Below are 115343 nucleotides of genomic sequence, written 5' to 3'. Positions count from 1 at the left end.
AATGCAGAACGGCGGCATGATGTCGTAGAAAAAGCCGTTGTAATGATCTGGCGCGAACAGGATCACCAGTTCAGGATCAAATGCCTGTATCCGCTGCCGTGCATCGGCAATGGTTTTTTCCACTTCGGCCAGCACCGCTGGGGCCGGATCAACGTAGCCCACCAGCGGGGAATGAGAGAGGCAATGGAGATAAGCGTTCATATCGAGTCACCTTGTTTTTAATTTTTAGAGTGTTTGGCGCGGAACGGAGCGAAACGGCTATTCCAGACGGTCCCTGGTTCCGGGCGTAAAAGCCCCTCCTCACCTGCTCGCGACACCAGATCAACTCCCTCTCCTGCGTAAGAGAGTGGGGTGAGAAGGGGAAACCGCTTAGCCCTGGCGGGCTAAATCAAGCTCTTTAGTGCCACAAGTGGATCGGTCAACAGCTTTTCATCCACCAGGTTCCCTTGCTGGATCAGTCTGCGCAGATGGCGCATTTCCCGGCCCTGGTTCAGCGTGATGGCCCCCACCAACCGACCCTCTTGCAACGCAAACCAGATGGCGTTGTGCGCCTCTACGCTGCCGCGCACCAACCAATGTTCGCTCTGCATGGCCCCGATAAACTGAATATTGCTGTCGAACTGATCGGTCCAGAACCATACCGGCACCGTCGCCGGTAACGGCTGCTCCAACATGGCGCAGGCCGCCACCAGTGCCTGCTGGTTGGCGTTATCCCAGGTTTCAAGGCGGACAAGTTGCTCCCCCTGACGGCGTAAGGTGACATCGCCAGCCGCATAAATATTGGCAACCGAAGTGCGGCAATGATCATCGACAATGATGCCGTTGGCAGTCGCTAACCCTGCCTGGATAGCCAGACGATCGTTGGCTTCAATGCCAACGCCATAAATCACCGCATCTCCGATCAGGCGTTCCCCGTCCTGCAACGTCAGCACCACGTTTTCCTGTTCCAGTGCGGCGTGCTCAATCTGGGCATTGAGGCAAAGACGCACTTGATGCTGTTGATGCAGGCTCATCAGATAATCCCGCACCGGCGGTGGAGCATTGCGCCCCATCACCATCGCTGCCTGCTCAATCACCGTCACCTCACAGCCACTCTGCTTCGCACTGGCTGCCAGCTCGAGGCCAATGGTGCCAGCACCGACAATCAGGATCCGTTGGTTGGCAATCAGCGCGCCACGTAATCGCCTGGCATCTGCCGCTGTGCGCAAGGTATGAGATTTATCACCCAACGCATCCAGCGATGCGAGCCGTCGTGCCTTGGCCCCGGTCGCCAGCAGCAACCGGTCCCACTCCAGTTCTTCACCATCAGCCAGCAGCACCGAGTGCTGTAAGGTATCGATCGCGACAACCTGCGTATTGCGGCGCAGGACAATGGCATTCTCCTCATAGAAGGAAGCAGGCAGAATGTCTTGCAACTGCGGGGTGGGCGCCAGCAACATGGCTTTCGACAAAGGCGGACGTTCGTACGGAATTTCCGGCTCTTCGCTGATCAAGGTAATACCACCGGTAAACCGCTGTGCACGTAGGGCTGCGGCCGCCATAGCTCCGGCCTGACCACCGCCGATAATCACTATCTGTTTCATGTTGGCTCCTATAGCTGCAATCCACCCGCCACGTGGCGAATACCCCGAATGGCCAGGCCCGCATCGGCATTGATCATCACGCCACTCAACGTTCGGTTGTTACGGCGCGAGGCCAGCATCAGGTAAGGGCCGGTAAAATCTTCCGGCGCTGGGGAGAATTGCAACGGCAGAATGGCGGCTATCTTTTCCGGCGTCAGCGATTGCATAATCGAGGTGTCCTGCTGCCCAAGCGCCTGTGGGCCACGCAAGTCACTGGCCATGCCACAGGGCCCGACGCCATTGACCCGAACCTTAGGGGCCAGTTCATAAGCCAACTGACGGATCAGCCCAACGTCAGCATGCTTGCTGGCGGTATACAGTGGGCCGCCGCCGCCGGGGTACCAGGCCGCATTGGAAAGCGTGAAGATCATACTGCCGCAGGAGTGGATCAATGCCGGAGCACTGGCTTTGGCGCCCAACAGATAGCCTTTGACGTTAACGGCAAACAGCTCGTTAAAGCCGGACTCCAACTGCTCCGCCGGTGTCGCCAGCAACGAGGCATTATGATCCCAGATACCGGCATTGCCGATAAAACAGTCCAGACGCCCAAAGCGGGACAGCGCCATTGCCACCGCACGTTGGTTATCGGCAAAGGAAGTTACGTCCCCCTGCACGGCAACAACCTGCTCGCCAAACTGCTGCTGTAACTGGCTGACCTTTTCCGCTGAACGTTCCAGGGTCGCCACCCTGGCTCCTTCCTCAATAAAGCGCGCCACCAGAGCCAGCCCCAAGCCTGAGCCGCCACCGGTTATCAGCACTACGTCATCTTTAAGATCGGACATCAGACGCCCTCCGGTAAATCGATAAACACGGCCCCCTCTAACACGGTGACCTGGTAGGTTTGCAGCGCCTCCGTGGCGGGCATGCACAGTGCTTTACCGGTCTTCAGGCAAAAGCTGGCCGAGTGCAGTGGGCATTCCACGGTCGCGTCATCCTCGATATAGCCCTCAGACATCGACGCATTACCGTGGCTGCAACGATCGTTGATCGCGTAATATTCACCGCCCACGTGAAACAACGCGATCGTCGGCTCAGTATCGAGCCGGAGAGCTTCCCCCTCCGGCAACGCCCCAACAGAACAAGCATGGATTCGTTTCATCAGAACAGGATGCTCATGTTGTGGGAGGTGATGACCGCCTGATCGAGAATGATTTCACGCCCACACAGTCCCCAGCCCTCTTCGGTTGAACGGCGGCGCAGCAGATCGGTACGGGTGCCAACGTAGATGGTTTCATCACGCTCTTTTTGCGACCGGTAAAGCAGGTAGTTCACCCGCACGGAGAACACATCGGCCTGTGCCGTTTCGCTGATAATGCAGTTGTTGACCATATGGCGAGTACGGGACGGCGGCTCTTCAGCCCAGGCCATCCCGGTTTCCAGACGCGCGATCCGGCGTTCAAGCTGTGATTTGGTGTCGTTGAAAATCCAGGTGGTCGGTGGTTGAACGCATTTGCGCCGATCGCGAGTCTGGGCATTAACCCTAGTGCGCATGGTGTAGCTCAAATCATCGTCAAGCAGTTCCAGCCAGGCACGGAACGCCCAATCATCTAACAGGGCAGCTTCGCGGTAGAGAAACTGGGTAATCTGATGCTGGAGTTCCATAGAGATCGGATGGCTCATTTCATCACCTCCTGCTGGTAGGCTGCGGTTTTCTCTTGGACTTCCTGCCAGGTATCGCTGCTCAGCAAATCCGCCCAACGTTGGTACATGCCGCGCGCGGCGGTTTCAGAAAAGATGTAGTTGGTAATACCGGGGATACCGTCTTCACGGCGTTTTTCCTGATTCAGCCCCATCTCCAGGCATAATGGATTGTGACGGGCCTGGTGGCCTTTGAGCAGTTTCTGGATCTCAGCCCAGTTTTCCGAATCATCCTGCTCAAGGAAACCGGCAGGGCCAAAGGCTCGAGTGGCGCTATTTTCAAACGCCGCTTTGGTTTCCGGCGAAGCGGCCTTGTCGGCAATGCAGAACGCCCAGACTTCTACCTGATCTGGCCCACGGGGATGCCAGACACGCATAGTGGCGGTGCCATTGAGCCAGGAAAGCGTAGGGAAAATATTGTTATGCCCCGCCAGGCGCAAGGCACGGATTTTGCCCAGACGCTGTTCGGCTTCGGGGTAGCTTTCCCGGTAGTAGCGCGAGACTTCACCATCAACCCACACGTTGGCGTCCGGCTTTTCGGTAAAGAAGAAGCCGCAGCCGTGGCCGTCCTGGCCGAATTGCACCGCGTCTTTGGCGGTTTCCCACACCGGGCGTGCGGTCTGGTCATTACCCAGTTTTTTATCACTGCCATCCTGCATGCCGCCCAAGACCTGTACCGCCGAGACATGGCTGAACAGGGCATGATACTGATCGCTGGCGAACTGCTCGGCCGGGAACTTCCAGTTGCAGTTAATTACCCACTTCTGCACACCACCGACAATTTCGGTGCCGCCTTCCCGCCGATCCAGCAAACCATCTAGATACCAGGCCATATCCCCCAGATATTCTTTGAGTGGCGGAGCACTGGTATCCCAGTTGCCAAATATCAGGCCTTTATAGCTTTCGACACCGGGTACTTCCTTCAGCCCCCAATGCGATTTGCACAAGCCTTGTGGATAGGCGCGCGGCTCCAATGGTACCTCGGTCAATTCGCCATCGATGCCATAAGACCAGCCGTGATAAGGGCAGGTAAAAGCCCGGGTATTGCCACTGTCCGCGTAGCTGACACGCATCGCGCGATGGCGACACTGGTTGAGAAACGCTTTGATGGAGCCATCTTTCTGGCGGATAACGACGACTGCGTCTTCCCCCATGTAAGTGTTAAAGAAATCGCCTGGTTTTGGTATTTGGCTTTCATGGGCCAGAAACAGCCAGCAGCGGCCAAATATACGCTCAAGCTCTAATTGATAAATGTCCGGGTCGGTGTAGATCCGTGGCAGAACTTGTCCATTCCGGGTGTCGATCAGGCTATAAACATCTAATTTTGCGTTGGTGGTCATATTATTTGATCCTCATCCAAGAGATGTATTGACCTTCGTAGGGGTTACGCAAAGGATGTTGCTTTCCAGTTACTATTTTGTGAAATAGTAAAAAACGACCGTACCAGACATTTTTTCTATGATGGGAGAAAAAGGCATGGAGCTAAGACACTTACGTTATTTTGTCGCGGTAGCCGAAGAACTCAATTTCACCCGGGCCGCCGAGAGGCTACATACGTCGCAGCCCTCATTGAGCAGCCAGATAAAAGATCTTGAGGGTTGTGTCGGCGCGCCATTATTAATAAGAAATAATCGCCAGGTTTCGCTAACCCGCGCCGGAGAGGTGTTTTTACATCAGGCGATCAATATTCTTGAATTGTCAGAGCAGGCAAAACAGCTGGCGCGTAAGGCCATGGAGCAACAGGTTCGGCTGATCATTGGCTTTGTACCCTGTGCGGAAGTGAATATCCTGCCCGACGTTCTGCCCCAGTTGCGCCTGCGGTTACCGGCGTCCAGTATCGAACTGGTGAGTATCATTACCACTCAGCAAGAAGATAAGTTATTGAAAGGAGAAATTGACGTTGGTTTTATGCGCCGCCCGATTATCAGTAATCAGCTGAACTACCGGGTGGTTTATCGTGAGCCCTTGGTGGTGGTGATGCCCATCGATCACCCACTGAGTAAAGAATCGCAGCTAGAACCGCATCATCTTGATGGTGAAAATTTTATCAGCACCGATCCCGCACACTCCGGCGCTTTGCATCAGATGGTGACAGCCTACCTCGCCGAATCCCACAGCAAACCCAAGATCGTGCAGGCAGCGACCAACATTCTGGTCACCATGAATCTGGTAGGAATGGGGCTAGGCTTGTCTATTGTGCCGCGCTATGTCAGCCATTTTCAGTCATCTAACGTGGTCTTCCGCCCGCTACCGGCCAGTGCACCACAGATTGAATTATTGATGGCCTGGCACAGAGAGAATAGCAGCCCGGCGCTGGCACAGATGATTGACCTGGTGGAAGAACAACCAGAGGGTTAGCCGCATCCAGACCTTTTTTCTTTCAGTCTCAGAACCCACCACTTGGGCGGGTCTTTGAGAGATTGCTAGGCGATAGCTTCGCGCTTTTCCTTACGCACCACGTTGACCCGCCAGATACCAAAGCACACCAGCACCAGCGCCACGGCATAACGCCATTCCATGATGCTTTCCTGTAAGAAAATGGCCGACAGCACCGCGCCGGAAACCGGGATCAGGAAGTTGAACGGTGCAATCATGCCCACGCGGTTATATTTCAGCAGCAGGCTCCAGAGCGCGAAAGCGACCGAGGACAGCAGCGCCAGGTAGCTCAGGATCGCCACCGATGCCCAACCGTGGAACTCCAGGCGTCCTCCGGCCAAGTAGCCACCCACCGTCAGCATCACACCACCGATGGCCAGTTGCCAACCGGTCATGATAGTCGGATCGACGGTCTGCGAAATGCGTTTGCCATACAGCGTAGCGGCCGAAAGGATAAACGCGGCGATCACCACAAAACCGTCCCCCAGCCAGCTAAAGCTGAAGTCCATCAGTTGAGTGTTGAAGTTCACCACCATCACCCCGGCAAAACCCACCACGCAGCCGACGATTTTATTCATGCTAAGGCGATCGTTTTTATAAATAAAATGCGCCAGCAACACGCTAAAGAAGGTGCCGGTCGCGTTCATGATCGATCCTTTTACCCCGGTGGTGTAGGCCAGACCGATATAGAAGAAGACGTATTGCAGCGCCGTTTGCGTGCTCCCTAACACCACCAACTGTGAATACTGGCGCCGTGACAAACGGCCGATGGGTTTACCCTGCAACATGGCAAACAGCAGCAATAAGGCCCCGGCAATCACAAAGCGGTAACCGGCAAAGACGATCTTGCCGGGAAGATCGTCGGTGGCGATCTGGAAAATTTCATAACCATTTTTAATCGCCGGGTAGGCACTGCCCCACAGCAAACAGCAGAAAGCCGCACACAGCCAAACGAACTTCGGCTGGGTAAACAACGACAGATTAGTCTTCACGCCCCTTTCCTTTCAAAAAATTAAAATCCCGTTTCATAATTACGTATTATCCGTAAAAACAAAAAAATAGCCCGTTGTTTAATCAATAATTTGGCTGAACCCTTCGCCGTCATAACGCGTTATGATAGGGCCGGAAAATCAACACTCAGGAGAACATGGCGTGTCTACCGCAACCTTTAGCCGTTTAACTTCCCTTCTTGACCAACAGCAAGCGCGCTATCGCGTAGTTGATCATCCCAAGGCAGGGAAATCCGAAGAAGTCGCCAAGATACGCGGCACCCAGTTAGGTCAAGGGGCGAAAGCGTTGGTGTGTCACGTTAAGGGGAATGGTATCAAGCAGCACGTGCTGGCCATCCTGCCCGCCGACCAACAGGCCGATCTCGGCGCGTTGGCACAGGGTGTTGGCGGTACTCGCGCCTCACTGGCCAGCCCGGTTGAAGTCGACCAACTGACCGACTGCGTCTTTGGCGCGATCCCGCCATTCAGCTTCCACCCGGACTTGCTGCTGGTGGCCGACCCGCTGCTGTTTGAGCGCTTTGACGAGCTGGCCTTTAATGCTGGCACGCTGGAGCGTTCTCTAATCCTCAACACTGGGGATTACCAGCGCATTGCTCAGCCCAAGCTGGTGAAGTTTATCCGCGTGGAATGATCTCCGGCCCCCTCACCCCAACCCTCTCCCCCAGGAGGGAGCTGATCGGCGTCGTGATCAGGCTGTGCTGCTTCGGGAAGTAATGCGTAAGAAGAATGGCAATCGTCCCCTAATCCAATGTGGATCACCGGATTTTCAGACTCACTCGATCGGTCCCCTCTCCCTGTGGGAGAGGGTTAGGGTGAGGGGCAACTGCTCAATTTTATTGATTATTTAACAACAGTTTAGCCATATTGATGGCCTCAATCAGCTGTGGCCGGTTAACTCGTGGCGACTGGCTGTCCAACAGGCGTTGCCACAAGCTTATCGCCTTGGCATATTCCGTATGCAAAAAGGCATCGGCAGCCAGCAACATCAGCGCCGAGACCTCATCCTTATCCAGTGCCAAGGCCTTTGCTATATTACTCTCCACCTGCGGGGTAATACGCTGCCCTGCCTGGTAATAAAGCACCGTTGCCAACGCCGAGTACAGTTCGGCATTCGCCCCCCGCAGAGACAACGCTCTCTGATAGGCCGCCTGCGCATCGGCAAAATTATCGTTAAACAGATAATACTCCCCCAATTGCGCCCACAACACGCTGTCTTGCGGTGACTGGTCGATCTGTTGTTGTAACTGCTGAAACTCGCTTTCGGCCTGCTCTTGAGGCGTGAGCGGTTGGACAGGCAAGCTACGCTTATGCTGTTCGGCCAACACAGTCTCCGGGCGGCCGCTGGCCACATACCAACCCGCGGTGAGGCCAAGCACCAGCACGATAAACAACAGAGGGTAACAACGCGAATTCATTCCGCTTTCCTCCGCCGCCATAACACCAGCCCGATCGCCCCTAACATCAGCGGTGGCAGCCCCCAAAGTAACAACGTAGAGGCCTCAAATGCGGGTTGATAGCGGACAAAGTTGCCGTAGCGTGCCGTCATGAAATTCATGATTTCCGCCTGCGTTTTGCCTTGTTCGGTCATGGCAAACACCTCATGGCGCATGGCGACCGCCGCAGGGGCATTGGACTCCAGCAGGCTCTGATTCTGGCACTGCGGGCAGCGGATCTGGCCTGCCACTGCCAACGCCCGCTCCTGCATTTCCGGCGAGGTGAATGCCCAGGTATCGACGATCTGGGCCGCCAGCGGCAACGTGATGCTCCCCCACAACAGCAGAGCGGTTAACCAGCGCATGCTTGCCTCCTTTGCCAACCGGTGGCCAACACGCCAATCATCATCAGCGCCCCTCCCCACCAGATCCAACGGATGCCGGTCTGCACATAAAAACGCATGGCATAACGCTGCTCGCCGCTTTTTTCGCCCATCACCACGTACCAGTCATGGAAAGCGTTCCAGTCTATGCCGGGCTCAAACATCTGTTGGCGGCGGGCGGTGTAAAACCGCCTTTCAGGCGTCAACTGGGCCACGGGCTTGCCTTGCTGGGTAACCTCAATCACCGCCTGTTCACTGGTGAAATTAGCCTGAGCCTGTAGATCTACCGAGCGCAGCGTAAATTGGTATCCCGCCAGGCTGACCGTCTCGCCCACGGTGACGTTCAGGCTGATTTCATGGCGTTGCAGCGCCGAACTGGCGATACCTAATGCCGTCAGCAGCACTCCGGCGTGAGCGATCCACTGGCCATAGCGCCGCCGCCTAAACCCGCCGTAACACATCAACACCAACCCCAGCAGCCCAAACGGCAGCAGCACCAGATTGAAATAAGGCGCGCCGACCGAGATCTGCCCCCACCCCATCATCCGATAGAGCATCGGGTACAAAGTGCCCACCAGCACGATCAGGGCGGCGGAACTGAGAAGCAACAACGCGCCGAGCAACGCAGGTTTCACCGGGGACGTAACGGCTTTCTCCCGGTTGGCGCGTAAGGCATAGATTAAAAATGACGACCCGCTAAGAAAGGCAAACAGGATAAACAGCGGCAAGGCGCGCTGCTCATCCAGCGCAAAGGCGTGTACTGAAACCAGGATGCCTGAACGCACAATCAGGGTGCCCAACAGGCTGAGAACAAAGGTGCCCAACGTCAGCAATAGCGACCAATGCCGCAACCCACCGGTACGCTGGCCGACCGCCGAACTGTGTAACAAAGCGGTCGCGGTCAGCCAAGGGAGCAGTGAAGCATTCTCCACCGGATCCCAGAACCACCAGCCGCCCCAGCCCAACTCGCTGTAAGCCCACCAGGACCCCAAAATGATCCCGGCAGTGAGGAAACACCAGGCCGGTTTTGCCCATCGCAGACACTGCCCGGCAATCTCGGCGCTAAACTCCCCTCGCAGCGAGGCCGCCAGCATCAGAGCACTGCAGGTGGCAAACCCGGCGTAGCCCAAATAGAGTAGCGGAGGGTGGAGGATCAGGCCGATATGTTGCAGCATCGGGTTCAAATCGCGCCCCTGTACCGCCGCAGGGAAGATCCGAACGAAAGGATCGGAGAAGAACAGGATGAAAAGCAGAAAACAGCCGACGATCAGCGCCAGAATGGCCAACGTGAGCGGCTGTAGTGAGCGTACCGATTTGGGGCTGAACAAGGCAAAGCAGGCAGACCAACCGGCCAGGCACAGCAGCCAGAGCAGCAGCGAGCCTTCATGCCCACCCCACAGCGCCCCGGCCTTCATCAGCGGCGGCAACTGGCTGTGACCATGTTGTGCTACGTACATTACCGAGAAGTCATTACTCAAAAACAGCTGGAGCAGAATGGCGAAAGACAGTGCGATTAACACAAAAATGCTCAGGCTCCAGCCACGCGCTGGCAACAGCCCACCCCAACGGCGATCCATCAACGTCAACAGCGTGATGCCAGCCAGCAGCAGCGACGCCGTGCAGGCCAGCAATAACGCAATAAATCCCAGCTCGGGTAACCACAACACATCTACCGCCTTATTCTGCTACAACATGCCTTCAAGCAACTGTCATCTGCCCGGCATACAGAATGAAATAACGCAGCAACAGCACGCCACACAGGCTAGCGCCGCTGATCAACAGGATATGGAAACGCGCTTTCCCCCAGCCCAAGGCCTTCAGCAGCAATGGCATAATCAGCCCACAGCCGACGACGCCCAACCAGAACCACCAGGACCAGAACCCACCGCCAAGCGCGGCCGACAGGGCACGGAGTTTGCCGTCATCCCCAAGCCACAGGCCGATGAAGAACGCCGCCAACAGGAAGATCTCCAGCCACACCACCGGCGTCTCCAGGCGATGCAGGAAATGCACTTCCCGGCTGTGCAGATGACCTTTAGGGCCGAAGGCCGCCACCAGCAGTGCCACCGCGATCCCGGACGAAACGCCCGAGAACAGGAACAGCACCGGTAACAATGGGTTATTCAGCATCGGGTACGACTTCAGCGCCGAAAGCAGGAAGCCGGTATAAGCCCCCAACAGCACCGCCAACACCAGCATCACCGTTTCTATTGGCCGCAACAGCGGCAGCAAGCGCTGCAGCAGGCGCGGGATCACCGCAAACTTTGGTAACCAACGCTGTTGTAGCGCCGCCACCTCGTCACGGAAGATCAGCGCCAGCCAGACCACCAGCACTACCATGTAGACCTGGAACAGCATCACCCCCATCGACATCACCGAGGTGACGCTATAGTGGAACATCAGTTTCCAGAAGGTCCACGGACGGGTCAGATGGAAGATCAGGATCACCAGCCCAAGCATGACCGAGGTTGGCGCGACAAACAGCGTGGTCAGCATCACCCGGCTGTTGGATGCCCCCTCCTCTGGATGATAGCGGCGCAACAGAATAGCCAGGGTGACCAGACCGGCGGAGATGCCGATCAGGAACAGGTAAATCGCAATGGGCCAGTCCCAGACCAGAGAGTCAAAATGAAAGGCAGAAGTCATTGACTTGTCTCCCCATATTTAAACGGCACGCGATACATTTTTGGCCGTGTCCCTAACGCTATCTTGTAGCGATAAGTGGTCTTTTGCTGCAACAGACGCGAAATATCACTGTGTGGATCGTCGAGATTGCCAAAGGTTAATGCCTTGGTGGGGCACGACAATACACAGGCTGGCTGCTTGCCCTGCCGCAGGTTGGTCTTGCGGCAAAAATCGCATTTATCCGCCGTTTTGCTCACCGGATGAATAAAGCGCACCCGGTAAGGGCACGCAGCGATGCAGTATTGGCAACCGACACAGAGATCCGGGTTCACGTCGACAATGCCGCTGGAGGCATCGATAAACGAGGCACCCGTTGGGCAGACATGCACACAGGGAGCGTCATCGCAATGCTGGCACGAATGGCGGAAAAACCGGTACTTCACGTCCGGAAATTGGCCTATCGGTTCGCTACGAACGATCTCCAGCCGTGAAACGCCCACCGGCACCTGATTGACTTCGCGGCAGGCATCAATACAGGCGGTACAGCCGATGCAACGCGACTCATCGTGGATCATGCCGTAACGGATGCCATTGACGTTCATGGTGCGCGCCAGCAGCTTTTCCGTCAGGGTCGAGCCAGCCGCCAACACGCCAATGCCTACGATAAAACGGCGCCGTGAGCAGCTCATGGCTGCCCCTTATCCAGCCTTACGGACGCTGGATTAAACGCGGGATCATCCTGTTGTTGACGGTGGCAGTCCACGCAGAGCTTGATGCGCCCCTTGTCGTTCAGCCCTTGTACCTTATCTTGCTGCGGGTGCAACGTATGGCAGCTGGCGCAGCTCACCTTGGCCAAATGCACATCGTGTGGCCAGAAGGCTTTTTGCAACGTCTCTGGCAGGTGGCAGGACATGCAAACGCTGTTTTGCTGTTCCACACCGAACATCGGCTCGTTGAAACGCATTACATCCTTCACGCCCTCACGGTGATGCAGTGAAGGTGAACCGTGACAGTTGGTGCAGGTCAGCGGCAATTTGTTATTCGGGTTAATGGCTCCCGCATGTTTACCGTGCATCGCATTCTGTTGCAGCTTATGGCAGCGCAAGCAGGCCTCATCCGGATTACGTTGCAAGGTGACTTCCGCCGATTGCTGTTGAACCGCGGGGCTGTCGGTCTGGGCCGATACCGGTAATACTGTCAGCCAAAGGCTACAGGCAAGCACCCCGGTAGTTAATAACGAACGCAGTACGCTCATATTGACTCCATTTATTTACGCCCCGCGCACGGGGCGGAGGGGTTATTTGCCTAACAGCCCGGTTTTACGTGCCTGTTCTTCCCACTGCGGTACCACCGTCTTGAGGAATTCCTGCTTTTCGGCGTTCAGCTGCGGCATGTCCATACCCAGCGCCAACTGTGCCTTTTCCTTGGTGGAAATGTCCGGCAACTTGACTTCAGTAGTGATGCCCTTGGTCGCTAGCAGACGGATCAACTGAGTCCGAGCCTGTGCAGCCTGATCGAGCGCGGTGCCCAAAATGCGCAATGCAACTTCTGGCGCATGCATTTGAATACCGTGGGAAGCAATGGAAAAATCCCAGCGCCATTGCGCATGACGGATGTGGGTCAAGATAGGCTTCATCTCGGCTTCGGTGGCACCGGCATCCCAGGCCGCTTTCGCTTCAAAGTGCGCGTGAACCAGTTGGTCTTCTACCTTCAGCTTGATCTCGTTGATATCCTGCTTACGTTTTTCGACCACCGCCTGCATGCTGGCTTTATCCTGGGTGTGGCAGTTCTTGCAGGTTTGTTCGAAGTTATCGAACGGGTTGCCAATTTTGTGATCGGTATAGATCTTGCCTTCGGCGTTTTGCACTTTCGGCATATGGCAGTCAATACAGGTGACGTTGTTCTTACCATGAATACCCGCGCTCCAGGTTTCATATTCTGGATGTTGGGCTTTTAGCATTGGCGTCTTGGACAGCGGGTTGGTCCAGTCGGAGAATTCGATATTGTCGTAATACACTTCCATGTCATCGACCGTGGTGCCCTTGTCCCAAGGGAATTTCACCGCTTTGTCTTTACCATCAAAGTAATACTCAACGTGGCACTGCCCACACACCATCGATTGCTGATCGAAGCGGCCTGCCTTGTCAAACGGCTTACCTATCGTTTCCATGGCACGAGCCGCGTAAGGGCGGGACAGGTGCAGCGCAGGTTTACCGGCAGAAAAATCAGCGGAAGCGGTATTGTGGCAATCCGCACAGCCGAGATTATTGACGATTTCCGGCCCGCCACGCGCCCATTTACCGTGGAAGTAGGCCGCTTCGCCCTGTTCGGCGATCACCCTGGCAACGTCCGGGCTTTTACAACTCCAGCAGGCCATCGGCAACGGACCATCTTCTGCCGTTTTTGGTGCACCCGTTCGCAAGGATTCACGAATATCCGTGATGGCATAGGCATGCCCACGCGGCTTGTTGTAATCCTTGGCAAACGGGTATCCGGCCCAGAGAATGACCAGACGCGGGTCGCCAGCCAAAGCGTCTACCCGATCGGACTGCTCGGAAGTTGCCTGCCAGGACTTATATTGGTCAGGGTGAGGTGCAGAGAAGGTTTCATTCTTGGCTTCAACCTTCTGCGGCGTGGCGGCAGGTGTCGCCTCTGCCTGTGCCGAGAAAGAGAGAAAAACCGCGTACATCCCTGCCAGAAATAGCATCAATAACTTGCTTACCTTATACATAAGCATCCCATCCATTTAGCCTGCTTGAGAGCAGTGCTTTTATTAGTCGTTAAGTTCTTGTTAGAACAGATTTTCGCCATTACACCGTGCGTAGGGATACCATAGACCACACAAAAAATGTTGTCTTTGGTCAAGTTCCGGCAGGTTGTTCAGTTGTTGATTGAATTTTGCGAGGCAGCGCAAACTCGAACTAACTCTAATTAGTTATTGAAAGATAAGGAGTTGGATGGGGAAACAAAATGATGACACGTACTCGATGTTCCCCCTCCCCCAAAAAGGCTGTCTCTTATACACATTTCCCCGATGCTAACGTCGGGGAATTTTTGAACCTTTTCCCCATCTGCTGATCTCTCTTTATATTCTCCTCTTCTTCGGTTTTTAGTATGGTGCTTTCTGATTGTTATTCATGGGCTAACGACACTTTTGGACTTGCTCAACTTGGCGACTATCGGCGAACTCTGCGCCTCGTACACCTCACTGCCTCGTTGGCTAAAAAAACAGGACTTTCTATTGTGAAATCATCCCAAACCACCGCTGAAGTTGAAGGGGCTTATCGTCTGATCCGCAATCCCAACGTCTCACCCGATGCCATTGCCGAGGCGGGCTTCAACGCCACGGCGAAGGCCGCCCAAACGCACACGCTGCTACTTGCTTTGGAAGACACCACCTCCATCAACTTCGCTCACACCACCGCGTATGACGAGTTGGGAAATACGACAACCAGCAAGAATACGCATGGCCTGTTGGCCCACTCGGTCCTACTTTACGCCCCCGACACCGCGCAGTTCCTCGGACTCATCGACCAGTATCGCTGGACCCGCGAAGCGAACGAATACGGTAAAAAACACCAACGTAAACAAGTGCCTTATGAGGAAAAAGAAAGCTACAAGTGGCAACAGGCCTCTGAACGAACAGCACAACGGCTGGGTGACGCACAACCACAGGTTATCTCCGTCTGTGACCGGGAAGCGGATATCTGGCATTACCTTGATTATAAAACGAAAAATCAACAGCGTTTCGTCGTTCGAGCCGCTCAGAACCGGTTGCTGAGTGAACAGAGTAAGAGACTGCTGGAATTACCAGAAACGCTAGTGGAAGCAGGCAGTTATGTGCTGAATGTGGTTCAGAAAGGTGGGCGAGCTGCCCGTGACGCACGAATGAGTATCCGTTATAGCCCGGTTGAACTCAAAATGCCGGGCAGTACGTCAGAAGAAAACACCGTCCCTCTGACGTATATCTGCTGTCGTGAGGAGGAAGCAGAAGACGGAGCCTGCTGGCATCTTCTGACCTCAGAAAAAGTGACTTCAGGGGAGGAAGCCCGAGTCATCATCAGTTACTACGAACGTCGCTGGCTAATAGAGGAATATCATAAGGCCTGGAAAAGTGGTGGAACGCAGGTGGAACAGCTACGGATGCAAACGCGAGATAATCTGGAGCGAATGATCGTCATACTGAGCTTTATCGCGGTGCGAGTGTTGGCCTTGCGTCAGGGTGGGTTGAGTGAGGAAACGTTGAATGAAAGTTGCGAACGGGTCCTGAGTCCACTTGAATGGAAGCTGTTGTGGGTGAAACAGGAAAGAAAACCCTTGCCGAAGAAGCCGCCGAGCCTGAAGTGGGCATACCTGAATCTGGCGAAACTGGGGCGTTGGTATGACAGTAAACGAACGGGGCGAGCGGGATGGATAGTGATGTGGGAAGCGTGGTTCAAGCTTCAGGATATCGTCGAAGGGTACAAACTGGCGAAGTCTCTTGATCAGGAGATCTGATCAAGAGACAGCCAAAAAGGAGAGGTGACTAGTTCGGAGCGGTAGCCAGATACGGAAGGTATTCTGCGGAATATCCACCCCGGCCATTGCGTGCAAAAAATCTGCATTTTTTGTTGACTGACCGTCAGTCAATTACTACCGTAGCGCTACTCCATACGAAAAAGAGGGATTTAATATGGTACGTACTGTGAAAACGCCAGAGGTGCGCCGGGCTGAAATTTTGCAGGCGGCAAGCGAGCTGTTTCAGGAAATCGGTTATGAGTCGACCTCTGTTGATTCCATCGTCCGCAGCGCAGGCATCGCCAAGGGGACGTTTTATTACTACTTCAAATCTAAAGATGAAGTCCTGGCAGCACTGGCACAGCAACTGTGTGCCGAGATGGTTGCCCGTTCACAAATCATTGCTGACGATCCGCAACTGGGGGCGATTGAAAAGTTCTGCGCCATCATCGCCGCGCAGAATCAAACCGTAGAAGCCGGGCAGGCTTTGGTTGAGGACTTACACCGCCCAGAGAACCGCGCATTGCATGAGCGCAGCAATATTGAAACGGTGTTGGCCTTTGGGCCAATTCTTGCGGCAGTGGTCGAGCAGGGAAACCAGGAAAGCGTTTTTCAGGTTGATGATCCGCTATCGACGGTGCAGTTCATTCTCGCCGGTTCGCTGTTCCTGTTCGGCCACCAGATGTTTAGCTGGACGCCTGAAGAGCAAGCCGCACGTATGCAGGCCATGCTGTTGCTGATTGAGCGCGCCTTCGGTGCCGTTGCCGGGTCTTTTGCCACCGTTTTAGGAGCCAGTATCCAAGGAGAGGAATAAGCTATGATCCCAGTGATCCGTTATTCTCCGCTACGCTTTTTTGGTCTGGTTTTTGCGTTTTCATGGTTACCGTGGGCCATCGCAGCCTATCTGAGCCATTCGCCGGATAGGCAACAGTCGACGCTATTCGTGGCTCTGCTGGGATTACTTGGCCCAGCCCTGGCAACAGGGGTGATGATATGGACGGCCAAAGACCGGCGGTTGTGGGGGGATATTCGCAGCAGAGTATTTTCTTTGGCAGGGATAACGCTGGGCCGCACGCTAACCCTATTGGGGTTAATCCTGCTGCCGTTACTGATGGCCATTTGGCTGTCGGTGCGGCTAGGTTTGGATACCACCCAGTTTGCTTTTTCCAGCGGTTTTCTGCCCATGCTACCGCTGGCACTGATCGCCTCAATACTGGAGGAACTGGGCTGGCGCGGTTATGGCGTCGATAGCTTGAGGGGCCGTTGGCCAATGCTGCTGCCCACCTCGTTGATATTTTTTGGGCTATGGGCACTCTGGCATTTACCCTTATTCTTTATTGCGGACACCTATCAGCATCAACTATGGCAGGCCGGGGGAATATACGTTACCAACTTTTTTATCAGCATGTTTCCTGCCGCCGTGCTGGCCAATTGGTTCTACTATCGCTGTCAGCGTAGCATTCCGGCAGCCATTTTATTTCACTTGACCCTGGTGATGGCGGCAGAGCTTATGCAGGTTGCACCGCTGACCAAATGTATCTGGACGGCCCTATTATTGTTGATAGCCACTTTACTTATTGCCATTGAACAGGAGCTATTTTTCAAAGAGTAAGCAACATTACGTCATTAATACCTTAATAAGAATTTAATTTCAGTTGTCAGCTTATTATCTGCTGATGGCAACCTTTTGACTTAAATCTGGGATATCTATCATGATGGAATATAATTTTATATCTGTTCGTAAGCCACGCCTCTCAGTTAATGCTCTTTCGCTGACGGCCATATTATTAACGGGCAATACCTATGCTGGTGATTGGTCGGTAGGGGCTGGCGTTCTGGCAGAACAGTTACCCTATCGCGACTATGATGCACAATATATACCGCTGCCGATTGTGACTTATCAAGGGGAGCAGTTTTTTATTAATAGCCAAGGGATCGGCATTAATCTTCTGAGTTTCGAGAAGCATAATCTGCATTTGGCGGTTAACCACTCCCCGCTAAGCTTTAAGCCTGCGGATAGCGACGATCCGGCGATGAAGAAGCTGGATAAGCGGCGAGCGACCGCCATGGCAGGCATCGGTTATCAGTATCATGCCGATTGGGGGAGCCTTAACGCTGATATTGCAACTGACGTGCTGGGCTATAGCGACGGCGTAATTGCCGATGTCGGCTATCAATACCGCTTCCAGTTTGGCAAATTTCAGCTGGTACCCGGTTTCGGCATGCGCTGGCAAAACCGCACCTTCAATAATTACTATTTTGGCATCAGCGAACCGGAGTCACAACGCAGCGGAATGCAACAATACCGAGCGAAAAGTGGCGTCACATCTTACATTTCTCTCGCCAGCTATTATGCCATTAATAACGACTGGCAGCTGTTCCTGATGGGGTTTAATGAACAGATGAGCGACACGGTGAAAGATAGCCCGATGACCGACCGCGATTATAGTATCAATGCAGTGGCCGGTGTTTTATATAGTTTCTGATCGACACATTATTTGATAAAACCAGCGATGACTCCCAATACGCATTTATGGGAAGGGGCTGTTTTTGCCATAACCCACTGCACCTTAATTTGTGACTAGCCAACTTTAAGGTGCAGTTTACTCTCTGCCAGGGTAAGAAAATTTTAGGCACCAAGATCCCCAACTCACTCCCGGTAAAGCAAATCCCCATAAATCCCGGTCAGCACCCCACCCGGAGCGAACTGCTTTTTGATCCACTGGGTGACCTGCCCGGTTGCCGCATGCTGTGTCGCCAGCAGCATGCTGGAATCCTGCCGTGGGTTATGAATGGCGCGGGTAGCCAATAGCCCTTCCGTTACTGGTTCACGCGCCATATATTCCGGCAAGAAGCCAATCCCCTCCCCTAAAATCTGGCATTGGCACTTGGTGTTAAAGTCCGGCACCAGGATCGCTTCCTGCCCGTGTAGCAACCACCCCACCTTCTTGTTGATGGTATGCGCGGTGTCTTCCACCATGATGTTGGGATAAAGCCGTAGCTGGCTCTCAGAGATCGGCTCAGGCATAAACGCCAATGGATGATCGGGCGCAATGGCGAACACCCAACGGATGGCGCCGATTTCGGTGTAATCAATGCCGCCGCCGTCCAGCAACGTATCCGGTGCACCAATGGCGATATTGGCCTGGTTGTTGATGATGGAATCCCAGACGCCGTTGTACACCTCAGTGGTCACCGTGATATGGCAGGTGGGGAATTGCTTCTTCAACACCTGTAGCAGCCGGGCGGTATGCCGTGGTGTGTAGAGTAACTGATTGATACAGATACGCACCCGCGCTTCGATGCCCTGCGATATGGTATCTATACCGCGCTTGATGGCATGGAAGTCGTTAAGCAGGTCGGTCGCTTTACGGTAGAAGTAAAAGCCGGACTCGGTGAGTTCGATACTGCGCGTACTGCGGTTAAACAGCACGACGTCCAGCCCGGTTTCCATCCGTTTGATGGTATAGCTGATGGCCGAGGTCGTCAGATCCAGCTCCTTGGCCGCTTTGCTGAAGCTGCCAAAACGCGCCGTGGTGGTAAATGCCAACAGGTTTTCTTCGGTAAAAATAGAATTCATAGACCCCTCACCCTAGCCCTCTCCCACAGGGAGAGGGGACCGATCGAGTGTGTTTGAAATTATCGTGACTCACTTTGGCTAGGTCACAACATACCTCGCCTTTCTTGTTTTCACTCCCTACTTTCCGAAGCTGAACGGTCCAACCACGCACTCTGGGCAGCTCGCACTCCCTGTGGGGAAAGGGACCGATCGAGTTTGCTGATTTTTTGCGTAAAACCTCATCCACCTTCTTTTTGCACCCCACTTTCCGAAGCTGCACAGGCTAGCCACGCACTCCGGGCAGCTCCCTCTCCCTATGGAAACAGATCGATTTCGATGATCACCCATCCACCTTCTTTTTGCACCACACTTTCCGAAGCTGCACGGGCTAGCCATGCACTCGGGGCAGCTCCCTTTCCCTATGGAAACAGATCGATTTCGATGATCACCCATACATCTTCTTTTTGCACCCCACTTTCCGAAGCTGCACGGGCTAGCCATGCACTCGGGGCAGCTCCCTCTCCCTGTGGGAGAGGGTTGGGGTGAGGGGCCGCCGCATTGTTGAATGTATTTGTAAATCCTATGGCACGCAACCAGTATTGAACAAAATTTAACACTGCGATTACAACTGATTTGAAGACAATCACACTTCTGATTATTAGTTTGGAGCCTGATGTGGCGCGAGGTGAAAGCCCATTCCCCGCAGGGACGTTTGCCGTGGCAAAAGGCGCAAAACATAAGAGAAAGATTGCGCCGACGCACAGTTTGTCTTTATTGTTGAATTGTTTTCAATAATTACACCCTTTGCGATGAATGATTCTTAAGCGGATGTTTTTATCCAGCATCTGTTGCTATTCTCAGTAGCAATGAAAGCATCCAATCCCACTAAAAAAACAGGGAGCTAGAATATGTCTGATAAAGCGCTAATCACAGAGTTTCTTTTTGCGGCGGAACAGGGTGACAGCGACGCGCTGAAAAGCTGCCTGACTCAAGGTGCGGATATCAATGCCACCAACCGCCAGGGCCGTACCGCAATTACGCTTGCCAGCTTGAATAAACATTACGACTGCGTGGAATTATTAATCGCTGCCGGTGCCGATATTGATAAGCAGGATCAGACCTGTTTTAACCCCTTCCTGCTGAGCTGCCTGAATAACGATTTAACGCTGCTACGCCTGGTATTGCCAGCAAACCCGGATTTGGACCGCTTAACACGCTTTGGCGGCGTGGGTATTACCCCGGCCAGTGAAAAAGGCCACGTCGATATTGTACGTGAATTGTTAACGCGTACCGAAATTAACGTCAACCACACCAACTTTGTCGGTTGGACCCCGCTGCTGGAAGCCATTGTGTTGAATGATGGCAGCGCGAAACAGCAAGAGATTGTCAAATTACTGCTCGAGCACGGTGCTAATCCACATATGACCGACAAATATGGTAAATCGCCTCTGACGCTGGCCCGTGAAAAAGGCTATCACGAAATTGCTGAACTGCTGGTTGCCGCCGGCGCTTAACAGAGGAGAAATGCCATCGCACAGCCGCAACGGCAGTGCATTACAGCGTTATCGGCGGAGGTGGCGTTCCCCCGCCAGCAGCTAAGTGGGCAGGTCGAACAGGTTTTTTCCCGCGCGGTAAACCTGTTCGTTCCCGAGCAGAACATGCTCTACACGTTATTAAGCGACGAGTACGATAACGCCCCCAATAGTTGCCGCATAGCGCTCAGGCACTGTGACCAGATACTTAGCCCAGGAGATCGCGTCGAGTTCTCTCAGGGCGGCATTAAAATAGGTAAACATTGTTGGATTGATTTTTCTCACTGCCAGATTTGGCAGCAACCTGACCTGTATTTAACCGAAGCAAGCAGAGCATCTATTGCTTGGCGCCAATGGGGGGCATGCATTAATCAACAGGCTTCATCCGGTAATTCGCTGTTTAATTACCGTGGCGATAATATATTTTATCGGGAAATGGCCAGGTTATTACAACTGCATCGTGATGCGTTATTTCTGGCGATACGGCGCAATGAAGATCCCGACGAGGCCATACATTCCCTCATTGGTTTGGGCATTGGCCTGACGCCTTCTGGGGATGATTATCTGGTTGGGCTTTGCTCTATATTACTGTTGCCCGGTCATCCGGCACAAAAGTATCGCGAGGTTTTTCTAGCGGTGCTGGAAAAAGCACAACATAAAACCACGCTGCTAAGCGCTATTACCTTAGAGGCGGCAATCAATCAGCGTTACCGACAGGTGATAAGTCACCTGTTAGAAAAATTAATACACGACGATCGTCACCTTATTATCGATACCATTAACAAGATTAAACAGATTGGTTCAAGTTCGGGCTGCGACATGCTGTATGGCATGGCCGATGCCTGCCTCTTGACCTCATATTTTGGAGAAAAATATGTCCATCAGGATAGTGGTAAAAAACAACACCTGGTTTGACTCTGTTTCGCTGATGTCTATTTCCACCAAAGCGAACAAACTTGAAGGCGTTGAACAAGCGTTTGTGGCCATGGCCACGGAGATGAACAAAGGGGTGCTGGAGAATCTGGGCTTGTTAACCCCAGAGCTGGAAGCCGCCAAAAACGGCGATCTGATGATCGTGATTAAGGGCGCCAGCGATGAAGCTAATGAGGCAACCCTGCAAGCGATCGAAGCCTTGTTCACCCACAAAGATAAAGGTGGCCGCCACGAAGCGCGCTACGCCACCCTCGCCAGTGCGAAAACGCATATCCCGGAGAGCAACCTCGCGGTGATCTCGGTCAACGGGTTGTACGCGGCACGTGAAGCTCGTCAAGCGCTGGAAAACGATCTCAACGTAATGCTGTTCTCCGATAACGTCTCCATCGAGGACGAATTGGCGCTGAAACAGTTGGCGCATGAAAAAGGCCTGCTGATGATGGGGCCAGACTGCGGCACCGCCATCATTAATGGCACCGCCCTGTGTTTTGGTAACGCGGTTCGCCGTGGCAACATCGGTATCATCGGCGCATCCGGCACCGGTAGCCAGGAGCTGAGCGTACGTATCCATGAGTTTGGCGGCGGCATTTCGCAGCTGATTGGCACCGGCGGGCGCGATCTGAGTGAAAAGATCGGCGGCCGGATGATGCTGGATGCGATAGCGATGCTAGAGAACGATAACGGTACAGAGGTGATTGTACTGGTCTCCAAGCCCCCTGCCCCAGCCGTGGCACACACCGTGCTCGAGCGCGCCCGTGCCTGCCGTAAACCCGTAGTGGTTTGCTTCCTTGGGCGCAATGAGCCACCAGCCGATGAGCAAGGGTTACAGTTTGCGCGTGCAACCAAGCAGGCAGCGTTAAAGGCTGTGCTGCTTACCGGCATCAAAGAAGAGTCCCTCGACCTGCATCCACTCAACTGGCCGCTGATTGAAGAAGTGCGTGCCAAACTGACGCCACAGCAAAAATACATTCGTGGCCTGTTCTGTGGCGGCACCCTGTGCGACGAAGCGATGTTTGCCGCACTGGAAAAATACGACGACGTTTACAGCAATATTCAGCCCGACCCGGCCATGCGCCTGCAAGACCTCAACCGCAGCGTGGCACACACCTTCCTCGACTTTGGCGATGACGACTTCACCAATGGCAAACCACACCCGATGATCGACCCGACCAACCGCATCCAACGTCTGTTGCAGGAAGCGCGCGACCCAGAAGTTGGCGTGATCGTGATGGACTTCGTGCTGGGCTTTGGCTCTCACGAAGATCCGGTGGGCGTAATGATCGAGGCGATCACAGAGGCCAAGGCCATTGCGGCCAGCGAGAGCCGACCGTTGGAGATCCTCGGCTATGTGCTAGGCACCGATCTCGATACGCCGTCGCTACAGCAACAGTGCCAGATGCTCACCGATGCGGGCGTGATCTGGGCGAGCAGCAGCACCAATACCGGATTGCTGGCGCGTGAATTTGTCTGTAAAGGAGGGAAAGCCTGATGAGCCACTCGTTATTTAACCAACCGCTGAACGTGATTAACGTCGGTATCGCCATGTTCAGTGATGACCTGAAAAAACAGCATGTGCCAGTAACCCAGCTCGATTGGACTCCGCCGGGCCAAGGTAATATGGCGGTGGTTGAGGCCCTCGATCAGATTGCCTCCCCCGCGCTTGCCGAGAAAGTCGCTGCCGCCAACAAACTGGCGCTAGAGCGTATTATTCAGTCGCATCCGGTGCTGGTAGGTTATGACCAGGCGATCAACGTCGTCCCAGGTATGACGCGCAACACCATTTTACATGCAGGCCCGCCGATCACCTGGCAGAAGATGTGTGGTGGGATGAAGGGCGCGGTCACCGGTGCGCTGGTGTTTGAAGGACTGGCGGCCAACCTCGACGAAGCCGCAGAATTGGCAGCCTCTGGGGAAATCATCTTCTCGCCGTGCCATGAACACGACTGCGTTGGCTCAATGGCGGGCGTGACTTCTGCATCAATGTTTATGCATATCGTCGAAAACAAAACCTACGGCAACCGCGCTTATACCAATATGAGCGAGCAGATGGCGAAGATCCTGCGCATGGGGGCCAATGACCAGAGCGTGATTGACCGCCTGAACTGGATGCGCGATGTGCAAGGCCCGATGCTGCGCGATGCGATGAAGCTGGCCGGTGAGATCGACCTGCGGCTGATGCTGGCACAGGCGCTGCATATGGGCGACGAGTGTCACAACCGCAACAATGCGGGCACTACGCTGCTGATCCAGGCGCTGACGCCGTGGATTATCCAGGCGGGCTACCCGGTTGAACAGCAGCGCGAGGTCTTCGACTTTGTCGCCAGCAGCGATTACTTCTCCGGCCCAACCTGGATGGCAATGTGTAAAGCGGCCATGGATGCGGCGCACGGCATTGAATACAGCACCGTGGTTACCACCATGGCACGTAACGGCGTTGAGTTTGGTCTGCGCATCAGCGGGTTACCGGGCCAGTGGTTTACTGGCCCGGCACAACAGGTTATCGGCCCGATGTTTGCTGGCTATAAACCGGAAGACTCGGGGCTGGATATCGGCGACAGCGCCATCACCGAAACCTACGGCATTGGCGGTTTTGCCATGGCGACCGCTCCGGCCATCGTGGCACTGGTCGGGGGCACGGTGGATGAAGCGATTGATTTCTCGCGCCAGATGCGTGAAATCACCCTGGGCGAAAACCCTAACGTCACCATTCCCCTGCTGTCGTTTATGGGGATCCCAACGGCGATCGATATTACCAAGGTCGGCAGCAGCGGCATCCTGCCGGTGATCAACACCGCCATCGCCCATAAGGATGCAGGGATCGGCATGATCGGTGCCGGGATTGTGCACCCGCCGTTCACCTGTTTTGAGAAAGCAATACTGAGTTATCGCGACCACTACTGCCAATAAAAAAATAACGGGGCTAACCCAACGTTAGCCCCACCTGACACCAGAGAGTTGTTCACCTGCAGGACCAATGGCGATCCCGTTGATCGTCGAGAGTTGTTAAACGACCTGTGAAGGATTTTCCATGAACAAAATGAAATTAGAGTGGAAACGCGGTGACTGGGCAGCCTACTTCGGGCTGATGACCAATAACCTGACCAACCTGCTCACCATGATGGGGTTACTCATCTTCGTGGTGGGTATCCCCAAAGAGATTGTCTACGGGCGCATAGCCCCGGCCTTTGGCCTGGCCGTGATGATGGCCAGCATCTGTTACACCTGGTTCGGCCTGCAAATGGCTCGCCAAACCGGGCGAAGCGATGTGACCGCGCTGCCTTCCGGCCCGAGCGCTCCGTCCATCTTCACCGTGACCTTCCTGGTGCTGATGCCGGTTTATCAGTCGACCGGCGATGCGGACTTTGCCATTGCGATCGGCCTGGTGTGGTGCTTTGTTGAAGCACTGATCCTGGTGGGCGGCTCATTCCTCGGCGAAACCATCCGCAAGATGATCCCGCGCACCGTGCTGCTTTCTTGCCTTTCCGGCCTGGGGCTGTTGCTGCTGGCGATGAACCCGATGCTGCAAGCGTTCGAAGCGCCGACCGTTTCGTTCATCGTGCTGCTGCTGATCTTTATCAACTGGTTTGGCAAAAAGCCTATATTCGCCCGCATTCCGACCGGTTTGCTGCTGTTGATCGCCGGTACCGCGCTGGCGTGGATCTCCGGCCTGCAAAGCCCGGATGCGATTAAAGCCTCGATGTCTTCCTTTGGCTTTAACCCGCCGGGGTTCCATGTCGATAGCTTTATGCAGGGCCTGCCGCACGCGCTGCCTTATCTGGCCTCTGCGGTTCCGCTGGGGTTGGCGAACTACATCTTTGACCTGGAAAACATTGAAAGTGCGCACGCCGCCGGGGATGAATACAACACCCGCAAAGTGATGATGGCCAACGGCCTTTCCTCCATGTTCGGCTGCCTGCTGGGTAACCCGTTCCCGGTGACCGTGTATGTTGGCCACGCCGGTTGGAAAGCGATGGGTGCCAGTATTGGTTACACCTTGGCGTCCGGCGTGACGATGTTCCTGGTACCGCTGTTCGGGCTGGGTGCCTTTATGTTGGCAGTGATCCCGATGACGGCGATCGTGCCTATCCTGGTGTTTATCGGCGTGGTCACCGCCAACCAGGTGGTGAGGGAAACGCCGAAGATCGAGGTCCCGGTGATCTTCATCTGCCTGTTCCCGTGGATCGCCAACTGGGGATTAACCATGGTCAACAGCGTACTGGGGGCGGCGGGCACCTCAGGAGCCAAGCTGGGCGCAGAGTTGCTGCATAGCAAAGGCGTGTATTACCAGGGGCTGGTGCATTTGGGTAGCGGTGCGCCGCTGGCCAGTATGCTGTGGGGATGTGTCGCGATTTTCGCCATCATCAACAAACCGCTGCGTGGTGCGGTGGCGGCGGCAACCGGCGCACTGCTGGCGCTGTTCGGCGTGATCCATGCGCCAGCCGTGGGCTTTGCCGAGGGAAGCTCGTTGCTGTTCACGCTGGCTTACCTGATGATGGCGGCCATGTTTGTGCTGAAACATTTTCTCGATAGCCGTGAAACGGTGGCCGCCGCAGTTCAGGAGCCAACCAAGACCGCCTGACCCCTCACCCCAACCCTCTCCCACAGGGAGAGGGAGCTGCCCCGAGCGCATGGCAAGCCCGTGCAGCTTCGGAAAGTAAGGAGTAATAAAAGGAGGGTATCACACGGAAAAATCAACGGACTCAGTTGGGTGAAAAAACAAGGTGGATGAGTTATTACGCAGAAAAATCAACGAACTCGATCGGTTCCCTCTCCCTGTGGGAGAGGGTTAGGGTGAGGGGCAATCACCAGCTCCCGCCCCTATTTAAACGGCCTTTTTAATCGGAAAACCCAGATGAAAGAACTCGTCGTCGTCGCCATTGGTGGCAACAGCATTATCAAAGACAACGCCAGCCAGACAGTGGAACATCAGACCGAGGCGGTGAAAAAGGTCGCAGACTCGGTGCTGGAAATGCTGGCATCGGATTACCACATCGTCCTCACCCACGGCAACGGCCCGCAGGTGGGGCTGGAATTGCGCCGTGCCGAAGTGGCCCACGAACATGAAGGCCTGCCGCTGACCCCGCTGGCCAACTGCGTGGCGGATACCCAAGGCGGTATCGGCTATCTCATTCAGCAGGCACTCAATAACCGCCTGGCACAGCATGGCGGGCAGAAAGCGGTAACCGTCATCACGCAGGTTGAAGTGGATAAACAGGATCCCGGTTTCACCAACCCCACCAAACCGATCGGCGCTTTCTTTAGCGAACAACAGCGCGATGCGTTATTGCAGCAATACCCCACCTGGCGTTTTGTAGAAGACTCCGGGCGCGGCTATCGCCGGGTGGTCGCCTCACCGGAACCCATCAGGATCGTGGAGGCCGACGCAATCAAGGCACTCACGCAACAAGGGTTTGTGGTGATCGGAGCAGGCGGCGGTGGCATCCCTGTAGCGCGTAATTCACAAGGTGATTACCAAAGCGTCGATGCGGTGATCGATAAAGATCTCTCCACTGCCCTGCTCGCCAGGGAAATCCGTGCCGACGTGCTGGTGATCACCACTGGCGTAGAGAAAGTGTGCATTCACTTTGGCAAACCGAATCAGCAAGCGTTAGGCCAGGTGAACGTGGCCGAAATGACCCGCTATATGGCAGAAGGCCACTTCCCTGCTGGCAGCATGCTGCCGAAGATCGTCGCCAGCCTGGCGTTCTTACGCGATGGCGGCAAACGCGTAGTCATCACCTCGCCGGATTGCCTCCCCGCCGCACTGCGCGGTGAAACGGGCACCCATATCGTTAACCTCTGAGAGGCAACCACAGATGAATGAGAATAAAAGCCGCCGTGAGTTTTTGAGCCATAGTGGCAAAGTGGCTGCGGCCTGCGCACTATTGGGCGCAACCTCCTCCGTCGGTTATGCTGCTAACCCGGCAACCGCGAGCTGTGAGGCAGACCAGCGCATGAAAATTACCGACCCGCACTATTATCTGGATAACGTGCTGCTAGAGGCGGGTTTTGAGTTTGACGGGGCAACCCCGGTCAGCACCCGCACCGAACTGAAAACGCTGGAGATCAACCAGGGCAAGATCGTTGCGTTGCGCGATAACCGCCAGCATGCGGACAGTACGCTGCCGGTCTACGACGCTGGCGGCAAACTGATGCTGCCCGCCATGCGTGATATGCACATCCATCTGGACAAAACTTTTTACGGCGGCCCATGGCGTTCGCTGAATCGCCCAGCGGGCACCACCATCAAAGATATGATTCGGCTGGAGCAGAAGCTGTTGCCGGAACTGCAACCTTACACCCAAGAGCGGGCCGAAAAGCTGATCGATCTGATTCAGTCCTACGGTTCCACCACCGCTCGCAGCCATTGCAACGTTGAGCCGACCTCCGGCCTGAAAAACCTGGAGAATCTGCAAGAAGTGTTGGCTCGCCGCAAGTCTGGCTTTGACTGCGAAATTGTCGCGTTCCCACAGCATGGCTTGCTGTATTCGAAATCAGAGCCGCTGATGCGTGAGGCAATGCAGGCAGGAGCGCACTACGTTGGTGGGCTGGACCCAACCAACGTCGATGGCGCCATGGAAAAGTCGCTCGATAGCATGTTCCAGATCGCGCTGGATTATAACAAAGGGGTGGACATCCACCTGCACGAAACCAGCCCGGCAGGCATTGCGGCGGTGAATTACATGGTAGCAACCGTTGAGAAAACGCCACAGTTAAAGGGCAAGCTAACCATTAGCCACGCCTTTGCGCTGGCAATGATGAATGAGCAACAGGTGGATGAGATCGCCACCCGCATGGCGGCACAGCAGATCACCATTGCCACCACGGTACCCATTGGCACTATGCACATGCCGCTCAGCCAGCTGCGTGAGAAAGGCGTGTATTTAATGACCGGCACCGACAGCGTAATCGACCACTGGTCGCCGTATGGTTTGGGCGACATGCTGGAGAAAGCCAACCTTTACGCTCAGCTTTACGTCCGCCCGAATGAGGGAACCCTGTCACGTTCGTTGGCCCTTGCCACCGGTGACGTCTTGCCGCTGAATGATAAGGGTGAGCGCGTATGGCCGAAAGCCCAGGACGATGCCAGTTTTGTGCTGGTTGATGCCTCCTGCTCCGCCGAAGCGGTAGCGCGTATTTCCCCAAGAACCGCCACGTTCCATAAGGGCGAGATGGTTTGGGGCCGCGTTGGGCAAGGCAGTAAGGCCTGATAGATGTGGTGACGTCTAGGGGCGCAGCATGCTGCGCCCGTTTAAATCATCATTGGCTTGCATTAACAATCCACCAATAGAACAGACCGAGCAAGACCAAAAATACCAATACGGTGATTAACACCCGTATCCGCCTGCGCCCTTTGGTAAACGAGTAAATGCAATTCACAATTTCGTAGATCGCTTCCAGTATCCCAAAAATAATTCTAAATACCACACTTGCCAAGTCGCTGATAATGTCAAACATTCCCTGTTCCTTGCTATCCATAAAGGGCATACCGTACCAGCTAGTCGCATGATAAACCACTGACCTGCGCTAGCAGACCAACTGATTGCCCCACTCTTACCAGCGCATTGTTGGCTCGCACGGATCATAGTGTGCACACCAGTATAAACTTATCTCTCTTCACTCAGGCAAATTGGTTAAAAACCGTGGGTCAGAGGGAAATAATGCCTTTGCTTCCTGGTGTAAACGCCGGTAGGTGGCGGTATCCTGCTGATATTGTGCGATAGCTAACCATGAGGCATAAACATTTTTATCGATCCGACGTGCAAGATAGCCCTGAGCCCATTGGGCATAGTTTTCAAGCAGGCGGGGATCGCGGGTCTGGTTATACATTAGCAACGCATGTGTCTGTTGATCGTAATGCCAACGTTCGGTATTCACCCAGGGATCAAATGCCATCGCGCGGCGAGCGGGTTGAATATCCGCAAAGTGATTACGTTCAACGGCGGTTAAAGAAAAATTGGCATATAGACCAATACTGGCCACGATGCCTATGGCGGCTGAAGCCATGGGCACTACAGTTCGTAAAAATGAGGGAGTTATCAAAGGAAAAGTAGTGCGTTCTATGGCCTTATCGGTTTGGCGATCCCACTGTGCCAGCAGCAGTAAAAAAATGGCCCAATGTGCGCTAGACAGCACAAACGGATATTCAGTTTGGCTATGTAACAGCAAAGGGAGCAGCGCGATGGCCAACGCCAGGCTTACGCCTTTTTTTCGCCAGGATAGCCGGAGCAACCTGAAACCAGCACACAGTAAGATCGCCATGCCTGCCAAGGCAGCTATGCCCCCTTCAACCCACCACAGCAAGATTTCATTATGTGGATGGCGCACCACGCCAAGACCCAATGTGGATAATCCGGCAGCCAACCGATAGTGCTGAAAAGCGTATTCAAATCCGCCGTAACCCCAACCCAGCCAAGGCTTTTCGACAATCATCTTTAGGCTGTCCTGCAACATGATCAGCCGGGCCTGATTTGACGCGGCGTGTTCAACCGTTTCAACCCCTCCATTTATTTGAAAAGTCAGGGCGATAGTGATACCAACAAGCATTAAACCTGTTGCGATCCCCGTAAGCTTTTTTGCCTGCCGCCATCCCAACCAGAGCAACAGCGCCCCGCTGATACCGCCGCCAAGCCAGCCTATCCGTGACTGTAACCACACCAATAACGCGGGGAACAGCACAAGCACCAACCCCAAAGCATATCGTCTGCCTCGTTCTGCTTTTGGCAGAGTTAAGGAAAAATCTGGCAACAACAACAGCATCAATGCCAGTGCCAATCCGCAAGCGATAAAGCTGGCCAGCACATTCACCTGTAGGAAAACCCCATAGGGCCGACCGTTTTTCATTGGATAGTCAAACCAAGCCGGTACGGTTCCCGGTAAGGTCAATTGTAAAAGAGCGATCACCCCCTGGAATACAGCGGCCAGCAGAATGGCGTAAAATAACCAATGGCGGGCAAAGTGCGGTGGGCGATATTGCATCCATGAGACGTAAAAAACCCAACCGCCAGCCAACCCAAGCCAGCGTGCCAGCCCAGCACTCTGCCATTGGGGGGAGGTATATAATAGGGGAATTGCCAGGATCACCACGGCCAGCAGCAGCCAACGAGCCGTTACGCTAAGGGAGATGGGAGAGTTAGCCGGTAGTGTCAACCAGAGGGTGGCAGTGACGACAGCCATCACCGCCCAAGTCAGGATATTTTGCGGTAGTTTCAGGCCACTTCCGCCCATATTAGGTAGGGCGAGTGGGCTAAGTAATATCAGCCAAATCATTAGTAACCCTAGAGGCAATAAAGATAACCCCATTGGGCTAGCCAATGGTAAAGGACTTTGTGGATGACGCATTTTTTCACCTGATAAAATAAGCTTCAGTGCCAAGAGCGGCGGTATTGCTCTTTTATGCCTATCACTCTTCAATTTAGGGGGGGGGCTAGTAACCCTAATTGTAACAAGGTCCAGGGGCCTGAAGTCAAATAAGATAACTCATACTTTACATTTTCCTCTCTAAACTGGATAATCCGCCTTGTAACAGCCAGTGGAATAATTCTTGGTTGCGTTTGAAATTCAGTTTTCTCATCGCTGAACGCTTATACCCACTTATGGTTTTGACGTGAAGCCTCATCACATTTGCCGTTTCTTCATGCGATTTACCTTGTCTCAGGTAGCGTAGCACTTCACTTTCACGGAGGGTAAAGCCCTGGGTGTCTAGCATTTTTTTCGGAGGCAGAAACCCTTGCATAGATATTGCCTCTTCGAGCATGCTCTTGAGCACGTCGATCGGTTGATTTCGATATAACGTCCCGCTTTTTCGTACCGATTGAAATAGATGTGATAACAAGCTATTTCTTTGGTCCCGGATCAGAAAAACTAACGGGCTCGGCGCTCCCGAGGGTAGAGAGCGCCAAACGTTAAACCTGGCGCCATAATCGAACGTTTGAAAAATGATATCTGCCGAAAAACCAGCCACATGCCGAACGATGAATTGTACTGAGATGTCTTTACTGCGGTAAAAATCAGAAATGATTCGGCGCAGCCCAGCTATAAAATAGTTATCTTTATCGATTATCAGAACTTTGATTATTTTGGCCGACGCTGCCACCGTAGTATTACCCCGTTCAATACATTGAATATCTAAAATATTCGCTAGACTTCATACGTTAACTTATAGCCATTGATATAAAATAGATTATAGCGATATAACAAACCTATCAATTTAATTTCTTTACCTCCTAATAATGTGAGGTTTAATTCTTTTTTAAAGAAAAAAATAGATATTTAATTTAAAATTAACCGTGGAATTAAACTTGTGAACGCACATGAAAGCATGGATTAAATGGCCCCATCTGATTGATAGTATTGAATCCACTATTTTTATTGTACAACCCGTGACGAACAAGTTTGCCTATGGCTTGTGAATAGACAGTCATCATGATTGCTATAAAATTCTGTTGTTCGAAAGCAGACCTACATCTACCGGAACCATGCATTACACGCGAGAAAAGCCTCCCTCAAGCATTTAATCGCCTAAGCCAATCAAGATGCATCAACGTCGATTCCCCCCGAAGCTAGAACCACCTCAAGAAACCTCCTAGAAAAAATTTGTTAACTATAATTACCGGTGATTTTTTCGTCATAAAAATGCAATGCAGCCCCAAATTGCTATCTTAAAGATAACAAAAATTAAATTTAATGACTTTAATTGTTAAAATAATGATAAAAACATTAAAGCCATCAAGAGCTAGCGACCTTAACTTAAGAAAATACTGAAATTTAGTATCAATACTATTCACATAAAAGTTAACAATCACGCTAAATAAGTGCTGCAGATAGTTTGCGCGGAACTTAATTCTTAATATGGTTATTTTTCAAATTATTATATCGTGATATGAAAAATATCAGTATTATTGATTTGCAAGAGAGATGGGCTCTCTTCGATATTACATATGGTTGTTCATGCCACTTTTATCTGTAGTGAAAGTCGTCTGAACGAACTGTTTTATCGTAACTTTATGAAGGACGAATCATGTTTAACGCCAAAAAGAATATTTTCATTATTGCCATGTCAGCATTGGTATCTTCTTCCGCTTTCGCTGATGCCCCTGTAGGTGCTGACCAAGGGTCAGGCCGTATTCATTTCACGGGTACCGTGATCAACGCACCTTGCTCCGTGGCTCCGGGTGATGCAGATATCAACGTCGATATGGGTCAGGTAGCGAATAAGGTACTTGAAACCGGCAACAAATATTCTCAAAACGTTAGCTACACCATTCATCTGCAAGATTGTGATTTGTCTTCACAAACTGCAGGTGCTGTGGAATATCCAGCTATGTCAAAAGTGGGCGTTTCTTTTGGTGGCACCGCAGACAGCAGCGTTGCTGAACTGGTCGCAAACACCGGAAGTGCAAAGGGTGCAGCAATCCGTTTGATCGATGCTAATGGCGATCTACTGAAGGTGGGCGATACCTCAAAAGATATCAATCTGGTCACCGGTAACAATGAGCTGGTCTTTGCAGCCCGTGTTGAAGCAAACAATCAGCCGGTTTCTACGGGGACTATCGTTTCCCAAGCGACATACGCACTAAACTATAAATAATATTTTAGCTATCATCAGGTAAACATCCTTAATAATTGCAGTTGTATTTTTACTGAGGCAACTGCAATTATAAAGCGTATTGAGGAGAGAGCACCTCAATAAACAGCATCACCATTAATTTTCTATAGCAAAGTTCTAACTTGCTCTAAAAACATAAAAAGTGATTTCACTATGTATTTTACATTGAATCGGATCTCAATGGGTCTTAGGCTGACAAGATTAGTTATCTTGACCTTGGCTGGGATAGGTATGTCTACAGCAAGCCAAGCCGTCGAATTCAACACCCATATTATCGACGCTAAAGATCGAGAAAACATTGACCTATCACGTTTTGAAGTGGCGAACTACATTCTGCCAGGAGAGTATCTGCTGGATATTGTGATCAATGGTCACTTATTGCCAGAACAACGCTTAATAAAATATATTGCTACTGAAAGTAAAAAAAATAGCCGAGTGTGCCTTACGCCAGAATTAGTCGAACAATTCGATTTGACTGATAGTTTCCGTTCTTCGTTGACCACGTGGCATGGCCAGCAATGCCTCTCGCTGGACCAGGATCCTGAAGTTACAGCCCGCTATGATCAAGAGAAACAGACCCTAACGATTACGATACCTCAGGCCTGGCTCAATTATCGCGATCAGAACTGGGTTCCCCCCTCACAGTGGGACGAGGGAGTACCTGGTTTCTTGCTGGACTACAACCTGCTAGGCAGCAAATTCGTCCCCAAAGAGGGCGCGCGCTCAACCAATTTCAGTAGTTACGGAACTACCGGTGCCAATATGGGGCCATGGCGTCTACGTGGCGATTACCAGTATACCAATAGTCACTCGTCAAACGGGCCAAGGAGTGACCAATTTACCTGGGCGCAGGTCTACCTGTATCGTGCAATACCAGCGTTGGGCGCAAAATTGAGCGGTGGGCAAACCTACCTTAACTCGGACATATTCGATTCATTCCGCTTTGCAGGGGTATCACTGAATAGCGATCAACGTATGTTACCGCCGTCCCTGCGTGGTTACGCACCGCAGGTCACTGGCATAGCAAAAACCAATGCCAGGGTGATTATCAGTCAAAATAGCCGGATTATTTATCAGGCCAACGTGCCCCCAGGGCCGTTTGTTATTCAGGATCTGAGTGAAGCGGTACAAGGCGCACTCGATGTACGTATTGAAGAGGAAAACGGTAGCGTGACCTCCTATCAGGTCAGCACGGCAACCATTCCCTTCCTGACCAGAAAAGGAAGCGTTCGGTTTAAAACCGCACTGGGTAAACCGACAGAGGGACGAAACAATCACGCCATCGACCCAGCGTTCTATAGCGGTGAGCTTTCCTGGGGGATACTGAATAATTTGTCGCTGTACGGCGGAGTGATTACCACCAACGGTGACTATCAGGCACAAGCGTTGGGCATAGGCCAAAACCTGAAAAGCTTTGGGGCTGTCTCTTTCGACGTTACCCGTTCGGCTGCAAATCTGGCGCACCAGAACAAGCTGACGGGATACAGCGTTCGGGCCAATTATGCCAAGCGTTTTGAGGCCACCGGCAGCCAGATCACGTTCGCCGGATATCGCTTTTCAGAAAAAACGTTTATGTCGTTGAATCAGTACCTTGACAAAGTCAGTGGCAATACCTATTCAAGGGATGACAAACAAACGTATACGATAACCGCGAACCAATACGTGCCATGGCCAGATGTCACACTCTATTTGTCGGCCACGCACAAAATTTATTGGAATGATTCGTCGACCAATAATTACAGCATGTCGGCGAGCAAAATTTTCGATATCGGCCCATTCAGAGGGATATCGACCACGCTGACCGCCAGCAAATTGAAATATCGCTATGAGGACGAGGATCAGATATTCCTGTCATTCAGCTTACCAATCTCTGCCGGGCAACAGATCAGTTATGACGCGCAGCAAAGCTCTAGCGGGGGCTTCAGTCAGGCCGTTTCTTATTACAATAGCCAGGACATTAATAACACTTGGCGGGTCAGTGCGGGGGGCAACAGCCCTGATATCCAGAAAGGCAATGGCGTGTTCCGTGGTAATTATCAGCACAATACGCCACATGGGCAATTTGGCTTGAATGGTAGCGTCAAAAATAATGATTATCGTTCACTCAGCGGCAACTGGTACGGTTCATTGACGGCGACGCCTTACGGGGCAGCACTACACCAAAACAGCGCAGGCGATGAACCAAGGATCATGCTGGCTGCGCAGGTAAAAGGGATCCCAATCAATAACGGGTCTGGTGTCACCAACGACTACGGCATTGCCGTGGCTAATGGCGTATCAAGTTATCAAACATCGGACGTATGGATTGATGTCAATAATCTACCTGTCGATGTCGAAGTTTATAGTTCCGTTGTCAGTAAGACTCTAACCGAAGGTGCTATTGGCTACCGAAAAATTCGTGCCATAAAAGGCCAGCAACTGATGGCGGTGATCCGGTTACAGGATGGCAGTTTTCCTCCGTTGGGCTCTGTGGTAACGGATAACAGCACTGGGTTCGAATCCGGCTTGGTTGGTGAAAATGGACTGGTTTATCTTGCGGGTATTTCTGCAGAGAAGAAACTGACTGTACGATGGGGTGAAAATAAACAATGTCGCATCCACGCACCCGATGATAGTTCTATTTATTCCGGTCAGGTTTTATTGCCATGTCAATAGGCATATGTTTCATGACTGCGCCACTTTATTAGGGATGAAATGAAGAAATGAAAAAAAATTTACGCTTAGCCATATTGGCTATGACTATTTTAGCCTGCAATGCCACCTTTGCTGCAATTAACCTGGACAGAACTCGCGTGATATTCGGGAGTAACGATCAATCTGTCAGCGTCATGCTTGAAAATCAGAGTAAAAGCTTGCCCTATCTGGCACAAGTTTGGCTTGAGAATGGCGCCGGGGAAAAAATCCCCAGTCCGCTAGTCGCTCTACCGCCAATGCAGCGTATCGACTCAGGCCAAAAAAGCCTGGTCAGGATCCTGCAACTGGCAGATGCGAAAGCACTACCTAAGGATCGTGAGTCGATTTTTTATTTCAATGTCAGAGAAGTGCCGCCGAAGAGCGAACTAAACAACGTGATGCAGGTAGCGATCCAAAGCCGGATAAAAGTGTTCTTCCGACCTGCGGCAATTACGCCAAAGCAAGGGGATATCTGGCAGGAGAAGATCGCGGTGACGGCGCAAAATGGCACGGTAAAAATGGCTAACCCGACCCCCTTCTACATCACAATTGGCTATTTAAGCCAGGATAATCGCGGCAATTTCCCTGGTTTTGACAGCGTCATGATCGCTCCATACTCGACAGAAACGGTGGCTACCGGTGGCTATAGTGGCGAACGCTATAGCATTGGGTATATGGATGACTATGGCGGTCTGCAGATCAATGAGTATCAGTGCCGAAACAGCCAATGTGAAAAAATCAACAATAAGAGCCGATAAAGCGGAGGATGGCATGAAGCTTAACCGCACATATAGTGTACTGGCATTACTGTTATGCATTTTCGTTGGGACCGCGGCGGCTAGCCCAGCGCACCAATCAGCGGAAGGAATGCGCGGGAAACTGTCATTTTCCGGTGCGGTGATCACCTCGCCTTGTCACATTGAAATGGCTAGCGATGAACAGGTTATCCCTTTAGGGGTTATTAGCAACGCAACGTTTAACCGAGTGGGTGCTCACTCTTCACCCATTCCTTTAAAAATACATGTCATCAACTGCGTCATGGAAAAACACTCCGCCTTCGATAAGGTAAAAATGAACGAAGAAAGTGCCAACAATGGCTATCTGGTTTCAATAACTTTTTACGGTGAAAGCGCCTCCTCGACGCGACAGGATTTATTGGGTGGGAAGGATATGAAGCATGGGGTTGGCTTGGCTATTGAGAACGAACAGGGAGAACGGGTGATTTTAGGCGAGGAAAGCCAACTATTCCGGCTACAAGATAATAGCGATGTACTGCAATTGTTCGTCATGTTGGAAAGTTATGAACAACTAGATCGTATTCAACTAGGTAATTTCTATACACAAGCTACCTTTAGGCTTAGCTATAAATAATAAAAACTCTAGCGCCGATTTTAAATCAGGATAAAAAATGCATACTCAAAGAAAATGGTGTTCACTTCACCTCATATCACTATTGCTCAGTTTATTATTTATGAGCCAGACAGCTAAGGCTTTAGACTGTGTTGAAAAAGGAACTCAGTTGGTGAATATGCCACCAATCCCCGTCGGTAAACTGGCGATCCCTTCCAATGTGCCTATCGGAACCAAAATATGGGAATCCAATGAAATCAGTATGACGGCCTATTGTGATAATGTTCTTGGCACAATCACTGACGTAGTGCATTTTTATTTCAACCCAAAATCCCAGTCGTTGGGAGAAGGACTGAAGCTCGGTGTGAGTTATAATGGCCAGGATCTTGAGGAAAATGCACAAAGTTTGAGCACCGGTAGTGCACCTATCAAAAAAGGTCAGAATGTCACTATCCCAATTACGTTCAGGCTCTATATCAAATTGGCAGGTAACGCACCAAGCAATGGGACCTATAAAGGAAACGATCAATTCATTGTATTCCAATTAGATGGCAGCCGCGGCCTGAATAATTCCGCCAACGCAAAAAACGTAAAATATACGCTATCAGGCCTGCAAGGAGTCCGCTTTCTGGCCTGTGGCTCAGATTTAAAAGTCTATCCTGAATCGCAAATAGTCAACTTTTCCGCTATCCAGAAGAATTTGTTAACGGGAACCTCTGGCGTAAGCATGCCTTTCGCTATTCAAGCAATAAAGCAAGGTTGTCTCGATAACTTCTCGCTACAGGCTGAATTCTCTACCCCAAGTCCATTGATTGGTGATGATGCAATAGACTTACAGAATGGGACTAAATTAACCCTATACAACGATTTACAACAGGCTATCAAATTTAATCGCTACGATGATTTTGCAGAGTTAAATAATGTCAATCAAGTCAAGAAAGACTTTATAGCGACAATAAGTGCAATTCCAGGAAGAGACATTGCCCTGGGTCAATTTGATACCTCAGTGATTGTAAAAGTCAACTACTACTAATACTTGGAGATAACATGGCGGTTTGGCAAGAAATAAATGACTTGGAACCAATCAGTCAGGGATCGTGCTTTATTGTTTTTTTTAATGATTTTTGTACGGAGATGGGGCTTAATTATTTGTTGGAGAATGCGTATTCTGAGCTAGGCGTTTATAAAATGCAGCGTTCTATCCAGCAGTATACTATGCCGACTTATGATTTAATTAATTATTTTTCAGCCTTAAAAAGAGATTGCATTAATAACAGAGTCATTATTTTAACCGAGAATAAAGAGATGGAGATTTTACATTCCCTTACTTCATTTAAAATGTTCCATTTATTGTCAAAAAAAGAGACCCTACAGTTTATCCATCGTGTTGTTACTCAGTCCGTCAATACTAATAACCAATATGCTAGCCCAGGCATTATTGAAAAGAAAGAAGCTAATGGTGCTAATAAACCCCTCTCACAGCGGGAGTGGTTTGTATTAAACAGTTTGGCTCGAAAAATAACGCCTGCGGCCATTGGCAAGATGGCAGGAATAAATATTAAAACCGTCAGCGCGCATAAAATGAACGCCATGAGAAAGTTAGGACTTACCTCGCCACAGTTCCTTCAATTATTAGTGGGACTTTCCGAAGTTAAAAATATTAGCACGATGGTACTGAAAGAACCGCCAAAATGATATTTATACTGAGAGTAGGCCAGACCAATATCATTGGTTTGGATGAGGAAGGTCTTCAATGGAGTTTAGAAACAATGCCAGATCGCTGGTGAAAGCACTGGAAGATCCGCGAGTTCAGTACGACGATCAAAAATTGAAAGAAGAGGTTGAGTTAGAGTATATTCTACAAAAAATGCGTGAAGAAGCGGGATTAAGCCAGGCAGAAGTCGCAAAAAGACTGGGAGTCACACCACCAGCAATTAGCCGTTTGGAAAAGAAACCGACACACGCCAGCTTTAAAACGCTCAAACGCTATGCATTGGCATGTGGTTTTAGCCTGTACTTTTATTATCGATAGGCGTTGATTTCTGCTAGTTTCCCAAGAAATTTAATGATACACACACATCATAAAAGGTGACTGATTATTCGAAATTAAAATAGTATTCTCGGTTTTCGGTTTAATCACTACTATATCGTTATAGCCCACTTTGAACATGCTGTCAAACATGACAAGGCTTGCGAAATTGTTATCAATATTATCGATTGCATTGACATCGATACGCTCACTGTTCAATGTATAAGTATGCTGTCTAACACTCTCAACTCGATAACTATAGTAAATATTTCTTAAGATCGTTTGCTTTTTTATGACTTCATTTTTTTCATTATACATTGTCGCGGTGCCACTTATTGCGTAAATAATATTGTGCGAATTCAAGAATGAGAAGTAAACATTGGCATTCATAGTCACAAGTTTGTCATTGTATATGCTTTCCACACTAATATTACCACGACAACCGTAGTTATAAATGGGCTCATCCACGCGATTGTTTTGGTAACTGAATACGGTATAAATAGCATATAGAACAAGTACTGCCGTCACCAATACAGTAGAGATTATTATGTTTTTTGTTTTTATATTACTCATTGCATTTCCTATCATTTCTATAAAAACTCTGGCATGATTCTATGCGGTTGTCTTTACCCACCTCGCATCTTGCCATAAACTCACGAAAGGAGCCGGTGTTAATAGGAGATAACGTTGATTCAGTATGAAATATGAAGGCATCATTACTTTTGCAAACCATATTTTTATCGGCCATAAAACATTTGGCTCGAGCTATAAATTTTTCATTTTCACTCTTAGTAATGGGTGTCACAGAGTACAATTTACACTCACCAAAATTTGCAACAAAATGGTTAAGTTGCATAGGTTTTTTATCGTAACTTAAGATTACAAAAAATGAGATTAAACAAAAGCTTAGAGCGAGAAAAAGATAAACCACGACAGATTTTTTGATATTATTTTTGTTATTTATATCGACAACTGGAGTTGGCTTTTCTTTAAGCAAAACGGTTTCATGTGATTTATCATCATGAATTAAAGGCTTTTCATCAAGGATTTCCTGCTTTTCAGATTCAAGATAAACTTGCACTTTGGTTTCTTTCTTGATCAAGAAACCAATTTTAGGAATGGTTACGATAAATTCTGATTCGATACCTAAGCTGGAAATGATTTTCCGCAATTTACTGATACATTGATTGAGATTGTTATTGCTTGAAATCAAACCATAATCATCCCAAACCTTCTGGAACAGAGTCTCGCGTAGTACGATGGAACCATGCTGTTCGATAAGCAAGGCCAGGACACGCCGAGCCGGATTAGAAATGATTATTTTCTCATTCCCATCCTCAAGAAGCGTAAACGCGTTTTCATCCATATTGAAAAGCACGCGATTTTCAATGATATAAATCATTCATAAGATACCTTTATCTTTCATTCTAACAAGTATATCCCAGTGAATCATAACTTCAAGCGTAGGCGAAATCTTGGAGAGTGCAAAAGCTGCTAGATGGGGATAAAAAACAGCCCTGCAAGCAGGGCTATTTCGCAATAATATTAAATCAGCTTAAATCAACATCCTTGCTGCCAAACAACCAGGTCAGAATAAAGCCGGCGATATAGGAGATCAAAATACCGGCGACATACACCAGCATGCCGGCAAAAATCCCGTTGGCTGAGGTCATTAATGGGATCGACACCAGGCCCGAAGGACCAAACACCGTATTCAGCCCCACCGGCAACCCCATCCAGGCAACCAGACCGATAAAGAACCCACCGACCGCGCCCCCAAGACAGGCAGTAACGAAAGGCTTCAGACGCGGTAAGGTGACGCCGTAAATCAGCGGCTCACCAATCCCCAGCAGGCCGGGGAAAATGGCACCTTTAATCTGGGTACGAAGCAGAGAGCCTTTAGGAGAGCGAGCAAATAGCGCCAGTGACGCCCCCACCTGCCCTGCACCGGCCATCGCCAGAATAGGGAACAGCGAGTTGAAGCCCTGCGCATCCATCAAGGCAAAGTAAACCGGCACAAAGCCCTGATGAATGCCAAACACGACGGCGATCAGGAACAACCCGGCCAGAATGGCGGTACCGAACGGGTTGCCGTTCAGGTGCATAAACAGCCATGACATGCCCTTAAACAACTCACCGCCAACCGGCATAATCACCACAAAGGTAATGGCGCCAGTGATCAGCAGGGTAATTGAAGAAGTCAGGATCATATCCAGATTATCGGGGATCACCCGGCGCACCTGCCTTTCGATCCATGCGCCCAAGATACAGGCCAGTAGCACCCCAATAATGTTACCGCGTGGGTCGATCGCCAGCCCAAAAAAGTCGCTCATGCCTGCGTAGTAGCCGGTAGTTCCTTCCGGTACATAGCGTAAAACAAACAGCGAAGCGATGATCGCTCCGTTAACCCCGGTGCCACCAAAGGCCTTCTGAGTGTTAAAGCCAATCAGGATACTGAGGAAGGTAAACAAACCGATGCTGAACACTTTCATGTAAGCGATCAGCCCTTTGAGCCATGCGGCCGGTGCCACTCCCTCCACGATCAGCGTTTGCTGCATCAGGGTAGCGATCCCCAACAACAGCCCTGCGGCAATAAATCCTGGGATCAGCGGCGTAAAGATCGTGGCAAATTTAGTCAGGAAATTATGCACCGCGCTATTTTGCTTGGCTTTCATCTGCTGCTTGTTTTCACTTGCCAGGGCCTGCAAGTCAGCTTGCTCGGCACTCCCCCGTTCCTGCTGCGGCTGCGCCGTTAACAACGCATTCATCATCTCGCTGGCAGTTTGCGCTTTGCCAGGGCCGAGGATAACCTGCAGTTGATCGTCGCCGTTAACTACCCCCATCACACCAGGGATCTTCTTCAACTCATCAAGCCGTATTTGCTGACGATCTTTTAACGTCAGACGCAGCCTGGTCATGCAGTTACCGCAGATAATGATATTTTTACTGCCACCTACCAGAAGTAAAATTTGCTCTATCATCGGAACGGTTATTTTCGCCATGGTTATGCCTGTATCCCTTGCAGTGCTTGACGGATAAATCCTTTGTTTTTACTCAAAACCGCGCTGGCCTCAGGTGCAGACAAGCCGCCGAGGATCATCACAATCGCGGTTTTGCAGTGGCGCTGACATTGATTAAGTGCTTCTTCCGCCTCTTCAGGGCTGCACTCCGTGGCTTCGACCACGATATTGACCTGGCGCTGTATCAGCTTGGCGTTGGTGGCTTCCACGTCGACCATCAGGTTGCTGTATACCTTGCCGCTGCGGATCATCGCCCCGGTGGTGATCATATTCAGGATTAACTTCTGCGCCGTTCCCGCTTTCATCCGAGATGAACCTGTCACCACTTCTGGGCCTACCACCGGTTCAATCGCGATATCGGCTGCCTGACCCATTTCGCTATTCGGATTGCATGAGATGGCTACGGCAGTCGCCCCAACGCTACGGGCATAAGCTATTGCCCCCAGCACATAAGGGGTGCGGCCGCTCGCTGCGATGCCGACCAACACATCACGCGCGTTGAAATCGAGATTACGCAGATCCTGCTCGCCCATTTGCGGACTATCTTCGGCATTTTCCACCGCCTGCAAAATCGCGGCATGGCCCCCGGCAATCAAACCAACTACCTGCTCACGCGGCGTACCGTATGTTGGTGGGCACTCACTGGCATCCAGGATCCCCAACCGGCCAGAAGTACCCGCACCGCAATAAATCAATCGGCCACCGCAGGCAAAAGCGTCTACCACCAGATCCACTACCCTGGCGATTTCTGGCAAGGTGGCGGCTACCGCCAGCGGCACTTTTTGGTCTTCGCTGTTGATCACTGCGAGCATATCCAGAGTGGGCAACGTATCAATTTGCGAACTGGCCGGGTTGCGGCTTTCCGTCACCATCTGGCTTAAATTTATCTTCATGGAGGTTTCCAATGGGTTAAGATTTGCGACAATGTTAAGGAATTATTTATTCGGCAAATGTGATAATCGTCACGGTAAATCTATTCTCGCCGAGAGCTAAATCAGGAATAAAGCGGAAAAATAACCGCCATTTAAACTTTAATTTCCAACAATTTCAAATAAATAAGTCAAAGGAATGAAAAGCCCCCTAACTGGAATAATCTATTACACACAGTGGAGATATTGTTGATGTCAGTCCTGAACGAAATCACCTGGTTGTTGCCAAGCCTGGCCGAAAACCAGCAAAAAATCGCTAAATATATCCTTGATAACCCGGAAGCCGTCCTGGGCATGTCTTCTTCCCAGTTTGCTGAAGATGCGGGGGTCAGCCAGTCTGCCATCGTCAAGTTTAGCCAGAAAATCGGTATGAAAGGCTTCCCCGCCCTGAAAATTGCCATCAGTGAAGAGCTGGGTAGAAATAACCTGTTCAAGTCCTCTCCGCACAAGGCCTTGCATAACGCCATTTCGTCGGAAGATTCATTGATGGTTGTGGCACAAAAGCTGGCCCATGAGAAAAATGCCGCAATCGTCGAGACGACAAAAAGGATTAATTTCGCCATTTTCCAACAGGTGGTCGATGCCATCGATAACGCCCAGCGCGTGCAGATCGTCGGCATTTGGGGCTCTGGCCTCACAGCCAAAGATCTGAGCTATAAATTACAGAAGATCGGTATCCTGAGCCTGGTAGAAGCCGACCTTCACGTCCAGATTGCCACCGCGCAGGCGCTAACCGCCAAAGACGTACAAATCGTGATTTCTTTCAGTGGCCGCAGGAAAGATATGCATATCGCCGCCTCCATGGCAAAAGCACAGGGAGCGACAGTGGTCGCCATAACCGGCAGCAAAGATAATGCTTTAGCCAAAATAGCCGATTATGTATTGGAAAGTGTCTCTGATGAAAACGAGTGGCGGAGTTCTTCGATTTCGTCCAGAACCGCACAGAATACCCTGACGGATTTGATTTTCCTGGCGTTAATGCAACGGCGCAAAGAGAGCGCCAAACCTCTGGTGCTGAATGCGAGCATGACCATTAATAACCTGGACGACTGAGCCCCAGAAAAAACCGAATACCATTAAAACAATGACAAGAATTATCTTAACTTTTTATGACGAGATTAAAATAATTATCGCAAGATATTCTTGCCCTTAAAGGGTTATTCTTTGCTCGCCCCCTTTACCAATCAAGCTGCGCGATACAATGCTGGTATAAAAAACCGGCATTATTCCTTTGCGCATCACAAACACGAATCGATCAACTGTGATAATTATCACTTTATTACCTGATTTGGAATGTACAATCGCCGGAAATTGATACCTCGGAGTCATCCCATGAAAAAAATAATACCGGCCATCTTTTTATTTAGTGCCGGAAGCTACGCGGCCGCTATTCCAGAAGCCCAACTAAAAGAAATGTGGCTTTCCCCCAAAGACGCGGCTGAAAAGCTCAGTGTCGACATGAGTTTTGCAGAAAAACTCGGGCAAATGTTGATGGTTGACATTCGTTCCTGGGATGAAACCAGTAGCGAAAGTAAAACGCCATTCATCGAGATGAATACCCACGTCAGTAAAATGATGACTGACTATCATTTGGGTTCAGTGATCCTGTTCCGTGAAAACCTGATTAATACCCCACAAACGGTTGAGTTGATTAATAATTTCCAGCACGCACGGAGTAACTTACCGCTGTTTATCAGTACCGATCAGGAAGGTGGGTATGTTACCCGCCTGCGTGTGGGCACTGAGATGCCGGGCAATATGGCCTTGGGGGCTACCGGTGTGGCCGATTTAGCCAAACAGGCTGGGAATATTCATGGTTATGAGTTAACCAGCCTTGGGTTTAACTTTAACTTTGGGCCGGTAGTGGATGTGAATAACAACCAGAATAATCCAGTCATCGGCGTTCGCTCTTATTCCGACGATCCTATTCTGGTTGGGCAATTAGCTCGCAGCTATATCGAAGGTATTCACCAATATCCGGTGCTCACCTCTCTGAAGCACTTCCCCGGGCACGGCAACGTCGCCTCGGATACCCATTTTGCACTCCCCAGCGTCAACACGGATAAGGCTTCATGGCAACAGACCGAACTGAAACCCTTTGTCGACGTGATGCCCGATACCGATGCCATCATGACCGCCCATGTGGTGGTGCCAGCGCTTGATAGCACCATCCTGACCAACATCAAGGGAGAGAAAATCGGTACCCCGGCGACCTTATCCAAAGCGATCTTGACCGATACCCTGCGTAATCAACTCAAGTTTGACGGGCTGATCCTGACGGATGCCATGGACATGGGGGCCATTACCGGCAATTTTGACCGTCATTGGTCCATCAAGCAGGCTATTTTAGCCGGTAATGATATTGTCTTGATGCCAATAGGAATTAAAGACAGTGCCAGCATTGAACAACTCGGCGAACTGTACGCTTATTTGCAGGCCGAAGCGGAAAAAGACCCGGTGCTGAAGCAGCGCATTGAAGATTCCGCCCAGCGGGTGATTTATACCAAGCTCAGTAAACGCATCTCCCCTGCGCCTCATAATGCTGCCACGGCTGAAAGCATTGTCGCTTCCAAGGCGCACAAGGATCTGGAAAACGCCATTTCGGAGCAGGCCATTACGCTGATCAAAAACGATCGGGTCCTGCCTTATCCGCTTAAAGCACAAAACAACATTATGGTCTTTTCGGACGAAGGCCCACGCAATGAGTTAATCAACAAGCATTTAGCTCATATTGCCGACGAGTTGAAAGTGGGCTTAAACGTCAAAGATCAGGTGGTCAAACTGGATCAGGACACGTTGACGACAGAAGAGATTGAGCAGCAACTGCAAGGTCAGCAGTTGGTTATCCTGGCTACCTACAACCTGAAGCTCAACCCAGCCAATGCCCAGCGCATCATCGACGTAGCCAACAAGCAAAACATTCCTCTGGTGGTTATTGCTACGCGTAATCCCTATGACATCGCTTATTTATCGGGCGTAAAGGCTAACATTGCGATTTATGGTATCACCGGCTTTGATGTGACCAATAACGTCCGCAACAGCCTGGAAACCAATATTCGCAGTGGTTTAAGAACGCTGTTCAAGGGGCCAGCAGGGGATAGCCTTGCAACGCCTCACGGTAAATTGCCGGTTGATATTAAAACACCAGATAATAATAACGTGCTCTACCCACGCGGTTACGGATTAACAGCATTATAATATCTCTGAAGGTAAAACATGAAGATCTTAACAGGGCTAGTGATTTTCAGTGCCATTCTCATGGCACAACCGGTATTGGCTGATGAGTCTGAGACGGATTATGATCAGGAGATCATCAAACTCAATAAACGCATTCAGCAAATAGAAAAAGAAAAGAAAGAGGCACAGGATAAAGTTCACCAACAAACCTGGCGCTTTGATACCTATATCGGTACCGAGCAGGAGATAGACAGTGACGATCGCTGGAAATATATCCGTGGCAGCGTAGCTACCTCACCTTATGTCGGTGCCTTTATTTACCAGAATGATTCATTATGGCTGTATGACGTTCAGTTTTTGAAAACCTATCTGGATAATACGCCAGAATATGACCGCACACGTTGGCAGGCAGGCGTCACCAGAACCTTTCCCTTTACTCTGGCAGGGAAAACTGGCAACACCAAATTGCGCCTCGGTTATCGTAACGACAACTGGCATTATCCGTCCATCAGCAACCCGGCACTGGCCGATCCAGAATACAAAGGGGATATCCGCAAGGGTGAGGAGCGACACGAGATCTGGATCCGTCCGCAAGCCTATTATAAGTACTCTGATAGCCTGAGTTTTAATGCCAGCCTCTCCTTCCGCCTGATTGACCGCAAGTTGGATTATGCGCGGGCAAAAGGAGATTATGGGGTTTACAAACGCGACTGGAGCCAGATCAATGAGCACTTCGCGGGGGCGAACCTGACGTTTAACCAGAAAAACTCCCTCTGGCTGAACTATCTGTATATCGATGAGCAACTGGTCAATACGCTGTATAACAAGGAGCATTTCTTGTGGGCGATTTACCGTTACAAGTTCGATAGTGGCGTGATGTTAATGCCTTATACCCGCCTGGCGCTGACTAAAGGGACGCAAAGCTTCCGCGACTCCAGAAACCAGGAAACGGTGTATAAAGAGAAAGACCGAAGCCGCTACGGCTTCCAGGCAATCTATCCGTTTACCAAGCAGACGTCGCTGTTTGTCGACAGTTACTACCGCCCGGAACAAACCTGGATGAACGGTGATAAAACCAGCAACAACTTCTGGTTCTGGGCGCTGGAACTGCGGCATAACTTCTGACGGGCAATTGATCCCATTAATAGAGAGAAATAAGGAATGAGGCATCTGCTACTGACAGTGTTATTCCTGTGCTCGTCGTTTGCTCTCAGCGCTGGCTATGTCAGCGCTGTACCAGGCATAGTGCTCGGCGTCGACCAGGAACAAACCTATGGGCCACTGCTCAAAAATAAGCGCATCGGCCTGATGGTGAACCAAAGCTCAATCAATAAACAGGGCCAGCACACCATCGACAAATTGCTCGCCGAGCAGGAGAAATATCAATTTACCGTGACCACTCTGTTCTCGGTAGAACACGGTATCCGTGGTAATGCCGATGCCGGGCTGGGCGACGATAATCATATCGATAAGCACAGCGGCCTGCCGATCGTGTCTTTGTATGGCCGGGATGAGGATGGGCGTTCTCGAGCCCATCCCACCGAGGCACAGTTAGCCAATGTCGATATCGTTATTTACGATCTGCAGGATGTGGGCGTTCGTTTCTTTACCTACACCATTTCCCTGCACCACATGCTGGAAAGCCTGCAAAAATACCATAAGAAAATGATGGTATTCGACCGGCCAAATCCGCTCGGCAGCCATGTGTATGGCCCTATTCTTGAGGAGGCAAACATCTCGGGGATTGGTATGCATCCGATACCAATGGTGCACGGACTCACCTCCGGGGAGTTTGCCCGCATGATCACCGGCGAAGGTTGGCTGACGAATTTCAACGATACCCACTGGCAGGCCTTTGGCAACAAAGACCATCAGTTGCCCGCTGAAGACCTGATGGTTATCAGCATGGCTAACTACCAGCATGACACCCCTTATTCACTGCCAGTACGACCATCACCGAACCTGCGCAGCGATCTGGCTATCCAGCTTTACCCTTCTTTGGGGCTGTTTGAAGCCACCAGCGTCAACATGGGCAGAGGTTCAGACCATCCATTTGAACAACTGGGTTTCCCTACGCGCCAGTTTTACGTCAATACCTGCTATCAGGTGGATATTAACCAGCAGAAAACCGGTTGGCCCCAGGCCGGAAAGGAAGTGTGCGGGGAGATTTTGACCGCTACCGATATCAGCCAGGTTAAACCAACGATACGTTACCTGGTCGACTGGTGGTTCAAGTTCAAGACTGCGGGCTATGAGATGGTGATCCCTGCGGCAAAAGAAGCGCAGTACCTGGATTATCAGGAGGAGTTCTTCTTGATACGCCCTCAGTGGCTGGCCAAGCTCACCGGCACCAGCAACCTGGTTACGTTGCTGAATGACGCAAGCGAAAGAAAACTGTCGGTTGATGAAACGGTCCAGTTCATCGAGGCCCAGTGGCAGCCTGGGGTAGATAGCTATTTGCAACTGCGCGAGAAATATAAGCTGTACCCTTAACGAGACTGCGATGGTGCAAGGGGCGCTACATGCTGCGCCCCCTCACAAACTCAGCCATTGCCACGTTGTCATTAACCTTTCCCTTTTCCTATGACTTTGACTTTGACTTTTGGTGGCGGTAGTCTTTGCCACCTCTTTTTTTGTCAGTGCCGGTTATGGGGCGCAGCATGCCGCTGAGATGAGGTTTCTATGGCCCCTCTCTGTTCTACTCTCCTTAACCCAGCTCAGCGCCAGAACGGACGGCTGTAGTCTCGCTTGATATCATCCCGGCGTAGACCGATATCCTTTAGCTGATCGCCATTCAGCCTTGCCAGGGTATTGGCAGCTTTGCGCCGCTCATTCCAACGCTTTGCCCATCTGTATGCTTTTAGCCATAAACGGGCAACAATAGAGTGGCGTTTCGTTGTTGCTCCCTCAGCCGATAAGCAGCCACCATCAATTTGATTTTCAACAATATTACTCATAATCAGCTCCCTGTCAGTCGATGAGCCCTTAGCATGATGCTTGGCTGAAAAACATTACAGATGCAAATAGCGGCTATTATTTCCATACAGATATGTGCTAAACAGTCTGAATGGTAAAAATCAGCGCCATCTGTACTGGTCCTTCTCTCTTTATCAGGTGATATCCATGACTCGCTACCAACAATTGGCCAATATCCTTAGCCAACGCATCAAAGAAGGGCTGTATGTGCCCGGAGAACGGCTGCCTTCCGTTCGGGTATTGAGTGACGAGCACGGAGTGAGTATCAGCACCGTACAGCAGGCCTATCGGCAGCTCGAAGAGTGCCTGCTGATCGAGTCGCGGCCGAAATCGGGATACTTCGTGCGCTGTAGCTCAAATCTTCCTGCTTTACCCGCGCTATGCAGCCATGCACAACGGCCTGTCGAGATTTCTCAGTGGGAAAATACGTTGGAGTTTTTACGGGGGAGCACTCAAAAGAATTTGCTACATCTGGGCGTAGGCACGCCGGATCTGTCTGGCCCAGGCCTGAAAATACTCAGCCGTTTGCTGGCCCGTATCAGCCTGCATCAAAGTGAGGAAGTGCTGGATTACGACAGTATTTACGGCACCACGGCGCTGCGTGAGCAGATTGCCCGCCTGATGCTAGACAGCGGCAATCATCAATCGGCAGACAATATCATCATCACCTCTGGCTGCCATGGCGCACTGGCTATTGCGCTAGGGGCCGTTTGCCAGCCTGGTGACATTGTGGCGGTGGATTCCCCCAGCTTTCATGGTGCGATGCAGACGCTGAAAGGGATGGGGATGAAGGTGATTGAAATCCCCACCGATCCGGTGGTGGGGATCAGCCTGGAGGCGTTGGAAATGGCGCTGGATCAGTGGCCGATTAAAGCCATCCAACTGACACCAACCTGCAATAACCCGTTAGGTTACAACATGCCGGATGAGCGCAAGAAAGCGCTGCTGACATTGGCTCAACGCTATGACGTGGCCATTATTGAAGACGATGTGTACGGCGCACTCGCTTATCAATACCCACGCCCGCCGACCATTGCCTCGTTTGATGATGATGGCCGCGTATTGCTGTGCAGTTCCTTCTCTAAAACCGTTGCGCCCGGTCTGCGGGTTGGTTGGATTGCACCGGGCCGTTACTTAGAGAAAGCGTTACATATGAAGTACATTTCCGCTGGCCGAGTCCCCACCTTGCCACAGCTGGCAATGGCTGAATTCATCAAGCAAGGGCATTACCTACAACATTTACGCCGCATGCGCCGCCAATATCAACGTAATCGCGACATTATGACGGGTTGGATCATGAAGTATTTCCCGCCAAATACCTGCCTGAGCAGGCCGCAAGGGAGCTTTATGTTATGGGTGGAGCTGCCTTACGGGTTCGATAGCCTGCGTCTGAATCGCTGTTTGCTGCCACAGGGCATACAGATTGCCGTCGGTTTTATTAGTTCTGCTGCCGGAAAATACCGCAATTGCCTACGGCTCAGCTACAGCAAGCCCATGACCCGCGAGATTGAGCAAGCGATCCAAAAGGTGGGCAAAACAATTTATGAATTGCTGGAGGTGGAACAGCCAGCAATGGTGGCGGAAAAGCAGAACCAATAAGCCAGTTAGCCGTGCGATGCTTGGCGCCATCGGCCCACACGGCGATGGCCCATATCGTCGTTAAAACTCCGAAAATGGAGCGCAAGAGGGTAAAAATCAAAAAATCGCCATCCTGAGCACCTCTTTTCTCACTGGCCATATTTCGAACATGTTCCTCCCCCCAAGCTTAATAAATGCATTTCGCCTGTGTGTATACACTGTTTTTATCGAGATACATAAAAACTGGCTAATAGAAGTGGCATTCATACCATTAATCGTATGAGTGAGTATGGCTTTTTCTCTTTTGGTTAATTTCCCTTTCTGCAAGTCTACCGAAGGTTTCACCTGCTCAACATCCTCAGTTATTTTATCTAGAATGTTTTCAATGCTGGCATGGGGATCCAGTAAAATATTCTTTTCAAAAGCAATATCGAAATTTGACCTGTGATTTACTGGGATAACAACCATTCTTCCTGGATGAGAGTTTGTTGAAATCAAGAGTAATATTTCACTAATATAATTTAATGTATAGAAAATGTATACATCATCACTGTTTAAATTATTTTTTGGGTAACTTTTAAATTCATGAAAGTCTATATGACTCACTTCTCTTTCATCATTTTGGAGGTGTTCTTTAATCCCAATGAAGAAATAGTAATTTTCAGTAATGACTTTAATATTTACTGACATATCATTATGTCCTTATTGTTTGTATGGGGAGCCGGTGACATGAGAATTTACCGACGGTTTGCTAACTCCCTAGACAGTATTAATTTTTTATAAAAGATGACGACACTCGAGACCTTTCTTATCTCGGTGTCGTCTTTTATAGTTAATAATAGTTGATGGTAAACGTCACTTTGCCATTAGCCTTGCCTGGCGAGACAGTCGTAGCCGTTTGAATATAGCGTGCTGAAAGTGGCACCCGAAGCGTCGTACTGCCGTCTTTTGGCAGCGTCATAGTCTGTTCTGTGGAAAAGTTAAACAGCGTCGGCGTCTGGCTGCTTAATCCCCAGCCAAGCTGGATCCCCACGCCCGATGCGGCACCGGATACCGTTGAATCGATGGCCATGATCCCATTAGTTGCATCAATCACCGAGGTTGCCGGGGTCAAGCGCACACCAATGCTGTTATTGGTTGAGTTGGTCAAAAGCCCGGTACCGGTAGTGTAATCGAACATCAACATACTGTTGGCTGCATTATAAAAACCGTAGAAGGTCGGGCAGTTGGTCATCGTGATTGACGCATCAATCCAAGGAGTCGTCACGCCCTGGCCAGTAAAGTATTGCCGCATATCGTAACTGCCAAGATTGACATTCACATCCGGCGTGGTGCAGGTCTGGGCTGATATTGTCAACTGCCCCTGAAACTGGACACGGGTAGCCGTGATAGGCAACCCAGTTGTCGACGGGTGACTCAGCGGATTAACAATAGTCAGGCCAGCTACCGGAAGCTTCGACGAATCCAATACATGGTTACCTGGAGTAATAGCGCCGATTTTAATCAGTGAGACATAGATAACCCTATTCACCAAATAAGGCTTAAAATGGCCCCCAGTTATCGGGAACTGAACATCGCCGGGAAACTGGTAGTTCGGTGCGCCAACCTTGGCCGTATCACCATTATTACTGCGGGAGATGGCAATGCCTATACCAGGAATACCCGTCTCATAAACCGCCCCTCCGAAAGGGCTGCCCGACCAACTGGCTAGCCCCATAGGCGCCTGCTCAATACTCCAGGCAACGTTGAACCAGATAGAGCCGGGGTCCACCGTTGATGTACAATCCATCACACTGATGCCAGTTTCACCACTAACCCAACGTCCTTGATAAATTACCGTCCCGAGGGGAATATCTGCCCCTGCTGAAATCGCTGCGGGAGTGAGTTGAACCATATCGGTACGGGAAGAACCACTTACCGCTGAACAGGCAACGACCGCCAAGGCGCTATTGCTGGCTACCATGAGCAAAAGTAACCCGGCCGTACGCAGTATTATTCTCTTCATTCTTTCACCTCTGGCACAACCGTATGCGCCACACTTGCTATTTTTTATATGACCTGCACGACACTTCACCAGCCAAATAGCGGTCATACCGGACGGCTAACCCTGGTTAACCGCCGATATCGCGTCGTTTTTTGCCAGTTTCGAACGCGGGGAACCGGCAGAGGCCGTTGCCGTGCAAGGAGAGTTGAATTGCTGTATCTTCTCCTGCTTCTGGCCTTTGGCTATAGGCATCAGCACATAGCTGACGGTGCATTGCATTTCACCACCTTCCCCCCATTTCACCCGCAGTTGGCCCTTGTCTTCCGCTACCCGTGCATACAGTTGCCCACCCTGACCCACTGAGCCTACGCTGTTGCCCTTACCATCAAAGATATCGGCGCCGAACGGTACCGGCTCTCCTTGATAGGTTGCATTCACCAGGATTGGCGTGCCCCGCTTGGTGTTGTATTTCAGCCTCACTACCGCCCCGGAATAAGGCGCGACTTTTTGACTGGTATTGTCCAGTTCCACATTGGCTGCCGTTCCCTTCGGATCGATACTGATTTCGTTCATCTGGTAAGGGTTCAGGTAAGGCACCACCGCAAAGCCACGTGAATCGATGCTCACCCCTGGATACGAGGAGACCTTGGCCCCTTCGGCTCCTTTGGCTTCCACCAAGGCAAAAGTCTCCGAGCTATACGGCGTAAAGGTTACTCCCCCCGCATGCGCAATCACCGTGCCGTTCATCCCGGCCGACGCACTCTGGTAACCTTTCCCGGTGCTGACCGTGCCGCTCAACGCCGTGGCTGGGCTGCGGTAGCTACCACTCAGCGCCCCACTGGAGCCCATGCCCTGGTTGGCGTTCATCGCCGTCACGCCATAACTGAACTGGTTATCCTGCCCTGCGGTTCCGGATACCGTAGCCTGCTGACCATAACGACCGCTGCTGTCATGCGATAAATCCATGCGTAGCTGCGGCGTGTGAGTTTCATCGTTACGCCCCAACGGCAGGCTGAAACTCAGCAGATAGTTGGTCTGTGATCCGGCCAGACTGGAGAAACTGCGGTTGATGCTCAGGCCATACGACAGGTTCTTGTACCGATTGTTGTAACCCATCTGGTACTGCTTCTCAGTGCCGTCTTTGTTCCAATAGTTCTGCAGCGAGCCGCTGACATACAGCTGGCCCCAGTTTTCTGGCAGCCCCTGTGCGGCGGTGACCGTCACGCGATTTTTCGCCCGCCAGACAGAATCCGGCGAGAACCCCTGCGCTACCGCATCGCGGGTCTGCATCGCAGTCATAAAGTCCATGTAACCACTGGTTGAGAAGCGGTATGCCGCCAGCGACAGGTTGCTGTTGGTTTCACTGATCAGCTTGCTGTAACTCACCTGATAGCTTTGCCCGCTCAGGCTATTACCCGGCTGATGTCGGCCGCTCGCATTAGTGCCGTTACCCAAATGAGTGCGCGCCTGTGTGGCATCAAAGGCCAGAGCCCCTATCGGCGTCCCCACCGCAGCCCCCAGTTGCAACGCGTAGTAATCCTGGCTGGCCTGCAGGCCGCCATAACCAGTAACGGAGTTGGTCAATCCAAGTTGGTAAGTTGCCTGGTAAAGCGCGGGCTTCTCACGCAGGTTATCGCTACGGACTTCACCCGCAGTGATCGAATATCGTGATGAGCCTGGGCGTAATAGCTGCGCCACCGAGGCATATGGCACGCTGAAGGTCTGTTCGGTGCCGTCAGACTCCCGCACGGTGACGACCAGATCCCCACCGTATCCGGTCGGGTACAGATCGTTGATCAGAAACTCGCCGGGAGTAACGGTGGTTTCATACAGCACCTGCCCCCCCTGGCGTACGGTGACACGGGCATTGGTGCGAGCAATGCCACGGATATCCGGCGCGTAACCGCGCAGCGACTCCGGTAACATTCGCTCGTCGCTGGCCAGTTGAATGCCGGTAAACGGCAGCGTATCGAACAGTTGCCCGGTGGTGTTCGACTGCCCCATCAGCACGCGCGCCTTGAGCTGCGGGATATCGCGCTGCAGATAAGTATTGAGGCTGGTGTACTGGCTCTCGCCATTGTCCGTGCGGGTGTAGGAGCCGTTGTGGCGCAGGTACCAGGCTCCGACGTTCACCCCGGCGTTCACACCGGCATACATGGAATTAAAGGTATTACCATGCGACTCACTGGTATAACCATTGACGTTGTAGCCCAGCAATAATGCAGGTACGCCACTGTCCCACAGTTCCGGGCTCACCGTGCCCCGAGCCATACTCAGCGTGTAAGCCTGCGGGATCATAATATCCAGACGCTGCTCATTACTGTCATAACTTACTTGGGATTCAGGCAGTTTACGCACCAGATCCATGCACAGTTCACCCTGGGCTTGCTGACCTAAAAAGTCCGCCGGCAATCTGTCATAATTGAACGGTATATTTTTAATCAACTCGCGGGTCAGGCAGGGATACACGGATTTGTCTGCCCGCGCCTTAAATTCAATGTCGGTATTACTGACGAGTTGATTGTTAATGTATAAAGCAGTTTTATATATCCCAGGCAACCCCGCAGAACCATTGGCAAAGCGGCTGAGATCCACTGACTTTTGATCGTCAACATTCAGGAATGAAGCATCAAACTCCAGATTCTTGGCGATCTCGGTCGGAGGACTAATGGTATTTTCAGCACTGGCGCTACCCACGATAAACGTCGATAAGATAGCCATCGCGAGAGGGGTTAATTTACGCTGGGATCCATACTGCACATATCTTGACATAACGCATCCCTTCATAACTCATTCCTGAATAGTGACAATCCTGTCACGCCGTATAGAGTATTTATGCAACGAGATTATTATTTAATGATGGCGTTGAACGAATTAACTGCACCGTAGTCATTAACAAAATCACCGGTCACGTTATTACCTGCCTTTACTGGCAACGTAAATGTCTGTGTTCCGCGCGGGGCTACCATCTCCCCTTCCACCGTTTTACCATTCACCGTGATGCTCGAAAAAGAGACATGAAAAGGGGTTGGGTTAGTGGCCTGAAGGCTATTTCCTTTTGCACTCCAGATGATGGCTTTGACGGCATCATTGGCGTTACCCACCAAACCGACGGGCCGGTAGAACAGCTTGATGCGCGAGCGAAACGCCATCTGCAACAAATTTTCCTCGGTTTTGGCCACTTTCTTGGCCGGGACCTCGAGCACGTTGAGCCAGAATACCGATTCCCTATCCATCGGTAGTGCGCCACCGGTGTAGCTGATACGCAGGGTCTGGCCTTTGCTGGGTTCCACACGGTTCATCGGCGGGGTCAACACAAAAGGGACCTGAATAGCGGAGGGTTTGGCCGTGATATCGCCAGTATCGATCCAGCTTTGGATCAGCACAGGGGACGGCCCGACATTGTTGAGTTTGACGCTCACCTCTTTAGCCTCAGACGGATAGATCACCCGAGTGCCGCTGATCACCACGCTGGCCAGGCTGCAGGTCGTAAAGAAGGCTAAGGCCATCAGACAGAAAGCATGGTAGATGTTCCGGGGAAAAAGCGACATGATAAGCTCCTTGCTGACATGCGAAATGGGGGAGGGTTTCCCCTCCCACCAACGTATTACTTGTACTGAATCGAATAAACAACGCTACTCAGTACGGTACCAGCAGTGGTTTGACCATCTGCATAGTACTCAACGGCATATGGCAGGTTGGCGGTACCCGCAGTCAGGTCATAAGGAACATAAATGGTATTCAGTTTCTGGTTCTGGTTACCCGCCTCGATCACAGCTTGAGTGGCGCTTGAGCCGTCACGCAGTTGCAAGCTGACATTGGTCGCCGTACCGCCCATGTTTTTCAGGTGGCCTGTCACCAGATCAACAGAAGAGCCCGCTTCGAAGAAGGCAGAAACCGTCTTCAAGGTACCTGCGCAATCGCTCAGTGCCATGTTGAAGCCTGTACGGCCTGCAGTCTGGGTAGCCGCTGTCAGTTGGTTGGTCCCGATTGTTGGTAATTTCACGGTTGCGTCTGCCGCTTGACCATCAACAATAACGTCGCAGGTTGTTGCCGTCAGTTCACCTTCGAATTCGATAGTACCCGTAGATTCAGCCTGAGCCAGGCCAACAGAGCCAAATAAAGCGACGAGAGATGCAACGATTGTTAACTTTTTCATATATATTCCTACATACCTTGTGTTGTTAAACCATTCTAATATCCATTAGAATGGGGAGGGCATCCATGTGATATGGATATATCTATATATTTTTTATCAATTACAGGGGGAACTCATTCGATAAGTAAAGATTTAACCCTTTGATTATCTACAGAGTAGCCGACACCACGCACGTTTGTTATCAAATCATCATTCAGACCAATTGATGACAACTTGCTTTTTAGTTTTTTAATTTCTTGCCAGAGCCGTTGATTAGATGATGATAGACCAAACTCATCCCAAACATTTTTCAAAATCTTATTTTTACTGATGACTTCGCTTTTTCTATTCTCAAGTAAAAATGATAATAATCGCGTTTGCATCTCATTTAAAAAAACAAGCCTGAAAGACATGGGGTGTTCCTCATCTTCATTGATGAAATACATAAGCCTTCTGTGATTAACATTGAAATAAATATCTTCATCGATTAGGAATCCATGCAAGTTATCTTCCATAACTATCTCGGCTAATTTTTAGTTCTTAAAAACCACCCATAATGTGAGTCTATTATATCTGCAAATTGCCGTATAACAATCCATTCTAAATAGTGAAAATGCCATGCTTAAAAAATGACCAATCGATATTTTATGTTTAAATAAACGCTAATGACAGAATTTATATCTATTTAAATTTAAAAAAACAAACCTTACAACCAATTTCATTTATTCAATTTTATTAGCCAAATATATTGAATGTACAACTTTATCGGATTATTCTGTCGAGGAAGTGGATTTTATATTATTATTCATATAGATACATAAATTACCTCATTAAGATTAATCTACCTATCGTCTAAATGAACAGAATGTGCATTTGGGTGGCGATACAATCTGTTGCGGATCAGTATTTAAAAGGTTGATACTGGGCGTGCTTGCAGAATTAGTGGGCGGACGGACTGGTCACGCTGCATCCGCGCGACTTCTGCTCTTTAACAAAGCGGTGTGTTTATGTTCTTGGCCTTTTGAGAGAGATACGCTGCATTTCCACAATTCCAGAGGTATGAAGTCAAGGTACTTATGGAGCTTTCAAAAGCAGCGGATACCCCCACATCCAACACGTCTGAGTGTGTACAGAGAGCTGGTTAAAGCCGGGCATCAGAGGCTACCTGTAGGAGAACTGCAAAAGCGGCTTGAGATCCCTGCGTCGACATTAAGCCATCATCTATCAGCGCTGATTTCAGTTTCTCTGGTACGTCAGGAGCGGCAAGGACGAATACTATTCTGTCATGCCCTCATTGAAAATCTGGACTTGACGCCCGCTTCCCTGACAAAGGAGTGTTGTTCTGGCACAAAGGAGTGTTCCACTACAGTAATCTGAGCCCGCAATTCACATTGTGGGCTTTTTTGTGTCTGCAGCACGATCCTTTGGCACAACTAACCGTTAGTGATCCAGATAGAGATAATGTAGCCAACTGGTCATGCGTAGCAGGACCTTGCGCATGATGGAAAGATGCTCAAAGTGCTCTGTATAGACCGCAGTTTGCGCAGTGACCCCATCGGGCAATTTATCGAGGTCTGGAACAGGGTCTAAATCAATCATCACGTAAACACCCTCCTGCTGAGCGCCGACATTTAGCCCCTGCAATACACCGCTGGCCTGATAGCTGCCGCTGGGGACCACAGGCAGCACCCGCGTTACCGAGCCGCCATAGATTTTCCCGGGCAAGCCGTTAAATACCACTTCGGCCTTGTCTCCCTGAGCTAAACGCAGGATCGAGTTTTGACGGAATACCGCCACCACCTGCCGTTTTTGTTGCGGAATAAAAGTCATCACCGGTTTGAACGGCAGACGCACTGCCGTCGTGCCAGGCCTGGCCAGCACTTGAGTGACGTAACCATCGCTTGGTGCTCGAATGATCGTTTGTTCCAAATTGTAGGTTGCCTCTGCAATCTGCGATTTCAGGCTGGCGATGCGAGCATCTTCACCGTTGTAGTGACCCGAAAGCTGTTCTCGCGCCTGCTGAAGCTGAGACTTGGCAACCTTTAGCGCTGCGGATTGCGCCTGGAACTGCTGCTGAGCATGGCTGATATCTTGTTCAGAAAAAGGATTAACTGCCATTGTCGCGCCTTTAGCATAGCGCTGATAATCCTTGCGGGTTCGTTCATACTCGGCATAAACCCGCTGCACATTGGCTGAAGACTCTTGCAACGCAGCCTGCCGTGTTCTGACATCCGCTTGCGTACTGGCAAGATCTGCCTGCAGTTTGTTCAGCCGGGCACGGTAACGGGTATCATCAAGGCGAAACAGCACATCCCCTTTATGCAGTAACATGTTGGTCTTATCCGTGACCTCGACAATCACTCCCGATACCTGGGGAACAATAGGCACTGAAATAGCGATTTTCTGTGCTCGATAGGTGTATGGATGGTTGTAATTCATACCCAGAATCAAAGCACCCACGATAAAAATACCGCCCAGTACCGCGGTCGGCACGGTCCATTTATTGATTGGGATACGGAACAGTTTGAATACGCCGTAGCTCAGCGCAACGTAGCTGAGAATAATTAAGAGATCCATACCCTTTCAACAACCTTTATCAGACGGCGAACTTTCATCTGCAACAGGCATCTGCATGCGCTGCAACTCGCTTTGTAACTGGTGAATTCGCGCTTGCAACACTTCAGGTTGCTCAGCCCTTGCGGCCATACCCCATCCCCGCTCTGGCCGATATAATGTTGCCCATATCCACAGCAGTGGCCAAATAGCATGTAGGGTAAACAGGCTGACCCAGCCCGCTACATGAATGGCATCTTGATGAGGGTGTTGCCGCTTCTTGGCCAGCAAATAAGGAATATCGTGGATAATAATCACACCATAAAATAAAATCAAAAACACGGCGATTAATACGCCTAACGCAAAATAATCTAGAAACATGCTACACCCTGGTTGATAACGCTGAATAACTCATCGGTATTTTATGCTGCCTTATACTCTTTGATATCTTTGGCAATGATATCGATGGCGTTTTTAACCTCTTTCACGGTTAATTTTGACTTTTCATTGTTTAAATTATTTCCGGATGCTTTTCGCACCACTTTGATCACCGGCTGATTGGTCGAAGCATCGATAAACTCGCCTTCCATATAAACGGAACTCTCCATGGTGCGGTGACCCGTCACACTCTGTGTTGCAGCGACCAGAAGTGTGATTGGCAGTACCTCATACACCTGAAGCCCCTTCTTCTGCATATCGATAGCCGTTATAGCCCCGCGAAAAATAAGCGTATTTTCACGCGGCATATCCTCTAAGATAAAATGAGTCGCCATCGCCTGCCTAAACTGCTGGTTGGTGTAGTTCAGGATATTATTCAGTGCACTCTGGCTTACCATTTCAGTGGGTTTCGGCCGAGGGAAGTAGATCATCGGCTGGTAAACCAAATATTTGTACTTAGCAAAGTCAACGTTAGTCTCTTTCCAATATAAGACGTCCTTGCCAGAGGCGGATGTACCTTTAGTAATATCATTGTAATCATTCAGGAATCTTGAGTATTTTTCCTTTTCAGTGACCGTGGATGAACAAGCTGCCAGAATTAACACCAAAGGCAAAATGGTCGCACGCGTTATTCTCATCATAATTCCCAATATTAATTTAATACATAGCAAATAATGGGTCAAAATAATACCCACTAGTGACTGATAAGTCATATGACAATACCGTCAAATGTGTATATCATTTTTGATATACAGAATCAGACTGGCGAGCAGAGTGAAACCAAAAGACTTCAAGATCGACGAACTCAGGATCGTCCGCTGCGTTGCCGAGACGGCCAGCATCAGCAAGGCCGCTCAACGGTTAGATATGCCGCAGTCAAATGTGTCGCGTACCCTGACAGCCCTTGAGCGACGACTTGGTCTGGAGATCTTTGTACGCTCTCCGCGCACGCTGTCTTTGACCGAGTTTGGCGAAGATTTTTTACGTCGGGCCACTCAACTATTAGATGAACATAGCAACCTGCTCGATATGTCGGGTACTTATAAACGCAGCTTGAACGGCACAGTGACACTTGGCGCACCAATCGGCATCCATTCGTTCCTGACCCGTTATCTGCTGCCCCCTTTGCTACGCGAATATCCCGAACTGATCGTCGATTTAGTGACCCGTAACCCAGATGAACGTGAGAAAAAGTACGGGGCCGTTTTCGACAGTGACTGCGATCTGCTGATCAGCTTCTTCCAACCGCAAAATGAAAGCCTGATCGCCAGGCCCTTAACCCGTTTCCGCGTCGGCTTGTTTGCATCGCCTGGCTATATCGCTAACGCGCCTCTTGTCGAACCAGCAGAGCTGAAAGAGCATCGCTGCATTACCTTGCGGGTGCTGGGTGGGAGCCACAATACCTGGAGCAGCTATAGTTCACAGGGCCAATTGATGCAGGTGGCGGTCACCGGTAGCAGCATATGCGACAATATTCTGCCAGCCATCGAGCTGGCAAAACAGGGGCTGGGCATTGTTTATGCCCCCTACTACTCCGTCGCTTCTGCGCTGGAATCAGGTTCACTGTTGCCTTGCATTGAGCGCGAGCGCTGTATCGATATGCAAGCCTTTCTGATTTATCGTCAGCGTGGGGTGCTGCCCCATAGGGTTCAGGTGATGATGGATAGCATTATGCATAATATGAAATTGCATGAGCAGCGTTTGATCTAGTGGGAGCGGCTACAGGCGTCAAAGCGATACTGGAAGTTCTGTTCCCAGCCTTATACCTAAAAACCGATTGAAGGTTTTCACTGGAGTCTCCGGTAAACCATCCCTCGTTTTCGACGCTATCGCGAATGTCAAAAAACGGACACGCACCTTTCTCAACGACTACACTTGTAAAATTGGTTTGATGGCGAGTGATCTCTTGATGCTGCGTTGCTTACGAACAACGTTCTCCCTACGATCCCACTAACGGACTTTGTATGAAGATTGAAATTCTTAAGCAGGCGGTTATGGATTCACGAGACGGCATCACCATCTCTGACAATGTCATAGACGACAATCCTTTGATTTTTGTAAATCCGGCTTTCGAGAGAATGACCGGCTACTCCTTCGAAGAAATCACCAACATCAACTGTCGATACCTACAAAATAACGATCGGGAACAGCCAGAGCTGGAGATTGTGCGCAACGCCGTTAAAAAAGGTGAGTACTGCCTTGTAACCTTGCGAAACTACCGCAAGGATGGAACTATGTTTTGGAACGAGTTAAGCATATCGCCAATTCATGATGAAAGTGGGACTGTAACCAATTTTATCGGGATCCAAAAAGACGTAACACCAAGAATGATAATCCAGCAACAACTTCGTGATGAGCATCGGTCCCTCGAGGAAATGAAAATACACTTCGAGCAACTTTCCATAAAGGATGGACTCACCGGGATTTATAATCGTCGCTTTTTTGATACGCAGTTCGACATTCAATGCAAAATTGCCATCCGTAATGGCGACTCATTGACGCTCGCCATGATCGATGTCGATCACTTCAAATCATTCAATGATATTTATGGACATCAGACAGGCGATGAAGCGCTAATACGTGTCGCGGATTGCTTGAGTAAGTCCTTCAAGCGAGGGTCTGATTTTGTCGCCAGGTATGGCGGCGAAGAATTTGTCATTCTCTCCAATGGCATGACGAAAGACCAGGCAACGCTGTATGTGCAGACGCTATGCCAACTGGTGCGAGATTTGAGAATACCGCACTCCGCTTCCAGCACTGGATACTTGACTATAAGCATCGGTTTTTCAGTTCATACATTTGACCAACTTCCCTCGCCTAACGTACTACTGACACATGCTGATAAAGCTCTCTACGTAGCTAAAGCCCGGGGCAAAGATCAGTTTTTCAGTCTTTAGGTTCTGTACAAAAATCTGTGGGCATGGAGATGAACTGGAGATCCCCGGCATATTGCCAACGCTACCGGGGGTTTTAAACTCCCCGCAGCCATTGTGGAATGGGTGGGCTCTTTTCCCGATGACAGCTGTATGATTTTGGGTGCCCGACTTCAGCCGGGCACGGGTTACTGATAGGTAAAATTGACCAGTACGCTACTGGCAACGGCACCGGCCTGCACTCCCCCTACGGGCGTAAAGAGGCGTGCGGCTAACGGAAAAGTGGCGTTGTGACTACTGTCGACAACCACGGTAAAAGTGCTGGCGTTGGAGAGCACTACGCTGCGGTCACTATCCTTGGCCATCTGCACCGCAACATTTTGGGCAGAAGAGAGGGCTGGCTCAGTGTTGGCAAAAAGTGAAGCGTCATCACTGTCCGGCACGCCGGTAAAAGTAACGGTGCTGCTGGAGGTACCCGGCGGGCAGTTGGACAGGTTAAGGCTAAAGCTTCTCCAGTCACCCGCGTCGCCAGGATGCTGGAGACTGGTTCGCCCGAGGGTGCCAAGCTCGACCGTCTGCCCACCGGCCAGACCCGGGCTGACGGTACAGGAGGCAGCAATGACTTTACCTGTCACATTAATTTGAACAGGGTCAGCATTTCCCGTTGAGCAAAATAATAATCCAGCAAGCATCAGCCATGTATTGCTCGTTTTTTTTAAAGTCACCATATGACGTTCCTTATTAACATTTTCATTTCTGAACAATAATGGTTGTAAAAATCAAACCTCCTATTATTGATAGGTTAAGTTTAATGTCGCCGTAGTGTTGGCATCTCCGACGGTGGCAGTTGCTTTGGTTTGATAGTAACGTGCGGTAAATGCACCGCTTGGAAACTCGCTGCCACCACTAGAGGTTTTGAGTACAATGTTTTGACCGAGTTTAAGTGGGGTATTGCCGTAGAGCAGCTGAATACCGACTCCGGAAGCAACCCCGGCGGAACCCGCGTTGGATAACGCCAGCACGCTGTTATCTGAGGTCTCTGCGTTTTGCATACCGCTAAGAGAGGCATTAATACGTGTGCCAGCATCACAGTTCAGGCCAATAGTAAACGCTTTGTCGCCCAAAGTGACCCCGGCCCCGGTAAACTTACTGACAATAATCGGTTCTAATGCAACATTGATGGAAGAGGTGGATATGGAGCAAGCAAGGACATTAATCACTACCGGAGTAAAAGCATAGGCGAAAAAAGAGCCCTTATCTAAACCAGTAACCGGAGTTTTTTGGTTCATAATAATTGAAGATAAATTTAATGTACCAGAAGTCATTGCACTCGTCTTTACTAAAGACCATGTATCAGTAAAAGTCGTCACCCCATTAAACCTCACCCCTCGCAGGTTTCTAGCAGAGTCATTTATAGCAATACTCGTCATTATTTGAGGGTGCCTGTATATGAATTTAAATTTGACCATGAAAAACCAACGCCATTCAACGCCGTTTTCCTGTGCTCTGCTACAGCACTGCTACCATAGTCGGTATTGGTTGCGCTGGTATATATATACCATGAGCCATCAAGTACAGTATCCGCACCTGTTGTATCACAGGTGATTTGGGTTGTCGTTTGCACAGTAGCAAGAACAGTGCCTACCGTCGCATCCCGTTGGACATTGATAACCGAGGGGAAGCTAACAGTCGTAATTGGCGCAATACAGATCCCCCAGGACAATGTTGAAACCATTAACAAAGAGAGTACTGAGACAGTATATAATATGCATTTTTTTCTACTATTCATAAAATGTACGCTTCCTATCATTGACTAACTTTGGTTGTCGGCTCTACACCTAGAGGCACAGGCCGCTAATATTATTAATGCCGCCTGCCTTTCCAGCCCCCGGAACAACATACTGGGTTGAACAATGTTCATTTGAATTAAGGCCCCACTTGACCAACAGTGTCCCGCTGTTACTTAATCCAGTCAGATAAACCTGCCCACCATCGCCAACAATAAAGCCTTGTGCTTCTTTTGCGCCCTGCACTGTCACCGTGGCACCAAAGGGAACGGCCTGCCCATTCTGTTTGGTCAGCACCATCAGCACGCGCTGACCAATACTGGTCTGATAACTGGCTTTGACAACCGCGCCACGAGTAGGAATGACCGTTTGCGTAGTAAGATTGACCTCAGTGTCATCCCCAAAGGTTTCCGTATTGAGGGTTATGTCGTTTTTACGGTATGGGCTGATGTAAGGCACTACCGTATAGCCCCGATAATCCGTCTTCACTCCGGCCTGTCCCTGCACATTAACGCCGTTGGCGCCGGGAGCAGCTACGAGGGCGATAGTGTCGCCCAACGGTTGTGAAAGCGTGATACCGTCTTCATGTGCGACAACCCCACCTTGTAAGCCGTAGTTGAGGCGTTGGTGGTATTTGTCATAGGCATAACCACCGCTGACTTCTCCATAAGTGGCTCGCCAGTCGGCGTTGACACTACCGCTGTTGCCCTGCCCTTTAGTGCCGTACCCCTCCTGCACACTCCAACTCAGGTTGTTATCCGCCAGCGCGCTACCGCTGACGCTGACGCTATGAGTGGTGTTACCTTTCTTACTGGTATTCATCATGTAGCTGGCATAGCTCGGGTGACCAAACAACACATTGATAGGAATACTCAAATTCAGTGAAACCAACTGATCATTGTTGTAGACGCGCCCGCTACCGCTATTGCCATACATAGAAGTCACAGTAGAGTTGCGGTTGTAGGTGTAACTAATGCCGTAGCTGATGCCGTTAAAGGCGTTGTTGTAACTCACGCCGTATGACTTCATGCGGCGATCGTTGTTCCAGTAATCCTCCTGCACTGCGGTGATCGCCAGGTTGCCAGCCCCCTCCCACAGTGACTGAGTCATAGTGAGTTCAGCGCGATTGCGGCGGCGCTCCTGGGTTGGATTACCGTTAGCCTCACGGTAGGTTTCCAGCACTTCCTGCATGCTCCAGTAGCCGTCAGTGGCATAACGGTAGCCAGCGACGGCGAAGTTGGTTCCCGTGGAGATAAAGTTTTTGTTGTAGCGTACCCGCCAGGACTGGCCATTCTCACGTTTGCCCCCTTTCTGACGCGACCAAGCCTGGGTGACGTCGGTAGAAATGGCACCGAAATCACCGAGGTTTTTGCCTATACCTAACGCGAGAGACTGATATTTACTGGCAGACTGGCTCCCGCCGTAACCGGTAAACCCGTTAGGCAAGCCGTAGATAAAGGTTCCCTGAGTCAGCGGGGTTTTCTCGACACTGTTGTCATAGTCCCGATAGACGCCGGAGGTAATGCTGTATTTGAGCTGACCTTCCCGTTGTAGTACAGGTAACGAAGCGAAAGGCACAACGAGCCGCTGCTCGCTACCGTCGGATTCCTTGATGGTGACATTGAGATCTCCGGCACTGCCGGTAGGATACATATCATTGATTTCAAAGCTGCCAGGCGAAACATAGCTCTGATAAATAACGTAGCCGTTCTGGCGGATAGTCACCTGGGCATTGGTGCGCGCAATCCCCCTGACGACTGGGGCGTAGCCGCGCAGGCTTTCTGGCAGCATATCGTCATCAGAGGCGATTTGTGCTCCCCGGAAGGGGATACTATCGAACACATCAGCGGAGGTAGATCTGTCACCTAGCGTCAACTGGCTTTTGAGTGCTCGGATGTCGCGCTGAACATAGGTATAAACAGTATTCCATTTATCGGTCGTCTGTCCGTTGCTGCCTCCGGTGCTATTGCGTGTCCAGGTGGTGTAGTTGCGCAGGCGCCAAGCGCCAAGGTTCACGCCAGGACGCAGGTTGGCAAATTGGCTGCTGCTGTTATCGCCGTTACCTTCTCTGGCATAGTTATTGGCCCCGCTGACGCTGTAATTGAGCAGCACAGCAGGAATACCTTCATCCCACTGTTTGGGGTCAACCCAGCCACGTGCGGCATTATTGACTGCGGATTGGGGAACGCTGAGCAATAGCTGTAACTTGGTAAAACGAAAGTTGCTGTTTGCCTGGGGGATCGCGACCAAGTTGGCACATGCCGTTCCAGGGGGGCCAAGGTCGGGGAATTTTTGAGTCTGCACTCCCCATGTCGCCAGGTCATCAATGGAGAGACATGGCAGCAGGGTTGGCTTCCCAGTGACATCGGGCATCATGCGGAACTCGACGTTACGGGTCTCCTTTTTTTCATTATTCAGATAGATATCCACGCGATAGGTGCCGGGTATCTGCCCACCTTGTTCCCCGAAGGTGGATAGATCAACCGAGGCCTGACCTGGAGTACCGAGCTCAAGCAATGCAGGGTTAAAATAATCGCGGGCCTGAACCTCCGTGACCAATAAAACTGGAAGGGCAAATTGAGAAGCAATAAAACATGCCAGTCTGCCTTTGCGAAACTGAGTGTGGCAATGAGAAGATATTTTCATCCTGTAAAACTCCATACCATCGGAAAAGCGGATCTAAAGGGAACGTTTTTCCGTGTTCCTTATGCTGCCAGTGAAACTCATCAGTGCCCTGCTGAATGTTCAGCACCGATGCCACCGTAGTCGGATATCAGCTTCCAGGTAACAGCACCAGATACGCCAGCCGGCGTGTCAAAAGAAGCGGAACTCATGGGGGCAACATAGGTGACCTCTTTCACCTCCCGCCCGCCAATCCTGATCTGATTGAAGTTCATGTAGAACGGTGTCGGGTTATTGACGGTGAGACGATGACCACTCTGAGACCAGGTGAGCTTTGAGGTAACATCTTCGGGTATCCCCTTGAGTGATTGCGGCCGGTAAATCAGCTTGATGCGGGTCTTGACGGCAATTTGCAGAGTATTGCGATTCTCTTTTTGGCTGCTTGCCGGGATAGCCTTGATGTTCAGCCAGAACATAGATTCACGGTCTTCCTGAAGGTTGCCTCCGGTACGTACTATGCGCAGCAAATTCTGCTGATTCCCTTCCAGACGAAACAAAGGCGGAGTAATGATAAACGGGGGCTTCTCAGCGCCATCGTTAAGGGACTCGACCCATGACTGAATAAGATAAGGCGAGGCATCGGAGTTGCTGACGTTTAGAGACGCCTCTTTTTTAGCCGCTTTATAAATAAGCCGGGTGCCTCCAATGGTGACACCACCAACTTCAGCAGCGTGCGCGGCGCCTCCCACCCAAATAAGACAGGAGATCACTAAGGAAATAAGCCAGGTGTTCATAATAAAGAGATACTCCAAATAAAAGCGGGCCGACCAAAGCCGGCCCGCAAGTGTCACTCCCCGCCGGTAAGGGGCAGATGAGAAAAAGACAGATTAGTTATAAACAATAGTGAAATTGCTGGTTGAGTTAGCCGAACCCGATTCCACTAAATCTTCGGTTGCGTAATAACGTGCAACGAAGTCCAAATTGTTGGCGCCGCTCTGCAACGTATAGGCTGAAGAAGCCGTGTACAACGGAACAACGACGTTATTGTTGTCAGTCAATTGGATACCTACGCCAGTGGCGACGCCGCTATCCGGTGTCAGAGCCAGGATAGAGTTGACGGTGCTATCAGCAAGGCCATCAAATTTAACCACAGCGGAGTTAACGTTCGACGGGCAGTTGGTCAGTGCAATAGTAAACTTCGTTGGCGCGGCTGTAGAACCCGCACCAGTGAAGGCTGTTCTAGAGACCGTACCCAGGGTTACGATGAGCGGGTTAGTCATATTGTTAACGATGGTACATGCATCGTCGGTGATAGAGCCGACGAAATCGATTTTGCCGTCATCGGCGAAAGCGGTGACAGAAGAAGAAAGTAGTGCTACAGCGATCAGAGTCTTTTTCATAATATTTTTATTCCTTAAAAAACGCGTTAGTTAACGCCATCATCTCCCATAGGAAACAATGCGTTAGAGAAGTAGTAAATTTTATTTTCACACTAGTGATACAAGTTTTAATTTTTCCTATCTCATTCCCCCTTACTCTATTTTCAACAATCCATAACGTATTTGCTTCCGGGTTTTATTTTTGAATGGATGTTTTTAATCTCAATTGTAGAAATTACATGCTCATTATTTTTTACAATATCAAGCCATTAGCGAACCCGTTGTTTACACAACGCTCGACACTCATTAGAGTTATAAAGTGATATCCATGTCATAGACACAGCATTGATACGCCCAATGATGACAGGGCCAGTTACTTATAAAACAATGCAACAATAGAATATTCTTTTACCGAGTACCCCTTTCCTTTAATTGAGACAATAAAATCACCTGGAAGCTCAATGGCTTTCAACTTTAGCTTCAGCTCTTTCATTACCTGCCATAACCTTTGATTGGAAGAAAAATCCTCTTGTTCATCCCATAAATGTCTTAGAATATCTTCCTTTGAGGATATTTCATTCCTGCAGGCGCTTTCCAACAGGTAAATGAGTAACTGGAGCATGGTTTTATTTAGCATCACATAAGCAAACAAAGCAGACTTTTCCGTAGGAGAATAGAAGCGTGATAATCTCCGATTAGCAATATCCAACTGGACATTACCGTTAATGATGAAGCCATAAAGTTTTTCTTCCCTGCTATCAGTCATCATTTTACCCCTCTCAGTTCTACTCTTATTTATTCTTAGAGCCAGCAAGGATTAATCTGATTTCTGGGCGCATTATAAGAGAAGTCCTAAAGTTATCCATAAGCTAAAAATCCCCTATAATTGCTTTCATCAGCATACCCCACCGAACCCAAACCAGTTAAGAAACCCATTACTTATTAAAACAACGCTATTTTCTGCTAAAAAAATACCAAAAAATAGCCTATAGACTTAATCTTATGGTGGTTGTTTTTATATAGCCAAAAAAACCATTTTATTTTAAATCGCGACATTTAAGACTGAAACACACATAACCATATAATTTGTAAGCCATTTAAAATCACCCATTTTTAGTTATGCTGCTAAAGTGCGTGCTCTTAGCCACGTAAAATTACGATAGCGTTATGCTTCATTTTATTACACCCAAGTCGTTGTATCTGATGCGTCATCACCAAATCTGAAATAATTTCATTGAGAGATTATAAAAAACCAACTTAACTATTTTTCCTTATGCTTAATCTCACCTATCAACTTGATATCTATACAATATTTATTTAACGCACCTCATTGATATGGCACCACAGATACGAGGCAGCGGTAGATGTCAGCCATAACTCACGGTGATGAGTAACACTGAGGAATTATTAAGATTCCTTGTCGTATTACTGAATGGATATGCTAAAGAAGAAATAGTATTACCGATAGAACGGTGCTAATAAACCAAAGTGAGTGATATAGCAAATGCACCGATAGACGCTAGTTATCTATAACCATGTCTACTTTTGTTGCTACCGTTATGCTGCCACTGAAACTTGCCCAAGCTAAATTATTCGAGATAATCCTTACCGGCCTAACACCCACTGTGCATTAATTTATTTAATGAACGTCTCGGTGAGACTATTCCCGTCATGATTATATCGATCTTTTCTAAAGGGTACTTGAGACTGCTGACAAACCTCCACCGGGCTCCCAACTAGGGGCGCTGCAATATGAACTGCCCCACAACCATAGACAAATTCTGTCCTCACGACGAGGCCTGTTCGAAGGCCTCCGGGCTGACGCCACCGAGATGACTGTGACGCCGGGCCCGATTGTAGAACACTTCAATGTAATCAAAGATATCCGCCCGGGCCAGATCCCGGGTTTTATATATACGTTTTCTGATCCGTTCTTTTTTCAGCGAACTGAAGAACGATTCGGCCACCGCATTATCCCAGTAGTTGCCACGCCGGCTCATGCTCGGGGCCAAGTTATTGGCCCGACAGAAGCGCTGCCAGTCGTCACTGCCGTACTGGCTGCCCTGGTCTGAGTGCACGATGACCTCGCCCTCAGGTTTACGTCGCCAGACCGCCATTATCAGCGCATCCAGCGCCAGTTCGCGTGAGAGAGTGGGGTTCATCGACCAGCCGACCACGTTACGGGCGAAGAGATCGATAACCACCGCCAGATACAACCAGCCCTGCCAGGTGCGGATATAAGTAATGTCGGTGACCCAGACCTGATTGGCCCGGACAACAGTAAACTGCCGCTGCACGCGATTAGGGGCAACCACTGAAGGTCTGCCAGCGATACGACGCGGAGATTTATAGCCGCGCACGTCTTTAATCCGGTTCAGTTGCATAATACGACCCACCAGATTTTTACCGCAGGTTTCCCCGATTTCGCTTAGGTCGCCATGAATCCGTCGATAACCGTATACACCTCCGCTCAGTGAATATGAGTCACGGATGAGCGTCAGCAAACGCTGGTTATCTTTATCACGCGCTGAGACCGGATTATGCAGCCACGCGTAGAACCCGGCCCGGGCGACATTGAGTACCCGACACATCGTCATCACACCCCATACAGTGCGGTGCTCATTGATAAAGCGGTACTTCACGGGCTCCCTTGCAAAGTACCCCGCGGCCTTTTTCAGGATATACCGTTCTTCTTCGGTACGTTTTAGCTGCGCCCGTAGTTTCAGGATCTCGCTTTTGGCTTCCAGTAAATCCCGGGCATGCTGCTCGCTGTTATCAGGTTTGATAACACGTAGTCACTTGTAGAGGCTGTGTGCAGAAACGCCCAAACGGTCAGATACTTCGGCAACGGAATAACCGCGTTCCGTTATCTGACGGACGGCTTCTTCCTTAAATTCAGGTATAAATCGTGGTGTGCCCATATGCTCCCCCTATGCTCAAACTATAGGGCAGGATCGTCTACCGGAACGGGGTCATTCCATAAATCTGATTCAACCGTCAGCACAATGGGATGCACAAACCTTACGTCCCTGAAACATGAAAAACGCTGGTCATTACATGATTAAGACGGATGTTCTCAACAAGTCTCAACGACATGGGTGTTGATTTTATTGTAGTAGAGCAGTTGCTGGGGCACACCTTAAAGGGTGTGGCAGGAATCTACAACCGCAGCAAGTATATCCGCCAAAAACAAGAAGCGCTGGACCGATGGGTTGCTTACCTTGATGGGCTGGTGGGTGAATAAAATACAATTAAAGTGATTAAGAAAAGGAGCGCCTGATATGGCTATGCTTTCCGTAGTGAAAAAAGAAGATCTCCAGTATATGCCCGAACTTGACCGAATGATCCGAGAGCCAGAATGTCGGGCTATGACTACTCTGTCTAACTCAACACGCTGGCGCATGGAACAGGAAGGTAAATTTCCAAAGCGCATTAAAATTGGACCATCAGCAGTTGCTTACCGAGTTTCAGAGGTGCAAGCTTGGATACGTGGAGAGTGGAATTAGGTCTAATTTTTATTTAAGCGGCTTATTTCGCCGCTTAAATTATTTGATTTTACATATGCCTTAATGTGTGCTAAACACAACAGTTGTTGACTGTAAGATGTAGTTTTTGGGAACAAGTTCTTCAAACCCGTCATCTTTTTGGAAAACATGAACTACATTTGGGAATAGTCTATAATCTATAGGGTTATGGGCATTTGGGTTGTGATACATATACGCGGCTGTGCACCACGGTTCTTCATATTTGCTATCACTTATATCAGCTACAAAAGGTACAATATTAAAATCATCGTCAGTTCTCATACCATTTACAATTGTTTTGCAATCTTTTTGCTCAATCCCTGCGAGTACCCCCATGCGATTAAATTTTGGTAGTGTGGCTTGTGTAGTTAAGAATACAGCAGAGACATGTTTATTTTTTGGGGATGAGAAAAAATTTGATTTTATACTTCTGGATTCGTAGCTGTGTACTTCAATTTTGTCCCCCGTTTCCATATCCACCCCATAAAGATAACTATGAAGAGCAACATTTGAAAATCCCATTGACATTCTTTTTGAATAATCTTGCATAGCTATAATGAATGGTTTATTCTTTGTATGCTCCAGCTCCCAATAATATACTTTATTTGGTTCTGGACGGTGATTTACTTTTTTAAGTAAAGTTCTAGCAAATTTAAATGGCATAACGTTTTTCACATGACTATCAATCTCTTCAAATTGCTTTTGGTTAACAATTTTTTTCTCTAGAGGATCTTCAATTTCGGCAATGCTTGCTGCTTCCACAGCTATCTCAATATTGAATTTTGAAAGCATGAAGTCAGGTTGATTATGATTCCTATTCATTGTGAAATCAAGCTCATAGAAAACAGCATTTAAATAAAGCTCAAAAAGCCTAGAGTTGAATGATGCACTTTGAAAGTCGCGTATAAAAATACCGTCAGGATCTTTAAACCAATATGCTAATTCTTCTAACACAATATAGGCAGGGTAATGCTTAGGATCTTCTAACAGCATTTTCATGTAAATATTTCTTTTTGCTTCTGGAACTTTCCTCATAAATAATGAGAAGGTTTCTGGAGACTCATCCCCTTGCATAAATAATCCATTGTGGTGTTGAGAAAGCATTTTGGGTATGCATGAGTTTATTTCAAAAATTAGATCTTCTTTAGATGTAAAGGATGCTATAACATTTATAGCTCTAAATTTTTTATTGAGATCCCTACCTAATATTATTGCATTGAAATCCTTATCTATATTACAAAGAACGATGGTTGCTAAAAGTGTTATTCCATCCTTTTCGAACTTAAACCAAGAAATTTCATTTGAGAATGTTTTCATATATGGAGAGCGGCCATAAAAAAACATATCGAACTGTTCTTTGTTTATTTCAATAAAACTTAATCTGCGAGTCATAGTTTCTCCTGATTTTATTTATTAACCTTTTAGAGTGATATTGCGCTGCAGTAACTCTTTGCGAATGATGCGCTTTATCCAGGCCGCAAGAGACTCATCGCCGTCCTGTTGTTGAGCTTGCTCCATTAGCTCCCGTAATTCAGGATCAAGTCTGAACTGGAATGGTGGATTACCACGTCTTTCATTTTTGTGTGTTGACATGTTAAGTACACCCGATGTAGTGTGTTTATGTGTAATTACACATTACATACGAAAAGCTAAAATAGCAACGCCCCGGAGTGCTGTAACACTGCCGAGGCGTCTCACCAAACCGTTAATCGGAGTAACAGTTATGGCTGATATTGTGTAGTCTATGGTGTAGTCTTTTCAAAGAAAAAGACGCTTACCAAATGAAGTAAAATAGCCTTTTATCAATAGGTTATCTGACTATTATCAGTTCATGCCGTAAAAATCATCGCCCTGCGTCTTTCACGCCATCAGCAAATCCTTGGTCATACCTTGATATACCAGCCAAACCACTCACTGCAGGCGCTATGGGTACTACAACATTTCCTTGAATAGAACGGAAACCATCTTTGTATCCTTGCACATAATCTTCACGGGAATTAGTTGCTTCGAAATCATTATTTGGCATTACTTTTACCTTTTGTTGAATACTGTGTATTGCGTGTCCTATTTTAACTATAACAAATTACCTTTAATTCCAGTTAGTTATTTTCAAGACGTTGCATGATGATCCATCATACGCATTACTTTTTTGACGGTGTTCGCGATCATCGGTTCCGGCCTGATTACGGTCACCAACCCAGCACAAACCTTCCATTATCTCACCGAAATAAAAAAAAGTGGCTGCTGAAACCAACAGTACCAGCACTTTCACTCTAGCACTGTTGATCTAATTAAGAAAAATCACGTTAACTTAGGCTCGGCTATGGGAGCCACGTTTGTTATCGTCGAAACGAAAGCGATCTTTCCCACCACAGGCGGGGCAGGCCACTTGTGCGCGTGGGCTGGCGGGAACGTCGATCCCCACCATCGGCAACACGTCAGTCCAGCGGCTGGCTGCTGCTTTGGTCACTTCGCGGATAAGGTCAATGTTACGCATCATGCTGCCACCGCCTGCGGCTTGGTTAACCAGCGTTGCGACAGGCGCATTAACTCAGCTTTACGCGGCTCGTAGTCCATATCCATATCAATCAGAGTGATGTTGGTGCTTTCCATGTAGGAGAGGTGTTCAAGCTGTTCGGCGTTCATGCTGTCGCGTGGATCACCATCAATGCCGTGCGCCTGCGCCCACTGCTTGGCAGTCATGCCGCCCAGGACGATACGGGCAATCATGTTGCTTTCGTTGGTGTAATGGTTCTGTGAGGTCTGCTTACCCTGTTCAGCTCTGGCAGTTTCCAAGGCCGTACACATCGCCTTGAACATATTGGCGGCACCAATGCGGGATTTGAGTTGGTGGCGTAGACGTGCGGCTATCTCTGGAACGCTGCGGTGTAATTCTTCCTCACACTGGATGAAGTAACGACGAATAGCGCGGCCTTGCTCATTGCGCTCTACCATTGCCAGCTCTTTCGCTGTTGCTAAGGTGGGGTAGTAACCTTTCTCAGGGCGACCACGCTTTTTATTTTTCCCCGAAACGGGGGAATATTGTTCATTAATCAACCACACTGCGCCTTGGTCATCGTCGGTGAAGTAATCCACACCACGGACAAAGCCGTATTCCTGAATGCGCTCATTGAACCAGGTTGAGAGATCACGGCCCACTCCTAGCGTTTTATGCAATGCCTTGGCGCTGACAATATTATTTTCACGCCCGCCGATCTGGCCGGAAATAACCGGCACCAGAGCAGCAAAGTCGTTATTACCAATCACGCTCTGGGTGGCGACAGGCTGAGGGGCGGCCTCAGAATTGAATCTGCTTTTTTCGAGTTTCATTTATCAGGCTCCGTTAGGCTGCGGTGAAGGCGTCCGGGTACAAGGTCAGGATGTTGGCTATGTCGCTTTGGGAAAGGCCGTGATAGCCACCAGCAGCGGCGTTATGGTTGACCAACTGGATCACGCGCAGGACATCAGCACGGCTCACAAAGCGATAGCGGAAATGACTACCAATACCGTCCGGGTTCTTCTCGTCGATACGCTCCAGATGAATATCCAGGCGGCGTTCCAGTTCGCTGGCGTAGTTTCGGCCAGACGAGAGGCGGCAATACTTGAGAATGTCGTTCTCAGTCCATCCATTGACGCCAGTTTTCAGCATGTACACACGGGCGCGGTGCTTCTTCGGTGCTGGCTTGATGGTAGGGATGGCGCTATTATCAGGGGTGCCAACCTTCTGACTAGCCGCCTGCTGTACGGGGCGGTTTTTCATTTCCATTACGCAGCCACCCCGCGAGATTCAGCAATGCGCTGATTGACCCATTCGTCAATCTCGCTTTCAACAAAGGCAATAGATCGGGTGCCTATTTTTACAGATGCTGGGAACTTGCCCTGAGATATCAGGCGATAGAGCCAGGCTTTACTGTAACCAGTTCGGCGCTGGACTTCGGTAAGGCGGATAAGTGTATTTGTCATGTTTACCTCGTAACGTCTATTGCGGTTTACGAGATAAATGATTGCATGAAAAGTAGCTTTAATTTCATACCCTCAAGCATGAGGGCTATTAGAGATAGTAAGTACCCTGAGGGCTGAGGGATGAAAACTGTTTATTTATAATGATTACCCTCAGGGTTATCTTTTTTTACCCTGAGGGCTCCCCCCGAATGGCAAAGTAAGCCTTCAGGGTTTGGGGTTCACTAGCCTCTTTTGATAGGGCAAGCAACCATTTCAATGGCCTTGGCTTGAAAGTTAGAAAATCCCTTACCTTCAAGCTCCTTAATGATTGATAGTTGGTTTCCCCTGGTCGTACGATCATTGTCATGGTCGTAACTCGCCCATTCTTGATTCCGGATTTGAATTGCTAAATAAAGAGGGTCGTCTTCTCGATATTTTTTAATCAATATAGGCCTCTCATGTTCGAGCTTTCGAACCTGCGTTTTGAGAGAGTCAATCTCCAGCCTTAATTTTCCTATATCAGCATCACTCAAAGGTTTGCTATCAGCGTCAGCCAAAAGCGTTGGCTTGACCTCGCTTATTGGAATGGTCAAATCCATACCAAGTTTATCAGCAAGTGCCTTTAGTTCTGAACGGCGGAAGCCATACACATCGAAATGAGGCGCAGACCAATGATCGTTATTTCCCCAACCAGCCATCATTCATCCCTCCACGTCAGAACGGAATATCATCATCAAAATCCATCGGCGGCTCAGTCGCCTTCGTTTTAGCAACCTGTACCTCATCTCTAACCCACCCAGGCGTAACTTCTGGCATGTGGCCTTCTTCACGGATGGCCTTGAGAAGTGCTACTAGTTCTACATCTTCATACCCGCCATCTGTAGTTTCGATAGATTTAGCAATCCCTTGCTTGACCCATTCAGGTAGGTCACCGCTGCTATTTTCTAAGTAAAGAAAATCTGCAATCTCAGATTCACTTACATGCGGTTGCTGTAAACGTATGCGTGTAACTAATTCTCTCAAACTGACAAACTCACTCTCGCGAGCCTTGAGCACTTCAGCAATATCTAGCATAACGCCACCTCACGCCCTCTAAGTTTTAGCGGCTATACCAACCCGTAGAGGTGTACGGGTTTTCGGGAGCTACCCTAGGCATAGCCTATTCTTTAATCGTCTACTGTAGTCTACCTTGGTAGTTTATCACTGTCTATGCATACAGTTACGCAAGCTTTCCGAAAGTGCCATGCACAACATTCCCACTGCGCTCAAGGCTTTCCATATAGTCGGCATACCACTGAAGCATCTCCCGGCGACCATCCAAATATTGGGCGTGATTGTACGTTCGCATAACGGAACGTCTGGCTGCAGGCTTGGCGAATTTTGCGCATCTTGTCGAGAACACCACGTTTCTCTAACTTGCGCAGCGCCTCTAAAACTTCAAGGGGTTTGATATCGGCAACGGGTCGTTTCCCGATATAGGGGAAGATGTCTTTTTCGAAGGTCTCCATCAGATCTTCGGCATAGCCCTTAGACCAGTTCGGCACTTTGTAGGCGTGCCACTCTCTGGCCAGTGCTTCAAAGGTGTTTTCAACGCTCACCTTCTTAGCCTGTTTCTCTGACTTCTTCTCTTCACCAGGATCGCCACCAGCAGCCAACAGGCGTTTGGCTTCATCACGCTTGGCTCTGGCATCAGCGAGCGGCACGTCTGGATATAGGCCTTGGTTTTCATGCGGCCAGCGCTGGCTACCCCGTTACCCAGGATGGCATCGGTGATCACCCCGTTCGACAACGTGCGTACCTCTCCGCTTGCGTAGGTCAACGCAATGGTGATCTTGTCCCGCGCGCTCGTTTTGCCCTTGGCGACACGATTGGCCTCGGCCAACACATAGAGGTTCTTGTCGTCGTCGCTGTTCGGGATCACGTTCAACGTAATCACTAGCGGCTGCGCGGTAGACCAATGCACCAGGTCGCCGTTAAGGCCCATGCCCTGCACACGGCGGATCGCATCGTCTTTGCTGTAAATCAGGGTGTAGACGCACTGCCACTCGGTGCGGCCGTCAGGAGTGACAAAGCTTTCCATGTACGCATCAAGCCAGTACCCGATCCCCTGCACCTGCTGCCATGCGTTATCGTCACCCGTCATCTGGGTGATATAGAGCTTCTGGATAGTTTTTAGTGGCTTGTCTACGCTAATCACGCCGTTGTAGAGCGCAGCGTCGATCGGTTCCTGCAATGTGGTGATGATCGTCCCACGCCCGGTACGGTTAGCCGAAATCCGGCCCAGTGACAACTGAGCGGTAAGCAGTGCTGCGGCGCATACATCTTTAAGCCATTGCTCGTTAGCGTGAACGTTCATATCGGTGGGTGCAGTCGCGCCGCCCATCACCACGCCGCGCTGATAAAAATCAATCTGCTGGCCAGCGGTCTGTGTGCGCCCGTAATAGTTCACACGCAGCTTGTCGTAAAAATCAGATAGCGGGGTTGTGGTGACTTTCGGCGCGACGTTTGGCACCTGACGATACATGTAGTTGATAACGCCGTTCTTGGCGCTGTAGTTCGTGGCCGCCATCAGTGCGCCGGGGATCTGCTCATCAAAATCGGTGTTGGTATCCGCCACCAGCGTTAAACCGACGCTAGCGATTGACAGCAGCGCCGCGCTATAGGATTGCCGGGTATTGCGTGACCAGATTGGGAGGCATGGTAGGTGGGTATTTGTCCATACAGAAGCAAAGAGCCGTTCCGATGGAACATTAACGCCCGCAGTCAGAAAAATGCGTATAGATTCAAACAAGGCGTGGAGGCTAGCGCTGCAACGTGCTGGGATTGAAAACTTTCGATTTCATGACTTAAGGCACACGTGGGCAAGCTGGCTGATCCAGGCTGGTGTCCCGCTGTCAGTTTTGCAAGAAATGGGAAGATGGGAGTCAATAGAAATGGTGCGTCGGTATGCCCACCTTGCACCTAGTCATTTGACCGAACATGCACGCCAGATTGATACCGTTTTTAGCGCTTGTGTCCCAAATCTGTCCCACCACGAAAAACCGGATGGAACTAATGACGCGTAAGTCTATGATTTTTAATGGTACGCCCTACAGGGCTCGAACCTGTGACCTACGGCTTAGAAGGCCGTTGCTCTATCCAACTGAGCTAAGGGCGCATTGAAATGCGATAACCAACCGGTGGGTTGCGGTTGGGATTATACGGTCAGAGGTTATTGAGTCAATGCCTTTTGTTGGTGTGCTGGCCGTAAGCGTGCTTTATGGTGATTTTTCAAACAAATCAACGATTAAAAGTAAACATAACACGATGATCTGATTACGTAAATCTCCGGTCATAGAGGTCCCTTTCCTCACCTTCCCCCCTCAGACCTACGGCTTAGAAGTGCAAAGGTTACTCACTTCCAACAATCTAAATGGTCACATGAAAATAAAATTTTATCTTTAAAAACATAAACATAAAAAAACAAATTGATATAAATCGATAAGTATTGACCACTCTAGACCTAATTTACTTACATCAATCGTTACATTAGGATTGCCACCTGGATGGCGTAATCAGCGTGATGGAAGAAAAAAACTGCCTGAGAAAACGGCAATAAAGGGAGCATTACTATGTTTGGATGGGGTAAGAAGAAACCAAAAACCGTCGAGGTCACTTTAATTGAACTCGGCAAGGATGAAGCTTTTGGGGTTTCACAAGTGCCGGTCGATCAGTTGCCGGATACCTTTGAAATCAATACCACGCTACATCTGGGCGACGTGGATTGGCAGGTTGTCGAGGCAAGGCCCGCCACAAAAGCTGAATTCAGGGAAACTGGTAAGGTGACAGTGGTGCTGGCCAAACAGGAAATTTTTAATATCGATCCGGCCAATGTACTTTTCAGCCTGCCGACAATCAGCAATGACATGGCGATAGTGGAGGCAGTTTCCTCACTGGACAACGTACTGGTGCTGCACGAAGACGACTGGCGGCAATTTGAATTTCTGTCCGCTGGCCTGAATGAGCTAGTACAGCAAGAGATTCAGGATATTCTGGCGATTTATCACACGCAACGAGAGGAGTCCGGTTTTAAGCAGCTTCATGTTCGCAGACGCATTGCCGAGCCGCTGCCCGGTGTCGCTCTGCAGCTTGAATCGCTGGCGCAGGCATTCCAAATTGAAAAACGATTCAATGGAGTGGCCTTCAAAAACGCCGCAGCCACCATCGTCAATGGTTTTGCCTGGCAAACGGGTTCTGGTTGGATCTTTTGGGGGCAAACCGATACGCAAGGTAATCTGGTTGTGTTGTGCCTATTGCCGCCTCAAGACGCTGACGCTGCGATCATGGCAAATAAAATCGACGACTTTGTGCTGGCCAATGACCTGTTGCTTATCGATTGGGTCAGCGTTAGGCAGTACGGGAAGAATGAGGGCAGTTTTAGTCTTTATGAGTAGGACAACAGCCTCAATCGAGTAATTCAGTTGCTCAAGATGATGCATTTTGAGCATGGCTAACAGGAGCTCCGCTTGTTGAGTCGGCGGGCTTTCCCCATAGCTCCGTTTAATTGCTGTTAGGTAAACGAACACTACGCATCATTGGCGGCCCCTTTTGTACCACTGCGCCATACGTTGGCTCCAGGAAGGACGGCCCTCCTTCGGCTTACAAAGCCGATGTAATGCCTGCAACAACGCCACCTGCGCCGGATGCAGTGAGGAATCAAACACCGTTTCACCAATATGCCGCTGCTCATCTGGTGGATTTCCACCAGGTTGATGCAATGGATAGAGCCGAGTAATCGTCTGCATGATCCTGCCTCCATAGGCCCCAAACGCCAGGGGCGATGGGTTAAGCCTAAAAGACTGGAGGTAAAAAAAGCGTAGAGGATCATTCCTTTGGTGTAAAAAATGTCTAAACCGCTACGCAATCGTGTGCTTATTCTCTGCATTAACCCGATCGAAAGCCTGACAGCGCGCCTCTCTTCTGCCAAAATAGCGCCATCCCCCGCTTTTCTTAAATGATGGATTTCCTCACTGATGGCAGCAAAGATTATTGATGGCAAAACGATTGCGCAGCAGGTTAGAAACGAAGTAGCTGAGCAAGTGAAACAACGTCTGGCGGCCGGCAAGCGTGCGCCGGGCCTGGCGGTGGTACTGGTTGGTGAGAATCCGGCTTCGCAGATTTATGTCGCCAGCAAGCGCAAGGCCTGTGAGGAAGTGGGCTTTATTTCCCGCTCTTACGATCTGCCCACCTCCACCACCGAGCCTGAACTGCTGGCGCTGATCGACAAATTAAACGCCGATAAAGAAATTGACGGCATTCTGGTGCAGCTCCCCTTGCCAGCAGGCATTGATAACGTGAAGGTGCTGGAGCGCATCAGCCCGGATAAAGACGTAGACGGTTTCCATCCTTACAACGTCGGCCGCCTGTGTCAGCGCGCACCTAAACTGCGCCCTTGTACCCCACGCGGCATTGTCACCCTGTTGGAACGCTACAACATCGATACCTATGGCCTGAACGCCGTGGTAGTGGGTGCTTCCAACATCGTTGGCCGCCCGATGAGTATGGAGCTGTTGCTGGCCGGGTGTACCACCACCGTCACGCACCGCTTTACCAAAAATCTGCGCCACCACGTCGAGAATGCCGATCTGTTGATCGTTGCCGTGGGCAAACCTGGGTTTATCCCAGGAGATTGGATCAAACCGGGTGCGATCGTGATCGATGTCGGCATCAACCGCTTGGAAAGTGGTAAAGTAGTCGGCGACGTAGACTTCGAAGCCGCAAGCGAACGTGCGGCCTTCATTACTCCGGTTCCAGGTGGCGTCGGCCCCATGACCGTTGCTACACTGATCCAAAATACCTTGCAAGCCTGCGAGGAATTTCACGACGTTCAACCTAACTAAGTTAAGGCAGTATGGAAATTTTTAATCTGGAAGGTCACCCTCATGTCGAACTGTGCGATCTGCTGAAGTTCCAGGGCTGGTGTGACAGCGGCGGTGCCGCGAAAGAAGTGATCGCCGAAGGGCAGGTCAAAGTAAACGGTCAGGTCGAAACGCGTAAGCGCTGCAAGATCGTTGATGGCCAGAAGGTCAGCTACAAAGGCATGAACGTCACGGTTAAAGCCTGATTGTTCAAGCGCCAGGAAAAAAATGCCGGGTCGGCTAAGCTACCCGGCATTTTTGATACACCCAAATCCGCTAATGCTCTAATGCAACGAAGCACACGTGTTGCATAGCGCGTAACGAGCCATACAGTTCGTCCAGAGTCGTCCTTTTCCTTACCGTTAGCTTAAAGTTAACTTCAATCTTGTGTTTTTTGACGTCACGTATGGTCATTGCATCAATCAGGTTTCTCTGCTGATTAAGCTGGGCCATCAAGCTGGCTAGCCCTGCCTGCTCATCGAGTATCAGCCGTACTTTCACCTTCCCCAGATATTGATTCCTCGATTGCAGCAGGAAAATATAGGGGCTGATTTTTATCGCCAGTAAAAACAGTGCGGTAGCCAAGATTGCGTGCAAATAAAAACTGGCTCCACAGGCAATCCCCACTCCCGCCGATGCCCAAACGATCGCGGCGGTCGTCAGACCTGAGATGGCGTCATCACGCCGGTGCAAGATCACCCCAGCGCCCAGGAAGCCCACCCCACTGATAATCTGCGCGGCCAACCGCATGGGATCGCTGCGAATATTGACGGATATCTCGGCGTAATACTCCGCAGACTGAATCGACACCACCGTTAATACGCAGCTGGCGACGGCAATGATCACACAGGTTTTAAACCCAACGGGCTTGCCCTTGGATTCACGTTCCAGGCCAATCACGCCCCCCAGAACAAACGCCGCGACTATCTTGCCTACCGTCGCCAGATGGAGCGGCCCCAACCCGCCCAGCACCGATAACCAGCTGTCCATGTTGCTTCCTATTGCTTCGCGGGTTTCATTGCCGCCGGTGTTTTCTGTTTAGAAAGATCGTCCCTGAAGAAAATAAAGAAGAAGACCGAGACAACGGCGGCGATAATCGCCGAGAACAGCCAGAAGCTTTCCCACTGCGGTAACGCCTGCGGCCCCTGCTCTGTCACGGTGTTGTTGAAGATCTGGCCGCAAATGGTGGAAGCAAACAACAAGCCAAAACCATTGGAGACGATAAAGCGCAGACTCTGTGCCTGGGCTTTGATTTCGGGCCGTGCTTTACGGTCAACATAGATATCCCCTACCGTAAAGAAGAAGTCCCAGCAGAAGCCTTGCAGCATCAGGCCAATCAGGACAAACGTCATGTTGGCGTCAAGCGCAGCCTGGGAGAACAGCACCGAGCGGATGATCCAGCACACCGCGCCCATCATCAACGTTACCTTGAAGCCCGCTTTCAATAGGAAGAATGAAAGCAGGAACATAAACACCACTTCACAGGCGATCCCGACCTGCATCATGGAGGCGGCATTATCAAACCCGAGCGCTTTCAGGAATACAGGTATATAGGCTGAATAGGCGGTTTTGGGGATCATCAACACAAAGATGCTCAGCATCAGAATGGAGAAGTTACGATCTTTAAATAGCGACAGCGCATCCAGGCACAGCAGATCGCGCAGGGTGAAGGTGCTGCCCTTGGCCTTCGGCGGTGTATCCGGCAAGGTAAAGCAGTACAGCCCCAACCCTACCCCAGCGGCCGAAGCAATGTACCAGGTCATGGTATCGCCGGAATATCCCATCTGCCCGATGATGAAACCTATCGCCATAAAACCGAAGGTGCCAAACACGCGGATCACCGGGAAGTACTTCACGCCGTTGATATGGCTAAAGCTGATGCTGTTGGCCAGCGCGGTAGTCGGATAGAACAGCAACCCGACCAGGAAGATCATCACCAGCGTCATGGTGGTGTCCTGCGCCTCGATAAACTGCGGTACACACAGGATCACCCCGGCGTTGATCAGGTGCAGGATCGCCATGACTTTCTGCGAAGCAAAGAAGCGGTCTGCAACCATGCCGATAAACAGCGGCGAGAGTATCGTTGCCAATCCCAGCAACGCATATGATGAACCGATAATGGCGGCCATGCCGTAGGTGCTCAGCACCAGGCCCATCGTCATATTCCAGGCACCCTGCATGAAATACTGCACAAACATCATGATCAGCAGGCGAGGAGTCTTGTTAAAGTCCATGAGATCTCCCCCTATGCCACGTTAACGGTCAGGCCGTCATACGCAACGGTGATGTTTTTATCACGGCAGGCCGCCACCAGTGCCTCATGCAGCAACTTGCCACTGTGAGAAATATGCGACACCACGATCTGGCTGCCTGAATGCAGGCACTCCATCGTACGCAGCTTCTCTTGGGCGGCAAACACGGTTTCCAGGCTCATATGGTTGTCGGTGCGATCGTCGCCGTTGAAACCGTAAGTGCATTCCAGCACCACCAAATCCAAGGCTTTGCCCTGTAGCCACTGCCAGGTGAGCTCCGGGAACCAGCCAGAATCATGGCCATAAAAAATTGTCTGGCCATCTTTTTCGATCACATACACGTAGCAGAGCTCCCACTTGGCGTGGTTAGCCAGCAGCGGTGTGATCTTGTAGCCATGGCTTTCTACGGTGACAAAAGGCACCAGGCAGTGGAAACCAAAGCGCTGTTTGCTGTAGCCCGGTAATACCGCAGCGCAGCCGTTGATCGCCCGGTCGTTACCAAAAATCTCCAATGGATGGTCGATATCGAAGCCGTAGCCCTCCATGCGGCTAAACAGCTCACCGACGTTGAAATGGTCTGGATGGGTGTGGGTAAACAGCAGGTCGGTGAAGCCACTCGCGTCCAGCCCATCACGCAACAGCTGTTGGCTGAACTCCGGGGCGACATCGATCAACATCACATCATCAATAATCGCCGAAGAGTGGGTACGCAGATCTTTCCCCTTGAGAAAACGGGCCTGTTGGCAATGTTCACAGCGGCAAAACGGATTGGGGATCCCTTCAGAGGCAGCCGATCCCAGGAAATGTATTTTCATTTTTTATCCTTTTTATTCAGTATATTACTGACCTGTTGCTCCTATCGCCTTCGTTAAGGTGAACCATGAAGGTGATTTTGGAACGTGTCAATCATAATCCTGAGACCAAAAAACGGTTAACACTGCAATGCATATTGGTGATCGGCTTCAAAAATTTAATTTAATATTTAGCAAAATCAATTCACTAAAAATAACCACTGGTCATTATTTCGTTTTTCATCAATTTTGTGAAATCGGTTTAATTAAGTACAAATAACCGTCATTTAATTATGGAACGATCCAAATTTCATGCTTGGGTAGAAATCGAGATAGCGGAGCGCTCATGCCGGTGTTAGCATCAAAACAGGCGGCTCAAAGCGGTGGGAAAATGGCAACTATCAAGGATATAGCGAAACTGGCGGGGGTATCTCACGGCACCGCTTCCAACGTGCTCAACGGGCGCGGCAATGTCAGCGTTGAAAAGATCGAGGCGGTCAAACAGGCCGCCCAGCAAATGGGTTATCAGATCAATGCCCAGGCGCAGTCGCTACGCGCCAGTAAAAACAGTGGCGTTGCGCTGATCCTGCCCGATATCAATAGCGAGCAATATCACCAGCTCTACCGCGGGCTTCAGCAATCGTTACGATCTTCTTTCCCGGGCGATCTGGATCTGTACGTCACTAACGATCTGCCCTCTGCCGAAAGAGATATCTTGCAGACGCTGGCCGCAAAATCCTACCAAACCATCGTTACGGTCTCCTGCCTTGCCGACAGCGAAAGCTATTATCAGACGCTGAGGCTGCCAGCTGAGCAGATCCTGTTTGTCTATCGCCATCCAGCGCAGGCCAAGGCCACATTCAACCTGAACTTTTGCCTGGCTGGCCAGGCCATTGCCAGCGAGATCGCCCGCGAACAGCCCGCACACGTTGGCGTGCTTTGTGAGCCACTCGCTTATACCAACGGCCAGTGTTTTGTCGAGGCATTGAAAGCTACGCTGGCACAGTTAAGCCCATCGACCCAGTTAACGGTCATTCCGTCACCGGCCAGTGAATGTCACACCGCCGCTTTCGCTTTTTTTGCTGGCCAGCCGCCACAGGTACTGATTGCTCAAGACAGTGAAAAAGCCCGTTGCCTGACGCAGGCGGCCTACCTTGGTAGCGCTGCCCCCTGCCCGCCGATCTGGCAACTCAGCGATAACGAACCCGCCGTAGTAGCCAATCAGTACCACTATCAGATGGATTACGCCCGGCTGGGTCTGGAAATCGCCCGTTATATCTGCGGATTAGTGACACTGGCCGATGAGCAGATACTGGATAGCCGCGGCTTTGCTCTCGACGTTCAACCCATGCCCGCCGTTTCTGAGCAGGGTGAAACGCTGAACATGCTGATCTTGCCTAGCCCCTCCACCGATGCGCTAAAAAAGCTGTTGCCGCATTTCTATCGCCAGACGGGCATCAAGGTTAATCTCGCGGTTTATCCTTATGATGAAGTGTTTGAGATCCTCTCGAATCTGCATCTGCATCCTTATTACGATTTGCTGCGTATCGATATGGCCTGCCTCCCCTGGTTTGCGGCAAAGGCCCTCACGCCGTTGGCAGAGATCGCGCCAGATCTACCGGAACTGCTGGAAAACTTCTCGGCAGAGGTTGGCCATCATTTCAGCCAGATTGACGGCAAAGCCTATGCGTTACCGTTTGATGCCAGCACCCAGTTGCTGTTCTATCGCCGCGATCTGTTCGAAGACCCCACGGTCAAACGCATGTTCTATGAGAAATCGGGCAAAGAGCTGAAGATCCCGACCAGCTTCGCCGAGTTTGATGACATTACGGCCTTTTTCACGGCGACTCATCAACCCGGTAACCCGCAGCGTCCGATAGGTTCATCGACGACTCTCGGGAGTTCCGGGTTAATTGCTACCGAGTATCTGCTGCGCTATTACGCGTTAGGTGGGCGGCTAGTGCACCAAGACAAACCGGTGCAACTGGAGGCAGAATTCGCCATCGAAGCGTTGCGGCAATATCAGCAACAGCTTACCGTCACCACCAATCTGAACAGTGAATGGTGGAATGCTGCGGTGGCCCAGTTTGAGCAGGGCCAACTGGCGATGCTGATCATGTATATGAACCTGTTCAACGACGTCGCCCATAGCCCTCTATCACCGGCAATTGGTTACGCGCCGGTTCCGGGCAACCTCCCGCAGATGGGCGGTGGCTCGTTAGGCATGTCTCGTTTCAGTGATAAGAAAGTGCAGGTAGAACAGTTCTTCCGTTGGCTTTATTCGGCTGAAATTACCGAGCATCTGGTGCTTTTGGGCGGTAACAGCGCCCACCGCAGCATCTATCAGAACCAGCGCATTCTGCATCTTTATCCGTGGTTCAATTTGCTACGGGATGACCCTAGTACCGGCATCCGTGAATCCAGGGGTTTACAGGGCGAGCTGTTCAACCTGCGCCATGCGGAGATCATTATCGGCCAGGGCGTGACCAACGTCGTGAACAAGATAATGGATCCGCAGCAAGCCATTGATTACATCAACCAGCGGCTGCTCAGCGAAGCCCATGCTTAGGGCATAAAAAACCGGGAAGCCCCGGATTTTCTATGAATATGTATACCCTATGGATTTCAAGTTGCAGCTAGGCGACAAGCTTACTCATCCCCAGGAGCTTACTTTTGGGTAAGTGACTGGGGTGAGTAAGTGCAGGTAACAACGCTGCAGCTTGAAAGACGACGGGTATAGCTTACTTACGGCGCCAGCTAGTCCCTTGCGGGCCATCTTCCAGCACGATATTCATCTCGTTCAACCGATCGCGAGCGGCATCTGCCAGCGCCCAATCTTTGGCGGCACGTGCGTCGTTACGCTGTTTGATCAACGCTTCAATCTCTGCCACTTCCGAGTCGTCTGCCTGCGCACCACCTTGCAGGAACTGTTCTGGCTCCTGTTGCAGCAGGCCCAGTACCTTGGCCAGTTTACGCAGCTCTGCCGCCAACCCATTCGCCGCCGCCATGTCTTCGCTCTTCAGACGGTTGACTTCACGTGCCAAGTCGAACAACGCGGAATAGGCTTCTGGGGTGTTAAAGTCGTCGTCCATGGCTTCACGGAAGCGAGCTTCAAACACTTCACCACCAGCCGGTTGAGCATTGGCATCGGTGCCACGCAGTGCAGTGTACAAACGTTCCAGCGAGGCACGCGCCTGCTTGAGGTTGTCTTCGCTGTAGTTCAGTTGGCTGCGGTAGTGGCCAGACATCAGGAAGTAACGCACGGTTTCGGCGTCGTAGTAGCCCAGCACGTCGCGGATAGTAAAGAAGTTGTTCAATGACTTGGACATCTTCTCTCTGTCGATCATCACCATCCCGGAGTGCATCCAGTAATTGACGTACGGGCCATCATGCGCGCAGCTGGATTGGGCAATCTCGTTCTCGTGGTGCGGGAACATCAGATCGGAGCCACCGCCGTGAATGTCAAAATGGGTGCCAAGCTGTTTGCAGTTCATGGCCGAGCATTCGATATGCCAGCCTGGACGGCCTGGGCCCCAAGGCGATTCCCAGCTTGGTTCGCCCGGCTTGGACATCTTCCACAGCACGAAGTCCATCGGGTTGCGTTTCACGTCGTCGATTTCTACGCGCGCACCGGCTTGCAGTTGTTCCAGATCCTGGCGTGACAGCAGGCCGTATTGCGGATCGCTATCGATGGAGAACATCACGTCACCGTTGCTGGCCACATAGGCATGATCGCGCGCCAACAGGCGTTGGGTGATCTCGATGATTTCTTCGATATGGTGGGTAGCACGCGGCTCCTGATCCGGGCGTTCGATCAGCAGCGAATCAAAATCGGCGTGCATCTCTGCCAGCATACGCGTGGTCAGTTGATCGCAGGTTTCGCCGTTTTCTGCCGCGCGGCGGATGATTTTATCGTCCACGTCGGTCACGTTACGCACGTAGTTCAGCGAATAACCGAGGTAACGCAGGTAGCGCGCTACCACGTCGAAAGCAACAAAGGTACGCCCGTGGCCGATATGACACAGGTCATAAATGGTTACCCCGCACACGTACATACCGACTTTACCGGCATGAATGGGCTTAAATTCCTCTTTTTGACGACTCAGGGTATTAAATATCTTTAGCATCAGGGCTGTCCGTGGTGTGCGTGATAACAAACATATCCGCATATTGAAACCCGAAGGCTGCTCTATTGCAAGGTCAAGCCCAAGGATTGCTGAATTGATCGGCAGAAAATTGCGTGAGATCGGAATTAACCTGATCCAGACTAAGATTACAACACGTGTATTTATGCCGCGGAACTGCCACCCTAGCCACTGCTGACTGATTAATTGAGATATGTTATAAAGTCGGTCTGATTGCTCACACGCCTTCCTATGTGACAGCTCATTTCATCTTGCTAGGACTAAAACTATGGTTACTTTCCACACCAATCACGGCGATATCGTTATCAAGACCTTTGCTGACAAGGCACCGGTTACCGTTGAAAACTTCCTGAACTACTGCCGTGAAGGCTTCTACAACAACACCATCTTCCACCGTGTTATCAACGGCTTTATGGTTCAGGGCGGTGGTTTTGAACCTGGTATGCATCAGAAAGACACCAAAGCAACCATCAAGAACGAAGCTAACAACGGCCTGAAAAACACCCGTGGCACCCTGGCAATGGCTCGTACCAACGATCCACACTCTGCCACCGCCCAGTTCTTCATCAACGTGGTTGATAACGACTTCCTGAACTTCCGCGCTGAAAACTCCCAGGGTTGGGGTTACTGCGTATTTGCCGAAGTAGCAGAAGGCATGGACGTGGTCGAGAAGATCAAAGCGGTAAAAACTGGCCGCAGCGGCATGCACCAGGATGTACCGGTTGAAGATGTAGTGATCACCAGCGTTACCGTCAGCGAGTAATCGCGGCTGCATGAGCACGCTGTTCATCGCAGACCTGCATCTATGCGCACAGGAACCGGCAATTACTGCCGGTTTTCTGCGTTTTTTGCAGCGTGAAGCCGTTCACGCCGATGCGTTATATATCCTGGGCGATCTGTTTGAAGCCTGGATTGGTGATGACGACCCCGAGCCGTTGCATCGTGAAATTGCCGCCGCATTAAAGGCGTTGCACCAGGCCGGAGTGCCCTGCTACTTCATCCACGGCAACCGCGATTTCCTGTTGGGTAAGCGCTTTGCCAAGCAGAGCGGTATGATCCTGCTACCTGAAGAACAGGTCGTCGAGCTGTATGGCCGTAAGATCCTGATCCTGCACGGTGATACCCTGTGTACCGACGATCAGGCCTATCAAGAATTCCGCAAGAAAGTTCATAACACCTGGATCCAACGTGCTTTTCTGGCGCTCCCCCTGCGCTGGCGCTTGAAGATCGCCGCTAAAATGCGTGCGCGCAGCCAACAAAGCAACCAATACAAATCCACCGCGATTATGGACGTCAACCCGCAGGCCGTTGAGCAGGCCATGCTGCGCCACAACGTCCACTGGATGATCCACGGCCACACCCATCGCCCGGCAATCCATCCGCTGGCATTACCAAACGGTGAAGCCCATCGCGCGGTGTTAGGGGCCTGGCATACACAAGGCTCAATGATTAAAGTCACGGCAGATGCCGTCGAACTGATCGAGTTCCCCTTCTAGACCGTTTTCCTGCTTTTGATGGCAAAAACCGTCGACGCAACCGTTTTCCTCGTCCTGTACCCATGATATGCTCTACGCCCTCATACGGCCTGCCAGCCGACGTTTGTCCACATCACAGGAGCCATGCACTCATGGGAGCCACCGCTACTTCAGCCGCCAACGCTGGGGTTAAAATCGCAATCGTAATGGGTTCAAAAAGTGACTGGGCCACTATGCAGTCCGCGGCCGAAGTTCTGACCACGCTGGATGTCCCGTTCCATGTCGAAGTTGTCTCCGCCCACCGTACGCCGGATAAGCTGTTCAGCTTTGCCGAACACGCCAAGGCTATGGGTTTTGACGTGATTATCGCCGGTGCCGGGGGTGCTGCGCATCTGCCAGGCATGTTGGCGGCCAAAACGCTGGTTCCGGTGCTGGGTGTGCCGGTACAAAGCGCGGCATTAAGCGGTGTCGATAGTCTGTATTCCATCGTGCAGATGCCACGCGGCATTCCGGTGGGTACGCTCGCCATCGGTAAAGCCGGGGCGGCCAACGCCGGGTTGCTGGCAGCACAAATTCTGGCGTTGCACGATGCCGGGCTGGCACAGCGGTTGGCGCAATGGCGTCAGGCCCAGACCGACGAAGTGCTTAACCACCCGGACCCACGGGAGGACGCATGAAGCCAGTTTGCGTACTGGGTAACGGCCAGTTAGGACGTATGCTGCGCCAGGCTGGCGAACCGTTGGGGATTGCGGTTTATCCTGTCGGTCTGGATGCCGAGCCGGAAGCGGTGCCCTATCAAAATGCGGTGATCACCGCAGAGATCGAACGCTGGCCAGAAACTGCCCTGACCCGTGAGTTGGCAACTCACAATAACTTCGTCAACCGCGATATCTTCCCGCGTTTGGCCGATCGCCTGACACAGAAACAACTGCTCGATCAGCTTCATCTTGCTACCGCCCCTTGGCAATTGCTGGCAAACGCTAGCGAATGGCCGCAGGTGTTTGCCACCTTGGGTGAGTTGGCGATCGTTAAACGCCGCGTGGGTGGTTATGACGGCCGTGGGCAGTGGCGTTTGCGCCCTGGTCAAGAAGCGGAGTTACCGGCGGATAACTATGGCGAATGTATCGTCGAGCAGGGGATTAATTTCTCTGGCGAAGTGTCGTTGGTGGGTGCCCGTGGTCACGATGGCCAGTCGGTATTCTATCCGTTGACCCACAACCTGCACGAAGAAGGCATTCTGCGTACCAGCGTGGCACTGCCACAGCCCAACCCGGCGTTGCAACAGCAGGCCGAGCAGATGTTGGCTGCGATCCTCGATGAGTTGAACTACGTGGGCGTGATGGCGATGGAGTGCTTTATCGTCGGCGACAGCCTGTTGATCAACGAGCTGGCTCCGCGTGTCCACAACAGTGGCCACTGGACGCAGAACGGCGCTTCCATCAGCCAGTTTGAGCTGCATTTGCGTGCCATTCTGGGGCTGCCGCTGCCTAAGCCGGTGGTGAATACCCCTTCGGTGATGGTCAATCTGATCGGCACGGCGGTTAATCAGCAATGGCTGGCCCTGCCGCTGGTGCATTTGCACTGGTATGAGAAAGAAGTGCGTGAGGGGCGTAAGGTGGGTCACCTGAATCTCAACGATCCTGATGCAGCCTCTTTGCAACAGGCGTTGCAGGCGTTAGCGCCGCTGCTACCTGCCGAGTACCAAAGTGGTTTGGCCTGGGCTCAGCAAAAGCTGGGTGATCTTGTAGGGTGATAGGCCTTTAATCTCGGTGTATACCCCTAACCCTCTCCCACAGGGAGAGGGGACCGATCGAGTTAGGCCGAAAGGATAGTTATTCTTCATCAGCACTGGCTGATTGATCCTGCTCATCCTGGTTAAAGTGACGATCGAGTTGCTTGATCAGCTCTTTACTTCCAAAAGTGCAGGGGCTATCAGCTCCCTCTCCCTGTGAGAGCGCCGCTGCTACCTGCCGAGTACCAAAGTGGTTTGGCCTGGGCTCAGCAAAAGCTGGGTGATCTTGTAGGGTGATAGGCCTTTAATCTCGGAGTATCCCCCTAACCCTCTCCCACAGGGAGAGGGGACCGATCGAGTTAGGTCGAAAGGATAGTTATTCTTCATCAGCACTGGCTGATTGACCCTGCTCATCCTGGTTAAAGTGACGATCGAGTTGCTTGATCAGCTCTTTACTTCCAAAAGTGCAGGGGCTATCAGCTCCCTCTCCCTGTGGGAGAGGGTTGGGGTGAGGGGTCAACCTTCGTAGCTGCGGAACAACGCCCGGCCGCGCAGCAGGCGTACACCAAGCCAGCCGCCGCACAGCGAGAGCAGCAAGGCACTCAGCAACGGTAACGCCCACCACAGCACTGGCGTAGGTGCCCACGGGAAGTCGAACACCTTGGTTTGCAACAGCCACAGCGCCGCTTCCGCTCCCACTGCCGCCGCGATCCCGGCCACCAGCCCCAGCAACGCAAACTCGCACCACAGCGTACCGCGCAGCAGGCGTTTGCCAGCACCTAGCGTGCGGTAGACCACCAGTTCCTGCCTACGCTGCCGCATCCCTACCTGTACCTGTGCCAGCAACAGCAGACCGCCGCAGATCACCACCAGCACCACCATCACCTCCAGCGCCCTGCTCACCTGCTGCAACACGCCGCCGACCTGCTTGAGGATCGAACCGATATCCAGCAGGCTCAGGGTTGGGAACTGGCGGTTGAGTTGCGTCAGCACCTTGCCGTCGCCGTCATAGCGGAAGCTGGTCAGCCAGGTTTGTGGCTGGCCGTCCAATGCTCCCGGCGGGAAGATAAAGTAGAAGTTCGGCTTCAGGCTCTCCCAATCCACCTGCCGCAGGCTGGTAACTTTGGCGCTAAACGATTGAGTATCGCCGCTGAACGTCAAGGTATCGCCCAGTTGGATCTTGAGCCTGCCGGCGATCCCTTCATCCATCGAGACCTCACCGGTTTTCGGCGGCCAGGTGCCTGCCGTCAGTGGGTTATGATCCGGCAGATCGCTTTGCCAGGTCAGATTCAGTTCACGGTTCACCGCCTCACCACCGGGATCGTCTTCATGCACCCGCTCCGTTGCCACCTGCTGGTTAATTTCAGACAGGCGCACACGTACGATGGGATAGAAGGTTTCCTCATGCAACTGATGCTGTTGCAAGAAGGCTTTCACCTGGGGAACCTGTGCCGTAGTCATATTCAGCAGGAAATAGTTCGGGCTGTCCGGCGGTAACTGCTGTTGCCAACGATCGAGCAGATCGCCACGCAATACCAGCAGCAGAGCCAGCAACATAAACGACAGTGAGAACGCGGCTAACTGGCTGATCGTCACCCAAGGCTGATGCAACAGGCGATTCACCGCCAACCGCAGCGCCAGATTTTTCAGCGTGATGCGCCGCAGCAGCAACAGGCTGCCCCAGCCGATCCCCCCCAGCAGCAAGGCCAGCACCACCATACCGGCCAGAATGGCCCACAGTAGCGTACTTGCCCCCATCAATACCGTCAGCAGCCCGACCACAATCACCGCAGTGGCTGGCAGGAAGTAACGCAGCGGCCAGACGTTGGCTACCACATCCCGGCGCAGTACGCGCAGCGGCTGAGTCGCCAGCAATTGCCGATACGGACGCAGCCCGACCAGCAGCGAAATCATGACCAGAGCCCCCATCGCCCACAGCCACGGCCAGCCCCCAGAGGCGGGGAGTTCCCCCGGCAACACCGGTGCCAGCAAGCGGATCAGCACAGCTTCAAACCCAAGACCAATCACGCTGCCGCAGGTTCCCGCCAGCAGTAACACCGCCAGCCACTGGCCAATAATCAGCTTGCTGAGGGCCTTTCTGCCAGCGCCCAGGGTTTTCAGCACCGCAATCAGGTCATAGCGGCTGCGGCAATAGTGGCTCATCGCCACCGCCACAGCGGCGATCGACAGCAGCAAGGTCAGCAGCGCCGAAAGCAGCAGGAACTGTTGGGAACGCTGTAGCGATTTACCCAGCGCGCTGCCGGACTCCTCCAACCCATACCAGCGCTGATCGGGTTTGAGCTGCGGTTTGAGGCGTTCTTCATAGCGTTGAATATCGGTTGGCGCACCGGCAAACATATAACGGTAGGTCAGGCGGCTGCCCGGCTGTACCGCTCCAGTTTTATCCACATCCGCCAGGTTGATGATAATGCCAGGTGCGGTCTGGAACGGATTGAAGCCAGAATCCGGCTCCTGCACGATTTCACCGGCGATGCGTAACGTGGTATCCCCCACCTCCAGATTGTCGCCGACCTTGATATCCAATAATGCCAACAGGCGCGGAGCCACCAACACGCTGCCCGGCACAGGTTTGAGATTGGCTGGCAGAGTTTCCAACTGCCCATACAGCGGATAGGCCGCATCGGTAGCCTTGACGTTGGCCAGTAGCGGACGATCCCCCGCGTAGGTCATGGTGGTAAAAGAGAGCTGGCGGCTGACTTTCAGCCCCTGTTGCTGGGCATCTAGCAGCCAGCCTTCCGGCACCGGACGCGCGGTACGCAATACCCGATCCCCGGCGATAAAGTCGCGGCTTTGCTGGCTCAAGCCTTTGTCCATTCGATCGCTGATGCTGCCCAGTGCCAACACGCAGGCGACCGATAACGTCAGCGCCAGCCAGACGATCAGCAGCGAAGGCGATCGCCATTCACGCCAGAACCAACGCCAAATCATGCTTCCTCCCACAGCTTGCCTTCACGCAAGCGCAGCCGCCGCTGACAACGCGCCGCCAGCGTCTCGTCATGGGTGACCAGGATCAGTGTGGTGGCGAAATCACGGTTGAGGGAGAACAGCAGATCGGCTATGCGCTCACCGGTCTGGCGATCCAGGTTGCCGGTGGGTTCATCAGCGAACAGAACCCGTGGGCGGCCACTGAACGCCCGTGCCAGCGCCACACGCTGTTGTTCCCCACCGGAAAGTTGCGCTGGCAGGTGGCTAAGACGCTTGCCTAACCCCAGCTGTTCCAGCAGTTGCACCGCTTGGTCCCGGCTTTGACGATCGCTTTCACCACGCAGCAGCGCGGGGAGTTGTACGTTTTCCAGCGCGTTCAAGGTGGGGACCAGCATGAAAGACTGGAATACAAAGCCGACGTTTTTAGCCCGCAGCGCAGCGCGCCCTTCTTCATCCAGCGCCGTCAGCGATTCCCCCAGCAGGCTAACTTCTCCTTCGCTACCGTCGTCCAGCCCGGCAAGGATGCCCAACAAGGTCGATTTGCCTGAACCGGACTCGCCGATCAGCGCAATTGTCTGTGCGGGTTTGACAACCAGCTCGACTCCGGTAAGGATGGTAAGCTGATGCTCACCCTGACCAACGTGTTTACTAAGATGATGAACTTCAAGAACGTTTTCCGCTGGCATCTTCCCTTCCTTTTGCTGTTGGGATTATTCAGTTTACGTGCTGTCGCTGCCGATACCTTATTGATTTTGGGCGACAGTTTAAGTGCTGGCTATCGGTTGCCGGTAGCGCAGGCCTGGGCCACTCGCCTAGCCGATGAGTGGCAGAAACAACCTGGCCACCCGACCGTGGTCAATGCCAGTATCAGCGGTGACACCGCCGCTCAGGGGCTGGCACGCTTGCCCGAGCTATTGAAACAACATCAACCCCGCTGGGTGCTGATCGAGCTGGGTGCCAACGATGGTCTGCGCGGCTTCCCGGCTGCGGATATCGAGCGCGATCTCAACCAGATTATCACGCTGGTTTTGCAGGCGGGGGCTAAACCGCTGCTGATGCAAATTCATATTCCGCCAAACTATGGCCGCCGCTACACCGAGGCTTTCGGTGCGCTGTATCCTGCGTTGGCCAAGCAATTCAACATTCCGCTGCTGCCGTTTTATATGGAACAGGTGGTGATCAAACCGGAATGGATGCAGGATGACGGTTTGCACCCCAATCAGGATGCCCAGCCGTTTATCGCCACCTGGATGGCGCAACAGCTGGAACCACTAGTTAAACATGAGTCTAACTGAATAGGGTTAGCTACTAGGTAAAGTTATGCAAAAAGCGGTATTGATAACCGGCTGTTCCAGCGGGATAGGATTGATTGCAGCGCAAGATCTGCGTAACCGTGGCTATCGCGTGCTGGCCGCCTGCCGTAAGCCGGAAGACGTGGAAAATATGCGCCAGCTCGGGCTTGAAGGCATTGAGCTGGATCTGGACGATAGCGCCAGCGTAGAACGCGCCGCCGCACAGGTTATCGAGCTGACCAACGGGCGGCTGTACGGTTTGTTCAACAATGCCGGTTTCGGCGTTTACGGCCCGCTCAGTTCGATTTCACGCCAACAGCTGGAACGGCAATTTTCCGCCAACCTGTTTGGCACCCACCAGCTCACCCAGTTGCTGCTGCCAGCCATGCTGCCGCACGGTGAAGGGCGCATTATTCAGACCAGTTCAGTGATGGGGTTAATCTCCAGCGCCGGGCGTGGGGCCTATGCCGCCAGCAAATTTGCGCTGGAAGCCTGGTCGGACGCGTTGCGCATGGAGTTGCACGGCAGCGGCATTCAGGTCAGCCTGATCGAGCCAGGCCCGCTGACGACCCATTTCACCCAGAACGTCAATCAGGCACAGAGCGATAAACCGGTGCACAACCCGAGTATCGCCAAGCGGTTGACGCTGCCTGCCGAAGCGGTGTTACCGAAGCTGCGCCATGCGCTGGAAAGCCCTAAAGCCAAGTTGCGCTACCCGGTCACCCTGCTGGCTCATACCATGAGCATCCTGCGCCGCCTGCTGCCGGGCCGTGCGCTGGACTGGCTATTGCGCAGTAATGGTTAAGCAAACGGGGGCTAAGGGTTGAAGCTCGCCGCTTTGCCCCCATTTAGAATAGATTGGCTCCGCAAGATCAGATTAGAGAGAAACCATGCTAGCTCAAGCCGTTGTTGATATTAACGAAACTAACCTGCACCAAACGCTGGAACAGTCCATGTCCCAGCCGGTGCTGTTCTACTTCTGGTCGGATCGCAGCCAGCACTGTCTGCAGCTCACCCCGATACTGGATAAACTGGCGGCGGAATACGCGGGTCAGTTCGTTCTGGCGAAGGTGGATTGCGATGCCGAGCAGGCGATCGCCGCCCAGTTTGGCCTGCGTTCCCTGCCAACCGTCTATCTGTTCAAGGATGGTCAGCCGGTTGATGGTTTCCAAGGGCCGCAGCCGGAAGAGATGATCCGCGAATTCCTGCAGCGTTTCCTGCCAAAAGCCGAAGATCTCAAGCTGGCAGAAGCCACCGAACTGTTGCAGGAAGACCGTGCAGCAGAAGCTCTGCCTTTGTTGAAAGATGCCTGGAGTCTCAGCAATCAACGCAGCGATATCGGCCTGACGCTGGCGGAAACCCAGATCGCCCTGAACAAGACGGATGATGCCGAAGCGGTGCTGGCAACCATCCCATTGCAGGATCGCGATACCCGTTACCTCGGCCTGGTCGCGCAGATTGAGCTGATGAAGCAGGCCGCCGATACGCCGGAAATTCAGCAGTTGCAGCAGCAGGTTCAGCAACAGCCGGAAAACGTCGAACTTGCCGTGCAGTTAGCCTTGCAACTGCATCAGGTTGGCCGTAACGAAGAGGCGCTGGAATTGCTGATGGGTCATCTGAAAAAGGATTTGGCGGCGGCTAACGGTAGCGCCCGCAAGACCTTGATGGATATCCTGGCCGCACTGGGGACTGGCGATGCGCTGGCCGCCAAATATCGCCGCCAGCTGTATTCACTGCTGTATTAATCGAACGTGGGCGCAGCCGCACGGTTGCGCCCTGCATCCAACATCAAGCCTCCTGCGCCGGTTTCCCCTCTTTGACGAACAACATAGCGATAAAGCCCACCACCGTGATCATCGCGGCAAAATAGAAGCCCGCATTCAGCGTCCCCGTGCTGTCGGCAATAAAGCCGGTCACGTAAGGCGCAAAGATCGACGCCGCCATACCAAAGAAGTTATACAGCCCGAAAGCGGTACTGAGCGCAGCACGCGGTGCGTTGTCTGCCACCAGTGCAATCAGTACCGGGTTGAGGCTGATTTTGCCGATAAACCCATACAGCACCAATACGCCAATCAACGCCGCTTCACTGGTGGAATAAACGATGCCGAAGATCGCCAGCAGTGAGAAAGGCAGCATAAACAGCACCACCGGTTTTCTACGGCCCAGCTTGTCGGAGATATAGCTGCAAATCAGCGTCCCGAGCACCGAGATCCACGGTACGATGGAGGCAATGCTAGCAGCGTGCACAATATCCATACCGCGTTCTTTTTGCAGGTAATACGGTAGCCAGGTAATAATAACGAAGAAGCCGTAGATCGAACAAAAAATGGTGATGTAAGCCATCAGCAGGTTACGGTTTTTAAACAGATCCAGGAAACTGAATTCGCTCTTTGCTGCCGCCGTTACTGGAGTATCGCTGGCACTTTGCGGCGCTTTTTCCCGAATGAAAAACAGCATCAGCAGCGCCACAATAAACACCGGAACCGCCATCGCCAGGAACGGCATCTTCCACGAAGTATGAAAGTGTTCGATCATAAAGCTGGAAAGGTAATACCCCAGCGCGATACCGAACGACATCCCACTACCGATCACCGCACTGCCCAAGGTGATCCATTTCTTGGGGATGGCCTCGGAAGAAAGCGCATACTGCGGGCCATAATAGACGCCTTGCGAAGCACCGGTCAGCATCCACAGTACGATGAAAATCAGAAAGTTGGATGAGATGCTGACGGCAGCGATAAACAGCGCAAACAGCATAAAGCCGCTAACCAGAATGCGTTTTCTGCCCAGGCGGTCGCCCAATAGTCCGGCAGGCACCTGTAAAATGGTGTAGGTCAGAAAGAACAGGCTGCTGATTAAGCCCAGATGGCTTTTTGACAGCCCGAACTCGGTTTGGATCTGCGGCATGATGGGGCTAAGTACCGAACGCCCAGCATAGATAACGACCCAGCCGAGGAAGAAGATCACGACGGTTTTAATCCAATAGGGCATTCGCTCTGTTTTTATAGTTTGCATATTCATTTTCCCTTGGTTAATGGGCCGCTCGGCCCATCCAGTATTACGGCGTAATTAATGTCCCCGCAGTGCCTGCCAGTACCGACTCGATATCCTGCAAGGCACCGATATGTGCCACCTTGCCGCTACGCTGCACAAAGCGGCTGACCGCCATGATTTTTGGCCCCATCGATCCATCGGCTACCGCCATCGGGGCCAGCTCTTGGGTGGTGGCCGAACGGATGGCTTTTTGCTGCGGGGTGCCCCAGTGCTGATACACCGCATCCGCATCAGTGAGGATCACCAGGTGATCGGCATCCAGGGCTTCGGCCAGTAACGCAGAGGCCAGATCCTTGTCGATCACCGCTTCGCTGCCGACCATCCCCTGTGCGCTGGCCACCATCGGAACGCCGCCACCGCCGTTGCAAATCACGATGTGGTTTTTCGCCAGCAGCAGATTGATCGCTTCAATATCGATAATCTTTTTCGGTTCAGGGGAAGGCACCACCCGGCGCAGGTATTTCCCATCCAGCTTCATGCTCCAGCCATACTTATTTTCCAGCTCGGCTTGCTGCTGTGGCTCATAAACCGGCCCGATAAATTTACTGGGTTCCCGATACGCCGGATCTTCTCTGTCTACCAAGACGCGAGTCAGCAACGTGGACACCGGCTGAGCAGGATGGAACGCCCCTAGCTGCTGGGCCAGCATATAGCCGATCATGCCCTGGCTTTCCGCCACCAGAATGTCCAGCGGGTAAGGGGAACATCGCGATAGGCCAGGTTTTGCAGCGCCAGCAGCCCCACCTGTGGGCCGTTACCGTGCACAATGGCGATGCGGTATTTCTTGGCCAGCTTGCCAATGGCATCGGCAATTAGCGCAATGCTCTGGTATTGATTCTCTGCAGATAACACCGCGCCACGCTTTAACAGGGCGTTGCCCCCCAAGGCAATAACTAAAGTTTCCATTCAGATACCCATTTTCAAGTAATAGCAGCCCATACCGAACGGCATTCGGTAGGGTTTTCCACTGATAAACTAATAAAGACGATTGATTGCCATTGCGCCCAACCAGACGCCCAATAACGTGTCCGCGCCGGAATAATGGCCGGTTGCCAACATGTCGTTGATGGCTGCGGGTAATTCTTTGGGCCTGAGTAAGGCGCGTGCCAGAAGTTGTACCGGGGTGGAGAAGATCCCCTGCTCGGCAAACTGCAAATAGTGGACGCTGACCAAGGTGGTCAACTGGTTTAAAGGTTGGCTGGCGGCAAAAAAGGACGGCAACCTTACGACATCCACGCGGCTATCGAGATGAGCCGCCAACAACATGCCCAGCACCGTGTCATCATTGCTTGGCGTCAAGCCAGGGCCTTTGCCAAGCACGGCGCTCCAGTCTACTTTCTGCCCCAACAACCAGGCGGTAAAGTGCTGCTGTAGCTCGCGAATTTCTAGGCAATGCGGTTGATCAACCAGGCTATCCAGGCGGCCAAACAGGCCGGTCTGGGCGTCAACATCGGCCAGCGCGGCAGCCAATGGCGGCAACGCAATTTCTCCACTCACCTTCAGGCAGAGATCCAAACACCTCCCCTGGCGGTAGATGGCAATGTCCTCGAGCTCAATCCCCGTCGGTGAAAGCTGGCAATGCTGGGCCGCAGGCAGGCTGTCAAAGATTTCGTCGAAGTCGTCGTCGCCAATTTCCCAGCCCATCGGGCTAAGCCCACGCCCTTCACGGTGCAACGTCAGTAGCCGATCGTTAGGCGAGAGAAAGTTGATGGCATTGTTGAAACGCCCCACGCAACGCAGCGGACCGTAATCTTGCGTGGCATAGCGGCTAATGGCTAATGCGGTAATGTCCATAACTTGCTCCCTAGCCCGGAGTCACCTCCGGGCGAACCGGTTGTTACGCGCTGATGCCCAGTTTTTCTGCCAGCGCTTCGATGGCTTTTTCAAAGCAGCCCAATGGAGCACGCACGGTACCGGCACCAATCTGCCCAACCCCGGCTTCACGGTGGGCAATCCCGGTGTTGATCAACGGCGTGATACCGGTTTCCACCACCCGACGGGCATCCAGCCCCAGGCAAGCGCCCTGGAAGTCCCAGGTTGGGATTTGCAGCATCATGTTGCGTTCCAGGTAAATCTCGGCCATCTCTTCGGAGATATCAGTCGCGGCACTCATGCCACCGGCGGCTCCGACAAAGCGGGTCACGCCAGGCGCAGCGACCATGGCCGCACCGCCAATGCCGAAGGTCTCGGTAATGGCGCTGTCGCCAATATCCGGGTTGGCGTCGGCCTGGCTATAGCCGGAGAAGAACAGGCCTTCCGGCGTATTGACCGGCGCGGTAAACCATTGGTCACCCATGCCGCTGATCTTGACGCCAAAGTTTTTGCCGTTACGGGTCATCACCGTCACGATGGTGCCTTGCTTAATCTCGGCCCCGGCATCCATGGCCGCCTTGCAATAGGCCATCGCCAGGTTGAGGAAGAACTGGTCGGTAATGCTGAGGAATTGCATGACCTTGGCCAGCTCAACGTTGTCCCGCTCAAGCAGGCTGATTTTCGGGGCTAACAGACGCATCAGCAGCGCCGACGCTGCGATATTACGCTGGTGGAACTCGTCCCCCATGGTGATGGCCTGAGCCATGACGGCGGTGAGGTCAATCCCCTCATCAAAGGTGGCCAGTACCTCTTTCAGTACCGGTGCCAATGAGTCACGCATCCAGCACAGGCGAGCCTGCACGTCTGGCCCATAGGCTCCAAAGCGCATCACCTTACCGATCCCTTCGTTCAGGTTGCAGTAGGCATGGTTGCCATGAACGGTGTTTTTCACCACCACCAGCGGCATATGCGCCGAGGTGATGCCCCCCATCGGGCCAACGGCACTGACGTTATGGCAAGGGATGAATTCAATCTCACCCTTTTCCAGCAGCGCCAACGCCTGCTGCTCACTTTCGGCCCACTGCTCAAACAGGCAGGCCCCAATGCAGGCACCGCGTACCGGGCCGCTCATTTCCGCCCAGGTGACCGGCGGGCCGGCATGCAGCAATTTTCTCCCCTGTGCCAACTGCGGGATCAGGTTTTTAGCTAAATCAACATCCTGCCAATGTGGGCGGGCTTCACGGATCCTGGCGATAACGGCAGCGTTTGCTTGTTCAATAGTTGCGTACATATCAATCCCTTACTTTAAATTTTTCAGTATGTTAGCCAATCGTTGATTACCACCGGCCACCGGGGCCCATTGGTAATGCACCACTGAAATTTCGTTGGTTTGCAGATCGTCGGCAAAGCTACGCAAGCCTGCATTGATCACGGAAACACCGGCCAGCATGGCGGGTGCGGGTTCGTTAGTACCCAGAGCAGGAGGGGCGATTAACTGGCAGGCCAGCGCTACCGCTTCAGGCAGCGAATTCATCACGGCAATGCCCGCCTCGTTGAGCGTGGCAATCTGTTTGGAACGCTGCTGGGGATCTTGTTCGGTGCCTGTCACCGCGGCGATAACTGCCAGCGGATGGGCCGCACCACGCTTTTCGCGTACGCGTTTGACTTCGGTAGCCAAGGAATCTGCGGGATCTTCCTGGGCGCCATAGCCAATCACCACATCCAGCAGCAACACGCCAATCTGCGGCTGCTGAGCAAGGCGAGCGATTTCCTGATTACGGGTAGACGGGTCGATCATTGGGTGCGGTTTACCCTGGGTGTAGAAATCGTCCCCCATATCGATAATGCGGTGCCCGTCGGCGTTGAGCATTGAGCCATGCTGATGCTTGCTGTCGGCCTCCACGCCCAGCCGATCGGCCAGCAACATGGCGCATTCCGCTGCCAGCGTGCCACCGGCGTACAGACCAGAGATTTTGCCACCGCATACCGCAGGTTGCTGTGCGGCCATTTGCTGCACGTTTGCCAACATCGCTGCCAGGCGTGCAGCCTCATCCAATGTAGTGGCGAAGGTGATGTTATCTTCCTGCTTCAGTGCGTTCCTGGCACCAAGGAACAACGCGACAACCGGTTTGCCAAGGGTCTTCATCTCATCGATAACCCGTTGACGTACCGCTTCGGCCGGAGGCTTGGAGACAAACGCCAACACCTGGCTTTGCGGATCGGCCGCCAACATACGCAGTGCGGTGATAGCGCTGATACCACCGATTTCGGCGGTTAAATCACGCCCGCCCAAGCCAATGGCGTGAGAGACGCCCTGACCGGCCAGGGTAATTTGTGAGGTCAGCTCCTGGATACCCGTTCCCGAGGCGCCAATGATGCCGATCATGCCTTTGGGGGCAACGTTGGCAAAGGCCAGCGGAGCCCCGGCAATATTGGCCGTGCCGCAGTCTGGGCCCATCACAATCAGGCCCTTGTCGCGCGCCTTGGTTTTTAGCGCCACTTCCTGCTCAACGCTGACGTTGTCGGAAAACATCATTACGTTACAGCCATCATCCAGCGCCTGATCGGCCAGTTGCGCGGCATATTCCCCTGCAATGGAAATCAGCACCATATTGGCATCTGGCAGCTTCTGCCGCGCCATGCGCCAGCTGCGTGCCTTGAGCAAGCGTTTTCCGCCCTGCTGCCCCTGGGCAATGGCTTTCAACGCCAGGTCTAACGCTTCACCGATCTGTGCAGTGATGCTGTCATCGGCAGATTCCGCCTTGATGGCCACGCAAATATCATTGGGGGTCGCTTCACTGAATTGCGGATGCCAGAAACCGGTCGCTTCAAGTAAGGATTTATTGGCTGGTGTCCCCATCATGACCGATATTTCTTCGACGTTGGGTGATTCGCTAAGCTTGCGGGAAATTAGCATCAGGCTGACGGAATCCTGAAAGCTCCCTTTTTTTATAAAAGCATGGATCATAGTGATATCCTTAAAACAGCATGTGAACTTCGCAATGGGCGTTCTCAGATATTTTTAGCAACCTATTTATTTCAGACCCCATATTCTTATTGGCCAAGCTACAAATAAAACCCGATGACGAAGGTGAGTCTCATCACACTTTTCCCATTGTTAGAAAAAATCATCAAGTCCGGCGGGAATTAATTAAATTCAATCATCAGAAACACGGCGCTTTGTTAAAAATAATCTAACAATGGTAATCCCATTCAATGAAAATTTAAGCCAATAAAACAATAGCCGTCTGGATCACATTATTCCCTTGCTATGTTTATACAGTAGGAGACAGAGATAGTTTAAATAAACCGTAGTAACGAAAGGACTGTCTATGAAAGTCTCTAAGCAGCAACTGCACCAACTGATTCAAAATAAAATTCATTCTGCAGGTCTAAGCCAGGAACACGCCGGGATTGTCGCGGACGTTTTGGTCCATGCGGATGCGCGCGGGATCCATTCCCACGGCGCGGTGAGGGTGGAATATTATTCTGAACGCATCAGCAAAGGCGGCACCAATAACGACCCGCATTTCACCTTTGAAAAAACCGGCCCTTGCAGCGCAGTTTTTGATGGCGACAACGGTGCCGGGCACGTCGCAGCCAAGCTGGGTATGGACCATGCCATCGAAATGGCGAAAGAGAACGGCGTAGCGGTGGTAGGCGTTCGCCGCATCGGCCACAGTGGCGCGCTGTCTTACTTTGTGCAACAGGCCGCCCATGCGGGCATGATTGGCATATCAGTGTGTCAGTCGGATCCGATGGTCGTCCCATATGGCGGCGCAGAGGTCTATTACGGCACCAACCCTATCGCTTTCTCGGCACCGGCCGAAGGCGACGACATCATGACCTTCGATATGGCCACTACGGTTCAAGCCTGGGGCAAGGTGCTGGATGCTCGCTCACGCAACGTGCCAATCCCGGATACCTGGGCGGTAGACAGCGAAGGCAATAACACCACCGATCCTTTCGCCGTCAGCGGGCTGTTGCCTATCGCCGGGCCAAAAGGTTACGGCCTGATGATGATGGTCGATATTCTCTCCGGCGTGTTGCTTGGCCTGCCGTTCGGCAAACACGTCAGCTCGATGTATCACGATTTAAGCGCAGGCCGGGAATTGGGCCAGCTGCATATCGTGCTCAACCCAAGCTATTTCACCAACGAAGTGACCTTCCGCAAACATATCAGCCAGGTCATGAGAGAACTGAACGAAATCAAACCGGCGCCTGGCGTGAAACAAGTACTCTACCCTGGCCAGGGTAGCCATATGCGTGAAATAGAAAATGAAAAGAATGGCATCGATATTGTTGACGACATTTATCAATACCTGATTTCTGATGATATTTACCAACGTTCCTACGACCATAAAGATCCGTTTGCCAGTTAATCGTCAGATCAATTAAATCAGGCGGAGAAAAGCTATTTTCACCGCCATTTCCCTTATCAACCCTCCCGACAAAGCTGAGTTGGCGCATGTCTCAGGGACGTTACAAGCAGGCAGATAAATATGAAGAATTTCCAACAAGAAATTAGTGAAACTTCTGGCTGGTTATCCAAGATCGGGGCAGATCCCAGCGGCGGCATGACGCGTTTGCTGTATACCCCTGAGTGGGTGGAAGCCCAACAGGCGCTGAAGCAGGCTTTTGAAACCGCCGGTCTGGCGACCTCTTTTGATGCCGTCGGCAATTTATCCGGCCGCCTGCAGGGCAGCAAATATCCCGATCAGGTGATCCTTTCTGGCTCGCACATCGATACGGTCGTCAACGGCGGCAACCTTGATGGTCAATTTGGCATCGAAGCCGCCTATCTGGCGATCAAACATCTCAAAGAGACCTACGGCGCGCCATTGCGCACGCTGGAAGTCATCTCTCTAGCCGAGGAGGAAGGCAGCCGTTTCCCTTACGTTTTCTGGGGCAGTAAAAACATTATCGGCTCCGCTCGCCCGGAAGAAGTCAAAAGCATCTGTGATGCCAAAGGCGTGAATTTCGTTGACGCCATGCATAGCGCAGGCTTTGACTTCCGCCCGCAAGACCAACCGCTGCGCAAAGATATCGCCGCCTTCGTTGAACTGCATATCGAGCAGGGCAAAGTGTTGGAGACCGAAGGAAAAACCATTGGCGTGGTCACCAGCATCGTCGGCCAGCGCCGCTACGATATCAAACTCAAGGGCGAGGCCAACCACGCGGGCACCACGCCGATGGGTTACCGCAAAGATACCGTTTATGCCTTCAGCCGGATCTGCTGCGAATCCATCGCCAAGGCCAAAGTGGAAGGCGACCCGCTGGTGCTGACCTTTGGCAAGGTCGAGCCCAAGCCTAACACCGTCAACGTCGTGCCTGGTTTCACTCATTTCACTCTGGATTGCCGCCACACCGACAAAGCAACGCTGCTGCGTTTTACCCAGGAGATCGAAGCCGATATTCAGCGTATCTGTGCCGAAATGGGCATTGAGGTCGAGATCGACCTGTGGATGGATGAAACGCCGATCCCAATGGACAAACAACTGCTGGCCTGCGTCAGCCACCTGTGTGAAAGCCATAAGATGAACTACCGCATGATCCACAGCGGTGCTGGCCATGACTCACAGATTTTTGCCCCGCACGTGCCGACAGTGATGATGTTTGTGCCAAGCATTGCCGGTATCAGCCATAACCCGGCGGAGAAAACCGAACTGTCCGACCTGGCCGAAGGGGTGAAAATTCTGGCGCATACCTTATACCAACTGGCCTATACCGAGCAGGGAGCCCGCCTATGAGCAACAGCAAAGCCTCTTCCAACACCGGGTTTGACCCGCTGTATTGGAAAAAAATAGTGGTGGTCCTGTGTCTGGGCTGGGCGGTGATCTGGATTTACCGCACGGTGCTGACACCGATCTTCCCTGAGATCCAGGCAACCATCGGCTCGCATTCCAACGCCGAGATGGGTCTGATCGCCAGCTTCTACTTCTTTGCCTATACCGGGATGCAAATCCCCGCGGGGATCCTGGTGGATAAGTTCGGCAAGAAGGTGGTGCTGATCCCAGGCTTTTGCCTGTTCATCATCGCCACCTTGCTGATCGGTAACGCCACCAGCCTGACCATGATCTACGCCGGTAGCCTGCTGGCCGGGATGGGCTGTGGCTCTTACTACGGCTCGGCATACTCGCTGTCATCAGAAAACATTCCGCTGGAACGCCGTGGTTTGGCCACCGCCATTATCAACAGCGGTTCCGCGCTGGGGATGGCCATTGGCCTGATCGCTTCCAGCCTGCTGGTGAAAAGCATGGGGATGGACTGGCAAATCATGCTGTTTATCATCACCGGCCTGCTGGTGGTAATGACGGTGGTGTTCTTCCTGGTGATCAAGGGGGGCTCCTACACCGCTTCTCTGGCCGCCAGCCCGGCAGCCGCTGCGGCCACGCCAGTGGAAGAGACCGAGGAAGTCAGTGGGTTGTTCAGCCTGCGGATGATTTCCGCCTACGTGATGTATTTCGCCACCTGCTATGGCTACTACATGATCGTGACCTGGCTGCCTTCCTTCCTGCAACAGGAACGTGGGTTTGAAGGCGTGGCCATCGGCTTCTCTGCCGCGCTGGTGGCCTTCGCCTCCGTGCCAGGGGCGCTGTTCTTCAGCCGCATGTCTGACCGTTTCCGCGCCAAGAAAGTGCAGTTGATCATCTTCTTGCAAATCTGTGCTGCCGTGACGCTAGTCTGCACCGTGATCTCACCGGACTCCACCACCCTGCTGGTCAGCCTGATCCTTTACGGCCTGCTCGGTAAGCTGGCGGTGGATCCGATCATGATCTCCTTCGTGGCAGATAACGCTCCGAAGAAAGGCTACGGCACCAGCTTTGGCGTGTTTAACTTTTTCGGCATGTCCTCTTCGGTGATTGCTCCCTTCCTCACCGGGGTGATCTCCGACAGCACCGGCTCCAAGGTGATGGGGTTCTATATCTCCGCTGCCATCCTGCTGATCGGCACCGTGATCTTCTTTACCGTCAACGTATTGATGAAGCAGAAAAACAATCGCCAAACGGCGGCACAGGCATAATTTTTGTTGTAGGGCTACGGCCCTGACTAATCAGGAGAATTACCGTGGGTTATATCAATAATCAGATTGGCTATCCAAAAGATATCTTGGCTTCGCGCTCCATTATCAAACGCGACAACTATGCAGTGATCCCACCGGATGGCCTGGTGCGTAACATCATTCCTGGCTTTGAGAATTGCGACGTCACCATTCTTGCCACCCCGAAACTGGGCGCCACTTTTGTCGATTATCTGGTGACGCTGCATGATGGTGGCCGTAACCAGCAAGGCTTTGGCGGTGAGAATATTGAAACCTTGGTCTACGTTATCGAAGGTAACATCACCGCGTCAGCCGACAGCACCGATTATCCACTCACCACCGGTGGCTATCTGTATTGCCCTGCCGGCGTGATGCTGCGCCTGGAGAACACCAACGGCGGCAAGCCAAGCCAGTTGTTCCTCTACAAGCGAGTCTACAACCGCATCAAGGGCTATGAAGCCCACGTGGTGAGCAACAACGTCAACAAGCTGGAAAGAATTCACTATGAAGGCATGAGCGATGTGATCCTGCAAGATCTGCTGCCGAAGGATCTGGGGTTCGATATGAACATTCATATCCTCTCCTTCAAGCCAGGTGCCAGCCATGGCTACATCGAGACCCACGTGCAGGAACATGGCGCATATATTCTCAGCGGTGCTGGGGTGTATAACCTGGATAACGAGTGGATCCCGGTCAAGAAAGGGGATTACATCTTTATGGCCGCCTACGTTCCGCAAGCCGGTTATGCGGTGGGCCAGGAAGAGTTCAGCTATATCTACTCGAAAGACTGCAACCGCGACGTCGACTTCTAAACCCGCTTCAAGGCCACGCTCCATGTAGTGTGGCCTATTTGATTGAAGCAGAGTCTTATTGTTCATTCAGTAATCAATTTTCCCCTCACCCCAACCCTCTCCCACAGGGAGAGGGAGCTATTAGCCCCTACTCTTTTGGAAATAAAGAAGTTACCTCAGCAAACTCGATCGCCCCTTTAACCAAGCTGAATCTGCCGGTGCTCATGAAGAATCACGATACTTTCAGCCCAACTCGATCGGTCCCCTCTACCTGTGGGAGAGGGAGCTGTTAGCCCTCGCTCTTTTGTGGGTAAATAATTCATCTCAGCAAATTCGACCGCCTCCTAATTCGAAGTGAATTACTACAACTTCATACATACTCGATCGGTCCCCTCCCTGTGGGTAGATAATTCATCTCAGCAAATTCGACCGCCTCCTAATTCGAAGTGAATTACTACAACTTCATACATACTCGATCGGTCCCCTCTCCCTGTGGGAGAGGGTTAGGGTGAGGGGCCAACACCGAGTCACCTGTTATTCACTCTGCTTTTAATATCGCCACCATAACGTTACCCCCTTCATCATTAGCCAATAAAAAAACCATACCCTCGGCCAATGAAATAGATCACCACATAGGCACAGAGAGCATGGTTTTTTATCAATCGGAGCTACTGTCAGTAACCGATATTCTATTGGATATTATTTATTAACCAGTTTCGCCGGAACGCTATAGGTCAGAATAGCCCCCAGTATCATCATGCTGGATAGCACACACATCGCGACCAGATTACTCTCTGTGGTATTTTTAAAGTAACCAATAATATAGGGGGAGATAAAGCCACCTATATTGGCAATCGAGTTAATTAGCGCTATCCCAGCGGCAGCGCAGGTACCGGTAAAGATAGCATTTGGCAAACTCCAGAACAGAGGCGAAGGCACTAGGCTGGAGGCGACTGCAATACATAATGCCACCATTACGATGACTTTATTATCTGGGAACAGGCCGATAAAGATCAGCGAAACCGCAGCAATACAGAAAGGAACAATAATATGCCAACGCCTTTCTCGATGTTTGTCAGAGCTGCGCGCAGCCATTAGCATAGCAACAACGGCCAGCATATACGGCAGCATGGTCAGCAAACCAATATCCATTACCGAGCTCACCCCCGTATCACGGATCATGGTCGGCACCCAGAAGGCCAAGCCCCCTTGCCCCATCACCGTACAGAAACAGATCAGCCACATTTTAGTGAAGGCGGAAGACTTCAGCATGGTCTTCATTGTCCACTCCTGCGCAGTACCATCCGCACCCACTTTTTTCGATGTTCCCTGCGCCATATCTTGGGTGATCATCTCTTTTTCTTGTGGACTGAGCCATTTAGCACTCTGATAGGTATTATCCAGGAAGAAGAAAATGACGACCGCAATCAATACCGCACGTGGACCACTGATAAAAAATAGCCATTGCCAGCCGGACAGTTCGAACATGCCATTCATGTTTTCAATAATCCAACCGCAAAGTGGCCCACCAATGATGTTACTGACCGGTATCCCGCAAACAAACAACGCCGTCATCTTTGCCCGCTGGCTTGAAGGGAACCACAGTGTCAGATAGAGGATCACCCCCGGATAAAAGCCGGCTTCGGCTAACCCCAGCAGGAATCGCGCCAGATAAAACTGTGTGGGATTGGTAATGAAAATACTCAGCATTGAAATTGTGCCCCATACCAACATCAACAGGGCAATGACCTTTCGCGCACCATACTTACTCAGTAAGATATTACTTGGCACACCGGCGATAATATAACCAATAAAAAATACGCCGGCACCAAGGCCATACACCGCCTCTGCCATCGACACATTACCTTGCAGAATATCCGGCATCATCTGGAATTTTGAAAATGATATCCCCACGCGATCAAGATAACCGACGATATAGCTAATCAGTAATATCGGCATAATTCGCCAGGCTATTTTACGGTAGAGTTTAGCCTTGTCGGGACTGGCCAGAATAGCTTGATCAATCTCAGCATTATTGGTCGCCATATCGGATCTCCTTGGTTGGCATCCTGCTATTTCAGATTTTATTTCAGTGTAATTGGATTAACTCGCCCTGATTATCAAAGACAGGGCGGTGGGAATTTAAAAAATATTGATTAATTGCTGTATTATAAATGCTAGCGTGGTTTCACCTTATCCCACGGAATACTATTCTCAACCAACACCGCCAGCAGCACGCCAATCAACAGGCCATTGCTAAATAGCGGCCTGATGGTGATCGGCACCCCTTGCCAAAAGGAGGAAGGCATACTCATCAGGAACACGCCCAAAAACAGCGGTAGCGCCAGCCGATAAATGTTGCGGCTATTCAGTTCGATCTTGTTGATAAACAGCACCGAGGAGAACAGCAGAGGCAGATAAGAGGCCAGCATGACGGCACTGCTGACCGTGAGCGGAATACTGCAGAAAAATTGCGCTAGCGGCGTCAACATCCCCACCAGCAGGAATACCACGCTGCCAATAATAAACGAGCGCTGACTGCTGTCTTGTGTCTGAGTCAGCAGGCCAATGGAAGAGACAAAAGGCGAGAAAGGCACCACGCCCAGTGGAGCTGCCAGACAGGTCAACCCGCCCGAGACCATAAAGCTACGCCGGAACAGGCTTCTGCCCGCCGGGCCATCCGCATAAAAAATATCGGTGCCACGAATGGCGGCAAAGTTATTCGACACATTGACCAAACCGGTCAGTATGGCGCTAATCACAATCCCCCAATGCAATTCCTGCGGCCACCCAAGTGGGAACAGCACCCAATCGCTACCCGCAATCGGCGCACCGGTGGGTGCAAACCACCAGCTGTAAACGCCCCAGCCAACCAGAGTGCCGATTAACAGCGCATATTTGCCGATCGCCCGCGGTAAAAAGGCAATAATGGCGATAATCATCAGCAACACCGTCAACGCCCAGTAAAAGGCCGGGTAGTTAATGGTCACGACGCCGGTATAAACGCCAAAAGGTAACCCCAGCATCCCTTTCATGAAGATGCTGATTAACTGCGCCCCCAGCAAAAACATAAACGTGGCCATTACCGCAGGACGGAACAGCCGTGCCAGGTGGAACCCCAAGCCGCTAACCCCAATCAGGATGGTCAAAATGCCAGAGATCAGGATCCCCACCGCAAGGCTGCCACCAATTTCTGGCAGCGGCGTGCCGTTGGCCGCTTCCGCCAGGGTCAAGGTTAAGATGGTCACCCACCACAGGCCCGTTGGCCCTTCCATAATGGCTCGCCGATGGCCCAAAAATACCTGTGCCAGGCAGGCCAGCGCAGTGGAGATAAAAGTGTATTGGGTGATACAGAAGGTCACACCAGGGGAGAGGTTAAATGCCGATTGCAGGGTCGGCGGGATCACCACCGTATTGCAGAAAATGAAAAAGAACCACTGCAGGCCCGATAACCAACTGCTACGACTGGCACTTAACCCGTTCATGGGAGCTTCCTTCATATCCAATATCTCATCATCCATGCGCCCGCGCGGTGACGGGCGCTGATTAACTGACGTTATTGCTGATGTTTAAGCACAAATTTACCTATCGGACGAACGCCAAAACCCGCCTTGAGATCGTAAATCACTTCGCCACGCAGGATGGTTTTGGCCACCTGTGCGTTGATTTTCCGCCCCACATAAGGGCTGACCTTATGGCGATACTCGAGATCGCCGGTTGCCAGTACGTAGCTGCTGTTGGGCTGAATGAACACCAGGTCGGCATCTTTCCCCACAGCAATGCGCCCCTTGTGCTTCAAACCAAAAATATCGGCGGCGTTGGTCGCCATCAATTTGGCAAACACCGGCAGTGACATGCCCCTTTTCTGCACCGCTTCATCGAACATGATATCGACGCAGTTTTGTATCCCGGCGATCCCGCCCCAGGCCTGCATGATATTGCCCGCTTTCATATCCGGTGGGCATGGCGAGTGGTCGGACACCAGGCAGTCGATCTCACCGTTAAACAGCTTATCCCACAGCCCTTTTTGGTTCTGCGCATCGCGGATCGGCGGTGAACACTTGGCCAGGGTGCCAATTTCCTCAAACTGGTCGGTATCCAGCACGAAGTAGTGCGGACAGGACTCACAGGTGACCTGTTGCCCTTCCAGACGAGCGCGAGTCACTTCCGCCACCCCTTCCGGGCTACTGACGTGGCAGATGTGCAAGCGGCAACCCGCGACCTTGGCCAGATACAGCACCCGGCGGATCGCTTCAACCTCGGTAAATACCGGGCGAGAGGCGACATAATCGTGCGCCGTTACGCGCCCTTCCGCCTTGGCCTCCTCCCCTAACGCATCGCAAATCAGGGCATTTTCCGCATGTACCGCCACCAACTGATCCAGCTTGGCCAAGGTCTGCAAGCCTTTGAAGTATTCGAAGTCGTTCACGTCGCGGAAGTCATTGCTGACGCTGCGATCGCCACAGGTCGCGACGAAGCATTTATAGGCCACCACGCCAATCTCATCGAGTTCATGCAGCCGATCCAGATTGTAGGAAACCAGGCCGCCAAACTGGGCCGCATCAATGGTGAGCTTGCCTTCTGCGGCCGAGAACTTCATTTCTATCGAGGCTCTGTCCACCGTGGCTGGCAGCTGGTTGAGCGGCATTTCGACCATGGTGGTGATACCGCCCTTGGCCGCAGCACGCGTACCGGTTTCATACCCTTCCCAATGGGTACGGCCCGGTTCGGACATATGCGCATGAGCGTCGATCATGCCCGGTGCCACCACCATTCCGCTGGCATCAATCTCCGTTTTAGCGCCGGTAAGACCATTGCCGATGGCAGCAATCTTGCCCTCTTTAACCGCAATATCGGTAATGATGGCATCATGTTCTAAAACAACCTTACCGTTCTTGATAATTAAATCATATGACATAATCATGCTCCTTCGTGAAATTAAAGTATCATATTATTACGCTTAGGGTTATTTACTTCTTTATCATATTCACTTCAGGTATATTCTTGCCGATTAACTACTGTTCTACTTTTGAGTAGCGCATATAAACAGAATGCGCTGATAACGCCAACAAACCAGGAAACCCGTGATAAAGGTTCGAGTATCTCAATGAACTTACCGCCCAACGACAGCAACACGGCAAACAGCGTTACAACAAATGCTACGCTGTTAAAGCCGTTATCGTAGTATTTATAATTACCGGGTTCGATATATAAGGTGTCGAGGTCGATCTCACTGCGCATCACGATGAAATAATGCGCCATCATCACGCCAATCACCGGCCCTAAAATTCCGCCGATCACATCCAGGAACAGGTAGATGCTTTCCTGATTCTCCATCAGCTTCCACGGGCAGATAATCAGGCTGATGATGCTGGCAATCACTACGCCATTTTTATAGGTGAGTTTTTTCGGTGCTATGGCAGCAATCTGGTAGCCCGCAGGGATGATGTTACCGGTCGCATTGGTGGAGATGGTAGTCATCAGGATCACCAGCACCGCAAACACCGAGGCGAAAATACTGTCCCATTTCTGCACGATATCCAGCACGTTCCAGGTATCTACGCCGTAATGAATACTGGCCCCGGCCAGAATACTGACGCTGGCGACGGCAAACATCAGATAGCCAACCACCAATCCTAGCGTTTGCCCCCAGGCCTGCTGGCGGAAGCTGCTGGCATTCTGGGTAAAGTCCGAGGCGCTGACCGCCGGAGCGGCCCATACCGCCACCACCGCATTGATCACCACCAGGAACATAAAGCCGCCATTGTTAGTCGTTATAGCATTGGCGGGTACATAGGCAATGATGTTGTCCAGGCCCGCGATAGAGATAGCCCAAATGGCCATGCCGCCAAACACCACGTAGATGCAAGGGTTGAGGATCGCGGTAAACTTGTTGAGGATGCTGCCCCCTCCCAGGCCGATGGCC

Annotated in this window: 106 protein-coding genes, 1 tRNA gene and 6 pseudogenes (2 of these 113 running past the window's edge); 46 read left to right on the top strand and 67 right to left on the bottom strand. The window is 51.4% G+C overall.

The window, feature by feature from the left end:
- From mhpB to hcaE, 6 genes are all read right to left on the bottom strand, one after another.
- On the bottom strand, window positions 1–201 hold the start of the coding sequence (mhpB, locus tag D9980_RS01115; RefSeq protein WP_024484922.1) for a 3-carboxyethylcatechol 2,3-dioxygenase. The gene continues 744 nt to the left of window position 1, outside the view; only the first 201 of its 945 coding nucleotides appear in the window; it begins with the start codon at window positions 199–201; its stop codon lies off the left edge, out of view.
- A gap of 182 nt (window positions 202–383) precedes the next feature.
- Window positions 384–1583, bottom strand: a complete 1200-nt coding sequence (hcaD, locus tag D9980_RS01110; RefSeq protein WP_121606162.1) for a 3-phenylpropionate/cinnamic acid dioxygenase ferredoxin--NAD(+) reductase subunit — start codon at window positions 1581–1583, stop codon at window positions 384–386.
- Window positions 1584–1591: 8 nt separating this feature from the next.
- The gene (gene hcaB / locus D9980_RS01105; RefSeq protein ID WP_121606161.1) at window positions 1592–2404 is read right to left on the bottom strand and encodes a 3-phenylpropionate-dihydrodiol/cinnamic acid-dihydrodiol dehydrogenase; all 813 of its coding nucleotides are present in this window, start codon (window positions 2402–2404) and stop codon (window positions 1592–1594) included.
- Window positions 2404–2721 (bottom strand): 3-phenylpropionate/cinnamic acid dioxygenase ferredoxin subunit, encoded by a 318-nt coding sequence (hcaC, locus tag D9980_RS01100; RefSeq protein ID WP_024484919.1) that lies wholly within the window; start codon window positions 2719–2721, stop codon window positions 2404–2406. Before hcaC ends, hcaB begins: the two co-directional genes overlap by 1 nt.
- On the bottom strand, window positions 2721–3242 hold the full coding sequence (gene hcaF, locus D9980_RS01095; RefSeq protein ID WP_121606160.1) for a 3-phenylpropionate/cinnamic acid dioxygenase subunit beta: 522 nt from the start codon (window positions 3240–3242) through the stop codon (window positions 2721–2723). Before hcaF ends, hcaC begins: the two co-directional genes overlap by 1 nt.
- Window positions 3239–4600: a 3-phenylpropionate/cinnamic acid dioxygenase subunit alpha gene (hcaE, locus tag D9980_RS01090; protein WP_121606159.1), complete on the bottom strand. Its 1362-nt coding sequence runs from the start codon at window positions 4598–4600 to the stop codon at window positions 3239–3241. Before hcaE ends, hcaF begins: the two co-directional genes overlap by 4 nt.
- Window positions 4601–4736: 136 nt before the next feature.
- On the opposite strand from hcaE, the gene hcaR reads away from it, so the two are divergent.
- Window positions 4737–5618 (top strand): DNA-binding transcriptional regulator HcaR, encoded by an 882-nt coding sequence (gene hcaR / locus D9980_RS01085; RefSeq protein ID WP_121606158.1) that lies wholly within the window; start codon window positions 4737–4739, stop codon window positions 5616–5618.
- 65 nt (window positions 5619–5683) lie between these two features.
- Here hcaR and D9980_RS01080 read toward each other — a convergent pair whose 3' ends face one another.
- The gene (locus tag D9980_RS01080; protein ID WP_121606157.1) at window positions 5684–6628 is read right to left on the bottom strand and encodes a DMT family transporter; all 945 of its coding nucleotides are present in this window, start codon (window positions 6626–6628) and stop codon (window positions 5684–5686) included.
- Window positions 6629–6788: 160 nt separating this feature from the next.
- On the opposite strand from D9980_RS01080, the gene D9980_RS01075 reads away from it, so the two are divergent.
- Window positions 6789–7277, top strand: coding sequence for a YbaK/prolyl-tRNA synthetase associated domain-containing protein (locus tag D9980_RS01075; protein ID WP_024484914.1), 489 nt, complete (start codon window positions 6789–6791; stop codon window positions 7275–7277).
- Window positions 7278–7479: 202 nt separating this feature from the next.
- Here D9980_RS01075 and D9980_RS01070 read toward each other — a convergent pair whose 3' ends face one another.
- From D9980_RS01070 to nrfA, 7 genes are read right to left on the bottom strand one after another with little or no spacing between them, the layout of a single operon-like run.
- Entirely contained in the window at window positions 7480–8061 is a 582-nt protein-coding gene (locus D9980_RS01070; protein WP_121606156.1) for a heme lyase NrfEFG subunit NrfG, read from the bottom strand.
- The gene (locus tag D9980_RS27205; RefSeq protein WP_121606155.1) at window positions 8058–8444 is read right to left on the bottom strand and encodes a cytochrome c-type biogenesis protein CcmH; all 387 of its coding nucleotides are present in this window, start codon (window positions 8442–8444) and stop codon (window positions 8058–8060) included. The genes D9980_RS01070 and D9980_RS27205 overlap by 4 nt, the downstream gene beginning before the upstream one ends.
- The gene (gene nrfE / locus D9980_RS01060; protein WP_121606154.1) at window positions 8432–10129 is read right to left on the bottom strand and encodes a heme lyase NrfEFG subunit NrfE; all 1698 of its coding nucleotides are present in this window, start codon (window positions 10127–10129) and stop codon (window positions 8432–8434) included. Before nrfE ends, D9980_RS27205 begins: the two co-directional genes overlap by 13 nt.
- Before the next feature lie 31 nt (window positions 10130–10160).
- Window positions 10161–11108, bottom strand: a complete 948-nt coding sequence (gene nrfD / locus D9980_RS01055; protein ID WP_121606153.1) for a cytochrome c nitrite reductase subunit NrfD — start codon at window positions 11106–11108, stop codon at window positions 10161–10163.
- On the bottom strand, window positions 11105–11776 hold the full coding sequence (gene nrfC / locus D9980_RS01050) for a cytochrome c nitrite reductase Fe-S protein (RefSeq protein WP_121606152.1): 672 nt from the start codon (window positions 11774–11776) through the stop codon (window positions 11105–11107). The genes nrfD and nrfC overlap by 4 nt, the downstream gene beginning before the upstream one ends.
- Entirely contained in the window at window positions 11773–12342 is a 570-nt protein-coding gene (nrfB, locus tag D9980_RS01045) for a cytochrome c nitrite reductase pentaheme subunit (protein WP_121606151.1), read from the bottom strand. The genes nrfC and nrfB overlap by 4 nt, the downstream gene beginning before the upstream one ends.
- Window positions 12343–12384: 42 nt before the next feature.
- Window positions 12385–13776 (bottom strand): ammonia-forming nitrite reductase cytochrome c552 subunit, encoded by a 1392-nt coding sequence (nrfA, locus tag D9980_RS01040; RefSeq protein ID WP_370454325.1) that lies wholly within the window; start codon window positions 13774–13776, stop codon window positions 12385–12387.
- A gap of 425 nt (window positions 13777–14201) precedes the next feature.
- On the opposite strand from nrfA, the gene D9980_RS01035 reads away from it, so the two are divergent.
- The 4 genes from D9980_RS01035 (at window position 14202) to D9980_RS01020 (ending at window position 18070) form a co-directional block, all read left to right on the top strand.
- Window positions 14202–15584 (top strand): IS4 family transposase, encoded by a 1383-nt coding sequence (locus tag D9980_RS01035; protein ID WP_121606149.1) that lies wholly within the window; start codon window positions 14202–14204, stop codon window positions 15582–15584.
- Between the two features lie 175 nt (window positions 15585–15759).
- Window positions 15760–16398 carry a TetR/AcrR family transcriptional regulator gene (locus D9980_RS01030; protein ID WP_121606148.1) on the top strand — a complete coding sequence of 213 codons (639 nt, stop codon included), beginning with the start codon at window positions 15760–15762 and terminating at the stop codon, window positions 16396–16398.
- Between the two features lie 3 nt (window positions 16399–16401).
- On the top strand, window positions 16402–17196 hold the full coding sequence (locus tag D9980_RS01025) for a CPBP family intramembrane glutamic endopeptidase (RefSeq protein ID WP_121606147.1): 795 nt from the start codon (window positions 16402–16404) through the stop codon (window positions 17194–17196).
- A 100-nt stretch (window positions 17197–17296) separates the two neighbouring features.
- The gene (locus tag D9980_RS01020; RefSeq protein WP_121606146.1) at window positions 17297–18070 is read left to right on the top strand and encodes a MipA/OmpV family protein; all 774 of its coding nucleotides are present in this window, start codon (window positions 17297–17299) and stop codon (window positions 18068–18070) included.
- Between the two features lie 164 nt (window positions 18071–18234).
- Here D9980_RS01020 and D9980_RS01015 read toward each other — a convergent pair whose 3' ends face one another.
- Window positions 18235–19164, bottom strand: a complete 930-nt coding sequence (locus tag D9980_RS01015; protein WP_121606145.1) for a LysR substrate-binding domain-containing protein — start codon at window positions 19162–19164, stop codon at window positions 18235–18237.
- A gap of 887 nt (window positions 19165–20051) precedes the next feature.
- Between D9980_RS01015 and D9980_RS01010 the strand changes: the two genes are divergently transcribed.
- The 7 genes from D9980_RS01010 (at window position 20052) to D9980_RS00980 (ending at window position 28819) form a co-directional block, all read left to right on the top strand.
- Window positions 20052–20657 (top strand): ankyrin repeat domain-containing protein, encoded by a 606-nt coding sequence (locus tag D9980_RS01010; protein ID WP_121606144.1) that lies wholly within the window; start codon window positions 20052–20054, stop codon window positions 20655–20657.
- 144 nt (window positions 20658–20801) lie between these two features.
- A complete protein-coding gene (locus tag D9980_RS01005) occupies window positions 20802–21590 on the top strand; it encodes a DUF2877 domain-containing protein (RefSeq protein ID WP_370454282.1) in 789 nt (262 codons plus the stop codon).
- Entirely contained in the window at window positions 21550–23097 is a 1548-nt protein-coding gene (fdrA, locus tag D9980_RS01000) for an acyl-CoA synthetase FdrA (protein WP_121606142.1), read from the top strand. The genes D9980_RS01005 and fdrA overlap by 41 nt, the downstream gene beginning before the upstream one ends.
- On the top strand, window positions 23097–24515 hold the full coding sequence (locus tag D9980_RS00995) for a DUF1116 domain-containing protein (protein WP_024486348.1): 1419 nt from the start codon (window positions 23097–23099) through the stop codon (window positions 24513–24515). Before fdrA ends, D9980_RS00995 begins: the two co-directional genes overlap by 1 nt.
- A 121-nt stretch (window positions 24516–24636) precedes the next feature.
- Entirely contained in the window at window positions 24637–26187 is a 1551-nt protein-coding gene (locus tag D9980_RS00990) for a xanthine permease (RefSeq protein ID WP_121606141.1), read from the top strand.
- A gap of 273 nt (window positions 26188–26460) precedes the next feature.
- Window positions 26461–27411: a carbamate kinase family protein gene (locus tag D9980_RS00985; protein WP_121606140.1), complete on the top strand. Its 951-nt coding sequence runs from the start codon at window positions 26461–26463 to the stop codon at window positions 27409–27411.
- 13 nt (window positions 27412–27424) lie between these two features.
- Window positions 27425–28819 carry an amidohydrolase family protein gene (locus D9980_RS00980; protein ID WP_121606139.1) on the top strand — a complete coding sequence of 465 codons (1395 nt, stop codon included), beginning with the start codon at window positions 27425–27427 and terminating at the stop codon, window positions 28817–28819.
- 49 nt (window positions 28820–28868) lie between these two features.
- Here the strand turns inward: D9980_RS00980 and D9980_RS00975 are convergent, their stop codons facing one another.
- The 3 genes from D9980_RS00975 to D9980_RS00965 form a co-directional block, all read right to left on the bottom strand.
- The gene (locus D9980_RS00975) at window positions 28869–29066 is read right to left on the bottom strand and encodes a hypothetical protein (RefSeq protein WP_121606138.1); all 198 of its coding nucleotides are present in this window, start codon (window positions 29064–29066) and stop codon (window positions 28869–28871) included.
- Window positions 29067–29225: 159 nt separating this feature from the next.
- Window positions 29226–30878, bottom strand: a complete 1653-nt coding sequence (locus tag D9980_RS00970; protein WP_162304216.1) for a PglL family O-oligosaccharyltransferase — start codon at window positions 30876–30878, stop codon at window positions 29226–29228.
- A 217-nt stretch (window positions 30879–31095) separates the two neighbouring features.
- Window positions 31096–31704 (bottom strand): LuxR C-terminal-related transcriptional regulator, encoded by a 609-nt coding sequence (locus D9980_RS00965; protein ID WP_121606136.1) that lies wholly within the window; start codon window positions 31702–31704, stop codon window positions 31096–31098.
- 924 nt (window positions 31705–32628) lie between these two features.
- On the opposite strand from D9980_RS00965, the gene D9980_RS00960 reads away from it, so the two are divergent.
- From D9980_RS00960 to D9980_RS00930, 7 genes are all read left to right on the top strand, one after another.
- The gene (locus tag D9980_RS00960) at window positions 32629–33198 is read left to right on the top strand and encodes a fimbrial protein (protein WP_024484816.1); all 570 of its coding nucleotides are present in this window, start codon (window positions 32629–32631) and stop codon (window positions 33196–33198) included.
- A gap of 249 nt (window positions 33199–33447) precedes the next feature.
- Entirely contained in the window at window positions 33448–35871 is a 2424-nt protein-coding gene (locus tag D9980_RS00955; protein ID WP_237736901.1) for a fimbria/pilus outer membrane usher protein, read from the top strand.
- Between the two features lie 80 nt (window positions 35872–35951).
- A complete protein-coding gene (locus D9980_RS00950) occupies window positions 35952–36647 on the top strand; it encodes a molecular chaperone (RefSeq protein WP_370454324.1) in 696 nt (231 codons plus the stop codon).
- Window positions 36592–37260, top strand: coding sequence for a fimbrial protein (locus tag D9980_RS00945; RefSeq protein WP_238393676.1), 669 nt, complete (start codon window positions 36592–36594; stop codon window positions 37258–37260). The genes D9980_RS00950 and D9980_RS00945 overlap by 56 nt, the downstream gene beginning before the upstream one ends.
- Window positions 37261–37297: 37 nt before the next feature.
- Window positions 37298–38272 (top strand): fimbrial protein, encoded by a 975-nt coding sequence (locus D9980_RS00940; RefSeq protein WP_121606132.1) that lies wholly within the window; start codon window positions 37298–37300, stop codon window positions 38270–38272.
- Window positions 38273–38286: 14 nt separating this feature from the next.
- Entirely contained in the window at window positions 38287–38934 is a 648-nt protein-coding gene (locus D9980_RS00935; RefSeq protein WP_121606131.1) for a LuxR C-terminal-related transcriptional regulator, read from the top strand.
- A 58-nt stretch (window positions 38935–38992) separates the two neighbouring features.
- The gene (locus D9980_RS00930; RefSeq protein ID WP_024484812.1) at window positions 38993–39271 is read left to right on the top strand and encodes a helix-turn-helix transcriptional regulator; all 279 of its coding nucleotides are present in this window, start codon (window positions 38993–38995) and stop codon (window positions 39269–39271) included.
- Window positions 39272–39301: 30 nt separating this feature from the next.
- On the opposite strand, the gene D9980_RS00925 is transcribed toward D9980_RS00930, so the two are convergent.
- From D9980_RS00925 to murQ, 4 genes are all read right to left on the bottom strand, one after another.
- Entirely contained in the window at window positions 39302–39841 is a 540-nt protein-coding gene (locus D9980_RS00925) for a FidL-like protein (protein ID WP_024484811.1), read from the bottom strand.
- Complete coding sequence (locus tag D9980_RS00920) at window positions 39834–40670, bottom strand: winged helix-turn-helix domain-containing protein (protein WP_024484810.1); 837 nt, start codon at window positions 40668–40670, stop codon at window positions 39834–39836. Before D9980_RS00920 ends, D9980_RS00925 begins: the two co-directional genes overlap by 8 nt.
- Window positions 40671–40818: 148 nt before the next feature.
- On the bottom strand, window positions 40819–42270 hold the full coding sequence (murP, locus tag D9980_RS00915; RefSeq protein WP_121606130.1) for a PTS N-acetylmuramic acid transporter subunit IIBC: 1452 nt from the start codon (window positions 42268–42270) through the stop codon (window positions 40819–40821).
- Between the two features lie 2 nt (window positions 42271–42272).
- Complete coding sequence (gene murQ / locus D9980_RS00910; protein ID WP_121606129.1) at window positions 42273–43181, bottom strand: N-acetylmuramic acid 6-phosphate etherase; 909 nt, start codon at window positions 43179–43181, stop codon at window positions 42273–42275.
- Window positions 43182–43409: 228 nt separating this feature from the next.
- Between murQ and D9980_RS00905 the strand changes: the two genes are divergently transcribed.
- From D9980_RS00905 to D9980_RS00890, 4 genes are all read left to right on the top strand, one after another.
- Window positions 43410–44270, top strand: coding sequence for an SIS domain-containing protein (locus D9980_RS00905; RefSeq protein ID WP_121606128.1), 861 nt, complete (start codon window positions 43410–43412; stop codon window positions 44268–44270).
- Between the two features lie 279 nt (window positions 44271–44549).
- Window positions 44550–46415: a glycoside hydrolase family 3 protein gene (locus D9980_RS00900; protein ID WP_121606127.1), complete on the top strand. Its 1866-nt coding sequence runs from the start codon at window positions 44550–44552 to the stop codon at window positions 46413–46415.
- 18 nt (window positions 46416–46433) lie between these two features.
- Window positions 46434–47519, top strand: a complete 1086-nt coding sequence (locus D9980_RS00895; RefSeq protein WP_024484805.1) for a hypothetical protein — start codon at window positions 46434–46436, stop codon at window positions 47517–47519.
- A gap of 36 nt (window positions 47520–47555) precedes the next feature.
- Window positions 47556–48887 carry an exo-beta-N-acetylmuramidase NamZ domain-containing protein gene (locus D9980_RS00890; RefSeq protein ID WP_121606126.1) on the top strand — a complete coding sequence of 444 codons (1332 nt, stop codon included), beginning with the start codon at window positions 47556–47558 and terminating at the stop codon, window positions 48885–48887.
- Window positions 48888–49111: 224 nt separating this feature from the next.
- On the opposite strand, the gene D9980_RS00885 is transcribed toward D9980_RS00890, so the two are convergent.
- Window positions 49112–49351, bottom strand: coding sequence for a DUF1127 domain-containing protein (locus D9980_RS00885; protein ID WP_121606125.1), 240 nt, complete (start codon window positions 49349–49351; stop codon window positions 49112–49114).
- Between the two features lie 166 nt (window positions 49352–49517).
- On the opposite strand from D9980_RS00885, the gene D9980_RS00880 reads away from it, so the two are divergent.
- Complete coding sequence (locus D9980_RS00880) at window positions 49518–50969, top strand: PLP-dependent aminotransferase family protein (RefSeq protein ID WP_121606124.1); 1452 nt, start codon at window positions 49518–49520, stop codon at window positions 50967–50969.
- 96 nt (window positions 50970–51065) lie between these two features.
- Here D9980_RS00880 and D9980_RS00875 read toward each other — a convergent pair whose 3' ends face one another.
- From D9980_RS00875 to D9980_RS00850, 6 genes are all read right to left on the bottom strand, one after another.
- A complete protein-coding gene (locus D9980_RS00875; RefSeq protein ID WP_121606123.1) occupies window positions 51066–51638 on the bottom strand; it encodes a helix-turn-helix transcriptional regulator in 573 nt (190 codons plus the stop codon).
- Between the two features lie 142 nt (window positions 51639–51780).
- Complete coding sequence (locus tag D9980_RS00870) at window positions 51781–52953, bottom strand: fimbrial protein (RefSeq protein WP_121606122.1); 1173 nt, start codon at window positions 52951–52953, stop codon at window positions 51781–51783.
- Between the two features lie 96 nt (window positions 52954–53049).
- Window positions 53050–55704 (bottom strand): fimbria/pilus outer membrane usher protein, encoded by a 2655-nt coding sequence (locus D9980_RS00865; RefSeq protein WP_121606121.1) that lies wholly within the window; start codon window positions 55702–55704, stop codon window positions 53050–53052.
- A gap of 77 nt (window positions 55705–55781) precedes the next feature.
- Window positions 55782–56483 carry a fimbria/pilus periplasmic chaperone gene (locus D9980_RS00860; RefSeq protein ID WP_121606120.1) on the bottom strand — a complete coding sequence of 234 codons (702 nt, stop codon included), beginning with the start codon at window positions 56481–56483 and terminating at the stop codon, window positions 55782–55784.
- Between the two features lie 56 nt (window positions 56484–56539).
- Entirely contained in the window at window positions 56540–57091 is a 552-nt protein-coding gene (locus D9980_RS00855; protein WP_121606119.1) for a fimbrial protein, read from the bottom strand.
- Window positions 57092–57204: 113 nt separating this feature from the next.
- The gene (locus tag D9980_RS00850; protein WP_121606118.1) at window positions 57205–57585 is read right to left on the bottom strand and encodes a helix-turn-helix domain-containing protein; all 381 of its coding nucleotides are present in this window, start codon (window positions 57583–57585) and stop codon (window positions 57205–57207) included.
- Window positions 57586–58129: 544 nt separating this feature from the next.
- Here D9980_RS00850 and D9980_RS00845 point away from each other — a divergent pair.
- Window positions 58130–58447, top strand: coding sequence for a helix-turn-helix transcriptional regulator (locus D9980_RS00845; RefSeq protein WP_121606117.1), 318 nt, complete (start codon window positions 58130–58132; stop codon window positions 58445–58447).
- 63 nt (window positions 58448–58510) lie between these two features.
- Here D9980_RS00845 and D9980_RS00840 read toward each other — a convergent pair whose 3' ends face one another.
- From D9980_RS00840 to D9980_RS00830, 3 genes are read right to left on the bottom strand one after another with little or no spacing between them, the layout of a single operon-like run.
- On the bottom strand, window positions 58511–59647 hold the full coding sequence (locus D9980_RS00840) for an HlyD family secretion protein (protein WP_121606116.1): 1137 nt from the start codon (window positions 59645–59647) through the stop codon (window positions 58511–58513).
- A 6-nt stretch (window positions 59648–59653) separates the two neighbouring features.
- Window positions 59654–60004 carry a DUF3302 domain-containing protein gene (locus D9980_RS00835; protein ID WP_121606115.1) on the bottom strand — a complete coding sequence of 117 codons (351 nt, stop codon included), beginning with the start codon at window positions 60002–60004 and terminating at the stop codon, window positions 59654–59656.
- 41 nt (window positions 60005–60045) lie between these two features.
- A complete protein-coding gene (locus tag D9980_RS00830; RefSeq protein WP_121608924.1) occupies window positions 60046–60699 on the bottom strand; it encodes a DUF3313 domain-containing protein in 654 nt (217 codons plus the stop codon).
- A gap of 136 nt (window positions 60700–60835) precedes the next feature.
- Between D9980_RS00830 and D9980_RS00825 the strand changes: the two genes are divergently transcribed.
- Together D9980_RS00825 and D9980_RS00815 are read left to right on the top strand one after the other, a co-directional pair.
- Window positions 60836–61771 (top strand): LysR family transcriptional regulator, encoded by a 936-nt coding sequence (locus D9980_RS00825; RefSeq protein WP_174333055.1) that lies wholly within the window; start codon window positions 60836–60838, stop codon window positions 61769–61771.
- Window positions 61772–62025: 254 nt separating this feature from the next.
- Complete coding sequence (locus D9980_RS00815; RefSeq protein ID WP_121606114.1) at window positions 62026–62958, top strand: GGDEF domain-containing protein; 933 nt, start codon at window positions 62026–62028, stop codon at window positions 62956–62958.
- 164 nt (window positions 62959–63122) lie between these two features.
- Here the strand turns inward: D9980_RS00815 and D9980_RS00810 are convergent, their stop codons facing one another.
- From D9980_RS00810 to D9980_RS00780, 7 genes and pseudogenes are all read right to left on the bottom strand, one after another.
- Window positions 63123–63569, bottom strand: coding sequence for a fimbrial protein (locus D9980_RS00810; protein ID WP_162304214.1), 447 nt, complete (start codon window positions 63567–63569; stop codon window positions 63123–63125).
- Window positions 63570–63725: 156 nt separating this feature from the next.
- Window positions 63726–64364 carry a fimbrial protein gene (locus D9980_RS00805; protein ID WP_238393675.1) on the bottom strand — a complete coding sequence of 213 codons (639 nt, stop codon included), beginning with the start codon at window positions 64362–64364 and terminating at the stop codon, window positions 63726–63728.
- Window positions 64365–64772: 408 nt separating this feature from the next.
- Window positions 64773–67367 (bottom strand): fimbria/pilus outer membrane usher protein, encoded by a 2595-nt coding sequence (locus D9980_RS00800; protein WP_121606111.1) that lies wholly within the window; start codon window positions 67365–67367, stop codon window positions 64773–64775.
- An 80-nt stretch (window positions 67368–67447) separates the two neighbouring features.
- Entirely contained in the window at window positions 67448–68137 is a 690-nt protein-coding gene (locus tag D9980_RS00795; protein ID WP_121606110.1) for a molecular chaperone, read from the bottom strand.
- Between the two features lie 93 nt (window positions 68138–68230).
- A complete protein-coding gene (locus tag D9980_RS00790; protein ID WP_121606109.1) occupies window positions 68231–68743 on the bottom strand; it encodes a fimbrial protein in 513 nt (170 codons plus the stop codon).
- Between the two features lie 352 nt (window positions 68744–69095).
- The gene (locus D9980_RS00785) at window positions 69096–69491 is read right to left on the bottom strand and encodes a helix-turn-helix domain-containing protein (protein WP_121606108.1); all 396 of its coding nucleotides are present in this window, start codon (window positions 69489–69491) and stop codon (window positions 69096–69098) included.
- Window positions 69492–70509: 1018 nt separating this feature from the next.
- Window positions 70510–71643: pseudogene (locus D9980_RS00780) on the bottom strand (IS3 family transposase).
- Between the two features lie 149 nt (window positions 71644–71792).
- Here D9980_RS00780 and D9980_RS00775 point away from each other — a divergent pair.
- A complete protein-coding gene (locus tag D9980_RS00775; protein WP_238393674.1) occupies window positions 71793–71966 on the top strand; it encodes a hypothetical protein in 174 nt (57 codons plus the stop codon).
- Window positions 71967–72003: 37 nt separating this feature from the next.
- Window positions 72004–72228: an AlpA family transcriptional regulator gene (locus tag D9980_RS00770; RefSeq protein WP_121606107.1), complete on the top strand. Its 225-nt coding sequence runs from the start codon at window positions 72004–72006 to the stop codon at window positions 72226–72228.
- Between the two features lie 60 nt (window positions 72229–72288).
- Here D9980_RS00770 and D9980_RS00765 read toward each other — a convergent pair whose 3' ends face one another.
- The 11 genes and pseudogenes from D9980_RS00765 to D9980_RS26900 form a co-directional block, all read right to left on the bottom strand.
- A complete protein-coding gene (locus tag D9980_RS00765) occupies window positions 72289–73638 on the bottom strand; it encodes a hypothetical protein (protein ID WP_121606106.1) in 1350 nt (449 codons plus the stop codon).
- A 21-nt stretch (window positions 73639–73659) separates the two neighbouring features.
- Window positions 73660–73839 (bottom strand): hypothetical protein, encoded by a 180-nt coding sequence (locus tag D9980_RS00760; protein ID WP_121606105.1) that lies wholly within the window; start codon window positions 73837–73839, stop codon window positions 73660–73662.
- A gap of 250 nt (window positions 73840–74089) precedes the next feature.
- On the bottom strand, window positions 74090–74272 hold the full coding sequence (locus D9980_RS26610; RefSeq protein WP_162304213.1) for a hypothetical protein: 183 nt from the start codon (window positions 74270–74272) through the stop codon (window positions 74090–74092).
- 300 nt (window positions 74273–74572) lie between these two features.
- Window positions 74573–74743: pseudogene (locus D9980_RS00755) on the bottom strand (primase-helicase zinc-binding domain-containing protein); the annotation flags it as partial.
- The gene (locus D9980_RS00750) at window positions 74743–75576 is read right to left on the bottom strand and encodes an antA/AntB antirepressor family protein (RefSeq protein WP_121606104.1); all 834 of its coding nucleotides are present in this window, start codon (window positions 75574–75576) and stop codon (window positions 74743–74745) included. The pseudogene D9980_RS00755 and the gene D9980_RS00750, both read right to left, overlap by 1 nt.
- 13 nt (window positions 75577–75589) lie before the next feature.
- Window positions 75590–76012: a hypothetical protein gene (locus tag D9980_RS00745; protein ID WP_121606103.1), complete on the bottom strand. Its 423-nt coding sequence runs from the start codon at window positions 76010–76012 to the stop codon at window positions 75590–75592.
- A complete protein-coding gene (locus tag D9980_RS00740; protein ID WP_121606102.1) occupies window positions 76012–76209 on the bottom strand; it encodes an AlpA family transcriptional regulator in 198 nt (65 codons plus the stop codon). Before D9980_RS00740 ends, D9980_RS00745 begins: the two co-directional genes overlap by 1 nt.
- Before the next feature lie 221 nt (window positions 76210–76430).
- On the bottom strand, window positions 76431–76889 hold the full coding sequence (locus D9980_RS00735) for a hypothetical protein (RefSeq protein ID WP_121606101.1): 459 nt from the start codon (window positions 76887–76889) through the stop codon (window positions 76431–76433).
- 13 nt (window positions 76890–76902) lie between these two features.
- Window positions 76903–77262, bottom strand: coding sequence for a hypothetical protein (locus tag D9980_RS00730; protein ID WP_121606100.1), 360 nt, complete (start codon window positions 77260–77262; stop codon window positions 76903–76905).
- A gap of 254 nt (window positions 77263–77516) precedes the next feature.
- Window positions 77517–77906: pseudogene (locus tag D9980_RS00725) on the bottom strand (tyrosine-type recombinase/integrase); the annotation flags it as partial.
- Between the two features lie 326 nt (window positions 77907–78232).
- Window positions 78233–78808: pseudogene (locus D9980_RS26900) on the bottom strand (DUF3383 family protein); the annotation flags it as partial.
- A gap of 46 nt (window positions 78809–78854) precedes the next feature.
- On the opposite strand from D9980_RS26900, the pseudogene D9980_RS00715 reads away from it, so the two are divergent.
- Window positions 78855–79253: pseudogene (locus D9980_RS00715) on the top strand (tyrosine-type recombinase/integrase); the annotation flags it as partial.
- Window positions 79254–79268: 15 nt separating this feature from the next.
- On the opposite strand, the gene D9980_RS00710 reads toward D9980_RS00715, so the two are convergent.
- A tRNA-Arg gene (locus D9980_RS00710) sits at window positions 79269–79345 on the bottom strand.
- A 454-nt stretch (window positions 79346–79799) separates the two neighbouring features.
- On the opposite strand from D9980_RS00710, the gene D9980_RS00705 reads away from it, so the two are divergent.
- Window positions 79800–80621 (top strand): hypothetical protein, encoded by an 822-nt coding sequence (locus tag D9980_RS00705; protein ID WP_121606098.1) that lies wholly within the window; start codon window positions 79800–79802, stop codon window positions 80619–80621.
- A 138-nt stretch (window positions 80622–80759) separates the two neighbouring features.
- On the opposite strand, the gene D9980_RS00700 is transcribed toward D9980_RS00705, so the two are convergent.
- Window positions 80760–80972, bottom strand: coding sequence for a hypothetical protein (locus tag D9980_RS00700; protein WP_121606097.1), 213 nt, complete (start codon window positions 80970–80972; stop codon window positions 80760–80762).
- 228 nt (window positions 80973–81200) lie between these two features.
- Between D9980_RS00700 and folD the strand changes: the two genes are divergently transcribed.
- Together folD and ybcJ are read left to right on the top strand one after the other, a co-directional pair.
- Window positions 81201–82067, top strand: coding sequence for a bifunctional methylenetetrahydrofolate dehydrogenase/methenyltetrahydrofolate cyclohydrolase FolD (folD, locus tag D9980_RS00695; RefSeq protein ID WP_071682353.1), 867 nt, complete (start codon window positions 81201–81203; stop codon window positions 82065–82067).
- A gap of 11 nt (window positions 82068–82078) precedes the next feature.
- Window positions 82079–82291 (top strand): ribosome-associated protein YbcJ, encoded by a 213-nt coding sequence (gene ybcJ, locus D9980_RS00690; RefSeq protein ID WP_021180059.1) that lies wholly within the window; start codon window positions 82079–82081, stop codon window positions 82289–82291.
- A 70-nt stretch (window positions 82292–82361) separates the two neighbouring features.
- On the opposite strand, the gene D9980_RS00685 is transcribed toward ybcJ, so the two are convergent.
- From D9980_RS00685 to D9980_RS00675, 3 genes are read right to left on the bottom strand one after another with little or no spacing between them, the layout of a single operon-like run.
- Window positions 82362–83075 (bottom strand): MgtC/SapB family protein, encoded by a 714-nt coding sequence (locus D9980_RS00685; RefSeq protein ID WP_121606096.1) that lies wholly within the window; start codon window positions 83073–83075, stop codon window positions 82362–82364.
- Window positions 83076–83083: 8 nt separating this feature from the next.
- Window positions 83084–84319, bottom strand: a complete 1236-nt coding sequence (locus tag D9980_RS00680; RefSeq protein ID WP_121606095.1) for an MFS transporter — start codon at window positions 84317–84319, stop codon at window positions 83084–83086.
- An 11-nt stretch (window positions 84320–84330) separates the two neighbouring features.
- Window positions 84331–85152: an MBL fold metallo-hydrolase gene (locus D9980_RS00675; protein ID WP_121606094.1), complete on the bottom strand. Its 822-nt coding sequence runs from the start codon at window positions 85150–85152 to the stop codon at window positions 84331–84333.
- Window positions 85153–85519: 367 nt separating this feature from the next.
- Here D9980_RS00675 and D9980_RS00670 point away from each other — a divergent pair, with 367 nt between their 5' ends.
- Window positions 85520–87697, top strand: coding sequence for an extracellular solute-binding protein (locus D9980_RS00670; protein WP_121608921.1), 2178 nt, complete (start codon window positions 85520–85522; stop codon window positions 87695–87697).
- 172 nt (window positions 87698–87869) lie between these two features.
- Here the strand turns inward: D9980_RS00670 and cysS are convergent, their stop codons facing one another.
- Entirely contained in the window at window positions 87870–89255 is a 1386-nt protein-coding gene (cysS, locus tag D9980_RS00665; protein WP_024528446.1) for a cysteine--tRNA ligase, read from the bottom strand.
- Window positions 89256–89541: 286 nt separating this feature from the next.
- Between cysS and ppiB the strand changes: the two genes are divergently transcribed.
- From ppiB to purK, 4 genes are all read left to right on the top strand, one after another.
- Entirely contained in the window at window positions 89542–90036 is a 495-nt protein-coding gene (gene ppiB / locus D9980_RS00660; protein ID WP_024486088.1) for a peptidylprolyl isomerase B, read from the top strand.
- Window positions 90037–90046: 10 nt separating this feature from the next.
- Window positions 90047–90769: a UDP-2,3-diacylglucosamine diphosphatase gene (locus D9980_RS00655; protein WP_121606093.1), complete on the top strand. Its 723-nt coding sequence runs from the start codon at window positions 90047–90049 to the stop codon at window positions 90767–90769.
- A 131-nt stretch (window positions 90770–90900) separates the two neighbouring features.
- A complete protein-coding gene (gene purE / locus D9980_RS00650) occupies window positions 90901–91425 on the top strand; it encodes a 5-(carboxyamino)imidazole ribonucleotide mutase (RefSeq protein WP_024486090.1) in 525 nt (174 codons plus the stop codon).
- The gene (gene purK, locus D9980_RS00645; protein ID WP_024486091.1) at window positions 91422–92501 is read left to right on the top strand and encodes a 5-(carboxyamino)imidazole ribonucleotide synthase; all 1080 of its coding nucleotides are present in this window, start codon (window positions 91422–91424) and stop codon (window positions 92499–92501) included. Before purE ends, purK begins: the two co-directional genes overlap by 4 nt.
- A 495-nt stretch (window positions 92502–92996) precedes the next feature.
- Here purK and ybbP read toward each other — a convergent pair whose 3' ends face one another.
- Both ybbP and ybbA read right to left on the bottom strand, forming a co-directional pair.
- On the bottom strand, window positions 92997–95429 hold the full coding sequence (ybbP, locus tag D9980_RS00640; protein WP_121606092.1) for a putative ABC transporter permease subunit YbbP: 2433 nt from the start codon (window positions 95427–95429) through the stop codon (window positions 92997–92999).
- The gene (gene ybbA, locus D9980_RS00635; protein ID WP_024486093.1) at window positions 95426–96112 is read right to left on the bottom strand and encodes a putative ABC transporter ATP-binding protein YbbA; all 687 of its coding nucleotides are present in this window, start codon (window positions 96110–96112) and stop codon (window positions 95426–95428) included. The genes ybbP and ybbA overlap by 4 nt, the downstream gene beginning before the upstream one ends.
- Here ybbA and tesA point away from each other — a divergent pair.
- The 3 genes from tesA to D9980_RS00620 all read left to right on the top strand — a co-directional run bounded on the left by tesA (window position 96083) and on the right by D9980_RS00620 (window position 98463).
- Window positions 96083–96721: a multifunctional acyl-CoA thioesterase I/protease I/lysophospholipase L1 gene (tesA, locus tag D9980_RS00630; RefSeq protein ID WP_051363221.1), complete on the top strand. Its 639-nt coding sequence runs from the start codon at window positions 96083–96085 to the stop codon at window positions 96719–96721. The two genes, ybbA and tesA, sit on opposite strands and share 30 nt — an antisense overlap.
- Window positions 96722–96746: 25 nt before the next feature.
- A complete protein-coding gene (locus tag D9980_RS00625; RefSeq protein ID WP_024486095.1) occupies window positions 96747–97523 on the top strand; it encodes an SDR family oxidoreductase in 777 nt (258 codons plus the stop codon).
- An 85-nt stretch (window positions 97524–97608) separates the two neighbouring features.
- Window positions 97609–98463, top strand: coding sequence for a co-chaperone YbbN (locus D9980_RS00620; RefSeq protein ID WP_021805422.1), 855 nt, complete (start codon window positions 97609–97611; stop codon window positions 98461–98463).
- Window positions 98464–98506: 43 nt separating this feature from the next.
- On the opposite strand, the gene D9980_RS00615 is transcribed toward D9980_RS00620, so the two are convergent.
- The 5 genes and pseudogenes from D9980_RS00615 to D9980_RS00595 form a co-directional block, all read right to left on the bottom strand.
- Window positions 98507–99733 (bottom strand): MFS transporter, encoded by a 1227-nt coding sequence (locus tag D9980_RS00615; protein ID WP_037413024.1) that lies wholly within the window; start codon window positions 99731–99733, stop codon window positions 98507–98509.
- 43 nt (window positions 99734–99776) lie between these two features.
- Window positions 99777–100678: pseudogene (locus D9980_RS00610) on the bottom strand (carbamate kinase).
- A 69-nt stretch (window positions 100679–100747) separates the two neighbouring features.
- The gene (locus D9980_RS00605) at window positions 100748–101566 is read right to left on the bottom strand and encodes a DUF2877 domain-containing protein (RefSeq protein WP_121606090.1); all 819 of its coding nucleotides are present in this window, start codon (window positions 101564–101566) and stop codon (window positions 100748–100750) included.
- Window positions 101567–101609: 43 nt separating this feature from the next.
- The gene (locus D9980_RS00600) at window positions 101610–102875 is read right to left on the bottom strand and encodes a DUF1116 domain-containing protein (protein ID WP_121606089.1); all 1266 of its coding nucleotides are present in this window, start codon (window positions 102873–102875) and stop codon (window positions 101610–101612) included.
- Window positions 102876–102884: 9 nt separating this feature from the next.
- Window positions 102885–104552, bottom strand: coding sequence for an acyl-CoA synthetase FdrA (locus D9980_RS00595; RefSeq protein WP_121606088.1), 1668 nt, complete (start codon window positions 104550–104552; stop codon window positions 102885–102887).
- A 364-nt stretch (window positions 104553–104916) separates the two neighbouring features.
- Between D9980_RS00595 and allD the strand changes: the two genes are divergently transcribed.
- The 4 genes from allD (at window position 104917) to allE (ending at window position 109438) form a co-directional block, all read left to right on the top strand.
- Window positions 104917–105966 (top strand): ureidoglycolate dehydrogenase, encoded by a 1050-nt coding sequence (gene allD, locus D9980_RS00590; RefSeq protein ID WP_024486472.1) that lies wholly within the window; start codon window positions 104917–104919, stop codon window positions 105964–105966.
- A 120-nt stretch (window positions 105967–106086) separates the two neighbouring features.
- Entirely contained in the window at window positions 106087–107334 is a 1248-nt protein-coding gene (allC, locus tag D9980_RS00585; protein ID WP_121606087.1) for an allantoate deiminase, read from the top strand.
- Window positions 107331–108608: an MFS transporter gene (locus D9980_RS00580; RefSeq protein WP_121606086.1), complete on the top strand. Its 1278-nt coding sequence runs from the start codon at window positions 107331–107333 to the stop codon at window positions 108606–108608. The genes allC and D9980_RS00580 overlap by 4 nt, the downstream gene beginning before the upstream one ends.
- 44 nt (window positions 108609–108652) lie before the next feature.
- Window positions 108653–109438: a (S)-ureidoglycine aminohydrolase gene (gene allE, locus D9980_RS00575; RefSeq protein ID WP_024486475.1), complete on the top strand. Its 786-nt coding sequence runs from the start codon at window positions 108653–108655 to the stop codon at window positions 109436–109438.
- A 678-nt stretch (window positions 109439–110116) separates the two neighbouring features.
- On the opposite strand, the gene D9980_RS00570 is transcribed toward allE, so the two are convergent.
- From D9980_RS00570 to D9980_RS00555, 4 genes are all read right to left on the bottom strand, one after another.
- Window positions 110117–111463, bottom strand: coding sequence for an MFS transporter (locus D9980_RS00570; RefSeq protein WP_121606085.1), 1347 nt, complete (start codon window positions 111461–111463; stop codon window positions 110117–110119).
- A 131-nt stretch (window positions 111464–111594) separates the two neighbouring features.
- Entirely contained in the window at window positions 111595–112902 is a 1308-nt protein-coding gene (locus tag D9980_RS00565; RefSeq protein ID WP_121606084.1) for a uracil/xanthine transporter, read from the bottom strand.
- Window positions 112903–112973: 71 nt separating this feature from the next.
- Window positions 112974–114335 carry an allantoinase AllB gene (gene allB, locus D9980_RS00560; RefSeq protein ID WP_121606083.1) on the bottom strand — a complete coding sequence of 454 codons (1362 nt, stop codon included), beginning with the start codon at window positions 114333–114335 and terminating at the stop codon, window positions 112974–112976.
- A 74-nt stretch (window positions 114336–114409) separates the two neighbouring features.
- On the bottom strand, window positions 114410–115343 hold the 3' portion of the coding sequence (locus tag D9980_RS00555) for a putative allantoin permease (RefSeq protein ID WP_121606082.1). Its footprint extends 521 nt past the window's final position; only the last 934 of its 1455 coding nucleotides appear in the window; its start codon lies off the right edge, out of view — the gene reads right to left on this strand; it ends in the stop codon at window positions 114410–114412.

It is taken from the genome of Serratia sp. 3ACOL1, assembly GCF_003668775.1.
Classification (GTDB): Bacteria; Pseudomonadota; Gammaproteobacteria; order Enterobacterales; family Enterobacteriaceae; genus Chania; species Chania fonticola.
Note: the sequence above shows the minus strand (reverse complement) of the source record. Positions and strands in the feature narration are given on the sequence as shown.

What these genes read in the sequence shown, in the direction of transcription:
- hcaD (WP_121606162.1), bottom strand. Translation starts at nt 1,583, where the DNA reads ATGAAACAGATAGTGATTATCGGCGGTGGTCAGGCCGGAGCTATGGCG.
- hcaB (WP_121606161.1), bottom strand. Translation starts at nt 2,404, where the DNA reads ATGTCCGATCTTAAAGATGACGTAGTGCTGATAACCGGTGGCGGCTCA.
- hcaC (WP_024484919.1), bottom strand. Translation starts at nt 2,721, where the DNA reads ATGAAACGAATCCATGCTTGTTCTGTTGGGGCGTTGCCGGAGGGGGAA.
- hcaF (WP_121606160.1), bottom strand. Translation starts at nt 3,242, where the DNA reads ATGAGCCATCCGATCTCTATGGAACTCCAGCATCAGATTACCCAGTTT.
- hcaE (WP_121606159.1), bottom strand. Translation starts at nt 4,600, where the DNA reads ATGACCACCAACGCAAAATTAGATGTTTATAGCCTGATCGACACCCGG.
- hcaR (WP_121606158.1), top strand. Translation starts at nt 4,737, where the DNA reads ATGGAGCTAAGACACTTACGTTATTTTGTCGCGGTAGCCGAAGAACTC.
- D9980_RS01070 (WP_121606156.1), bottom strand. Translation starts at nt 8,061, where the DNA reads ATGAATTCGCGTTGTTACCCTCTGTTGTTTATCGTGCTGGTGCTTGGC.
- D9980_RS27205 (WP_121606155.1), bottom strand. Translation starts at nt 8,444, where the DNA reads ATGCGCTGGTTAACCGCTCTGCTGTTGTGGGGGAGCATCACGTTGCCG.
- nrfD (WP_121606153.1), bottom strand. Translation starts at nt 11,108, where the DNA reads ATGACTTCTGCCTTTCATTTTGACTCTCTGGTCTGGGACTGGCCCATT.
- nrfC (WP_121606152.1), bottom strand. Translation starts at nt 11,776, where the DNA reads ATGAGCTGCTCACGGCGCCGTTTTATCGTAGGCATTGGCGTGTTGGCG.
- nrfB (WP_121606151.1), bottom strand. Translation starts at nt 12,342, where the DNA reads ATGAGCGTACTGCGTTCGTTATTAACTACCGGGGTGCTTGCCTGTAGC.
- nrfA (WP_370454325.1), bottom strand. Translation starts at nt 13,776, where the DNA reads ATGTACGCGGTTTTTCTCTCTTTCTCGGCACAGGCAGAGGCGACACCT.
- D9980_RS01035 (WP_121606149.1), top strand. Translation starts at nt 14,202, where the DNA reads ATGGTGCTTTCTGATTGTTATTCATGGGCTAACGACACTTTTGGACTT.
- D9980_RS01030 (WP_121606148.1), top strand. Translation starts at nt 15,760, where the DNA reads ATGGTACGTACTGTGAAAACGCCAGAGGTGCGCCGGGCTGAAATTTTG.
- D9980_RS01025 (WP_121606147.1), top strand. Translation starts at nt 16,402, where the DNA reads ATGATCCCAGTGATCCGTTATTCTCCGCTACGCTTTTTTGGTCTGGTT.
- D9980_RS01020 (WP_121606146.1), top strand. Translation starts at nt 17,297, where the DNA reads ATGATGGAATATAATTTTATATCTGTTCGTAAGCCACGCCTCTCAGTT.
- D9980_RS01015 (WP_121606145.1), bottom strand. Translation starts at nt 19,164, where the DNA reads ATGAATTCTATTTTTACCGAAGAAAACCTGTTGGCATTTACCACCACG.
- D9980_RS01010 (WP_121606144.1), top strand. Translation starts at nt 20,052, where the DNA reads ATGTCTGATAAAGCGCTAATCACAGAGTTTCTTTTTGCGGCGGAACAG.
- D9980_RS01005 (WP_370454282.1), top strand. Translation starts at nt 20,802, where the DNA reads ATGCTCTACACGTTATTAAGCGACGAGTACGATAACGCCCCCAATAGT.
- fdrA (WP_121606142.1), top strand. Translation starts at nt 21,550, where the DNA reads ATGTCCATCAGGATAGTGGTAAAAAACAACACCTGGTTTGACTCTGTT.
- D9980_RS00995 (WP_024486348.1), top strand. Translation starts at nt 23,097, where the DNA reads ATGAGCCACTCGTTATTTAACCAACCGCTGAACGTGATTAACGTCGGT.
- D9980_RS00990 (WP_121606141.1), top strand. Translation starts at nt 24,637, where the DNA reads ATGAACAAAATGAAATTAGAGTGGAAACGCGGTGACTGGGCAGCCTAC.
- D9980_RS00985 (WP_121606140.1), top strand. Translation starts at nt 26,461, where the DNA reads ATGAAAGAACTCGTCGTCGTCGCCATTGGTGGCAACAGCATTATCAAA.
- D9980_RS00980 (WP_121606139.1), top strand. Translation starts at nt 27,425, where the DNA reads ATGAATGAGAATAAAAGCCGCCGTGAGTTTTTGAGCCATAGTGGCAAA.
- D9980_RS00975 (WP_121606138.1), bottom strand. Translation starts at nt 29,066, where the DNA reads ATGTTTGACATTATCAGCGACTTGGCAAGTGTGGTATTTAGAATTATT.
- D9980_RS00970 (WP_162304216.1), bottom strand. Translation starts at nt 30,878, where the DNA reads ATGATTTGGCTGATATTACTTAGCCCACTCGCCCTACCTAATATGGGC.
- D9980_RS00960 (WP_024484816.1), top strand. Translation starts at nt 32,629, where the DNA reads ATGTTTAACGCCAAAAAGAATATTTTCATTATTGCCATGTCAGCATTG.
- D9980_RS00955 (WP_237736901.1), top strand. Translation starts at nt 33,448, where the DNA reads ATGTCTACAGCAAGCCAAGCCGTCGAATTCAACACCCATATTATCGAC.
- D9980_RS00950 (WP_370454324.1), top strand. Translation starts at nt 35,952, where the DNA reads ATGACTATTTTAGCCTGCAATGCCACCTTTGCTGCAATTAACCTGGAC.
- D9980_RS00945 (WP_238393676.1), top strand. Translation starts at nt 36,592, where the DNA reads ATGAGTATCAGTGCCGAAACAGCCAATGTGAAAAAATCAACAATAAGA.
- D9980_RS00940 (WP_121606132.1), top strand. Translation starts at nt 37,298, where the DNA reads ATGCATACTCAAAGAAAATGGTGTTCACTTCACCTCATATCACTATTG.
- D9980_RS00935 (WP_121606131.1), top strand. Translation starts at nt 38,287, where the DNA reads ATGGCGGTTTGGCAAGAAATAAATGACTTGGAACCAATCAGTCAGGGA.
- D9980_RS00930 (WP_024484812.1), top strand. Translation starts at nt 38,993, where the DNA reads ATGGAGTTTAGAAACAATGCCAGATCGCTGGTGAAAGCACTGGAAGAT.
- D9980_RS00925 (WP_024484811.1), bottom strand. Translation starts at nt 39,841, where the DNA reads ATGAGTAATATAAAAACAAAAAACATAATAATCTCTACTGTATTGGTG.
- D9980_RS00920 (WP_024484810.1), bottom strand. Translation starts at nt 40,670, where the DNA reads ATGATTTATATCATTGAAAATCGCGTGCTTTTCAATATGGATGAAAAC.
- murP (WP_121606130.1), bottom strand. Translation starts at nt 42,270, where the DNA reads ATGGCGAAAATAACCGTTCCGATGATAGAGCAAATTTTACTTCTGGTA.
- murQ (WP_121606129.1), bottom strand. Translation starts at nt 43,181, where the DNA reads ATGAAGATAAATTTAAGCCAGATGGTGACGGAAAGCCGCAACCCGGCC.
- D9980_RS00905 (WP_121606128.1), top strand. Translation starts at nt 43,410, where the DNA reads ATGTCAGTCCTGAACGAAATCACCTGGTTGTTGCCAAGCCTGGCCGAA.
- D9980_RS00900 (WP_121606127.1), top strand. Translation starts at nt 44,550, where the DNA reads ATGAAAAAAATAATACCGGCCATCTTTTTATTTAGTGCCGGAAGCTAC.
- D9980_RS00895 (WP_024484805.1), top strand. Translation starts at nt 46,434, where the DNA reads ATGAAGATCTTAACAGGGCTAGTGATTTTCAGTGCCATTCTCATGGCA.
- D9980_RS00890 (WP_121606126.1), top strand. Translation starts at nt 47,556, where the DNA reads ATGAGGCATCTGCTACTGACAGTGTTATTCCTGTGCTCGTCGTTTGCT.
- D9980_RS00885 (WP_121606125.1), bottom strand. Translation starts at nt 49,351, where the DNA reads ATGAGTAATATTGTTGAAAATCAAATTGATGGTGGCTGCTTATCGGCT.
- D9980_RS00880 (WP_121606124.1), top strand. Translation starts at nt 49,518, where the DNA reads ATGACTCGCTACCAACAATTGGCCAATATCCTTAGCCAACGCATCAAA.
- D9980_RS00875 (WP_121606123.1), bottom strand. Translation starts at nt 51,638, where the DNA reads ATGTCAGTAAATATTAAAGTCATTACTGAAAATTACTATTTCTTCATT.
- D9980_RS00870 (WP_121606122.1), bottom strand. Translation starts at nt 52,953, where the DNA reads ATGAAGAGAATAATACTGCGTACGGCCGGGTTACTTTTGCTCATGGTA.
- D9980_RS00865 (WP_121606121.1), bottom strand. Translation starts at nt 55,704, where the DNA reads ATGTCAAGATATGTGCAGTATGGATCCCAGCGTAAATTAACCCCTCTC.
- D9980_RS00860 (WP_121606120.1), bottom strand. Translation starts at nt 56,483, where the DNA reads ATGTCGCTTTTTCCCCGGAACATCTACCATGCTTTCTGTCTGATGGCC.
- D9980_RS00855 (WP_121606119.1), bottom strand. Translation starts at nt 57,091, where the DNA reads ATGAAAAAGTTAACAATCGTTGCATCTCTCGTCGCTTTATTTGGCTCT.
- D9980_RS00850 (WP_121606118.1), bottom strand. Translation starts at nt 57,585, where the DNA reads ATGGAAGATAACTTGCATGGATTCCTAATCGATGAAGATATTTATTTC.
- D9980_RS00845 (WP_121606117.1), top strand. Translation starts at nt 58,130, where the DNA reads ATGAAGTCAAGGTACTTATGGAGCTTTCAAAAGCAGCGGATACCCCCA.
- D9980_RS00840 (WP_121606116.1), bottom strand. Translation starts at nt 59,647, where the DNA reads ATGGATCTCTTAATTATTCTCAGCTACGTTGCGCTGAGCTACGGCGTA.
- D9980_RS00835 (WP_121606115.1), bottom strand. Translation starts at nt 60,004, where the DNA reads ATGTTTCTAGATTATTTTGCGTTAGGCGTATTAATCGCCGTGTTTTTG.
- D9980_RS00830 (WP_121608924.1), bottom strand. Translation starts at nt 60,699, where the DNA reads ATGAGAATAACGCGTGCGACCATTTTGCCTTTGGTGTTAATTCTGGCA.
- D9980_RS00815 (WP_121606114.1), top strand. Translation starts at nt 62,026, where the DNA reads ATGAAGATTGAAATTCTTAAGCAGGCGGTTATGGATTCACGAGACGGC.
- D9980_RS00805 (WP_238393675.1), bottom strand. Translation starts at nt 64,364, where the DNA reads ATGACGAGTATTGCTATAAATGACTCTGCTAGAAACCTGCGAGGGGTG.
- D9980_RS00800 (WP_121606111.1), bottom strand. Translation starts at nt 67,367, where the DNA reads ATGAAAATATCTTCTCATTGCCACACTCAGTTTCGCAAAGGCAGACTG.
- D9980_RS00795 (WP_121606110.1), bottom strand. Translation starts at nt 68,137, where the DNA reads ATGAACACCTGGCTTATTTCCTTAGTGATCTCCTGTCTTATTTGGGTG.
- D9980_RS00790 (WP_121606109.1), bottom strand. Translation starts at nt 68,743, where the DNA reads ATGAAAAAGACTCTGATCGCTGTAGCACTACTTTCTTCTTCTGTCACC.
- D9980_RS00785 (WP_121606108.1), bottom strand. Translation starts at nt 69,491, where the DNA reads ATGATGACTGATAGCAGGGAAGAAAAACTTTATGGCTTCATCATTAAC.
- D9980_RS00775 (WP_238393674.1), top strand. Translation starts at nt 71,793, where the DNA reads ATGTTCTCAACAAGTCTCAACGACATGGGTGTTGATTTTATTGTAGTA.
- D9980_RS00770 (WP_121606107.1), top strand. Translation starts at nt 72,004, where the DNA reads ATGGCTATGCTTTCCGTAGTGAAAAAAGAAGATCTCCAGTATATGCCC.
- D9980_RS00765 (WP_121606106.1), bottom strand. Translation starts at nt 73,638, where the DNA reads ATGACTCGCAGATTAAGTTTTATTGAAATAAACAAAGAACAGTTCGAT.
- D9980_RS00760 (WP_121606105.1), bottom strand. Translation starts at nt 73,839, where the DNA reads ATGTCAACACACAAAAATGAAAGACGTGGTAATCCACCATTCCAGTTC.
- D9980_RS26610 (WP_162304213.1), bottom strand. Translation starts at nt 74,272, where the DNA reads ATGCCAAATAATGATTTCGAAGCAACTAATTCCCGTGAAGATTATGTG.
- D9980_RS00750 (WP_121606104.1), bottom strand. Translation starts at nt 75,576, where the DNA reads ATGAAACTCGAAAAAAGCAGATTCAATTCTGAGGCCGCCCCTCAGCCT.
- D9980_RS00745 (WP_121606103.1), bottom strand. Translation starts at nt 76,012, where the DNA reads ATGGAAATGAAAAACCGCCCCGTACAGCAGGCGGCTAGTCAGAAGGTT.
- D9980_RS00740 (WP_121606102.1), bottom strand. Translation starts at nt 76,209, where the DNA reads ATGACAAATACACTTATCCGCCTTACCGAAGTCCAGCGCCGAACTGGT.
- D9980_RS00735 (WP_121606101.1), bottom strand. Translation starts at nt 76,889, where the DNA reads ATGATGGCTGGTTGGGGAAATAACGATCATTGGTCTGCGCCTCATTTC.
- D9980_RS00730 (WP_121606100.1), bottom strand. Translation starts at nt 77,262, where the DNA reads ATGCTAGATATTGCTGAAGTGCTCAAGGCTCGCGAGAGTGAGTTTGTC.
- D9980_RS00705 (WP_121606098.1), top strand. Translation starts at nt 79,800, where the DNA reads ATGTTTGGATGGGGTAAGAAGAAACCAAAAACCGTCGAGGTCACTTTA.
- D9980_RS00700 (WP_121606097.1), bottom strand. Translation starts at nt 80,972, where the DNA reads ATGCAGACGATTACTCGGCTCTATCCATTGCATCAACCTGGTGGAAAT.
- folD (WP_071682353.1), top strand. Translation starts at nt 81,201, where the DNA reads ATGGCAGCAAAGATTATTGATGGCAAAACGATTGCGCAGCAGGTTAGA.
- ybcJ (WP_021180059.1), top strand. Translation starts at nt 82,079, where the DNA reads ATGGAAATTTTTAATCTGGAAGGTCACCCTCATGTCGAACTGTGCGAT.
- D9980_RS00685 (WP_121606096.1), bottom strand. Translation starts at nt 83,075, where the DNA reads ATGGACAGCTGGTTATCGGTGCTGGGCGGGTTGGGGCCGCTCCATCTG.
- D9980_RS00680 (WP_121606095.1), bottom strand. Translation starts at nt 84,319, where the DNA reads ATGGACTTTAACAAGACTCCTCGCCTGCTGATCATGATGTTTGTGCAG.
- D9980_RS00675 (WP_121606094.1), bottom strand. Translation starts at nt 85,152, where the DNA reads ATGAAAATACATTTCCTGGGATCGGCTGCCTCTGAAGGGATCCCCAAT.
- D9980_RS00670 (WP_121608921.1), top strand. Translation starts at nt 85,520, where the DNA reads ATGGCAACTATCAAGGATATAGCGAAACTGGCGGGGGTATCTCACGGC.
- cysS (WP_024528446.1), bottom strand. Translation starts at nt 89,255, where the DNA reads ATGCTAAAGATATTTAATACCCTGAGTCGTCAAAAAGAGGAATTTAAG.
- ppiB (WP_024486088.1), top strand. Translation starts at nt 89,542, where the DNA reads ATGGTTACTTTCCACACCAATCACGGCGATATCGTTATCAAGACCTTT.
- D9980_RS00655 (WP_121606093.1), top strand. Translation starts at nt 90,047, where the DNA reads ATGAGCACGCTGTTCATCGCAGACCTGCATCTATGCGCACAGGAACCG.
- purE (WP_024486090.1), top strand. Translation starts at nt 90,901, where the DNA reads ATGGGAGCCACCGCTACTTCAGCCGCCAACGCTGGGGTTAAAATCGCA.
- purK (WP_024486091.1), top strand. Translation starts at nt 91,422, where the DNA reads ATGAAGCCAGTTTGCGTACTGGGTAACGGCCAGTTAGGACGTATGCTG.
- ybbP (WP_121606092.1), bottom strand. Translation starts at nt 95,429, where the DNA reads ATGATTTGGCGTTGGTTCTGGCGTGAATGGCGATCGCCTTCGCTGCTG.
- tesA (WP_051363221.1), top strand. Translation starts at nt 96,083, where the DNA reads ATGAACTTCAAGAACGTTTTCCGCTGGCATCTTCCCTTCCTTTTGCTG.
- ybbA (WP_024486093.1), bottom strand. Translation starts at nt 96,112, where the DNA reads ATGCCAGCGGAAAACGTTCTTGAAGTTCATCATCTTAGTAAACACGTT.
- D9980_RS00625 (WP_024486095.1), top strand. Translation starts at nt 96,747, where the DNA reads ATGCAAAAAGCGGTATTGATAACCGGCTGTTCCAGCGGGATAGGATTG.
- D9980_RS00620 (WP_021805422.1), top strand. Translation starts at nt 97,609, where the DNA reads ATGCTAGCTCAAGCCGTTGTTGATATTAACGAAACTAACCTGCACCAA.
- D9980_RS00615 (WP_037413024.1), bottom strand. Translation starts at nt 99,733, where the DNA reads ATGCAAACTATAAAAACAGAGCGAATGCCCTATTGGATTAAAACCGTC.
- D9980_RS00605 (WP_121606090.1), bottom strand. Translation starts at nt 101,566, where the DNA reads ATGGACATTACCGCATTAGCCATTAGCCGCTATGCCACGCAAGATTAC.
- D9980_RS00600 (WP_121606089.1), bottom strand. Translation starts at nt 102,875, where the DNA reads ATGTACGCAACTATTGAACAAGCAAACGCTGCCGTTATCGCCAGGATC.
- D9980_RS00595 (WP_121606088.1), bottom strand. Translation starts at nt 104,552, where the DNA reads ATGATCCATGCTTTTATAAAAAAAGGGAGCTTTCAGGATTCCGTCAGC.
- allD (WP_024486472.1), top strand. Translation starts at nt 104,917, where the DNA reads ATGAAAGTCTCTAAGCAGCAACTGCACCAACTGATTCAAAATAAAATT.
- allC (WP_121606087.1), top strand. Translation starts at nt 106,087, where the DNA reads ATGAAGAATTTCCAACAAGAAATTAGTGAAACTTCTGGCTGGTTATCC.
- D9980_RS00580 (WP_121606086.1), top strand. Translation starts at nt 107,331, where the DNA reads ATGAGCAACAGCAAAGCCTCTTCCAACACCGGGTTTGACCCGCTGTAT.
- D9980_RS00570 (WP_121606085.1), bottom strand. Translation starts at nt 111,463, where the DNA reads ATGGCGACCAATAATGCTGAGATTGATCAAGCTATTCTGGCCAGTCCC.
- D9980_RS00565 (WP_121606084.1), bottom strand. Translation starts at nt 112,902, where the DNA reads ATGAACGGGTTAAGTGCCAGTCGTAGCAGTTGGTTATCGGGCCTGCAG.
- allB (WP_121606083.1), bottom strand. Translation starts at nt 114,335, where the DNA reads ATGTCATATGATTTAATTATCAAGAACGGTAAGGTTGTTTTAGAACAT.